97 protein-coding genes (2 of these 97 cut by a window edge) are annotated in these 115343 nt (G+C 50.5%); 28 read left to right on the forward strand and 69 right to left on the reverse strand.

The genetic code is table 11. The features are described 5' to 3' along the window. From MKY59_RS23095 to MKY59_RS23105, 3 genes are all read right to left on the reverse strand, one after another. Positions 1 to 40 carry the beginning of a hypothetical protein gene (locus MKY59_RS23095; protein WP_339273958.1) on the reverse strand. It extends 989 nt beyond the left edge of the window, so the window shows 40 of its 1029 coding nt (coding positions 1-40); the start codon lies at positions 38 to 40; the stop codon falls past the left edge of the window. Positions 41 to 237: 197 nt separating this feature from the next. After that, a complete protein-coding gene (locus tag MKY59_RS23100; RefSeq protein ID WP_339273959.1) occupies positions 238 to 384 on the reverse strand; it encodes a hypothetical protein in 147 nt (48 codons plus the stop codon). 7 nt (positions 385 to 391) lie between these two features. Beyond that, a complete protein-coding gene (locus tag MKY59_RS23105) occupies positions 392 to 1186 on the reverse strand; it encodes a HipA family kinase (RefSeq protein WP_339273960.1) in 795 nt (264 codons plus the stop codon). A 255-nt stretch (positions 1187 to 1441) separates the two neighbouring features. Here MKY59_RS23105 and MKY59_RS23110 point away from each other — a divergent pair, with 255 nt between their 5' ends. After that, a complete protein-coding gene (locus MKY59_RS23110) occupies positions 1442 to 2449 on the forward strand; it encodes a phosphotransferase (RefSeq protein WP_339273961.1) in 1008 nt (335 codons plus the stop codon). 162 nt (positions 2450 to 2611) lie between these two features. Here MKY59_RS23110 and MKY59_RS23115 read toward each other — a convergent pair whose 3' ends face one another. Further along, on the reverse strand, positions 2612 to 3577 hold the full coding sequence (locus tag MKY59_RS23115) for an alpha/beta hydrolase (protein WP_236415804.1): 966 nt from the start codon (positions 3575 to 3577) through the stop codon (positions 2612 to 2614). 344 nt (positions 3578 to 3921) lie between these two features. On the opposite strand from MKY59_RS23115, the gene MKY59_RS23120 reads away from it, so the two are divergent. Beyond that, positions 3922 to 5097: an aminotransferase class I/II-fold pyridoxal phosphate-dependent enzyme gene (locus tag MKY59_RS23120; protein ID WP_339273962.1), complete on the forward strand. Its 1176-nt coding sequence runs from the start codon at positions 3922 to 3924 to the stop codon at positions 5095 to 5097. A 213-nt stretch (positions 5098 to 5310) separates the two neighbouring features. After that, positions 5311 to 7395, forward strand: a complete 2085-nt coding sequence (locus MKY59_RS23125) for a methyl-accepting chemotaxis protein (RefSeq protein WP_339273963.1) — start codon at positions 5311 to 5313, stop codon at positions 7393 to 7395. Positions 7396 to 7884: 489 nt separating this feature from the next. On the opposite strand, the gene MKY59_RS23130 is transcribed toward MKY59_RS23125, so the two are convergent. The 5 genes from MKY59_RS23130 to MKY59_RS23150 all read right to left on the reverse strand — a co-directional run bounded on the left by MKY59_RS23130 (position 7885) and on the right by MKY59_RS23150 (position 13483). Beyond that, positions 7885 to 9936 carry an iron ABC transporter permease gene (locus MKY59_RS23130; RefSeq protein WP_339273964.1) on the reverse strand — a complete coding sequence of 684 codons (2052 nt, stop codon included), beginning with the start codon at positions 9934 to 9936 and terminating at the stop codon, positions 7885 to 7887. Beyond that, positions 9933 to 10943, reverse strand: coding sequence for an iron-siderophore ABC transporter substrate-binding protein (locus MKY59_RS23135; RefSeq protein WP_339273965.1), 1011 nt, complete (start codon positions 10941 to 10943; stop codon positions 9933 to 9935). Before MKY59_RS23135 ends, MKY59_RS23130 begins: the two co-directional genes overlap by 4 nt. 235 nt (positions 10944 to 11178) lie before the next feature. After that, positions 11179 to 11724 carry a CueP family metal-binding protein gene (locus MKY59_RS23140; RefSeq protein ID WP_339273966.1) on the reverse strand — a complete coding sequence of 182 codons (546 nt, stop codon included), beginning with the start codon at positions 11722 to 11724 and terminating at the stop codon, positions 11179 to 11181. A gap of 175 nt (positions 11725 to 11899) precedes the next feature. Then, a complete protein-coding gene (locus MKY59_RS23145; RefSeq protein WP_339273967.1) occupies positions 11900 to 12550 on the reverse strand; it encodes a hypothetical protein in 651 nt (216 codons plus the stop codon). A gap of 48 nt (positions 12551 to 12598) precedes the next feature. Further along, positions 12599 to 13483, reverse strand: a complete 885-nt coding sequence (locus MKY59_RS23150) for an alpha/beta hydrolase (RefSeq protein WP_339273968.1) — start codon at positions 13481 to 13483, stop codon at positions 12599 to 12601. Positions 13484 to 13639: 156 nt separating this feature from the next. Between MKY59_RS23150 and MKY59_RS23155 the strand changes: the two genes are divergently transcribed. After that, on the forward strand, positions 13640 to 14353 hold the full coding sequence (locus MKY59_RS23155) for a MerR family DNA-binding transcriptional regulator (RefSeq protein ID WP_236415787.1): 714 nt from the start codon (positions 13640 to 13642) through the stop codon (positions 14351 to 14353). A gap of 182 nt (positions 14354 to 14535) precedes the next feature. On the opposite strand, the gene MKY59_RS23160 is transcribed toward MKY59_RS23155, so the two are convergent. The 7 genes from MKY59_RS23160 to hcp form a co-directional block, all read right to left on the reverse strand. Beyond that, positions 14536 to 15909, reverse strand: a complete 1374-nt coding sequence (locus MKY59_RS23160) for a glycoside hydrolase family 30 beta sandwich domain-containing protein (protein ID WP_339273969.1) — start codon at positions 15907 to 15909, stop codon at positions 14536 to 14538. A 21-nt stretch (positions 15910 to 15930) separates the two neighbouring features. Next, positions 15931 to 17568: a sugar ABC transporter substrate-binding protein gene (locus MKY59_RS23165; RefSeq protein ID WP_339273970.1), complete on the reverse strand. Its 1638-nt coding sequence runs from the start codon at positions 17566 to 17568 to the stop codon at positions 15931 to 15933. 31 nt (positions 17569 to 17599) lie between these two features. Further along, positions 17600 to 18487 carry a carbohydrate ABC transporter permease gene (locus MKY59_RS23170; protein WP_236415782.1) on the reverse strand — a complete coding sequence of 296 codons (888 nt, stop codon included), beginning with the start codon at positions 18485 to 18487 and terminating at the stop codon, positions 17600 to 17602. Between the two features lie 29 nt (positions 18488 to 18516). Then, positions 18517 to 19512 (reverse strand): ABC transporter permease subunit, encoded by a 996-nt coding sequence (locus MKY59_RS23175; protein ID WP_339273971.1) that lies wholly within the window; start codon positions 19510 to 19512, stop codon positions 18517 to 18519. 304 nt (positions 19513 to 19816) lie between these two features. Then, entirely contained in the window at positions 19817 to 20827 is a 1011-nt protein-coding gene (locus MKY59_RS23180; RefSeq protein ID WP_236415778.1) for a LacI family DNA-binding transcriptional regulator, read from the reverse strand. Between the two features lie 173 nt (positions 20828 to 21000). After that, positions 21001 to 22407: a PTS transporter subunit EIIC gene (locus MKY59_RS23185; protein WP_339273972.1), complete on the reverse strand. Its 1407-nt coding sequence runs from the start codon at positions 22405 to 22407 to the stop codon at positions 21001 to 21003. Between the two features lie 198 nt (positions 22408 to 22605). Then, positions 22606 to 23898, reverse strand: coding sequence for a hydroxylamine reductase (gene hcp / locus MKY59_RS23190; RefSeq protein WP_339273973.1), 1293 nt, complete (start codon positions 23896 to 23898; stop codon positions 22606 to 22608). A 368-nt stretch (positions 23899 to 24266) separates the two neighbouring features. Here hcp and MKY59_RS23195 point away from each other — a divergent pair, with 368 nt between their 5' ends. Next, positions 24267 to 25607, forward strand: coding sequence for an MFS transporter (locus MKY59_RS23195; RefSeq protein WP_339273974.1), 1341 nt, complete (start codon positions 24267 to 24269; stop codon positions 25605 to 25607). A 117-nt stretch (positions 25608 to 25724) separates the two neighbouring features. Here the strand turns inward: MKY59_RS23195 and MKY59_RS23200 are convergent, their stop codons facing one another. Together MKY59_RS23200 and MKY59_RS23205 are read right to left on the reverse strand one after the other, a co-directional pair. Further along, positions 25725 to 26390 (reverse strand): DUF2625 family protein, encoded by a 666-nt coding sequence (locus MKY59_RS23200; RefSeq protein WP_339273975.1) that lies wholly within the window; start codon positions 26388 to 26390, stop codon positions 25725 to 25727. 58 nt (positions 26391 to 26448) lie between these two features. Further along, positions 26449 to 26988: an SMI1/KNR4 family protein gene (locus tag MKY59_RS23205; protein WP_339273976.1), complete on the reverse strand. Its 540-nt coding sequence runs from the start codon at positions 26986 to 26988 to the stop codon at positions 26449 to 26451. 264 nt (positions 26989 to 27252) lie between these two features. Here MKY59_RS23205 and MKY59_RS23210 point away from each other — a divergent pair, with 264 nt between their 5' ends. After that, positions 27253 to 28464 carry an MFS transporter gene (locus MKY59_RS23210; protein WP_339273977.1) on the forward strand — a complete coding sequence of 404 codons (1212 nt, stop codon included), beginning with the start codon at positions 27253 to 27255 and terminating at the stop codon, positions 28462 to 28464. Then, positions 28461 to 29036: a TetR/AcrR family transcriptional regulator gene (locus MKY59_RS23215; RefSeq protein WP_339273978.1), complete on the forward strand. Its 576-nt coding sequence runs from the start codon at positions 28461 to 28463 to the stop codon at positions 29034 to 29036. Before MKY59_RS23210 ends, MKY59_RS23215 begins: the two co-directional genes overlap by 4 nt. A 64-nt stretch (positions 29037 to 29100) precedes the next feature. Here MKY59_RS23215 and MKY59_RS23220 read toward each other — a convergent pair whose 3' ends face one another. Beyond that, on the reverse strand, positions 29101 to 30732 hold the full coding sequence (locus MKY59_RS23220) for a nucleoside hydrolase-like domain-containing protein (protein WP_339273979.1): 1632 nt from the start codon (positions 30730 to 30732) through the stop codon (positions 29101 to 29103). A 412-nt stretch (positions 30733 to 31144) separates the two neighbouring features. On the opposite strand from MKY59_RS23220, the gene MKY59_RS23225 reads away from it, so the two are divergent. Beyond that, the gene (locus MKY59_RS23225; protein WP_339273980.1) at positions 31145 to 31708 is read left to right on the forward strand and encodes a DUF1697 domain-containing protein; all 564 of its coding nucleotides are present in this window, start codon (positions 31145 to 31147) and stop codon (positions 31706 to 31708) included. A gap of 117 nt (positions 31709 to 31825) precedes the next feature. Then, entirely contained in the window at positions 31826 to 33412 is a 1587-nt protein-coding gene (locus MKY59_RS23230) for a stalk domain-containing protein (RefSeq protein WP_339273981.1), read from the forward strand. Positions 33413 to 33619: 207 nt separating this feature from the next. Here MKY59_RS23230 and MKY59_RS23235 read toward each other — a convergent pair whose 3' ends face one another. From MKY59_RS23235 to MKY59_RS23255, 5 genes are all read right to left on the reverse strand, one after another. Beyond that, positions 33620 to 35869 carry a carboxylesterase family protein gene (locus MKY59_RS23235; RefSeq protein WP_339273982.1) on the reverse strand — a complete coding sequence of 750 codons (2250 nt, stop codon included), beginning with the start codon at positions 35867 to 35869 and terminating at the stop codon, positions 33620 to 33622. Positions 35870 to 36407: 538 nt separating this feature from the next. Next, positions 36408 to 37685, reverse strand: a complete 1278-nt coding sequence (locus tag MKY59_RS23240) for an amidohydrolase (RefSeq protein ID WP_339273983.1) — start codon at positions 37683 to 37685, stop codon at positions 36408 to 36410. Positions 37686 to 37722: 37 nt separating this feature from the next. Next, positions 37723 to 39237: an AbgT family transporter gene (locus tag MKY59_RS23245; protein WP_236415762.1), complete on the reverse strand. Its 1515-nt coding sequence runs from the start codon at positions 39235 to 39237 to the stop codon at positions 37723 to 37725. Between the two features lie 311 nt (positions 39238 to 39548). Beyond that, positions 39549 to 40853, reverse strand: coding sequence for a hypothetical protein (locus tag MKY59_RS23250; protein WP_236415761.1), 1305 nt, complete (start codon positions 40851 to 40853; stop codon positions 39549 to 39551). A 37-nt stretch (positions 40854 to 40890) separates the two neighbouring features. Further along, positions 40891 to 41481: a TetR/AcrR family transcriptional regulator gene (locus MKY59_RS23255; RefSeq protein WP_339273984.1), complete on the reverse strand. Its 591-nt coding sequence runs from the start codon at positions 41479 to 41481 to the stop codon at positions 40891 to 40893. A gap of 169 nt (positions 41482 to 41650) precedes the next feature. Between MKY59_RS23255 and MKY59_RS23260 the strand changes: the two genes are divergently transcribed. The 3 genes from MKY59_RS23260 (at position 41651) to MKY59_RS23270 (ending at position 45127) form a co-directional block, all read left to right on the forward strand. Beyond that, the gene (locus MKY59_RS23260) at positions 41651 to 42583 is read left to right on the forward strand and encodes a 2-dehydropantoate 2-reductase N-terminal domain-containing protein (RefSeq protein WP_339273985.1); all 933 of its coding nucleotides are present in this window, start codon (positions 41651 to 41653) and stop codon (positions 42581 to 42583) included. Between the two features lie 280 nt (positions 42584 to 42863). Then, complete coding sequence (locus MKY59_RS23265; protein WP_339273986.1) at positions 42864 to 44516, forward strand: alkaline phosphatase; 1653 nt, start codon at positions 42864 to 42866, stop codon at positions 44514 to 44516. Positions 44517 to 44761: 245 nt separating this feature from the next. After that, on the forward strand, positions 44762 to 45127 hold the full coding sequence (locus MKY59_RS23270) for a VOC family protein (protein ID WP_339273987.1): 366 nt from the start codon (positions 44762 to 44764) through the stop codon (positions 45125 to 45127). 27 nt (positions 45128 to 45154) lie between these two features. Here the strand turns inward: MKY59_RS23270 and MKY59_RS23275 are convergent, their stop codons facing one another. From MKY59_RS23275 to MKY59_RS23285, 3 genes are all read right to left on the reverse strand, one after another. After that, positions 45155 to 46402, reverse strand: a complete 1248-nt coding sequence (locus MKY59_RS23275; RefSeq protein ID WP_339273988.1) for a GNAT family N-acetyltransferase — start codon at positions 46400 to 46402, stop codon at positions 45155 to 45157. Positions 46403 to 46492: 90 nt separating this feature from the next. Beyond that, complete coding sequence (locus tag MKY59_RS23280; protein ID WP_339273989.1) at positions 46493 to 47188, reverse strand: DUF4274 domain-containing protein; 696 nt, start codon at positions 47186 to 47188, stop codon at positions 46493 to 46495. 655 nt (positions 47189 to 47843) lie between these two features. Then, positions 47844 to 49319: a methyl-accepting chemotaxis protein gene (locus MKY59_RS23285; protein ID WP_339273990.1), complete on the reverse strand. Its 1476-nt coding sequence runs from the start codon at positions 49317 to 49319 to the stop codon at positions 47844 to 47846. Between the two features lie 308 nt (positions 49320 to 49627). Here MKY59_RS23285 and MKY59_RS23290 point away from each other — a divergent pair, with 308 nt between their 5' ends. Next, entirely contained in the window at positions 49628 to 50227 is a 600-nt protein-coding gene (locus tag MKY59_RS23290; RefSeq protein WP_339273991.1) for a hypothetical protein, read from the forward strand. A gap of 38 nt (positions 50228 to 50265) precedes the next feature. Here MKY59_RS23290 and MKY59_RS23295 read toward each other — a convergent pair whose 3' ends face one another. Both MKY59_RS23295 and MKY59_RS23300 read right to left on the reverse strand, forming a co-directional pair. Beyond that, on the reverse strand, positions 50266 to 50673 hold the full coding sequence (locus tag MKY59_RS23295) for a hypothetical protein (protein ID WP_339273992.1): 408 nt from the start codon (positions 50671 to 50673) through the stop codon (positions 50266 to 50268). 93 nt (positions 50674 to 50766) lie between these two features. Continuing rightward, the gene (locus MKY59_RS23300) at positions 50767 to 51408 is read right to left on the reverse strand and encodes an SMI1/KNR4 family protein (protein WP_236415749.1); all 642 of its coding nucleotides are present in this window, start codon (positions 51406 to 51408) and stop codon (positions 50767 to 50769) included. A 281-nt stretch (positions 51409 to 51689) separates the two neighbouring features. On the opposite strand from MKY59_RS23300, the gene MKY59_RS23305 reads away from it, so the two are divergent. After that, a complete protein-coding gene (locus MKY59_RS23305; protein WP_236415748.1) occupies positions 51690 to 52067 on the forward strand; it encodes a PilZ domain-containing protein in 378 nt (125 codons plus the stop codon). Positions 52068 to 52216: 149 nt separating this feature from the next. On the opposite strand, the gene MKY59_RS23310 is transcribed toward MKY59_RS23305, so the two are convergent. The 4 genes from MKY59_RS23310 to MKY59_RS23325 all read right to left on the reverse strand — a co-directional run bounded on the left by MKY59_RS23310 (position 52217) and on the right by MKY59_RS23325 (position 57701). Next, positions 52217 to 52669, reverse strand: coding sequence for a collagen-like protein (locus MKY59_RS23310; protein WP_339273993.1), 453 nt, complete (start codon positions 52667 to 52669; stop codon positions 52217 to 52219). A gap of 220 nt (positions 52670 to 52889) precedes the next feature. Beyond that, on the reverse strand, positions 52890 to 54785 hold the full coding sequence (locus MKY59_RS23315; protein ID WP_339273994.1) for a beta-glucoside-specific PTS transporter subunit IIABC: 1896 nt from the start codon (positions 54783 to 54785) through the stop codon (positions 52890 to 52892). A gap of 131 nt (positions 54786 to 54916) precedes the next feature. Next, entirely contained in the window at positions 54917 to 55768 is an 852-nt protein-coding gene (locus MKY59_RS23320; RefSeq protein WP_236415745.1) for a PRD domain-containing protein, read from the reverse strand. A 475-nt stretch (positions 55769 to 56243) separates the two neighbouring features. Next, the gene (locus MKY59_RS23325; protein ID WP_236415744.1) at positions 56244 to 57701 is read right to left on the reverse strand and encodes a glycoside hydrolase family 1 protein; all 1458 of its coding nucleotides are present in this window, start codon (positions 57699 to 57701) and stop codon (positions 56244 to 56246) included. Between the two features lie 724 nt (positions 57702 to 58425). Between MKY59_RS23325 and MKY59_RS23330 the strand changes: the two genes are divergently transcribed. The 3 genes from MKY59_RS23330 to MKY59_RS23340 all read left to right on the forward strand — a co-directional run bounded on the left by MKY59_RS23330 (position 58426) and on the right by MKY59_RS23340 (position 61193). After that, positions 58426 to 59490: a suppressor of fused domain protein gene (locus MKY59_RS23330; RefSeq protein WP_339273995.1), complete on the forward strand. Its 1065-nt coding sequence runs from the start codon at positions 58426 to 58428 to the stop codon at positions 59488 to 59490. A 17-nt stretch (positions 59491 to 59507) separates the two neighbouring features. After that, entirely contained in the window at positions 59508 to 60263 is a 756-nt protein-coding gene (locus tag MKY59_RS23335; protein WP_339273996.1) for a LuxR C-terminal-related transcriptional regulator, read from the forward strand. Between the two features lie 111 nt (positions 60264 to 60374). Then, on the forward strand, positions 60375 to 61193 hold the full coding sequence (locus tag MKY59_RS23340) for a hypothetical protein (RefSeq protein ID WP_236415740.1): 819 nt from the start codon (positions 60375 to 60377) through the stop codon (positions 61191 to 61193). Between the two features lie 158 nt (positions 61194 to 61351). Here the strand turns inward: MKY59_RS23340 and MKY59_RS23345 are convergent, their stop codons facing one another. Then, a complete protein-coding gene (locus MKY59_RS23345; RefSeq protein ID WP_339273997.1) occupies positions 61352 to 63097 on the reverse strand; it encodes an ABC transporter ATP-binding protein in 1746 nt (581 codons plus the stop codon). A gap of 146 nt (positions 63098 to 63243) precedes the next feature. On the opposite strand from MKY59_RS23345, the gene MKY59_RS23350 reads away from it, so the two are divergent. The 4 genes from MKY59_RS23350 (at position 63244) to MKY59_RS23365 (ending at position 68693) form a co-directional block, all read left to right on the forward strand. Beyond that, positions 63244 to 64686 carry an ABC transporter permease gene (locus MKY59_RS23350; RefSeq protein ID WP_339273998.1) on the forward strand — a complete coding sequence of 481 codons (1443 nt, stop codon included), beginning with the start codon at positions 63244 to 63246 and terminating at the stop codon, positions 64684 to 64686. A 12-nt stretch (positions 64687 to 64698) separates the two neighbouring features. Then, positions 64699 to 66213, forward strand: a complete 1515-nt coding sequence (locus MKY59_RS23355; protein WP_339273999.1) for an ABC transporter permease — start codon at positions 64699 to 64701, stop codon at positions 66211 to 66213. Positions 66214 to 66329: 116 nt separating this feature from the next. Further along, entirely contained in the window at positions 66330 to 68159 is a 1830-nt protein-coding gene (locus MKY59_RS23360) for an ABC transporter substrate-binding protein (RefSeq protein ID WP_236415736.1), read from the forward strand. Positions 68160 to 68492: 333 nt separating this feature from the next. Beyond that, complete coding sequence (locus tag MKY59_RS23365; protein ID WP_236415735.1) at positions 68493 to 68693, forward strand: hypothetical protein; 201 nt, start codon at positions 68493 to 68495, stop codon at positions 68691 to 68693. Between the two features lie 225 nt (positions 68694 to 68918). Here MKY59_RS23365 and MKY59_RS23370 read toward each other — a convergent pair whose 3' ends face one another. The 4 genes from MKY59_RS23370 to MKY59_RS23385 form a co-directional block, all read right to left on the reverse strand. Beyond that, entirely contained in the window at positions 68919 to 69656 is a 738-nt protein-coding gene (locus MKY59_RS23370; RefSeq protein WP_339274000.1) for a cyclase family protein, read from the reverse strand. A 297-nt stretch (positions 69657 to 69953) separates the two neighbouring features. Continuing rightward, positions 69954 to 71180 (reverse strand): cation:proton antiporter, encoded by a 1227-nt coding sequence (locus MKY59_RS23375; protein ID WP_339274001.1) that lies wholly within the window; start codon positions 71178 to 71180, stop codon positions 69954 to 69956. Positions 71181 to 71183: 3 nt separating this feature from the next. After that, positions 71184 to 71690, reverse strand: a complete 507-nt coding sequence (locus MKY59_RS23380; protein WP_339274002.1) for a cation:proton antiporter regulatory subunit — start codon at positions 71688 to 71690, stop codon at positions 71184 to 71186. Continuing rightward, the gene (locus MKY59_RS23385; RefSeq protein WP_236415729.1) at positions 71680 to 72153 is read right to left on the reverse strand and encodes a GreA/GreB family elongation factor; all 474 of its coding nucleotides are present in this window, start codon (positions 72151 to 72153) and stop codon (positions 71680 to 71682) included. Before MKY59_RS23385 ends, MKY59_RS23380 begins: the two co-directional genes overlap by 11 nt. 392 nt (positions 72154 to 72545) lie before the next feature. Between MKY59_RS23385 and gdhA the strand changes: the two genes are divergently transcribed. Continuing rightward, positions 72546 to 73922: an NADP-specific glutamate dehydrogenase gene (gene gdhA / locus MKY59_RS23390; protein ID WP_236415727.1), complete on the forward strand. Its 1377-nt coding sequence runs from the start codon at positions 72546 to 72548 to the stop codon at positions 73920 to 73922. Between the two features lie 831 nt (positions 73923 to 74753). Here the strand turns inward: gdhA and MKY59_RS23395 are convergent. The 4 genes from MKY59_RS23395 to MKY59_RS23410 form a co-directional block, all read right to left on the reverse strand. Next, complete coding sequence (locus MKY59_RS23395; protein WP_339274003.1) at positions 74754 to 76685, reverse strand: beta-glucoside-specific PTS transporter subunit IIABC; 1932 nt, start codon at positions 76683 to 76685, stop codon at positions 74754 to 74756. An 87-nt stretch (positions 76686 to 76772) separates the two neighbouring features. Beyond that, on the reverse strand, positions 76773 to 77870 hold the full coding sequence (gene eutH, locus MKY59_RS23400) for an ethanolamine utilization protein EutH (RefSeq protein WP_339274004.1): 1098 nt from the start codon (positions 77868 to 77870) through the stop codon (positions 76773 to 76775). A 2-nt stretch (positions 77871 to 77872) separates the two neighbouring features. Beyond that, entirely contained in the window at positions 77873 to 78916 is a 1044-nt protein-coding gene (locus MKY59_RS23405) for a Gfo/Idh/MocA family oxidoreductase (RefSeq protein ID WP_339274005.1), read from the reverse strand. A gap of 67 nt (positions 78917 to 78983) precedes the next feature. Next, positions 78984 to 80258, reverse strand: a complete 1275-nt coding sequence (locus tag MKY59_RS23410) for a DUF4038 domain-containing protein (RefSeq protein WP_339274006.1) — start codon at positions 80256 to 80258, stop codon at positions 78984 to 78986. 308 nt (positions 80259 to 80566) lie between these two features. Here MKY59_RS23410 and MKY59_RS23415 point away from each other — a divergent pair, with 308 nt between their 5' ends. Then, positions 80567 to 81610: a LacI family DNA-binding transcriptional regulator gene (locus MKY59_RS23415; RefSeq protein ID WP_236415717.1), complete on the forward strand. Its 1044-nt coding sequence runs from the start codon at positions 80567 to 80569 to the stop codon at positions 81608 to 81610. 47 nt (positions 81611 to 81657) lie between these two features. After that, the gene (locus MKY59_RS23420) at positions 81658 to 82536 is read left to right on the forward strand and encodes a pentapeptide repeat-containing protein (protein WP_339274007.1); all 879 of its coding nucleotides are present in this window, start codon (positions 81658 to 81660) and stop codon (positions 82534 to 82536) included. Between the two features lie 612 nt (positions 82537 to 83148). On the opposite strand, the gene MKY59_RS23425 is transcribed toward MKY59_RS23420, so the two are convergent. The 3 genes from MKY59_RS23425 to MKY59_RS23435 all read right to left on the reverse strand — a co-directional run bounded on the left by MKY59_RS23425 (position 83149) and on the right by MKY59_RS23435 (position 86556). Beyond that, entirely contained in the window at positions 83149 to 84126 is a 978-nt protein-coding gene (locus tag MKY59_RS23425) for a diaminopimelate dehydrogenase (RefSeq protein WP_236415715.1), read from the reverse strand. Between the two features lie 438 nt (positions 84127 to 84564). After that, positions 84565 to 85554: an alpha/beta hydrolase gene (locus tag MKY59_RS23430; protein ID WP_339274008.1), complete on the reverse strand. Its 990-nt coding sequence runs from the start codon at positions 85552 to 85554 to the stop codon at positions 84565 to 84567. A gap of 246 nt (positions 85555 to 85800) precedes the next feature. Beyond that, on the reverse strand, positions 85801 to 86556 hold the full coding sequence (locus MKY59_RS23435; protein WP_339274009.1) for an exodeoxyribonuclease III: 756 nt from the start codon (positions 86554 to 86556) through the stop codon (positions 85801 to 85803). A 778-nt stretch (positions 86557 to 87334) separates the two neighbouring features. Here MKY59_RS23435 and MKY59_RS23440 point away from each other — a divergent pair. Continuing rightward, the gene (locus tag MKY59_RS23440) at positions 87335 to 87703 is read left to right on the forward strand and encodes a VOC family protein (protein WP_236415712.1); all 369 of its coding nucleotides are present in this window, start codon (positions 87335 to 87337) and stop codon (positions 87701 to 87703) included. 382 nt (positions 87704 to 88085) lie between these two features. Here MKY59_RS23440 and MKY59_RS23445 read toward each other — a convergent pair whose 3' ends face one another. After that, entirely contained in the window at positions 88086 to 88598 is a 513-nt protein-coding gene (locus MKY59_RS23445; RefSeq protein WP_339274010.1) for a hypothetical protein, read from the reverse strand. A 322-nt stretch (positions 88599 to 88920) separates the two neighbouring features. Further along, positions 88921 to 89211, reverse strand: coding sequence for a YfzA family protein (locus tag MKY59_RS23450; protein ID WP_339274011.1), 291 nt, complete (start codon positions 89209 to 89211; stop codon positions 88921 to 88923). Between the two features lie 335 nt (positions 89212 to 89546). On the opposite strand from MKY59_RS23450, the gene MKY59_RS23455 reads away from it, so the two are divergent. Next, entirely contained in the window at positions 89547 to 90812 is a 1266-nt protein-coding gene (locus MKY59_RS23455; RefSeq protein WP_339274012.1) for an IS110 family transposase, read from the forward strand. Positions 90813 to 91290: 478 nt separating this feature from the next. On the opposite strand, the gene MKY59_RS23460 is transcribed toward MKY59_RS23455, so the two are convergent. The 3 genes from MKY59_RS23460 to MKY59_RS23470 form a co-directional block, all read right to left on the reverse strand. Next, on the reverse strand, positions 91291 to 92373 hold the full coding sequence (locus MKY59_RS23460; protein WP_339274013.1) for a nucleotidyltransferase domain-containing protein: 1083 nt from the start codon (positions 92371 to 92373) through the stop codon (positions 91291 to 91293). A gap of 156 nt (positions 92374 to 92529) precedes the next feature. Further along, on the reverse strand, positions 92530 to 92796 hold the full coding sequence (locus tag MKY59_RS23465) for a CD3324 family protein (protein WP_236415708.1): 267 nt from the start codon (positions 92794 to 92796) through the stop codon (positions 92530 to 92532). Between the two features lie 307 nt (positions 92797 to 93103). Beyond that, on the reverse strand, positions 93104 to 93982 hold the full coding sequence (locus MKY59_RS23470; protein WP_339274014.1) for a hypothetical protein: 879 nt from the start codon (positions 93980 to 93982) through the stop codon (positions 93104 to 93106). 125 nt (positions 93983 to 94107) lie between these two features. Here MKY59_RS23470 and MKY59_RS23475 point away from each other — a divergent pair, with 125 nt between their 5' ends. Further along, on the forward strand, positions 94108 to 95049 hold the full coding sequence (locus MKY59_RS23475) for a zinc-binding dehydrogenase (protein ID WP_339274015.1): 942 nt from the start codon (positions 94108 to 94110) through the stop codon (positions 95047 to 95049). Between the two features lie 279 nt (positions 95050 to 95328). Here MKY59_RS23475 and MKY59_RS23480 read toward each other — a convergent pair whose 3' ends face one another. From MKY59_RS23480 to MKY59_RS23545, 14 genes are all read right to left on the reverse strand, one after another. Continuing rightward, positions 95329 to 96855 carry a PH domain-containing protein gene (locus MKY59_RS23480; protein WP_339274016.1) on the reverse strand — a complete coding sequence of 509 codons (1527 nt, stop codon included), beginning with the start codon at positions 96853 to 96855 and terminating at the stop codon, positions 95329 to 95331. Continuing rightward, positions 96842 to 97306, reverse strand: coding sequence for a PH domain-containing protein (locus MKY59_RS23485; RefSeq protein WP_339274017.1), 465 nt, complete (start codon positions 97304 to 97306; stop codon positions 96842 to 96844). The genes MKY59_RS23480 and MKY59_RS23485 overlap by 14 nt, the downstream gene beginning before the upstream one ends. Next, on the reverse strand, positions 97303 to 97935 hold the full coding sequence (locus tag MKY59_RS23490) for a TetR/AcrR family transcriptional regulator (protein ID WP_339274018.1): 633 nt from the start codon (positions 97933 to 97935) through the stop codon (positions 97303 to 97305). Before MKY59_RS23490 ends, MKY59_RS23485 begins: the two co-directional genes overlap by 4 nt. 479 nt (positions 97936 to 98414) lie before the next feature. Beyond that, positions 98415 to 98783, reverse strand: coding sequence for a hypothetical protein (locus MKY59_RS23495; protein ID WP_236415704.1), 369 nt, complete (start codon positions 98781 to 98783; stop codon positions 98415 to 98417). 65 nt (positions 98784 to 98848) lie between these two features. Beyond that, the gene (locus tag MKY59_RS23500) at positions 98849 to 99364 is read right to left on the reverse strand and encodes a hypothetical protein (RefSeq protein ID WP_339274019.1); all 516 of its coding nucleotides are present in this window, start codon (positions 99362 to 99364) and stop codon (positions 98849 to 98851) included. Between the two features lie 117 nt (positions 99365 to 99481). Continuing rightward, a complete protein-coding gene (locus tag MKY59_RS23505; protein WP_236415702.1) occupies positions 99482 to 100057 on the reverse strand; it encodes a GNAT family protein in 576 nt (191 codons plus the stop codon). Between the two features lie 414 nt (positions 100058 to 100471). Then, entirely contained in the window at positions 100472 to 101101 is a 630-nt protein-coding gene (locus tag MKY59_RS23510; RefSeq protein ID WP_339274020.1) for an SDR family oxidoreductase, read from the reverse strand. 249 nt (positions 101102 to 101350) lie between these two features. After that, positions 101351 to 101683 carry a chaperone CsaA gene (gene csaA, locus MKY59_RS23515; RefSeq protein ID WP_236415698.1) on the reverse strand — a complete coding sequence of 111 codons (333 nt, stop codon included), beginning with the start codon at positions 101681 to 101683 and terminating at the stop codon, positions 101351 to 101353. Between the two features lie 95 nt (positions 101684 to 101778). Continuing rightward, positions 101779 to 102102 carry a putative quinol monooxygenase gene (locus MKY59_RS23520; RefSeq protein ID WP_076176551.1) on the reverse strand — a complete coding sequence of 108 codons (324 nt, stop codon included), beginning with the start codon at positions 102100 to 102102 and terminating at the stop codon, positions 101779 to 101781. Positions 102103 to 102220: 118 nt separating this feature from the next. Then, complete coding sequence (locus MKY59_RS23525) at positions 102221 to 103312, reverse strand: FAD-dependent monooxygenase (protein ID WP_236415696.1); 1092 nt, start codon at positions 103310 to 103312, stop codon at positions 102221 to 102223. Between the two features lie 49 nt (positions 103313 to 103361). Then, complete coding sequence (locus tag MKY59_RS23530) at positions 103362 to 104213, reverse strand: SDR family NAD(P)-dependent oxidoreductase (protein WP_339274021.1); 852 nt, start codon at positions 104211 to 104213, stop codon at positions 103362 to 103364. Between the two features lie 336 nt (positions 104214 to 104549). After that, positions 104550 to 105125: a TetR/AcrR family transcriptional regulator gene (locus tag MKY59_RS23535; RefSeq protein ID WP_236415692.1), complete on the reverse strand. Its 576-nt coding sequence runs from the start codon at positions 105123 to 105125 to the stop codon at positions 104550 to 104552. A gap of 235 nt (positions 105126 to 105360) precedes the next feature. Beyond that, a complete protein-coding gene (locus MKY59_RS23540) occupies positions 105361 to 105708 on the reverse strand; it encodes a winged helix-turn-helix transcriptional regulator (RefSeq protein ID WP_019685981.1) in 348 nt (115 codons plus the stop codon). 160 nt (positions 105709 to 105868) lie between these two features. After that, positions 105869 to 106615 carry an SDR family oxidoreductase gene (locus MKY59_RS23545; protein WP_236415690.1) on the reverse strand — a complete coding sequence of 249 codons (747 nt, stop codon included), beginning with the start codon at positions 106613 to 106615 and terminating at the stop codon, positions 105869 to 105871. 494 nt (positions 106616 to 107109) lie between these two features. Between MKY59_RS23545 and MKY59_RS23550 the strand changes: the two genes are divergently transcribed. After that, positions 107110 to 108318, forward strand: a complete 1209-nt coding sequence (locus MKY59_RS23550; RefSeq protein WP_339274022.1) for an IS110 family transposase — start codon at positions 107110 to 107112, stop codon at positions 108316 to 108318. A 339-nt stretch (positions 108319 to 108657) separates the two neighbouring features. On the opposite strand, the gene MKY59_RS23555 is transcribed toward MKY59_RS23550, so the two are convergent. The 5 genes from MKY59_RS23555 to MKY59_RS23575 all read right to left on the reverse strand — a co-directional run. Then, a complete protein-coding gene (locus MKY59_RS23555) occupies positions 108658 to 111570 on the reverse strand; it encodes a beta-galactosidase (RefSeq protein WP_339274023.1) in 2913 nt (970 codons plus the stop codon). 104 nt (positions 111571 to 111674) lie between these two features. Next, the gene (locus tag MKY59_RS23560; protein WP_339274024.1) at positions 111675 to 113168 is read right to left on the reverse strand and encodes a glycoside hydrolase; all 1494 of its coding nucleotides are present in this window, start codon (positions 113166 to 113168) and stop codon (positions 111675 to 111677) included. Between the two features lie 103 nt (positions 113169 to 113271). After that, complete coding sequence (locus tag MKY59_RS23565) at positions 113272 to 114117, reverse strand: carbohydrate ABC transporter permease (RefSeq protein WP_339274025.1); 846 nt, start codon at positions 114115 to 114117, stop codon at positions 113272 to 113274. Further along, positions 114110 to 114997 (reverse strand): sugar ABC transporter permease, encoded by an 888-nt coding sequence (locus tag MKY59_RS23570; RefSeq protein ID WP_236415681.1) that lies wholly within the window; start codon positions 114995 to 114997, stop codon positions 114110 to 114112. The genes MKY59_RS23565 and MKY59_RS23570 overlap by 8 nt, the downstream gene beginning before the upstream one ends. A gap of 81 nt (positions 114998 to 115078) precedes the next feature. After that, positions 115079 to 115343, reverse strand: the end of a protein-coding gene (locus tag MKY59_RS23575; protein WP_339274027.1) for a sugar ABC transporter substrate-binding protein. Its footprint extends 1004 nt past the window's final position; only the last 265 of its 1269 coding nucleotides appear in the window; its start codon lies beyond the right edge, outside the window; the stop codon is at positions 115079 to 115081.

The following is a 115343-nucleotide window of genomic DNA, read 5'->3' on the forward strand; positions in this document are numbered from 1 at the left end:
AGGGAACGCCTTGCATGGAAGCATGCCAACTTCCGCTCATGATTTTCCCCCTTTGCATACGGCTTGTTTCCATCAATTGTAAATCAAATTCATGCGTTTGGAAACCAGATGCCTGGTGCCAGCATGACCTTCTGCGATGCACAATACCAAAATATATGTCAATGCAAAAAAAGGCGAGGATGGTGGAGTTTCCTCCTTTCCTTGCCTTTGACGATTCCTGCAACCAAATGCCAACGTTTATTCGGCCATCATTTCAGGGAATTGGTCGGCTCCTTGTGCTCCTGCCCCAATAAAAGGATATCCATCCGGGTTACGCCACTGTACGACATAAGGAAGATTAGGACTATGAATGCCAGGATACACTTGGATATTAAAGACTGTCATGATTCTATCACAACCCTCCATGTTGATTTCTCCACATAGGGAAATGGTCTTGCAGATGGCTTATCCAATAGGGAAGGTAATTCTTTCGCACTTCTAATGCATGTGACACCGCAGCTATTTCCTCGTGACTAACCCCCCATTCAGCTGGCATTACAGCCATAACTTCGATCAGTTCGCCTGTGGGTAGAGCTATAATATTAGCTATTGCTTTGCCAAAAGGATCGGGACCATCCAAGAAAGGAACAAACATCGCATACAGTGCCCCCCAAAACATGCGATGTACTGAAACCGATTTAAACATCGACTGAATCGTCCAGTTGGGACCAGCGAATATATTGGCATTATCAATCATCCACAACTTTGGAGTTGGCGTTCGTGAAACCAAAATATTTTGTCCATTATCCCGCCTCAAATAACGGTCATTGTTATCCAACCAATAATCAAAAGCGATAATATCTGCCGCTTGGCCAATATTGCTACAATTAGCAAGCTCTGATTGTGAAGGGTAACTTGTACTATCAAAAATAAATTGACTGCCGTAATGCGGGCCATGTCCGAGATCGTACCCAAGTTCTAAATATTGTTTCCTTAATGAATCATTGATATAGATTACCTGACTGCAAGGAACAGGGATCCCCAATCGTCCTGCCAACCAGCAGCAAATCATCTCATTCGCTAAAGCGCGACTTCCTTGGGGATTCTTATTAAGTTTAACAACGTAGTAGTTACCATCATCACATTGCATAAGATGAGGTAAACTGGTACCCGTAAGTGATTGGACATAGGTAACGGCTTGAAGCATGAATCCACCTCCCCGAAAGCGAACCAATCTGATTTTACTAATATATGTTTCCTATAAACTTTTGGTATAGTCATGCTCCTATTGAAATACTCTGACTTCAACCGCTAGATAAGCCAAATTATTTCACATTCTTCTCTACTGTCTCTTCTCGGGAAAACACGTTTATAATCAATGTTTCCATTTCGTGAACCGCAGACTTGGGATAGCATGATCGTATCGAAAAAAGATGGTCAGATTTAGCGGAGGGGATAATACATGCCACGTACGTTTCAAATCAGCTCAGAGGAAAATGTAATAAAAATACTCGCCCATTCCAAACATGCAGCGCTCAGAGCACTGCAAAGTTACGATTTGGATTGGGATCATATCCGGTTCAATCAATTGTCCGATACGTGTACGTTTGTTGTGCAAACAAGTAAAAGCCAGACCTTATTGCTGCGCATTCATCCGGGAATGAACAAGGAGGAACTGCGTTCTGAACTCGTTTGGCTGGATGCGCTGAATAGGTTGACGAACATTCCCGTTCCCCAAGGCGTTCCGAATCGGCATGGCGACAGCGTGTTGGAACTTAAAGGGGACCATGGCGACGATCTGCCCGTTTATGCGACATTAATGCGCTGGGTCGATGGCATAAACGAGGGCCGGGAACTTTCCGAGGAACAGGTTTTTAATGAAGGAGTCCTGCTTGCAAAGCTTCACCATGCATCCCGGCAATTCGAACCCCCAGCCGATTTCACTCGGCCTGAATGGGGTTTGCCAAGCTTCAATGCATCGATGATACGCCTGGCAGAGCATCACAAAGCCTTTCTTTCCCATGACGGGTTTGCACTGTATCAATCCGCTGCCGAAAAAGTACGCACCCACTTGGCCAGACTTGTCAAAGACACTACAAATTACGGATTAATCCACGGCGATCTGCATCAAGGAAACATCGTGTTTGACGGCAAGCATCCGCGTCCCATCGATTTCGGCAGATGCGGATTCGGATATTTCCTGTACGACGTGGCTCATACGATCTTGGGCCTGTATCCGGCTCAACGAAAACTTGTGCTTGAGGGGTACCAAAGCATTCGGAAACCAGCCGCGGATGGGCTGCAGGAACTGGAGTCGTTTGCCGTGATGGCCATGCTCGAAAATTTCGCCCACCATGCACCCGATCCAAGGGAGACCGACAGTCTGAAAGAAGAACAGCCGTATGCGCAAGCCATCTTGCGTCATTATTTGAGTGACAGCCCCTTTCTATTTCAAGCGATAGAGCTATAGTCTCTTGCCGTGATTCTGCCTAAATGCGTGTATCAATATGGAACACGCGGTTGTTTTGAACGGCTTTCAGCGCGTTTGACGCACGAAGCTCCATCCCATTCCCCACGCCAAAGAGGGCCGCACATGAAGTGCAGCCCTCTATTTGGAAAGCCGGGACGAACGTTATTGGCGGATCCAGGCATTGGCCAGGAGCATTGCGCCTTTGGCGGCATGGGTATCGGCCAGCGCATTCAGCATGACAAAGTCATGAATGATGCCTTGGAAGCGAACCGCCGTTACCGGTACACCCGCTTCACGCAATTTGTTGGCATATGCCTCGCCTTCATCGCGAAGCACGTCAGCTTCACCGGTAATCACCAGCGCCTCAGGCAAGCCTTGCAATTGATTCAGGTTTGCGCGCAGCGGGGAAGCGTAGATTTCCGCTCTTTGTGCCGGATCGGTCGTATATTGGTCCCAGAACCATTGCATCCCATCCCGGCGCAGGAAGTAACCTTCCGCGAATTGGTGATAAGACGGGGTGTCGAACGACGCATCGGTTACTGGATAGAACAGAAGCTGTTTGCTGATTTTCGGGCCTTTGCGGTCTTTGGCCATCAGCGTAATAGCCGCCGTCATGTTGCCGCCGACGCTGTCCCCCGCTGCCGCAATAGCGTCGGATTTCAGGTTATGGCTGGCGCCTTCACTCGAGATCCACTCCAACACGGCGTAAATTTGCTCGATCGCAACAGGATAACGGACCTCTGGAGACAGGTCGTAGTTCGTGAACACGACGGCCGAATTCGAACCTACAGCCAGTTCGCGAATCAAACGGTCATGCGTATGGGCATTGCCGAACACCCATCCGGCCCCGTGAGTGTATAGAATGACCGGCAAAGCCCCGTTAGCGTTTTGCGGACGTACGATTCGGATCGATACTTCGCCCGTTGGTCCGCCCTGGATCGTTAAATCTTCAATATCAACCGCAGGTTTCGCGATATCACCGGACTGCACTTCGTCGACGGTTTCGCGTCCTTTGGCTGGACCCAGGTCAAACAAATACGGAGGATTGGCGGTATCCTCCACGAATTTTTGCGCTGCCGGTTCAAGAACTACCTTGTTTTCATTGTTTGGGTTGTTTGCTGTTGTCATGATAAATTCCTCCTAAAATGTGATGTTTGTTTTTATTCATATACAATTAAATAAAGAATCTTAAATTTAAAATACTTAATTTATAAACGAATTATAACCCGTTTAAAACCCATTGTCAACACTCTCCATTTTTTTACCCAAATCCATCCTGTTTTACGCGCCGGAGTCGCCTTGAATGCACGTAAAAAGTCTCAATATTATCAACCATCTGATTTCAGGATGGCGTTTATCCGCTCCCATTGCGATTTCGAAACGAATATGCTCTGACCTCCCTTCTCATTTGACCCAAGTCCCTTTATGATAGAAGAATACTATTGGACAACAGGTTTGGAGGCTGCATCATCATGAAATTCGCCAATCGCATGAACCATTTTCAGGAAGGCATCTTTTCCCGACTGCTCGAAATCAAGCGCCAACGGATCGAGAACGGGCAGACCGTGATCGATCTGAGTGTCGGAACTCCGAATACCCCTCCCGCGCAGCATATTATCGATGCATTGCTCGAAGCTGCCGGGGATACCCAAAATTATATTTACGCCATCAACGATCAGAGCGAGCTGCTGCAAGCGGTCAGCGAATGGTATGCACGGCGCTATCAGGTAGAATTGAACCCGGCTACGCAAATCTGCTCACTTCTTGGCTCACAGGAAGGCCTTGCCCATATTTCCTTGGCCATCGTGGACGAGGGCGACCTGGTGCTGGTCCCGGACCCTTGTTATCCGGTGTTCGCCGATGGGCCTCTGCTGGCAGGTGCAGAGCTTTATTACATGCCGCAAAAAGAGGAACACGGTTATGTCATCCAGCTGCAGGATATCCCGGAAGAAATCGCGAAGCGAGCTAAGTTCATGCTCGTATCCTATCCGAACAATCCAACCACGGCCATGGCGCCCGAGCAGTTTTACCTGGATCTGATCGCGTTTGCCAAGCAGCATGACATTATCGTTCTGCACGACAACGCTTATAGCGAGCTGGTATTTGACGGGAACAGCTGCGGCAGCTTTCTTTCCTATCCCGGAGCCATGGAGGTCGGGGTCGAGTTCAATTCCCTCTCCAAAACATATGGACTTGCCGGTGCCCGGATCGGATTCTGCGTCGGCAATCCGTCCGTCGTATCTATCCTGAAAAAGCTGAAATCCAACATGGACTATGGCATGTTCCTGCCGATCCAGAAGGCGGCCATCGCAGCCATTACCGGGGATCAGTCCGACGTGGACCGGGTACGGGCGATCTATGAGGAACGCCGTGACATTCTCTGCGAAGGCTTCGGCAGACTGGGCTGGCCTATTGCCAAACCGGATGCCACTATGTTTATTTGGAGCCGGATTCCCGACCATTACGCCACTTCCGAACAATTTGCCATGGACCTGGTAAGCCGGGCCGGCGTAATCGTGACACCCGGCAGTGCATTCGGTCCTTCCGGCGAAGGATATGTCCGCCTCGCGCTTGTTCAGGATCGTGAACAGCTCGAACAGGCGCTGCAATCCGTGGAAAACAGCGGCATTCTGACATCAAACGAATAGAGTCAGCAAAGGAACCGTTCCTTATTAGCAGGAACGGTTCTTTTTGTGCAATTAGGGATGAACGTGAGTCCTTCCCTACCGTTGATCGTACACCCTCCAGGTAATGAATAAAAACAAACATTTTCCATCCCTTGCCTCTATCGAAACGGATTCGAAATTCCGAAATATATGCTAAGAGCATAGCTCAATATCCGATTTTGGGGAGATGGCCGCATGGTACAGCCAGTCAAAAAAAGGGGTAACAAAGCAACGAGCATCGCCAATACACTGTCCATGGTGTTGTTGGCCATTATCGTTGTCGTCTTTTCGATTTTGGGGACATTCATGTTTACCGGCACGCGAAGCATTCTGGTCAACCAGCAGGAGGCCCAGCTTCAGACGAAAACGCAGGCGATCGTCAGCCAATTCGATGCGTTGTTCAAGGAAAAAGGCTCGCTTGTCAAACAGATGTCCACAAATCATTTGTTCGAGCAATATATTGAAACGACCGAATCGGCAGCGACGGCCACAACGTCGCCTTATGCCGCAGAGGTTCAAGCCACGCTGGCCGCGATCGTCAAGGAAGAGCCTTCCTTTGCCGATGCATGGGTCGCGGGCATCGACGGAAACGGCTTCTGGCTGCAAAATGACGGCGTAGCCTCCGCCGCCGACTTCGATATCAAGACCCGTCCGTATTATGAACCGGTGATGGCCGCAGACGGGCTTTATTTTTCCGAACCCTATAAGGACCTGGCATCCGGCAATATTCTGATAGGCATTTTCTACCCGGTCAAAAACGATGGGGGCGAACTGATCGGCTTTGTGGCAGCGGATATCGCATTCAAAGACATTCCGGCCATCATGAAGAGCTACTCGCTTGGCAGCACGGGATATTCCATCCTTGCATCCAAAACGGGAGATATTCTATATCACCCGGACGAGAGCAAAGTGCTGAACGAAAAAATCAATGAAATTCCAGGCGACCTCGGGAACGTCGGCAAAGAAATGCTTGCAGGCAAATCCGGCATACAGCTCATGGATGATCAAGGAGAACGCCGCTATATTGGATACGCCACCAGCAAAGATACCGGATGGTCTGTCGGACTGACCATTACCGAGAAGGAAGTGCTTTCGGAGCTGGCCAGCTTCAACCGGATTCTGATCGGCGGTTTCGTGGTCGCCGCGATCCTGCTTGTCCTGATTTGTTATGTTACGCTCCGCGCTCTGCTCCGGTCGATACCGAAGCTGCTGGCCAAAATCAAACAAGTGGAAGACGGAGATCTCACCGTTCAATTCGATATAAGTTCCAGCAATGAGATCGGACAGATCTCGCAGGGCATGCACAACATGACGCAAAAACTTCAAGCCATGATGCAAACGGTCGGCAGCACCGGTTCGGTGCTCAGCCAATCGTCCAAGGATTTGCAGGCCATATCCTCCAGAACGGCCGTCACGATGAATGATACCGCAACGGCCATTAACGAAATCGCCAATGCAACCAATTATCAGTCCGTTGAATCGGAGAACATTCTGCAAAAAACCGGCTCGTTGTCCGTACAAATCGACGAAATCGCCAGCGATGCCCGAGCCATTGAAACGATGGTCCAAGCGACTGCTGAACAAAGCGGACGAGGAATCGGCGTACTGGACCAGCTGTCCAGATGGGCAGAGGAAAACCACCAATCCACGCAGGCCATGTCGTCCATCATCCATGAGATTGACTTGAGTCGGGATGCCATCTCAGGCATCGTGGACACCGTCCATCAAATTGCAACCCAGACGAACCTGCTGGCTCTCAACGCTTCCATCGAAGCGGCGCGTGCGGGAGAACACGGGCGCGGATTTGCCGTCGTTGCCGGAGAAGTCCGCAAACTTGCCGAGCAGACCACTCTGGCCACAGAGGAGATTGGCCGGAAAGTGGGCGAAATTGCGGAGAAAACGAACGTATCGGTGGAGCATACTGCCCGCGGCCTGAGCATCGCCGAAGGAAACGCGCGATCCGTCGAGGAGACGAAGCAAGTCTTTTTCAGCATCAACAACGAACTCGAAGAACTGAGACAGCGCATGATCCAGATCAGCAGCAATACGGCCAAAGTGCACCGGCACAAAGATGAAATCGTGCAGGCGCTGGAGATCATCTCATCCACCACCGAAGAAAATTCTGCCTCCACCGAAGAAGTCAGCGCGAGCACGCAGGAGCAGCTGGAAAGCATCGAGCAGGTGGCGGAGCTGTCGCAGCGGTTAAACACGTTGTCCATCAAACTGCAAGAGGAGCTCAGCCAGTTCCGCATCGATTCCGTACAAGGGGCGGACCACTGATCCGCAGGGAGACACTGTGCGCGTTCGCCGAGAGCTGCGTGTAGAGCGTTTCCCCTAGCCTCAACTAGCCCGTAACAAATCACGTATAACGCGTTGAACGAAGCACATCGGATGCATTATTGGCTTGGGAGTAGCCCTGCTATATGGGGATCAGTAACACCGCGCATGCCACGCAGCTCGACGATATCTGTAATTATCTGTAATGAACCTGCCCCACCTTATTTGGGGTATTTTCACTCATTTAGAATTTTGACGAACCTGACACACGCTATTCGGCCAACATTGCTACTCATAGGCTATAAAACTGCTGAATAAGGTGACTGAGCTTCGTTAGAAATTTTAGACAGCAAAAAAGCCTCAATATAAGGCGTCTGAAATTCGTTAGCGCACGATGAAAAAGAGCCTGCATGACCAACCATGCAGGCTCTTTCAGTATGTTTATTTTGTAAAAGGGAAGAACGTTCAAGCAGCCGGCAGAAACGCGCGATATTATTTTACGGGTCTGCGCCAGTTGGAACGGTACATGAGATACAGGAAGTACGGCGCGCCGATGATCGCGATCAGCAATCCCGAAGGAATTTCCGTCGGTGCCATGACCGTTCGTCCGATGGTGTCGGTCAGCACCAGCAGCAAGGCGCCGACCAGCGCGGACAGAAACATCGAACGGCGCAGATGATGACCGGTCAGCAACCGGACCATATGCGGCGCAATCAGCCCGATGAATCCGACGGTTCCTACGCAAGCAACCGCGCCGGCTGCAAGCAGTACGCCCGTCGCCATCGCAAGCAGGCGTGTCCGGCGCACATGCAGGCCCAGTCCCGAAGCGCTCTGATCATCAAACACAAGCAGTTCGAACCGGCGGGCCAGCCACCAGGCCACGGGAATCAGAATCACCAGGAAGGCAGCGATGATTTTCACCTGATCCCATGTGCGGGCATACGTGCTTCCGGTCAGCCAAATGTAGCTGCTTCCTCCGTATAATGAGCCTACGATGATCAGAATCTGAATGCCGGCTCCCGTAATGGCCGAGATTGCGATGCCGACCAGCAGCACGGCCGACGGATTCAGCCCTTTGTTCCAGGATAACGAGAAAATGATTCCCGCCGCAATGACTGCGCCGACGATAGCTGCCAAAGGCACCATGTAGATCGGAACGCCGGTCCACAATATCATGACCATCATCGCCCCAAGTCCCGCCCCGGACGTGACGCCTACGACCGAGGCGTCGGCGAGCGGATTGCGAACCGCCATCTGAATAAGCACGCCGGCAATGGCCAGAGCCGCTCCCGCCCCGGCGGCTGCAAGCGTACGCGGAATGCGAAGCTGCACCATGGCCGAAAACGGACCGTCCGAGCTGAACAGGCTTGGCAGCAGATCTGCCAGCGGAATGCGCATTCCGCCAAACATCGTGCTTAGAAGCGTCACTCCAACGGTAACTACCGTGAACAGCACAGCCAGCCGCCGGAAAGGCCAGCGGCGCCCGCGCGAACCGGTGCTCATCGACGTGTTGGCGGCCGGTCCGTTCGCCGCTTTCATGCGGGTCAGCACCAGCCAGATCAACCAAGGCGCGCCGATGATCGCCATCATTGCCCCTGTAGGCAGTTCCAGACTCGACTTGTGAATCATTTTGGAAAGAACGTCCGCCGCAATTAACAGCGCTGCTCCCCATACAAAAGCGCCTGGCAAAAGCCAGCGATGGGAGCGGGCGCCGCTCAGTCGAACGAGATGCGGCGCGACCAGCCCGACGAATCCGATCGGGCCGATGACGCTTACGATGACTGCCGCAAGAAGTACCGATACGAGCAAACCTACGGCACGAATCATCCCTACCCGCTGTCCGAGCGACGCCGCCGTCGATTCGTCCAGATCAAGCACGTCCCACTGCCTGGACAAGAAAAAAGCAACCAGCGTAATGCCGATGACCCAAGGCCAGGCATAGGTTACGCCGCTCCAATCGTTTTGCACGAGCGTACCGGAACCCCACAGAAACAGACCTTGCGTTTCCATCGAAAAAAAGATATGTAAAGCACTCGTAAACGAACCGAGCACCATGGATATGATCATGCCCGAGAGCGCGAGCCTGACCGGGCTTGAAGACCGCCCTCCGCCCATAACGTAGGCCGCAACAGCAGCCAGGAGCCCACCGAGCGCTGCGAACAAAAACGGAGACTTTTGCAGTACGCCCGGGAACATCACCGTTCCGAACACAACGGCGAAATAAGCGCCGGCATTGATGCCAAGCGTGTCCGATGCAGCCAGCGGATTACGCGTGATCGTTTGCAGCATCGCACCTGCCACGGCAAGCGCGCCGCCGGCCAAAATGCCGATGACCGTGCGCGGCATGCGCAGATCCCAGACCATGTTATGTTCCAGCGTATCCTGTCTGCCGGTCAGCGCATCAAAAACGGTATGCAGCGGGATCGAAGCTTCTCCGAAACACAAACTTACAAAAAAAAGCACGATGAGAGCGGTCAAGCCGCCCCCATAAATGCTTATCATTCGCCAGTTGAAAGATTGGCGCGCTGTCTGAACGGAACTCATTTCGTGATCGCCCCAACGACTTCGTCAACGAGCACTTTGGAAGACAGCGGACCGCCAAACGTCCAAGTTGTGCTCGCAATCGGGTAAGTGCGGTTTTCTTTCACAAAGTTCAAACCATTCCATACGGAATTATCTTTTACGCCTTCGCCAAAAACATCGTCGTCAGGCTGCGTAATATAAATGAAGTTGCTATCCTGTACGTCCGACAATGCTTCGATGCCTACCGTCGTAAAACCGTAATCTTCAAGCTTTTCCGGCTGCCAGTCATTGATCAGGCCAATCTTCGCCAGCGTGCTGGAAACGACGGAATTGTCCGTGAACATGCGCAGCGATGCTGCATTTTGGTACGTGAACGCTTGGGTCAGCACGTAGTGGAAATCGGATTTGCCGGCAGCAGCCAGTTTTTCCTTGGCATCCGCATAGTGCTGGTCAAGGTCAGCCAACACTTCCTTCGCTTTGTCTTCTTTGCCCAGCGCAGTTGCGATGGTATTAAAAATGGAGACCATGTGGTCGTGATCGTAACCGCCTTTGTACGTATCGAATTCCAGCGTAGGTGCAATAGCTTTCAGTTGATCGTGAATCGCCTCATGGGATCTTTTATCGGAAATGATGAGATCCGGCTTCAGAGAAGCAATCGTCTCCAGGTTCGGCTCGTTGCGTGCGCCGACATCGGTTACGTTGCTATCCAGCGCAGCTTCGGAAGTGACGTATACTTTATAATTTTCATTATCCGCGTTACCGACAGGCTGTACGCCCAGAGCAATGACATCTTCCGTAAATGTCCATTCCAGAACAACAACGCGTTCTGCCGGCTTGTCGAGTTTTACCTCGCCGCGATCGTCTGTTACTGTGATCGGACCTGCAGCATTTTCAGTCTGCGCACTGCCCGTATTTTGTTGGCCCGCTTCGGATGCGCTCCCGCCAGCACTATTATTCGAAGATCCACACCCCGCCAGCGCAAGAGCAAAAACAACCAATAGCGCAATTCCGTTCCAACCTTTTCTCATGTTCGTAAGTCTCCCCCTGTTTATATGTATAGACATGATAATAATTCTCATTATCACTCATAAAATTATGCGACATGATTGGGGGTTTGTCAACAACATTGATGATATCACTCAACAATTCTAGGAATGACAACTTAAAGGCCCGCCGGAAGCGAGCCCTTTTCTGCGGGATATTCTTCTTTGACGTGATTGTTCACGCAAAGCCCTTCTTTTTACCATTGTACAACTTTTGGAATCAGCTTAACTGCATCGTTGTAATGCATGTATTGTCTTGGTCGTATGTAGAGATCTGTGCTTCGGCGACCTTTCCGTCATGAACCATCTTGACAAGATAACTTCTGTCTCTGGGCAGCCAAATGTCAACGAAACCATTGGATGCCGTCTTGAGCGAAGAATCTTTCATGAGCGTATTTCCTTCGGAATCGAGAATGGTGACGAGAAAATCCTCGTTTTTCATTTCCCCTTGGCAACCGGTCAGACTGTGGATCTCGCAGGGATGGGTTTGCTGTACATACGGGGCAATGGATAAAAAGAAGGCATCTTCCGGCAAATCATAATCCGCCGTTTGACCGTCGTTCCCTACGACCGTCAGCGTTTTTGCATCAATGGAGGCCGATTGGGCGGACACCTTGCCTGCCCCGATATCCTCGACCAGCTGTTTGATATTGATATGATCCCCGGATGGCAGCGCCGTTTCTTCTTTTTGCATGTTTCCGGCAATCAGATACGTTCCCAATGCAACGACAACTAACACCCCTGCGGCCCACGTCGCTTTTTTCATCTGGCGTTCATCTCCTTGTCCGTTTTGTTTTATTATAAAGGAGAAGCTGTCCAAGTGAGCGATTCGACCGCCCATTTCACCATATTTTCACACTTTTAACCGATTGTTCCTGCCCCGTCGTTTCAGCGCTTTCCGTTCAAATCTCAGAGAATACACGATCCGTTTTTATGCGCCATTAGCTGAACTGCCAAAAGCCTGCCACCAGCTCTTTCCCTCCACCCTTATCGAACCCGGAATAAAGAAACAACGCCCCATAACCAAAAACATACTCTTCGGCGAGACCATCCGCATAACCGTCTTCATCGATCTGAATGAAAAAATCATATCCCTCCTCCAGAAGAGCGGAAGTATAGTGTCTTTCATCCTGAATTAATCGGGGATTGCCCCCGATTTTCACGAGAAAAGCTTGCTCCCTCGCTTCTTCATCAGCCATGCGTATTGGTGCGCTCAGTGCATGCCTTTCCAAACCGGGATGGGCATATCGTGCTGACAGGCTTGGCGGTGAATGCGGGTGGCGAATGACCCTGACGGCGCAAGCCGGATAGATGTTATTTTCGAAATGCGTGTCCTCGTCGCAGGGCACAAAGACCGACAGCATGTCTCCAGCCTGCCCACCCCGTTCCAGCCCTGCAGTAACTTCAGCCGGCATAACCAGGGCCATGTAAAAGCGATAATCCCCGTCTGCAAGATTGTCTTGCTCCCGCTCATTGTCGAAATAAGCTGGTGCGCTGCCGCCAATCCACCCCGACGTAAAATCGTCCGATCGTTCGGCGTAATATAACAAGCTGTAAGTCCGTTCTTCGAAAAGCTCTTTCCAGAGTGACATATCTAAACTCCCTTCCATATACAGCATCTTTCCACAAATAACGTAATATCAGGTTCGTTTGGCAAGCCAACGTTTAAGCAAAGGCAAAACCACGGCAGGCTGCATCGCCCCGGTATGGTCCATTCGCTCTCCTTTGACGATCTCAACGTCCCACCCATAAGCTTCGAGTTCATGCCTGTGCCGCTTCAAGCGATCCGCGATGTCTACCCTGACGTTTCCAAACGACTCACCATATTCTATCAAATCAAGTTCCCCTGCAAAGGCCAATTTGGGCATGCCCAAGACGGGATGGATGATTCGGTCATCGAAATCGGCAAGATGCTGGTACATGGTCATGAACTGTTTGCATTGATCGGGATGGATGCTCACCTCCACCTCGTTCCAATCGATGTCTTCGGGTTCTACGAGCTTTTTGTCCTGCGCTCCCGTTTCCTGCCCTGCTCCTTCCTTGTTCTGATTCGATAGCGCCTGTTCATACGTTTTCGTCGTTACGGTCAACATTTCTTTATAGGGTCCGCCGTAGGGCGGGAAACCTCCCATGATCAGTCCGTTCAACCGATCCGTGCGAATGGAAAGTTGGAGTCCGGCAAGCGCCAGCCAGGAGTAACCGTAGTACCAGAATCGGTCCACTTGCATCTGGTCCGCGATTCGCAGCATATCATTGGTGATATGCTCAGGCGTAAAACGGTCAGGTTCAGGCTGTGCCATGTAATGTCCTTCATAATCAAAATACAGCACGCAAAAGTCGTCCGACAACCCTTGTACCAGTTTCTCGCCCAGTTCGGGGTCCACCCCCCACAATCGCAGCATTTCCGCCTCTTCGCCATATACGGCAGGTTTGGTCCCCGGCAGCATGACGACGCCATCTTTCGGGTTACCCACCAAGCCAACCTCGATCATTGAACCATTGGGCAGCGTTACCTTCTTTTTCAACAAACTCACTCCTTTTTCTTTACTTGTCTTCAGTCTATAACATGGATGCAATCTTTCGGTTCGGGTGCAAGTTTTCCTTAAAGAATGGTACCTGCAGCGGGAATATGTTATCGTAGCACTTTAAGGTTTAAGTTCAAGGTTAAGGAGCAGATGGACATGGACAGGATATTCACTCCCAGCGAGATGGCTTCCGCGTTAAACGTCAGCACGACCACGCTGCGCCGTTACGAGGAACAAGGACTGATTCCCGATGTACCGCGTACTCCCGGCAATCGCAGAACATACATGGGCGTTCATTTACACGCATTTGTCGCGATCCGGAGCCTGCTGAGTGCTTATGATATTCCCGTGGTGTACGCAGCTATGCGGGAAATCAGGCAAGGTGAGAAGCTGAAGGCGTTATGGCTCGTAAACGGGCAGCTGACCCACGCACAGTCGGAGAAAGAACGGGTTGAAAAGATCTGGTCCATGCTGCGCGATTCAAACCGGGGAAATCCGATGGCGGCAGACGTGCCGGACGGACTGACGATTGGCAAGGCTGCAGGGCTGGCCGGGGTCAATGCTTCTGCCATTCGCCATTGGGAGAAGGAAGGGTTGATTCATTCGGAACGTGACCCCATGAACGGTTATCGGATCTACCCGGCAAACCAAACGAGAAGAATTTTGCTGATCAGCAGTTTGCGCAAAACGGTGTATTATATCGGCCATATGAAGCAGCTCCTCGAACTGTTGGAAGAACGTGACCCTGTTCAGGTCGAAAGCTCGCTCAGTCTTGCCATGACAAAGCTGAACGAGCGGCTCGTGCGGCAGTATGCAGGCATCCAGGCCCTTATGCGATACATCGAAGCACTTGATGAATATAAATCGTAACCGAACAACGTTCCATATTCGCCAAAACGCCATTACGGTCTGCCTTATCCATGATGAACGGAAAACAGGCGAGGAACATTCCCCGCCTGTTTTCTTTGTACAGCGACTGTTTTGGCACGAGCTGGCCTCACATCACCTTTGCTGTTTTGAGTTCCATTTCCCCATCCGACCCTGGCAGCCCCTCAGTCCCTCACGCCAAAGGCAAGCGTTAACGCGCTCTTGGCCTCCATGCCGAAACTCATCGTTTCGTATCCCGGCACCCTTACTTCCACGCTCTCCGAATGAGACCGGTCATTGAACAGCACCACGGCAATCGATCCGTCCACGTTCCGGAACGCTACCGTTGGCACGGCATCGTCACTGTTTGAACCTATGCGTACGGCCCCGGGACGAATATGTTTGCTGAAATGAGCCAGCGCGTAATAATCAAGCGTATAGGTGAGCTCCCGCGTTTGCTGGTTGATCTTCACGATGCCCCGGCATGTACTGTTGCCGAATCCCGGCACCGTCGGTCCGTTCTCTTCGTCCAGCGCCATATTCCACAGCACGAACGAACGGCTGTGATTGCGCAAAATGCCGATGCCCGTCCGCATCACGTTGCTGAACGCCTGCTCGAACGGCGGTATCCATTCTCCGCCAGATCCTTCCGTAAAGTGCACTTCTTTCTCCGGAAAAGCAGCCCACACATCGCTCTGCGCCGAGGAGCTTCCGCCGTACCAATGCCATGCCACTCCGTCTACCGCGTCGCTCGCCTGCTCCAACACTTCCAGCGGGTACTCCGGCTTATCCCAGTTGTGGTCATAACAGAAAATTTTGGCGCCGATGCCGTTCGCTGCGAACCTCGGTTTCAGATGCTCGCGGACAAATCTGGCCTGATCGGCGGCCGGGAAAATCATGCCCGGATAATGCGGCGGCGAAAACAGCGCCTCGTTCTGAGGCGTTACGGCGTATACGGGGATGCCGTGCTCCGCGTAAGCCTGTACATAGCGGACGAAATAATCGGCGTACGTCGCGTACCACTCTTCTTTCAGCGTGCCGCCGATCATGGAGCCGCTGGTTTTCATCCAGCCTGGCGGGCTCCAGGGCGAGCCCATCATTTTAAGCTGCGGATTCAGCTGCAACGCCTCTTTCATCAGCGGAACGACGTCCTGCTCATCATGGGCGATCGTAAACCGCTCCAATATGGGGTCGGTCTCGCCTTCGGGCAGATCATTATAACTATAAAACTCGCGGGCATAATCGGAAGCGCCCATCGGATTGCGAATAACGGACAGGCCGATCCCCCGTTTATCGTCAAACAGCTTGGGCATCAGCTCCGCGCGCTGTTCCGCGCTCAACACCTGATGGATCAGATAAGCGGCCGAATCCGTGAATGACGCGCCGAATCCGTCCATTTCCTGATACCGCTCGCGGTCGTCAACGACGATGACGCGTGCATCGACGGAAGAAGGAGCCGGGGCCAGCTCCGCTTTCGTTTTTTTCGCAAACAATTGCCCTTCCCCGTTCGATTCGTAGATCAAAACTTCGCTTTTACCCCTATCCATGTTCGTGTTCATGTTCACGCCTCCTGTCCCCGGTTACAGACCGAGCTTTTCCTTGTTGGCTTTCATTTTTTCACTGCGAATGTCCACGATTTTGCTCCAACCGTTGCTGTCCAAAAACTGCTTGTAATCGTTCAGAATGGCCTCGAACTGCGCATCATCCTTGGCCCGAATCATGCTGACCATCGTGCTGTTCCATTTGGTGTTGATCGCGGTCAGTCCGCGGGCTTCCGGCGTGCCCTGATCCGGGTCGATGTTTTCCAGAATAAAGTGGGGTACCAATTTGCCCTCGCCCCATTGCTGCATTTGCTTGATCGATTCCGGGAAGGCGTCTTCGCTATAGGCTTTGTGTTTGTCGTGCCCGAAGAACATGAATTCGCCCATGCGGTACTCCTTTTTGAATTTGTCCGCATTGGTCTGCTGCAGCTCCTTGATTTCCGGCGTGAACTGAACCGAACCATCCGCATTCTTCACATAGGTCTCGCCTTCGATGCCGTAGTTCATGAGCATCTGTCCTTCCTCGCTCAGCAGGTACGTGAACAACTGCATCGATTTGGCCGGATCGGCATTTTGTTTGGTGATAAAACTCACCATCCAGCCGGAGATCCCGGATTGGTTCAGCTTGGGCTTGTTGCCCGCCGTGCTTTGCGGCCCGTCCACGGCCATATATGCCTTGTCCGGATTAGCCGACATGAAAATTTGCAGGTTGCCCCCCTGCTGCGGCGTGCCGTCCAGCAGAATCGTCGCGTATTTGCCGGACTTGACCTTCTCTTCGAATGCAGTGCCGTCATCCGCAAAGCTGTCGTCGCTGATGTTCCCGTCCCGGTGAACCTGGTTCAGCGTCCGGAGCCATGCCAAATAATCGTCGTCCAGGTTGCGGTTGTAGAAACCGCCATTGCCGTCCTCCAGCGGAACGCCGATAAAATCCTGCAGCACGTCGCCGAGGGACCCGGTGCCTTCGCCGATCGAGTTGAACCCGAACGGGATCAGCTCTGGAAACCGTTCCTTGATCTGCTGCATGGCAGAACGGAATTCCTCCGGCGTGCCGAAGTCGGGACGACCAAGCGCCTCATAGACGTCCTTGCGAATGATGAACGCCGTTTTGGCCGGGATCGTGCCATCGTTGTAATCCGCCTGCGTATTGGAGTAATTCGGATATCCATACGTTTTGCCGTCGGACAGCTGGAACCATTTGAGCGTATCCTGGGCGGCGACGGTGTTAAAATAAGGATCGTACTTTTCCGCCAGATCGTTCAACGGAAGCGCCCATGAGGAAGCTTTTTGCACAACCGGGGAGTTGATGCCGAACGTCGTGATAAGATCCGGCATCTCTCCGCCTGCAAAAAACGTGTTCAACTTCGTGTCGTCTCCGGTAATGAACTTGATGTCCAGGTTCAGGTCTTCCTTGATTTTTTTCGTCACGACGTCTTTGCCGTAATCCGTGTTCCACCAGTCCGCGTTGACATACCAGGTAAGCTGCGTCGGTTCCTCCTTGGTATCCAGCTTCCAGGCAGGTGTACTTGCATCCGGCGTGTAGCGCCCTTCAATGGATACCCAGTTATCTCCCTTGGAGCCGCTCCCCCCTCCGCAGGCGCTGGCAACGAGCATAACAGCCATTAGAACAGCGGTCAGGGTAATCCTTTTCGATCTTTTGCGTTGCATTTTCGTGGTCATGTTACATTCCCTCCTTTTGGATATAAAGCGCTTACTCTTTGACAGCACCAAGCATCATGCCGGAGATGAAGTACTTTTGCAGCAGCGGATAAATAATGACGATCGGCAATGTCGTGATCACGATGGTAGCCAGCTGCACACCCTTGGTCGCCGTTTCGATCACAACAGACCCCGCCACATTTTGCATCGATTGCGTTTGCGACTGAACGATGATCTCGTACAGCTTCATCTGCAGCGGATACAATGCTTCGCTCGTGACATACAGCTTCGTCGTCATAAAGTCGTTCCATTGGCCAACCCCGTTAAATAACGCAATCGTCGCCATGGCCGGCATCGATAACGGAATGAACAGGCTGAGGAAAATGCGCCAATCCCCCGCACCGTCAATCTTTGCCGACTCCTCCAGCGAATCGGGCACCCCTCTGAAAAAATTCATCAGAATGATCACGTCGTAATAACTTAGCAGGGCAGGAATGATGTACACCCAGAAGCTGTCCAGCATGCCCAGGTCCTTGATCAGCAAATAGGTCGGAATCATGCCGCCTGAGAAAAACATCGTAATGACGCCCATGGAAACGTACACTTTGCGCCCCCGCACGTATCGTTTGCTGAGGCCGTACGCCACCATCGCACAGAAGAAAACATGGGTCACAACGCCGATGACCGTTTTGGAGATCGAGATGAAGAAGGCCTGCCATATGGAGGAATCCCGGAACACGGCCCGATAGTTTTCCAGGGACAGCTCGGAGGGCCAGAAGATGTACCCTCCCTCTGCCAGCGCTCTGCTGGAAGCGAATGATGAAACGATGACGTTCCATAGCGGAACCACAATCGCGATCATCGTGATGACGAGCAGCACGACATTCACCGCGTTAAAAATTCGGCTGTCGGTATCGCCCTTGATTGCTTTTGAACTCACGGATTTCCCTCCTTTTGTCGCTCTCCGCTTTACAGAACGGATTGATTGTCGTTAAGCTTGCTTGTTATTTTGTTGGCGGTGACGAGCAGAATGACCGAAACGATCGATACGCCAAGACCGACCGCAGTCGCGTAGGAAAAGTCTCCCTGCGTCATCCCCATGCGGTACACGTAAGAATTGATGACCTCCGCCTTTTCCCTGTTCTGGGAGTTCATCAGCACGAGCGTCTGATCGAGGTTAGACCCCAACAAGCCGCTGACGGTCAGGATCAGATTCAGGCTGATGATCATCTTCATGTTCGGAATCGTGATGTTCCAGATTTGACGCATCCGGTTCGCTCCGTCGATTTTGGCCGCTTCGTAATACGTCGGGTCGATTTTGGCCATCACCGCGAGGTACAGAATCGTGCCCCAGCCCGCCTCCTTCCAAATGTCGGAGAGAACCGCGATCCACCAATATTTGCTCGGGTCAAGCAAAATGTTTTGCGGCTGGCTGATGAGGCCTAAGGACAACAGGATCTGGTTGAAGAGGCCGGTCGTCGACACCCAGGTGATCAGCATGCCGCCAAGCACGATCCAGGACAGAAAATGCGGAAGATACGATATCGTCTGCACGATTTTTTTGAAACGGCTCCCGCTGACCTCGTAAATCATGATCGCCAGAATGATCGGCACCACGAAGCCGATGGCCAGCTTCAGAAAGCTGATGCCCAGCGTATTGACGACCGAATCCCAGAAATACGGATCGGTCAGGATGATCCTGAAGTTATCCAGCCCTACCCAAGGCGCGCTGTCGATCGTATCGATGACCGTATAATTTTTGAAAGCAATGGTCAGACCGTAGATCGGGATAAAATTGAATACGATCATGAAAATGACGCCAGGCAAAATCATGGATTGAAGCTCCCACTGCCTGATGAAATCCGTGCAAAATGCCTTGGCACGCTGCACGACAGGCTTTTTGCCCGGCGGCCGCACCATTGCGCCCACTGCCTCAGCCGACGTAGCCGCCGCTGGTTTGCTCATGTGTCTCGCCCCTTTTTATTCGTTTTTATAAAATTCACCCAAATAATAAAAACGTTTTTATTTTTGAGCAAAAAAATTTATCCCCAGATTTTTTTCAAATCCCCTTTTTCAAAGGGAAAATCCGGTGATAAGCCTATGCTTCCGAAGCAGCTTTCTTTCAGAAAGCTTTTAGAACGCTTCGCTTCTCCAGATTGTTCTGCCTCTCCGTTAACGTGTGCATCTTTTTTGCGGTTTATATCCTTTCCTTATCCCCGACATGAAAGCGTTTACCATTTTGCCAAAGGAGGCCCTCTTATCGCGAGGGTTACTCCCGTGCCATCTTGATCTGCGTGGAATTGCGCACGACCAGCTCGCCCGGCAGCTTTTCATGACGGCCTTTCTCGTCTTTCTCGATCATGCGAATCAGATCGTTCACGACGAGCATCCCTTGTCTTGCAATTTGGTTGCGTACCGTTGTGAGCGGAGGCGTGAAATACTGTGCAATGTCGATATCGTCGAATCCAACGACGCTGACGTCTCCCGGAATGTCGTAGCCAAGCGACTTCAGCGCACGCATCGCTCCGATGGCGCTCAAGTCATTGCCTGCTAGGAACGCGTCAGGCAGCTTGCCGGCATGCACGTTAACGAATGATTTGACTGCGCCGTACGAGCTTTCTTCCTCGAAGTATCCCTGCAAAATGTAATCCTCATCCTGCGGCAGATTGTAATCGCGCAAAGCATCCAAGTAACCGGCCTTCCGCTGCTCGCTGTCGAACATCGTTTCAACGCCGGAAATGTAGGCGATTTTTTTGTGCCCGAGGCTGATCAAATATTTCGTGGCCTCATACGCATCGACATAGGAATCGAAGATGATGCTGCCCATCGATTCGCTCTGGATTTCGCGGTCCAGGAACATGGCCTTGACCCGGTTTTGCTCCATGACGGCAATGTCGTTTTCATTCACCCGCATCTCCTCGTACACGATGACTCCATCCACGCGTCCGCCCAATATGTTGCTCATGATGACCTGCTTATCCTTCGTTACGAAGATGTTCAGCCCGTATCCATGGCGGTCGCATTCGCGGGACATCGTCTCGACGAGCGTATAGAAATATGGCCCCGACACACTGGTCGTGAAAAAGCCGAGCATTTTCGATTTGCCGGATTTCAGCAGCTTGCCGTTGATGTTCGGTACATAATTCAACCGTTTCGCCACGTCGAGAATATGCGATTTGGTCTCGGGATTCAGCACGTCCACGCCATTAAGCGCATTGGAGACCGTAGAGATGGACACGCCAGCTTCCTTTGCTACATCTTTGATCGTTACCTTTCTCATCTGCGACTTCCTTTTTATAAAAACGTTTTTATGGAATGAATATACTATACAAGCGTTTTCATGGCAATCCTTTTTTTTCGTGCACATCGATTTTTTTTCAGGAAAACTCTCTCGCAAAAATGAAAAAGGCTGCACCAAATGATCTTATCTCATCTGGAGCAACCCTTCTTTTATTACTTATTTCGAGGTTGAACGTTCCTGCCCAGCAGCCAGAAAGCCAGTGCACCGGCCGAAACAAAGGCAAGCGCCATGCCGACGAGCCCTTGCAGCAAATTCAGGCTGCCTTCTTCGATCCACAAAGGGAGTTCAAGCAGCCCGAGCGTACTGCCCAGCGCAAACGTCTTTACCTTCAGCAGTCCCATGTACAAGCCGCCAACCGCGCCTCCCGCAAGGGCCGAAACAAAAGCGGCTCGCCGCCTCATGTTTACGGCATACATCGCGGGTTCGATAAAACCAATCAGCGCTGTGCCAGCAGCCCAGTAGGCAAGCCTCCTGTGATCAGACTTGCGCTCGCGCAATGCAACGGCCATGGCCGCTCCAGCCTGTCCCATCACAGCCACCGTGAAAGCCGGCAATAACATCATGGAACCATTCGTGACCAACTCACTGATCAAAATCGGAACAACAACAAATTGCATCCCCAGCAGCATCAACAACGCGTAGAACGCACCGACAAGAACGATCGTGAGCACTGGAGTCTTATCCATCATCGAAGTGATGGTTTCCGTCAAATGGTTCTGCGCATACATGCCAACGGGACCTAACACAAGCAGCATGACCGGGATCATCACCAGTAACGCCAGCGCGGCGGGCAAAACGCCTTGAAGCCCCTTCGGCAATACGCGCCCCAACGCTCGTTCGATCCATGCAGCGCCCACTACCGCCAGAATGACCCACAGAGGGGCCGTATAGAATGATGACACCGGGACAAGATCAACGCCAAACAGACTGAATGCCTGCTCCCCGCTCATCACTCCTGCCACGGCTGGATACAAAGTAAAAGCACCAATGCCAGCCGCTGCGTATGGATTGCTGTTCATCCTCCGAGCCGTACTGAACGCGACCAACACAGGCAAAAAATAAATCAAAGCGTCCGCTATGCTGCTAAATACGACGTATACCGTGCTATTCATATCCACAATATCCGTCACATCAAGCGTATCCAGTAACACAAACGTCAAAAGCACGAACTTGATCAAGAGCACTCCCAAAAGAGCAGGCATTAAAGGCCTGAATACGTCGGAAGCAAAATGCATGATCGAAAAAGGTTTCCTTCTTTTTCCCGTTCGCCCCGCTTCTTGCGACCCAATGGCGTTTGCATGATCCTCCCCTTCAATACCCAGGAATGCCGACAAAGCTTGATATCCATCTGATGCCTCGTCCCGAAGTACGATCTGTGCGCCGCTTTTGCTTGCGTGAATCTCTGCCTCCATCTCGGCGACATCCATCGCCGACAGATTCATGTCGCTACTACGCTTTAACTCTACAACGGTTTTGCCGTTCTCGTGCTCGACTTGCTTGATGTTCTCCATTCCTCCTGCGAGTCGTAAAACGGAGTCCATCAGTACTCTGTCATTCATATGTACAATCTCCTTATGCTGCGGTAAAACCGAGTTTTGTGAAGCTACTATTCTATATACACATTTCCACAAAAAAACTTCAATAGGCAATATAAACTAATTTCCCTTTTATGTGTATTCGCATAAATTCAGAAAAAAAGAGCTGTACATTTGCCCAAGATGGCAAACATACAGCCCTGTTCAACGGGTAAAAACCGACTACGACAATGCCAACATGGCGTTCATATCTTCCTCTGCTGTCGTTATCAGTTTAAGTCCAAACATGTCGACGAGCACGTCGAGCACGCCTTGCGAGATGAATTCCGGCGGCTTCGGTCCGATCCGGATATCCTGAATGCCCAGGCTGAACAGTCCCAGCAAAATGGCCACGGCTTTTTGCTCGAACCAGGACAATACGATGCTGACCGGCAGCTCGTTCACGGTGCAGCCGAAGGCATCGGCGAGGGCAAGCGCGATTTTGACCGTCGAACCGGAATTGTTGCATTGTCCCAGATCGATATAACGCGGAATGCCCGTGTCGCCAACCGTCCCGTAATCCACGTCGTTGAAGCGGAACTTGCCGCAAGAGGTCGTCAAAATCACCGTATCGTTCGGCAGGCTCGTTGCCAGTTCCCGATAATAGTTTCCGCCTTTGCCCGGCGCATCGCAGCCTGCAATGACGAAGAAGCGGCGAATATGCCCGTCTTTAACCGCTTGAATGATTTCGGGAGCCAGACCGATGACCGTTTCGTGGTGATATCCTGTCGTCAATACCTGCTCCGATGGTACATCAGCCGCAGGCAAGGACAAAGCACGCTCGATCAGCGGCGCGAAGTCGTCATTCACGATTTTGGTCACGCCCTCCAGTCCGGCAACCTCGTAGGAGAAGAAGCGGTCCGCGTAACTGCCCTTGATTGGCATAACGCAGTTCGTGGTGGCCAGAATGGCGCCCGGGAACTGCTCGAACAGCCTGCGCTGGTCATACCATGCTTTGCCGATGTTGCCTTTCAAATGGGCATATTTCTTGAGCGCGGGATAACCGTGCGCCGGCAGCATCTCCGAATGGGTATAAATGTTGATGCCTGTTCCTTCCGTCTGGCGCAGCAATTCTTCCAGCGCATATAGATTGTGCCCTGTCACGACGATGCACTGTCCTTCGATCCGGTTCTGGCTGACGGTAATCGGCTGCGGGATGCCGAAACGGTCCGTATGGGCGCGATCCAGCACATCCATAATACGTATGGCCGCATTCCCTACCCTCATTGCCATGTCCAGATGTTCCTGCACGTTGAAATTCGAGTTCGTTAACGTCATATATAACGCTTCATGCGTAACACGGTTTACCTCGGGGTCTTCATAACCCAGCTGTCTGGCATGCGTGGCATATGCTGCGATTCCCTTCAACGCAAAGATCATCGTATCCTGCAGGCTGGCAATCGTCTCGTCTTTGCCGCACACCCCGATCACCTTGCAGCCGCCCGTTGGCGTCTGCTCGCACTGGTAACAAAACATAACATTCCCTCCATGCATGATCAGTCTGTTTTTCTCCCATTCAGCGTAACAGACCACGATTCGGGCAAGTGTGACGGCGCACACATTTACCAATCATTTTCCATGCCGTTCTCAAGATCAGCCGGGACGCTTTTTTCGTTCCAACGATCATTTATTGAGCAGCTTTATGCCAAAGGTAACCATCTGGCGTCCATGCCAAACATGATTATGAGCCATCTTTACCAGCCTGCATTTTAATTATGACATTATTGCCATATATAAATTTCAAGGTTACAATGAATTATTAGAATCGCGGCAGCCTGCAGATTCGTTTGATTCATAGGCTGCCTTTGCGAACATACTATAGAAAAACAGACAGGAAGGATCCAATGAAAGACAAAATCGTCATGCCGCTATGGACATGCTGCCTCTTCATCGTGGTCATGAACACTACCATGTTTAACGTTTCCCTGCCCGTGATCATTCAGGATCTGCACATCACCTCGGATCTTGGGTCGTGGGTTATTTCGAGTTATTCTATCGGCTATGCGCTCTCTACCGTTATTTTCAGCCGACTCTCCGACCATGTGCCTGTACGCAAACTGGTTACGGTTGGACTGATCATCCTCGGTTGTTCATCCGTCCTGGGACTGTTCGCCCACAATTTCACCCTGTTATTGATCACGCGCATCCTGCAATCGGCTGGAGCCGGAGTCATGGCCGGACTGGGTTTGGTCATCGCGAGCCGTTATGTTCCGGTGGAGCGCAGGGGCGCCGCCATCGCGATGATCTCGTCCGGGAGTGCCATGGCCTTCGGACTTGGCCCGATCGTCGGCGGACTTGTCAGTGAATACTTGGGCTGGAACGGACTGTTTGCGATTACCGTGCTGGTGCTTGCGGCCTTGCCGTTTTTGCTGCGTTTTTTGCCGCGAGAAACGATTCAGGCCGAAAAATCGTTCGATATCACCGGTGCAGCACTTACCGTAGTGAACGCCACGACGGTGCTTGTGGCCGTGACGCAGCAGTCGTTGATCTGGCTGCTCATCGGCCTGGTTTCGCTCGCCGTGCATATTGCTTATATCCGCAAAGCAAACGGCTCGTTCATCAATCGTGAGGTGTTTGCAACCAAAGGTTATTCGCGTCTGCTGATCATCGGCTTTTGCGTGCTGATCGTCAATCTGGGTAATCTGTTCCTGATGCCGCTCGTGCTTGCTGACCTGTTCGGACGGTCCTCGCTGGCGATTGGACTGCTGATTGCTCCAGGAGCGATCGTTGCAACATTCCTGGCGCGGTTTGTCGGCCGCTGGATTGATCGTTTCGGAAACATGCGCTTCCTGATCATCGGCCATATATTGCTTGCCAGTGTATTGCTTTTATACGTATTCGGGTTGAAATATTCGGCCTTGATCATCACCGTGGGTTACTTGTTTTTCTCCCCTGCATTGTCGGCCTCCATCGCCTCAATGAACAACGAGGCTTCACGGGTGCTGCCCAAAGCGCGGATCGGTGCCGGCATGGGTCTTCTGCAATTGATCCAGTTTTTCGGCGGCTCTCTCTCCGTGGCTGTCTGCGGGCTGCTGCTGCACAGCTTTCCGGGGGTCCCGGTGAAAGAAGCCTATCCTTACGTGTACGGCTGCCTGCTGCTCGTTTGCCTGATTTCGCTCGCGCTGGTGCTTCTCTACGCTCGCTCTACGCGCAGTAATTCAGCGGCATCCGCAGCTGCAAACTGACTTTTCCCCATAAAGCGCGATCCAGAAAATCGAATGTATCAACATCGGTCATGCCGCATATCGCAAAAAAGGTCCGCTTCAACAGCGGGCCTTTTCCCATTTTCATATCATTAATAATCACGGAGATGGTTTCGCGGACAAAGCGGTTTTCCATGCCTCCGCGACAGAAACAGGAGCTTTGGTGCTATTCTCGCCTCCACCCTCTTGCGACCAAAGCGGCGGATAATAGGCAAATACTTCGCCTGGCCGGAGCTGCTCCATCGTATCCTGCCAGTCATTCCAACGAAACGTCTCGTAAAACTGCTGCAAATTTCCGTTGGCCAGCCAATTCATGAACCCTGAATAGGCCAGCTCCGTCGATTCCCATTCCATCGTGTCCGGTGCAAAATAATAGATATGACCGGTGCGTCCGAACCTGCCCGTATCGAGCGCAAAAAATCCGCCTGCCGCATCATAAGCCACCAGCAACACGCCCGGTAACGCCGGAACGGTAGACTGCTCGTCCAATCCGTTCCAGAATGTCAGGCTGCCGTAGCTGCCTTCGCCTCCGGAACCAAGCAACGTGATCCAGCCATGGTCGAATCGCATTCCCCCCGTCTCATACGCTACGGTACCCAAATAAGAACGGGTGCTGACTTGCAGCCGCACAAGCGTTTCTTCTGCCACTTCGCGCCGTGCAGGGACGTAGTTCCATGTATTCTCGCCGCTGTCCAGCAGCTCCCGCAATTCCTCCCAGGCGTGATGCTCCCGATCATATAGCTGATCCGCATTCAATGCATCCATCATAAAACTCCTTTCATGCGTCAAAACTTGCGTTGATGACGTTCATGTACAATATTCCTTACAGCTCAATCGCCTGTTTGCTGCGGCACAGCTCAGGCAGCGAGGTCGCAACCTGCACGCCATCTTCGTAACTCAAATTGCCCGAATGGGCCATCAAAATGGGGTATTCCCCCTTAACCGCCGCTGACCGCATATCGAACATGTAGTGATTGCCGTTTCCGTCCAAGGCAAAGGATACGGCACCCGGCATATACTCCGGCAGTTCGTATGCCAGGTTCATTTCCCTGAAATCCGCCGTGCCAAAAAGCTGAAAGTAACGCTCCCCGTTCTGAAACTCGCCGCCATTGGAGAACAGCAGCAGTTCGATATAACTTTCCGGCAGCATCCTCTCGGGGAACGACCAATCCGCCGGATCAGGCCGTCCTCCATGGACATGCAGCGCGGGCATGCTCGCCAAAAGCTTCTCCCGCCCTGCCCGAATCTCTCCGACCTCCTCTTCGTTCAGCCGGGCATTCCACTGTCCCAAAAATTGCTCGAGCTCTGCCTTCGACGCCCCCGGCTGCCTGGACCACTCATGTTCAAATACATCACTCCACATGCTCGTCCCTCCTTCTCCTGCACATTTGGCATGCACCAAGAAAACGCAGCATACATCTTGGGCCGCCATTCGTTCTTTCCCTTTTTTACCATTCCGACTATGAGCATATCACGGCCTTTTTCCCCGTTCAAACCCTGTCCATCTTTCCGTTCGTCCCGTAAGAAAAAACAAAAAGTCTGTTCGCACCCTTTACAATCTGACCATCGTCAGGTAATATCAATAAATCATGCCGCGCGGCAACAATAAAAAAGACGGAGGTTAAACATGGTTACCCTGACTCATAACAAAACGAATGCACGATTATGGGGAAAATCGTTCATTTTCATCATGCTGGCCAACGCCCTGCTGTTCATGGCCTTCGAAATGCTGCTCCCTACCTTGCCGCTGTTCGTATCAAGCTTGGGTGGTGACGCATCGCAGATCGGACTCGTCACAGGCATCTTCATGTTTTCGGCAATCCTGGTCCGCCCTTTCACCGCAATCCTGGCAACCAAATGGAATAAAAAAATGCTGCTCATCGCAGGCATCGCCATCTGCGCACTGGTTACCGGTTCATACTACCTCGCGTCAGGCATCGGCATGATTTTGCTGCTCCGGGTCATTCATGGCTTTGGCTTCGGACTCGCGACAACATACTTCGCAACCATTGCCACCGAGAACATTCCCAAGCAGCGCCGGGGTGAAGGCATGGGTTACTTCGGCGTCGGCGAGACGGTGGCCATTTCCGTCGGCCCCTTGATCGGAACGAGCCTGCTGCTGCAATTCAACTACCAAAGCCTGTTTATGGGCGGCATGTGCATTTTGCTGCTGGCGCTGCTCATGACCGTGTTTGTATCCCGAAAACCGGTGCAGCAAAATGATTCTCAAACGTCGGAGACGCCTCATACAGCCGTCAAACTCATCGAAAAAAAGGTGCTGTTCCCCTCCATTCTCATCATGCTGGTCGGTATTGCGGCAGGTTCGATCATGTCGTTTGTCGCGTTGTTCGCTGAAGAAAAAGGCTTTACGCAGGTCGCCTGGTTTTTCTTCGTCATCGCCATCGCCAGCTTTGTCGTCCGGCTGTTTTCCGGCAAAATGTTTGACCGGCTGGGGCCCGGCTCTGTGCTCGTGCCATCGGCCATCCTCGCCATCGCAGGCTTGTCGGTGCTGACCATCGCGCAAAATGACGTGCACTTCCTCGTCGCCGGCGCGTTGTACGGCTTCGGGTTTGGAGCCATTTTCCCCGCGATCCAGACGTGGTGCGTAAATTTGGTGGAAGAGCATGAGCATGAAAATGCCATGGCATCGTTTTTCAACTTTTTCGATCTCGGCATCGGCGGCGGCTCGCTCGTACTGGGTATGTTGGCATCTGCATTTTCCTATACGTTGGTGTATGATATAGCCATAGGCATCTTCGTGGTGTACATCTTGCTGTACGTCATGTACGCCCGAAGACGGCGCCAAACGACCCATCATTCACTGGAGGCAGACATTTGAGCAAACAACGAATCAAGGATATTGCCATACAACATTTTATCCGCTTCGGGTACGAGGGCACCAAAATGGCCCAGATTGCCGAGGAAACCGGGATTCGCAAACAATCCCTTTCCTACCATTTTGCATCCAAAAAAGCGCTGCTTGTGGAAATTTACGAGGAAGTGGTACAGGAAGAGCAGCAGTTCGTGCGCGAGTTTTTCGCTCAATCGGCAGGGCAGACCCTGGAACAGCAGCTGCACTCGTTTTTGCAGGAGCATAAAAATCGTTTCCTCACGCATCCCAACGTGGCTTTTATGTACATTCTGTCTTTCATTACGCCCTTGGAAGTCCATGACTTCGTGCTGGCTCAGTACCGGACCTATCTGCGCACGCTCAAGGAAGAACTTGCTGGCGTGTTCGTGCAGCACCCTGACATTCGCCTGAGTCCCGAGGAAGCGACCGTCGCTTTTGTCACGCTGATGGACGGCCTTGACGTTCAGCTCGTGTACGAAACGCGGCAATCCTTCGAACAGGCACTCGCCATCGCCTGGAACGTGTTCTGGACCGGCATCCAGCGGAGCATTTCTTCCTGAACGACAAAGAGCCTTCTCCCTAGGGAAAGGCTTCTTTGTCGTTTGCGCTGCCAACTAACGATTATTATTTAACCGTCAGAATGACGCGTTGGTAGCGTTTCAACTGATGTTTGCCGTTATCCTGAACCTCGGCTACAATATGGATCGTATCGCCTGCCTTGGCATCTTGGGGCACGGTAAAGGTAACCGTGTCGGTGTCGCTGCCTTGCAACTCGATCGTGTCGATTTTCTCGTCTTTGCCGACCTCGCGATGCAAGCCCAGCAGCAGGTCTCCGACTTTCTCTTCCACGACCTTGTTCTCCACCGGGGAATCCTGATACGTATCGGCTTCGGCGTATCTCCACCATGTATACGTAAGTTGGTCCCCATCCGGGTCCGTACCTTCCGCATGCAGCGTCACCTGTTCGCCAGGGCTTGCTTTCAAGTCGATGCCTTCCTTGACGGTCAGCGCCGGATTATGGTTTGCGCCTTCGAACGTGTCTGCAGCGGCCCAATCGGCACGTGCGGCAAAGTCATCCTGAATGTCGTCAAACCATCTCATCAGGGAATATTCCGCTTCGTAACGTTTGGTGTACGGATCGTAATCCAGCACGTTGTTGCGGAACAGCTTGTCATTCACGACGCCGAAGCGTCCGCCCCAGCCGCCGTAGGAAGGATCCTCCATGCTGCGCAGGCCGTTATCGATCAAATAGAAGAAGGACGGGGAGTCCCCTTCGGAAATAAAGTCGTATTTTGCATACTGCGGGTTCTTCTTGATATACTCCGGATCTCCGCGCTGCTCTTCAGGCAGCTCGCCTTCGATCATTTTGCCGTCGGCCATCGTTGCATACATGTCCAGCAGCTTGCCGTGCCCGGTCAACAGGTTTTCTTTCATCCAGTCGCCGTGCAGCTTGCCATTGACTTCCTCGGCATGCATTTTCCATGCATAAGCGAAGTGCCAGAAGTTCGATTGATCGTTCAGGATGCGGATGTCCGGCCAGCTTTTGGCGATGTAATCGTTATAACTGTCATCCTGGTCAAGAATGATGTAGAGCACCAGTTTGTCGCTGACTTTTTTGCGGATGTCATCCCACTCGTCCGTGCCTTTATATTGATCCTCAATCGATTTGAGCGCACGGGCCGTCGTATTGGTCCCGCCCCACGTTTGCACGTACAGATCACGCTGATCATCGTCGAGGAACAATGTTTTCAGAAATTCGGAGCCTTCGGTCTCTTTTTCCATTTCGCCTTTATTGGAGATGTTCCCGATTTTCGTCATGACGCGCAGATCTTCCGGTTTAGGATAACCGTCCGCATGTTTGATCAGGTTGGGGTAGATTTCGCCATAGGCATCAATCATGTCGTACACCCACTGCGTGCCCGTCCAGCGGAATGGCTTGATTCCCGCATCCGGATCTCCGGCGTAGTGGTACACCGAGCTGGTCAGCACGATGCCTGCCAGGTCCATTTCATTGGAGTACAGCAGGAAGCGAATGACCGAGTTCATATCATCGACTTCGCCGTCGGTCGTAATGACCGTTCTCGCTTTAGCTGCCGTCGTTTGATCCGTTGTTCCCTTGTCTTCATTTTGCTCTTGCTGCGCTGACGGGCTCGGTGTCTCATTGCCCGCCTGCGGCGTTTTGGAGGCGCATCCGCTAATGACCAACGTGCAGATGCAGCATGTGATCAACGTCCTGAGCCACATTGGTTTCTTCATCCTCTTCTCCCTTTCTGCGTTCGACCTGATGTGTGGTGCCGAAGGATTTTTCTTACAGCCTTTCTTTTAATATCGGCCAAAAAAAAACAAAAAAACCCGAGTATCTATGCATGCGGACAGAGTCCGTGCACGTGATAATCAGGTTTTGCCTGCGCTAGCAGTCACAATCCTTCGTATGAATATGACTGTAACACATTTCTGTACAAATGTAAACGTTACCAATGGAAATTTAGTTCGTCATTGCGAATAACGATGGATGGCATTCATTCAAAAAGCGGCTGCAGCATGCCGGCCGGAATCGTGCTGCTTGTTCTGTTTTCTCGGGAAATCCTCCCATTTGGTATACTGTGCATGTAGAATCTAAGATAAAAGGCATACCGGTCCATTCATTGTCGCAGAGGAGGAACCATTTATGATCTATGTTGCATTGCTTCGGGGCATCAATGTCGGGGGCAACAACAAAATCAACATGAAACAACTGAAAGAGACGTTTGAAAAATCAGGCTTCACCGACGTGGTGACCTACATCAACTCCGGTAACATCATCTTTGTCGATCATCGCGAACGAGCCAACGCCCATGCCGAAATCTCCCTCCAGCTTGAACAAGCGATTGCGGATGATTTTGGCTTGCAAATCCCGGTCATCGTGCGGAACATTCATGAAGTCGAAGTGGTCATCAAGGCACTTCCGGAGGACTGGAGCAACGGTGACCAGAGCAAAAGCGACGTTCTGTTCCTCTGGGACGAAATCAATGATGCTTCGGTGTTGGACAGGCTGCCCATCAAACCCGGAATCGGGACGCTGATCTACGTTTCGGGAGCCGTATTATATTCCGTCAGCAGGGAAGATGCCGCCAAAAGCGGCATGAACAAACTCGTCGGCTCCAAGCTCTACAAATTCATTACGGTGCGAAACGTCAATACGACGCGACAAATTTACAAGCTGATGCAAGCGATCGACGAGAAAAAGAATTAACTTTCACTGATTTAACACAACGCGCCCTTTCATTTTACCTGCCTTTAACGCTTCCTCGTTAACATGATAAACATCACTATCATATTTCCACACAAACGTTAAAGGGGATCGGTCCATTTGAAAAAGAAGACGCCTTGGCTGGCCATGATGTCCATGTCAGCCATTCTGGCTGCGGGCACGGCAGCTTATGCACCACACACTCATGCATCCGGCACGTCTGAAGCCACTAGCGATCATGTCATTTTGCGTACGGCCATTCAGAACATGCAGGGTGCCGTTACCTGGGACAGCAGCAGCCGCAGCGTCGAGATCCGGATGGACGGCGTCCGCGCACAGCTCCCGGTCGGCTCGGACGCCATCACCATCAATGGTTCAACATTGGCTCTGGACAGCAAGGCGTATCTTCAAAACGGAACCACTTACGTTTCTCCAAATACATTGAAGCAGATCCAGAAGCAGGTGATCGCGGCCCAAAACAACACCGGCTTCGAACTCGCAGCATCGTTTCAAATGCCGAGCGGCAAAGCCGAAATCGCAGCTTCCACCCCTGATGGACAGCGTTTGCTGGTAACCGAAGCGGATGAAGGAAGCATCTCCGTATTGGACATCTCGGATCTGGGCCAAGTGAGCGTACTGCAAACCGTGAGTTTCCATGACCTCTCGCCAAAGGCCGAAGTGACGAGCGTTACGGTATCCAAAGACGGCAAATACGGACTGGCGGTCGTTCGAACCGGCGATACGGACACCGAAGCGAACAAAGGCATTTTGGCCGTTGTTGACCTTGACAGCTACCGTACCGTCAAAACGTACGAGCTCGGCATCGGTCCGGATTCCATCGCGCTTTCGCCGGACGGACAACATGCCGTCATCGCCATCGAAGACGAGGAGATCAACAAAGCCACAGACGAAATCGATTACGCCAACGCCAAACGGCCTGGCAGCATCATGATCGTTTCGTTTGCTGGGGGCAATCCGCTGGAAGGCAAAGTCACGAATGTGCCCGTATCCCTGGAAGATGTGAAAGGCGCAGCCTATCCGCATGATCCGCAGCCCGAATACGTTGCGATTAGCCCTGACAGCAAAACCGCGGCCATCACCCTGCAAGAAAACAATGCCGTGGCCATCGTTGATCTGCAAACCAAAACGCTGAGCACCATTTTTGCTCTCGGCACGACGTCTCACGCGGCAGACCTGAAGGATGACGGCATCGTACAATTTACGGACAGCCTCACTGCACGTTATGAACCGGACGGCGTCGCGTTTACGCCAGACGGAAAGTATATCCTTACCGCCAATGAAGGAGATCTGGGCAAAAACGAATTCGATGACGGCGTGAAGGCGGGCGGACGCGGCATCAGCGTCTGGGATCTGCAAGGGAAACGCGTCTATGACAGCCAAAACCTGATCGATGAAGCGACGGCCAAAGCAGGCCTGTACCCGGATGATCGCAGTCCGAACAAAGGCAGCGAGGTGGAAAACCTGACCGTATCCACGGTGGACGGCCGTACCTATGCCGCCGTTGCGTCCGAACGTGCCGATGCAATCCTTTTCTTCGATCTGGCAGACCCTGCGAACCCGGATTATCTCGGACTGATCCGGGCGGCTGGCGAATCCCCTGAAGGCATTCATCGCGTGAATGGCCGCAGTCTGTTCGTCAGCGCGGACGAAAGCACGGGAACGATCAGCTTTTACGAGAAAAAGTAAACGGCCTTACAGGCCATAGAGCAGTGACCTCATCGGCATAACAACACATGAGTAACCAAGAAGGAGCGAATTCCCGTGACATCATTGTCAAAGGGAGATTCGCTCCTTCTTCTTTGTGAGGAAGCTGCTCATGGGCAGCTCCCTAGCTATTTCGAAATGTCCTTGTTGATCAGACTCTTTCGTTCGTAAATGTAATGCCCCCTGCGTTCATTCCCAGAAGAAACGACCGTTGAACACTTTTTCGTCGAGCAGCTTGAACGTTTCCTCTGACAATTCCTTTTTCATTTTGGCACGGACGGCTGCTTTGTCCAGATTGTATTGGGAGGACATGCCGATTTCGGTCTCTTCGTTGTTTGCATCAAAACGCATGATTGGTGCCGTCGCATCCTTCGTCCACGGCGTCCATGCCGCGAGCTCATTGCTGCCGCCATTGCCTGGATGACCCGTGTACAGGAATTGTTTCAGGTACGCCGCCATCGCATCGGACAACGCTTCGCGGCCCGGCTTGTTGGCGTCCGTGAAGTAACCTTCCGGGAAGTAGGACGCAATGCCGTCTGCGCGGCCGGTGTAGAAGTCCATGTCCGCTCCGTGCGGCGCGCCAAGCAGCGTTCGGAGCTTGTCGGAAATGACGCCAGGCTGCGTGCCCCATGCAAAACGGTATGCGTATACGGACGGTTGCCCGGAAACCTTGGTCAACCGTTCGGCTACGCGCTCCGCGTTGAAGCCCGCATAGGCTTCGCTGCCGTATTTGAGCGCTGCGGCATACTGCTCGGCTTTCGTTTTGTCCGTAAACAACGTGCCGTCATTGATCGCCGGGGAGAAGTTCGGATCGCCGAAGGCAAAGCCGGAAAACTCGGTTTCCAGGCTGCCCAGCAGGACGGGCACTTTGGCATAATCCCCGCTGCCGATCGCGTCGAAGCCCTGCTTCGGAATCACCGTGCCGTCACGGAACAGATGCGGGAACGGCTCCATGCGGATGGCCGTGCCGCCGAATGCGCTCACCAGCTTATCCGCAGGCAAGCCGCGCAGATAAGCTGCCACTTCTTCCTTGGACTGCTTGGCGATCCACGCTTTCGCTTTCTCGGCAGTCGCCGCCTTGCCTTCATCCACGAGCAGCTTCTCCAGCACGTCGCCGGACTTCTTCTCCCCTTCTTCCGGCGCTGCCGTCGTCAAACCGCCGCTGAATGCCGCGACCTTCTGGAACAGCCCCTCGCCCAGCGGCGAAATCATGGCCGCGAGCACGTCGCGCGCGCCTGCCGACTGTCCGGCGAGCGTAACGTTATCCGTGTCGCCGCCGAAGCTTTTAATGTTTTCCTGGACCCATTTCAAGGCTTGAAGGGTATCCAGCAGACCGAAGTTGCCCGAATCGTCGAGGGCGTCACCGGTCTCCAGCGCAGCGTTTTTGAAAAATCCGAGCGCACCGAGGCGGTACTCCACCGAAATGATGATGCAGTTCGTTTTGCGGGCCAATTGCTCGCCCTGGAACTCCTTGGTGGACCCGGTCATATTGCCGCCCCCATGCACAAATACCATGACCGGAAGCTTGGAGCTCGTCGTATTCGGACGCCAGATGTTCAGATACAGCGAATCCTCGCTGCCCACCGTCTTGGTACCGGACAGCTGCAGGCTTTTCTCCGCAAACTCCTTCGCCGATCTCGTTTCCGTCCATGCCTCCGGATCAACCGGTGCTTTCCAGCGCAATTCGCCTACCGGCGGTGCTGCGTAAGGAACGCCCAACCAGCCGAGGGTGCCGTATTGCTCGTATGCCACGCCGTCGATCGGGCCGTACTTGGTCTGCTGCTGCGTTTGCGGCGTAAACGCCTTGGGTTCGGCGCTGTTTTTCCAGCTTTGTTCCAAGGTGCCCCTGCCATTTTTGAGCTGGGCCTGCAGCGCCTGCGCGGTGGCCTCCGCCAACTGGCGGTTGGTCAACTCGCCGGCTTGCCCCAGCGCCGCCATGCCTTTGCCGACAGCAAACGCGGCCGCCCCGCCTGTTTCGTAATCCGTGCCTTCTTCGTATCCAAGCGCTTTCAGCAGCATGAACGCATACCCTCCTGCCGTAATCGGCGCGGACGGCTCAAATCGGTTGTCCGACGCTCCTTGCTGCAAATAGGGATGAAGTTTGAGATATCCGACGACCGGCTGCAACACTTTGCCCGCAAGCTGCGCATCTTCGTATGTATCCGTGCCTTGATACGAGAGCGCCTCCTTCTCCAATCCGGATAAACGCAAGTACATGACCGCGGCCTGAATGCGGGTTGCTTTTTTATTCAAATACGCTGCGGTAACCCCCTGTCCGCTGCCACGGATCAGCTGGGATTGGATCAGTTTGTCGATGGCCGCGGACGAAGCGGAAGCCGCTCCGGAAGTTTCGGCCGCATAGGCAGGCAAACCGGATACGCATAATCCCAAAATGCTGGCGATGGCCATCGTGCGTTTCATTTTTTTCATTTTTCTCATTGTGCAAAATCTCCTCGCTGTCGGATAATGTGTGATGTGCTGTCACCATTGCTTAAGTCAAAAACGGCTGTCCCTATGAAGAGCATTCCAAGGTTTGCCTGCGATCTCTCTATCTGCCCTTGTAAGCCCGATGCCCCTTCTCCTTTCCTGCGAATTTCGCTGCGATGGGTGCTTTGATTTCACCTCCAGGCAAACGATACTAAAAAAACCCGAATCAAAGGCAAATCGTCGCATCTTGCGCCGTGATCTGCCCTCAATCCAGGTTTTGCCTGCAATCAGTTACAACCCTTGGGTATGAGGTGAATGAAGTATCGAATACGTTGTCCCGATCCCCATTGGAAGCTGTTATGCTTCATCATTGGAAGCCGGTAACCTACAGGTATTGCCCGAATATAAGCGGTTACAATCCTGTTGTTATCGTGATGTTAGCACACAATGTAAGCGATATCAATACCATATTTCATATTTCGCCCAAAAAAATGGCCAGCAGGAAGCCGCCTTGTCCGGAGAATATTCTCCGGCATAGACGGCCTGTACATTACTGATTTCCGTTTCCGCTTTCGGCAGACCTCGCCAATCGCTCCAGCAGCTCGACCGCCGGCATGAGAACACGCTCGTCGATATCGAAAGAAGGATGATGATGCGGTGCCGGCAGGTCGCTGCCAACGATCATGTACGTTCCCTTGCCGCCTTGCTCCTGCACACGTCGGATCATGTAACTTGCATCTTCGCTGCCCAGGGCAGCGCTGTCTTCAAGGACGACGGCACGGCGGAATCCTTCGATGCTCTCCGCTTCCTTCGCCGCCAGCTCGGCCAGCTCCAGATCGCAATGAATCGGAATGGCGCCGCCGATCACCTCCACCGTTGCTTCCAGCTCATGCATGGCCGCGCTGCTCTCGATGATGTTGCGCACGCGCCGTTCCAGCTCGCGATTCGTCTCATCGCTCGTCGAGCGGGTCTCGATGACCATGCGCGCCTGTTCGGGAATGATGTTCGCTCCCGTTCCGCCCTCCAAAATGCCGACATTGATGCGGGTATCCGCCGAGCTGAAACGCGGCAGCGCATGAATGTTCAGCAAGGCCGTCGCCGCGCCAAGCAGTGCATTTCGGCCCTCTTCCGGGGAAGCTCCCGCATGGGAAGACACGCCGGTGAAACGCGCCTCCAGCTTGGTCGTGGCCAGGAAGCCGCCGGACGCGCCGCGGAATTCGCCGGACGGCACATCGGTGCCGAGGTGCATGCAGAACAGGCGGTCCACCTGCTCCAGCATGCCTTTTTCGACCATGGCGTAAGCGCCGCGCACCCCTTCCTCGGCAGGTTGGAACAACAGGCGGATTTTGCCTGCGAACTGCCTGTCGCGCAGCCGTTCGGCCAAGGCAAGGCCGATCGCCGTATGACCGTCATGCGCGCAGGCATGCATCAGCCCTTCATGCCGCGAGCGGAACCCCCCCGCTTGCGGAACATGCTGTTCCGAGGCGCTTTCGCGGATCGGCAGGGCGTCCATGTCAAAGCGGAACGCGGTGGTCGGTCCTGCGTGTACACCCTCCAGTTCCGCCACGACCGCGGTGAAGCCGCCGCGCATATGCTGAACGATCGACGGCTCCGCTCCTTCACTTAGAGCACGCTGATACGCGTCTTCAAGCACCTCCGGTTTGGGAAGGCCCCGTCTCGATGCATCGTCAATCGCATCTTTGCCATAGATGACCTGATACCCCCATTCCGTCAATAGCTGCACCACTTTGGTGGCCGTGCGAAATTCGGTGAAGCCCAGTTCGGGATATTGGTGCAAATCCCGGCGAAGCGTAATAATGTCCATCATTTGGTTTTACCCCTTTCTTGTTTGATCTCCTGATCGGTTACAGTCTCGGATATACTCCCGGACCCAGCGGCAGGTTGAATACGTACCACAGAACGACCATGATGACCCAAGCTGCGAAGAATACGATCGAATACGGCAAAATCAAGGAATAATACGTCCCCATCTTCGCGTCCTTGCGATACTCCTGCAGGAAACCGACGAAGAGCGGCACGAAAGGCGATACGGGCGCGAGCGGAATGATGACCGAATCGGATACGCGGAAAATGACTTGCGTGAATGCTGGATGGAAGCCGAGCAGCATCATCATCGGAATGAACACCGGTGCCAGAATCGACCAGATCGCCGATCCGCTCGCAATGAACATGGTCAGCAGCGCGGACAGGAAGATGAGTCCGATAACGACCGGAATCCCGTTGACGCCGAGCTTCTCCAGCAGATCGGTAATCGTCAATGCCAGAAACTTGCCCATGTTGCTCCAGTTGAACATGGCGACGAATTGGGCGAGCGGGAATACCATGACGATGAACCCGGCCATCGTTTTGATCGGTTCGACCAGCAGTTTCGGCAGATCATTCTGGTTTTGGATCACTTTTAATTTAATGCCGTAAGTCAGCGCTACGGTAAAGAAGAAAAGCAAAATGACAGGAACAATCCCTGAAAGGAACGGCGACCCCATCACGCCGCCCGTCTCCGGGTTGCGCAGAATGCCATTGGACGGAACGACCAACAATGCCACGACGGCGATAAAGATCAGTGCCGCAATGCCTGCGGCGCGCAAAGCGCGATTTTCTTCCGGCGTAGGCGCTTCGAGCTTATAGATGCGCTCTCCTTCATATTTTCCCAGTCTTGGCTCCAGGAACTTATCCGTCATGAATCCGGCGACCAGCGTAAGCACAATGACCGAAACGGACATGAAATACCAGTTGTCCAATACCGTTACGCCAACGTTCGGGTCGACGGAAGCGGCTATTTCGGTGCTGATACCTGACAAAAGCACGTCCGTGGTCACGATCAGCATATTCGCGGTGAATCCGGCCCCGACTCCCGCAATCGCGGCGATCAATCCCGCTACGGGGTGCCTGCCTACGGCCAAAAAGATGAGCGCTCCCAGCGGGGGCATGATTACCAGCGCCGCATCCGACGACACGTGGCTGAAGAACGCGATGAAAATGACGAGGTAGCTTGCATAACGTGCAGGCACGCGAACAGCCATTTTGCGCATGACCGCTTCCAGAAGCCCTACTTTCTCGGCAAGACCGATCCCCAGTACAAGGGACAGAATCGAAGCCAGAGGTTTGAAATCGGCAAAGTTTTTAACCACATTCGGCAGCAGCCACTGAATCCCTTCCGCGCTGAGCAGATTTTTGACCTGCACCTTCTCTCCGTCGATCGGATTGTGGGCCGTTGCATTAAAAAACGATAAAATCAGTGTGGCAACCATAAGTGCGGCGATCAGATAAATAAACAAGATAAACGGATTGGGAAGTTTGTTCCCGACTCTCTCGACCCAACCAAAAAGCCCTGTGTTCTCATGTCTTTCCGCTTTGACCATGCATTTTACCCCCTGACTGAGATGGAACTGCACCCGGATGACTGAACCTGTCCGCAGGAACGATCCTTGTCCCCTTTGCAGAACAATAACGCACATTTAACGAAAATGTCGCAATTAATTTAGGACATTATATAATTAATGCCGAGAAAAACTCAATACCTGTGTTACGTATTTTGACACAAAATAAAAAAACGATGTGCCGTCCTCCTTTGCCCCTGTCCTCCACTGGCGGACATGACAACTTAGATGGCATCATCGCTTAGGTTCTTGATCATTGGTATGGATTCATCTTGAAATGGATGTCCTTATATCTAACACGTTAGTCGGTACCGATTGCTTGGCCTTCCACGGCGGGTGTTCAGTTCGTTTCCGGTAATTTCCGCCAAAGAAAAAGCGGTCAGGCTGCCCATGATGCGCTGCACGTGTCTAATGGTCATGGACAGTCCAGAAGCCAAGTCGCTGGCCGTAAATTCTTCCTTGCCCATCCTTCGGACATATACTTTGATCTTCTGGAAGGTGCGAATGCTGACGCCGGCCTTGTTCAGCTTCTCCAACAGTTCAGCGTCGTTGGAAAACGTTTCGTACGCCAGCTCCTGTTCCTCGCCGGCCGCTTCCACGATCGTTCCGTCCGTTTCATAAACGATGATCCGTCCGGCTTCATCATCCTTTGCGTACTGAATCGCCTTGCGGGCATGACGCTCCGCATCGAAGGCCGTTTCGCCGAAGCCGATGCCTGCATAACAAGGCAAATCCGTATCCAGTTCAAGCTGATGCAAGGTGGAGTGCAGCGAATCCATGCTGCGGGCCATGCCGCCCCGGGAGCCGTACATCAGGTATCTGCCCGTTCCGTCCTGATGCAGGGAACCATCGATTTGCTCGCAATGGTGCAGGAGCAGGCTGCGGATTTTCAATTCCATGTATTGCAGTTGGTATCGCTCCGCTCCATGTTCACCCGCCTCATGCAGGCGATCCACCTCAACCATCAGCACGCCGATCTGGCTTTCCTTGAAAGCAGAGCTGCGGATCCGTTCCACCAGCATACGTACCGCCTGCACCGTTTCCAGTTTGGTAGAGTTGATTTTAAACACGGGGATCCCCCGTTTAAGCAAACCCTCATAGACGGCATACAAGCAGGTAATCGCCGCTTTGACGGTTCCGCGCTCGAAATGCCCGACATGGAATGCGATCATTTCCTCCACATCGTAATCGGTCGAAAAGACGTATTTGCGTAATCGTTCCTCGGGAAAGTCAAGCTCGTGCAGGCTGTCCATCAGCCCCCAGCCCTCATTTTCCGTCATATCGATGGAAATATCCTGGATGGCTTCTTCCGAAGCGTATATAGCCTGCAGTATGGCTTTGTACAGACTTGCGCCCGTAGGCGGGCAATAAATGGCGTGTTCCTGTTCCCGCAGAACGGCCTGGGCCGCCAGATAAGGAATGGGCCCCGTGAATACCCACCCATGAACATGTCCACGGTATTTTTCGATAATGTCTGCAGTTTCCCGCGCATGCTCGTAGGGATACAGCTCATAGCTTGTTCCCAGCTCCTGCCCCTGCAAGGCATTCATTGTCCGCTCAATCGACGGCTGCGGCCCGACGATGCCGATTCGGTACATTCGCGCCCCTCCTCATCCCCAATTGGATTGTTCGTAACTACTTATTGTAAAAAGGTGAATCCTTCCCTTGAAATTGGCCCAATGATAGCAAATTATGTTCCAGAATGATCATCAACTGATCCGTCATTTCCGCTGGCGTGTAGGGCATGGATTGCACAACCCACCATTCCACCAAGCCGGCGACCGATAGGCTTAAAAACTGGATGAGAACGTCCTTTTTCACGTTCGTATGAACTTGTACGCGCTGAACATGCTCCAGAATGCCCTGCTCCATTAATGAGATCATTTTCTTGCGAAAAGCCGGAACGCCCTTGCTCGTCATCAGCGTGGAATAGATGGTGGCATGCCGCTCCAGAAATTCGAACGTTCGCAGCAGCAGAGCACGCGACTGATCGCGGTCAGGCTCCCCGTCCGGCATGCAGCTGTCGTACAGTAACTGCAAGTACGTTTCGACGCATTCGTCCAACAGGGCGTATTTATCCGCAAAATGCAAATAGATGGTTCCCCGGTTTACGTTCGCTCGGTCCGCAATCGCTTGAATCGTGATTTTCTCGAAGCCGAGTTCCTCCACCAAACCGATAAAAGCTTCCATGATGGCTTGTCTCGTCCTTTGAATACGTCTGTCCATATGCGTACCTCTCTATTTTTATTAGACAACCAAGACCCGTTTTGTTGAATTCTCAACAGAATGCAAGAGATCGGCGATTGATCCGCTGTTTTATCAGATGATATGTTTATTTTAGTCAACAAACGTCATTTATTCAACAATTGTTTATTCGATATAAGGAGGTTCATTTATGAACGTATTGGTTTATGGAGCAGGTGTTCTAGGCAGCTATTTGGCACATGTTCTTGCACGAGGAGGCAACGAGGTTAGCCTGCTGGCTCGAGGAAAACGGGCAGAAGAGCTGGAGAAAGACGGCCTGGTGATCCGCCACTATTTCCAGCGCAAAACAACGGTAGATCGGATCCGCGTCATCCGGAGCTTGGAGCCGGACCATCATTTCGATCTTATCTTTGTGGTCATGAAATATACGGACTTCGCCTCGATTCTGCCGATTCTGGCCGCCAACAAAAGTGAAAATATCGTCCTCGTCGGAAACAATGTGGATGCAGATGAGATGCAAACCTACGTACACGAACACAGTCCTATACCCAAAAACATCGCTTTCGGATTCCAAACGACGGCAGGACGTCGCGAAAACGGTCGTGTAGACTGTATTCGCATAGGCCCCGGGCAGATGGTTATCGGCGGGCTCGACGGGGGAATCCCTTTCCGGTCGGCTCTTGATCAAGCATTTTCGAAAACAAAGTACAAGCTTATCTATGAGGAAAATATCGACGCTTGGTTAAAGAATCATATCATACTGATCGTGGCGATGAACTTCGTTATCGTGATCCATAGCTATCAGATGAAAAACATCGCCCGCGATAGCCAGATGCTGCGCCAGATGATCGCAGCGATGGACGAAGGATTTCAGGTCCTCGAATCCCTCGGTTATCCGCTGATCCCCGCCGCACAAGCTTCGCTGGTCCGCAAGTACCCTGGCCTCATGCGGCTGGTCATGAAAATATTTCATATGCTGCCCGCCAGCCAGCTGGTTGACGGATCAGTAGATGAAATTGCGGCTTTAAGCCGCGTATTTCGTCGCTGGAAGGAGCAGACAGGGGTCCGGACTCCGCATTGGGACGCATTGGAGGAACAGTTCAACAACGCAATGACGCCGTAAGATAACGAAAAAGCATTTTTCTCTGCAGGCTGCGTCAAAAAACCAAAAGGGGCTGATCATGACCGGCAAGGATTGTCAGGCATGATCAGCCCCCTTTATGTTTTATTTCAGCATTGCATTTTTGACGAATTGCACGTATCCGATCATCAAGCCGATATATTCGCCCCACTAATCGTAAAATTTACACTTGGTTAACTTAGGGAAAACGTCCATTTATTATTTCGCCTGTACACTAGGTTCAGTACATACAAACACACACCATATTTAGGAGGCTGTATTCATGTTAAACCGGTTGAATGCCCGTGCGGCTAAAATGCTGCTCGCGATGACCACGATCGTTGCGGCAAGCATGGGAAGCACCAGCGCTGCCTGGGCTGAAGAAAACACTGCAGCGACATCGTCTTCTTCCCCGATCAAAAACGTAATCATCCTGATCCCGGACGGCATGGCGCATGAAGCGACCACGCTGGCCCGTTGGTACAAAGGCTCTGCCCTGACGCTCGACTCCATGGCAAGCGGTCTCGTGCGCACCTATTCTGCAGACGCGGCAATTGCGGATTCCGCGCCGGCAGGTACGGCATTTGCGACAGGCCACAAATCCCATACCGGATATGTTGGCGTCCTGCCGGATAAAGCGACCATGCCAGGGCAAAAGGCAATCGCTGCCGGCGATGCCAAAAAACCGATCGCTTCCGTGCTGGAAGCATCCAAACTGGCAGGCAAAGCAACCGGCATCATCGCTACTTCGGAAATCATGCATGCCACGCCAGCCGATTTCTCGGCACATTACCCGGATCGCAAAAATTACGATGCACTCAGCAAACAACAAGTGTTTAACGGCATCGACGTTGTGCTTGGCGGCGGAAGCAGCTACCTGGTACCCGACGGACGGAAAGACGGCGAGAACCTGATCTCTTCCATCAAAGCGCTGGGATACGACTACGTTACAACGCCTGAGGCGATGAAAGCTTCCAAATCGAACAAGCTCTGGGGTATGTTCGCTCCAGCGGGCATGTCGTACGACATGGATCGTGATCCTGCGAAACAGCCCAGCCTGGCCGAAATGACGTCCAAAGCCATCGACGTTCTTTCCAAGGACGAGGACGGTTTCTTCCTGATGGTCGAAGGCAGCAAAGTCGACTGGGCTTCCCATGCCAATGATCCGATCGGCGTCATCAGCGACGTGCTGGCATTCGACGATGCCGTGAAAGTAGCGCTCGACTTTGCGAAAGCCGACGGCGAAACGGCAGTCGTGGCAGTTACCGACCATGCGAACGGCGGTCTGACCATCGGTAATGCGGCTACAACGGGCACATACGATGAAGAGCCGCTGTCCACATTTATCAGCCCGCTGAAAAAAGCCAAACTGACCGGCGAGGGCCTGGAATCCAAGCTCAATGCCAAACGCACCAATATCAAAGCCGTCATGAAACAATATTTCGGCATCACGGATCTGACGACCGAAGAAGTGGCCGCCATCAAAGCGGCGAAGCCGGGCAGCCTGAACTATGTCGTCGGTCCAATGATCAGCAAACGTTCCGGCATCGGCTGGACGACCGGCGGACATACGGGCGGAGACGTCGTTCTCTATACGTACGCACCGAACAATGACCGTCCATTCGGCGTCATCGACAATACCGATGTGGCCAAATACATGGCACGCGTGCTCGGACTGGATCTGGAAAGCACCAGCAAACAATTGTTTGTGCCTGCGAAACAAGCCTTTACGGCCAAAGGCGCGACCTACAAGCTGGACCTGAAGGATGCCAAAAATCCGAAGATCCTCGTGACTAAAGGCAGCACCAAGCTGGAACTGCAAATTTACAAAAACGTCGCCTTGGTCAATGGCAAAAAGACGGCACTGGAAGGCGTGATCGTGTATAACGGCGTTGACGCTTTCGTACCGCAAGGTGCCGTGGATTTGATCCAGTAAACGCTGATCGCATTTAATGATCACGCAATAAAGAGCACTACCAGCAATATGCAGCACTCTGCCTGCAAACTTTATGGGCTGCCGAATTCCTTCGGCAGTCTTTTGTTGTCTGTCGAAGTGAATTCGCTGCAGCAGCTTCGCCTCGTGATGGCCCCTCTTTCGTTTCCATGGTAGGACCACGTTCGAGCTTGTCGTATAATGGGCATAACCATCCTGAATTTTCACCACAAAAGGAGAGAGTTTCCATGTTGATTGGACTAAACTGGATTACCCTGCGGGTGCGCGATTTGGAGGCATCGCTTGCTTTTTATCACGGCGTGCTTGGCCTGCCTGTTCACCGCAGGTTCGAAAGCCGGGGACGGCAAATCGCCATGCTTGGCACGGAGAACGAAACGAAGCTGGAGCTGATCGAAAACAGCGGGACCATTCTGAAGCCGGAAGCAGGCATTTCTATTGGCTACGAGGTATCGTCGCTGGAGCAAACCATAGCCAGGCTGAAAGAGCTGGGCGTCCCGGTCGCACGCGGACCCATCGAACCCAACCCCCGTTTGCGGTTTATTTACATTGTCGATCCGGACGGCTTCGAAGTTCAGCTTGCCGAGCATTCCTAAGAAGATCCCAACAACCGCCTGCGCGGCTTACAGCTTCATTTTGCGCATGATCGGCACGCCTACCCGGTTCAGCAGCCTGTCCAGCAGCGACCAGCACCCACGCCTTGCCAGCGGCAGATGTCGGTCGTACACGGCTGAATATTCGAAATCGGCCACTGCGCCGCGATTGCGTTTGAACTGTGCTGCACCTGCGCTCTCATGAAGCAGGCAGCCGTTCTCCTTGGCTTGCCCGATCAGGCAGGCCGACAGCATCCGGTACAGGCCGACGGACTGCGGCAGCGCCGTGTCATAGCCGAACAACGGGGTTGTCATCATTCCGTTGCGGCAGAAATAACCCATGACCGCGTCGAGCCGCCCCTCTTTTCGCAAACCGTAAAGCGTCAGCGTGCCAGAGGCTTTCGCCAGCGCGATGAACGGCTCGCCGAACTGGGGATTGTCGTACGAATACTTTTCAAGGTAAAGCAGTCGGTACAGCTCGGCAATTCGCGGAATGTCCGCATCCGTCATCTCCGCTTCGGAGACAAGGGTATATCCGTTTTTGGCCAGCAGGTCGTAATCGCGCTTCAGCAGCCACCGCGACTTCGAATTGCCGAATGTCGGGTCATTCGCCCGGTACAGATAAATCTGCCTGCTCGGAATCATTTTGCAGCCGGCCTCGCCGAGAGCGGCCGTAATTTCGGGATGCAAGCCGGGGCATAAGGAGCGAAAAACGACGGCATGGTCCGGGAAGCGTTCCCGTACCGCATGCATCACGGCGACCGCCTGCTCGCCCGTCATGGCAGGAAACAGATTCGTGGACAACAGCCAGTTGTTGACGTGCACGACCTTGTTGAATTTCGAACGGCGCATCCCCCAGCCGACCAGATTCAGCAGCCGGGACAACCCTTTTTCGAGCAGCGGACGTTGAAGCAGCGACAATTCCTGTTTCGCATAACGCACATAATGCGTGTACGGGGAGCAAACATAAGCATTTTCGTATTGCGCATCGTTTACGGTCAAAGGCAGAATAAGGTCATCGATTCGGACGAGCATTAGCGTCGTCTCAACGTTTGCCATGTAATGCTTCGTGCCCTCCAGCATAAGCGGCTCCAGATATGCTCTCGCATATCGGCCATCATCCGTATCAGGCCAATCCATGTGACCGACGTCGGTCCGATCATAAATGTGCACGCGTACGCCGAGGCTGCTTCCTCCCCTGCCGCCCGGTCGCTCTGCTGCTTCATGGAGGACACTTCCCCCTTTGACTCCACTCCCGTTAGTTATGTCTCGTTCCATCTTGGTTGCTCCTCGCATTTCCGCAATCATTGTATCCCTGACCGTTAAGGCCAAGGTTTCACATTCCATCAGTCTCGCGAATCTTCCGGCTCATAGCGAGCATTTCTCTTTAATCAACAGGGCCAGCCTGCGATAAGTCGCACCATCCATGTGGCTTTCGGCCTCTTCTTCGTCCATATCCAGCCAATATTCGGCTTCCATGAGCTCATACATGTCAAGCATCGTTATTTCCGCGCATGCGGGGTGCTCAAACACGGCAACCATAGGTTCCGGTCCGTCGTCCCAGTTGTACCCGTCCACAACCGCATGCAGCAGTACGTCCGAATCGAGCTGACGAATTCGCGTGACGACCTCATTTATGGATTCCTCGTACAGAATCGCATCGACCCGCTCCTGCTCTTCATCCGTCAAGGTTAGCCTAACCGCTCCCGGCGTCTCGAGCAGCAGGTCCGCGATTTTCGGATGGTTTCGGGAGGCATACCATGCCGTTCCCGCGATCCCCATCGGCGAATCCAATCTCGCCCCATGCTCGATCAGCAGCCGGATCGCCTCCTCCTGTTTGAACTTGACCGCCTTTTTAAGCGCCGTGTCCCCTAGTTTATCCGCGACTTCCAGGTCCGGATTTTGCTGTAACACGTAGCGAATGCCTTCGATCGGCATGCGGTGCGTCAGCAGCAGCATGAGCGGCGTCCGTCCTCGTTCATCCGTTTCATTCACGTCCAACATTGTCACGGCTTCTCGAACCTGTTCAGCGTTTTTCGATTTGCTGATTTCCTGCCAGTTCATCTATTCGTTTACCTCCTGGTGTAGGAAAGAAGGGCGATCTCTCCAGCATTTTTGACAAATTCTTCATTCTCCCATTATAGTGGGGTTTCATATACGTGCACAAATGCTTCTAATGTTCATTGCGCTCACAAGGAGGTAGATTTAGGGCATTTCATTCGATTTCTTTTCTGAATTTTATCCTTCGCCGGGGGACATCATCGCTCTGCACGAACTGCCCGGCGATCCATTCGACAGTTTAGGAGCTGGGCACGATGGGCATTCTCTCAACGTTATCATGATATTTCTCTTAGTACGAGTTCGAGAGAGACAGCGATACCAATATGGAGGAAAAAAAGCACGGGTCCAGCTTGGTCCGAGCGGCTGCTGATTGAACGCGTTGGGAATGGCCGCGAAAAAAAAGGTTTAGGCCTTTAGGGAGGATGAAAGAAGTTGAATACAAAAAAGAAGTGGTTTGTACTGCCTTGTAGTCTTGTTCTGTTGCTAGCACTTGGTAACAGCAAAATAGAAAACAAGCCTTTATCAAGGCTTCAGGCTGTCGAGACTTTCTCGACAGCCTGAGAACCAGCCCCGGCCGGTTTTGTCCTTGTATAGATTTAAAAGGTTCTGAAGTTTGTACGCTTCGTGCCCGTTATTCTTTACTCCGTCCAGCCAGTTCTTATTGAGCGCTATCCTGCGATTCTTCCTGATCGGTTACCAAAGTGTTCAGTCCGTGTATCAACTGTTCCAGCTCGCCGAAGCTGGCGACCATCCGCTGAGTCAACATACGCTGCTCTTCCATGCTGGCCAAAATTTGTGCTGCCGCCGCGCTGGACTGCTCGGTGACGCTGGAAATTTCCGACACCTCATTGACCACTCTGGTGGAGGATGCCTTCATCGTTTCGGAGCTGCCCTCGATATCCGCGGCTTGGCTCAGCACCAATCGGGAATTTTGGCTGATGGTACGGAATGCCTCTTCCGTCAGCCTTGCATTCTCTTTCCCCTCTTTCAAGGTAAGGCGGAGATTTTCGAATCGATCCGTAAGTGCCTGCGTCTGTTCCCTGAGCCTGGACAGAATGCCTGCAATATCAGACGCAGATTGCCCGGAATGCTCTGCCAGCTTGCGCACCTCTTCGGATACAACGGCGAACCCCCTGCCATGCTCGCCCGCGCGTGCCGCTTCGATGGCCGCATTGAGCGCAAGCAGATTGGTCTGGCTTGCAATGTCCAAAATGCTGTCCAGCATCAAGCCGATGGATTCGCTCTCATCATTGAACTTCTTCATGTCATCGGCCGTCGTGTTGATCGCATCGTATAATTCAAGCATTTTCAGGTTGAGCTGGTCCATGTTGGCCGTTCCGTTCTCGGTGCTTTCAGCCATGCTGGAAGACAGTTCTTTCATTTTGTTCGAGTTGGACGCAACCTCGCGAATGTGCTGATCGGAGACGGCAAGCGATTCGGAAATTTCCGCCACGCTGCTGGCCTGGAATTCGACGCCTCTCGCCACTTCGGTGAAACCGATGGTCACCTCATTGGTGATGGAGCCTGTTTCTTCGACCTTGCGTTTCAACTGCTCCGTAAAGGTCGACAGACCCGATACGGCGCTTTTGACATGCTCCAGCATTTCCTCCACCCGCTCCCGGGATTGCTGCATTTCAGCCCAGCGTTGCTCGCTTTTCAGAAATAATCTTTGATTCAAGTGAGACACCATGAACAGAATAGCTCCCGTTATGGCAAGCAGGCCCGCGTTAATGGCATTACCGGTCCATTGATCTGCCGTAGCCGTCGGAACGATCAACAATTGAAGAATGTTGCCTGCAAGGGCAACCACAAAACCGACCGCAAATTTTTTGTTATCCGGATAGATCAACAGAATGGACGAGATCAGAATGCTGACCAAGGGATCATTGCTTCCCCATCCGGCAAATACGCCGCTTAACGATATAAGAACGGTAACCAGCCAGGGAATCAGATGGATATGTTTTTTCTTGGCGTTCGCATAGGTGATCCATGCCGTGAACAGAATCACGACAACGCTGGAAACGATAAGTTTCGGTTCCATAAAGGCGAGCGAGGCTCCCAGAACCAGGACGATCCATAGGATGATGGCGATTATTTTGTTTCTTTTCAAGATGATTTCATCAAAACGATTCATTCAAACCCCGTCCTTCTGGTAAAATTGAAACTGCGATTGTAGGACGCTTTCCCTTACATCGGTTGACCTAGGCCGATTCGCACGTTCCCTGCTTCTCCCGAATCAGTCCGTATTTCTTAATCGTCTATCGTTACTTCACAAAGATGAAAGCAGCGCTACATACCTAATATCGGAATGTGATTCGCAAAAATCAATATTCTGCCAAAAATCACTTCTACCCATAGCGAAAAGGAACAAGCTATCTGAGAATTGGCCTGTTCCTTTCTAAAGTTCAATGTTTATTCAACTTATTTCTGGAGCTGATTTTCATGAGATTTCAAAGAAGCATTATTTGTTCGATTGCTGTTTTTTCTATCGCTGTTTCAACAGGATGTGGTCAACAGAGTGAAAGCCTTCAGGGTAACAAAGTGACTACTTCTAATAACATGCAAACAGAGAACCCTACTGCTGCTTCAACAGCCGACAAAGTTGGTAGCAAAACTCTTCTCTATTCGAAAGAGTTTAATCAACAAAAGCCTGAGCTCTCTAATTTCAAAGAAGGGATCTCGTTTAACTTATCCGAGCATGTCGAGGATTTCTTCACAGCTGACCTATCTAATATGATTAACAACAACATGGAAGCAATCGTGAATCACGACGAAAAAAAGTTTAAAGAAAACATGCTCGATGCGGATTCCATTACATTTAATATGGATTGGTTCAATTATAAATATGAAGAAGGTGTCAAATACGAATTTAAAGAACTAAATGAAATCTCTTTCGATGAAGATGCCAAGCGTATCCAAGTTGTGGTGACTTTCGATAGAAACATAAAAAATGAAGAAATGGAACAGGGAATCATGACTTACTCTTTATTAGAAGACGCAGGTAGCGGAGAGTGGAAAATTGCAACTATGGATGGAAGTTGAATGTTAGTGCGGAGCATGGCTTGGGACGATGCGCGATTCTACAAATTGCCTTCCACATCGATCCCGTCCGCCGTCTCAAGCGTTTTCGAGGCCCATGCCACGAATCGGTCCATAAACGATCGCAAATCCGGTTCCTCGAACGTTTGCAGGTTCAGTTCGTCCAGCACGCTGAGCCATACTGCTTTGCTTATCGGATTATCGAAACAATGGTCGAAGCTTTCCATCATCTCTCCGCGATGCATGTCCTCCAGCGGAAAATATCGTTCCAACACCTCCAGAATCGGCACAAAATCTTCCGCGTAGATAAACAACATTTCTTCTTCTACCACCTGGGACTGAGCTTGTTCATCCATATACAATGGGGAGAGGGTATAACCGATATTCCTGCCGGGTCCCTCGTAACGGTATAGAAGTACAGGTATTTGCTTCTTTGGTTGCCGTGTCATGGGCAAGTCCCCCCCTATCTCCGAGTTTTAACCGTATGCCTAGTGTCGCATCCACAATCAATGGATCGCTTTAACTGACCCTATCACAGCTCATTACGGCTCTTCAACAGCCACATTTTCGTCTTCTGTCATTTCTTTTAGCGAGCGGTCCAGCCATAGCTCATACCAGTCCAAAAATCCAAGCCGCTCCGCATTGCCGAAATAATGGTCAGGATAAATGCCATTGCTGTTGCCGCGGTCATCCGTCCAGATCTCGCCGTAAGACTCGCCTTTGACGATCAAATTGATCGACACCCCGCAGCCGAAATTGCTGATTCGCAGCATGCCCGCAGACCACTTCGGATCATAATATTCGTGCTCCAACGCGGCCCATTCGTCTTCGTCCTTGCTATCATCATACCAGTCATAATCCCAGTTCCATGCTTCCGTGAACAGAAAAGGATCTGAGATCGCATTCAGCTCGTCCGGGTAATCCAATACCGCATACACGCCATCCTCCGGCTTCTCCAGGCCATAGAACGGCCCTGCTCCGCCAGCGCCAATCGTCGAAAGAAATTCCCTGTACCCGTCAGGCAGCCGGATGTCCCACTTCCGTTCAAATGCTGTGATCTGCTCCTGAGTCATGACAGGCAGCATTTCATATTCGTGATGATCCGCCCCGAACAATTCAAGCTCAGCATCAAGCACTCTTAAAAGGCTCCATTTCTCGCGGATGCGCGTCAATTGTTCATTCATCCAATCCTGCCTCCCCAGATTCAACATCTCCCAAAAAGAGCCCTATGTATGCCTGACTCTTCCAACATCCTGTTAAATCCGGATGCATACCTTCCATTAATTATCATATCGTTTATTATATCAAGCCACCCGCTTCGGTTAAAGGAACTATGGAGCTATTCCCCGCTTGCCCCGGATTACCCGTATTCTATTTTCACGGATCATGCCGCATCTCTTCATTTCCTTGATAAAATTGACGATATATCCTATACTTACTTTTTTTGAATCTGGTGGAGGAAGCCATGTCGATCAACCTTAGAAGAGAACCGTTTCGTTATACTTTAAAAGAACCACTCGACTTTGACATCTATATTCTCAGCATAAACGGTGTATCTGCGCCGCATAAACCGATTCAAGCCGAATTATGCGATATTAGCCGTTCCGGATGCCAATTGTCGTTCCCGCTCGCTCTGCACGTCGAGAGCAACAACATCCGAATCGGAATGGATATGACTTTGTCCGAGGATCCCATCCATTTGGAAGGCCTGATCCGTTGGGGCCAGCAAATTGACGGCAAGTGGCATTACGGCGTGCAGCTCGATATGACCGAAGGCAACAGCGAACGTTTCTATAAAGAGATGCGCATGCTTGCCGGCCAAGGCCGAATCATCGTCAAGTGAGTAACACGCGGCATGTCGCCACCCTTGATCTTAACGAAAATCAAGTCAGCTGATTGCATTTGTTGGATTCGGAGCAAATGCGAAAACCAGCGAGCATGAACACCCTGCATACGGTTGAAGTCGTATGCAGGGTGTTTTGGCATTCCGGGTTAGAAACAGGTAAACGAGCCGATCTGCTGCAGATCTATGCCAGTGTACATCCAGAAGAAACCGGTCCAGCGGAAGCCGGCTACCGAGTTTCTGCCGACGAATATGGGGTACATCCAGAAACCGGGACCGCGAGTCGGCCAAATGTACGTATAACGGAACAAGCACCCGGATATAGCTCCCGGATCTACCGCGAACGCCGAAACAGGCTGCTGGGGAGTAAACGAAGGCGGCGGCGAGGTAGGAGCCTGCACTCCTTGCGGTCCGCCACCACCACCGCCAGGGAAAAACGGTGGCGCTGAAGGACCGCCGGGACCGCCTGGTCCAAATCCTCCAGGACCACCAGGTCCAAATCCGCCGGGGCCTCCACCAGGACCTCCGGGTCCAAAAATTCCTCCAGGTCCTACACCAGGTCCGCCCGGTCCTCCGGGTCCAAAAGGGGGAAACATTGCCATGCAAAATCACTCCAGTTCATTAGGCTAATGCATAGTATGTAGGCACCCGTGTAGAAGAACCGGGCAAATGCCCATTTATATGCCGAAAAAAAAGTGAAACCCAAATGTTTGACCTGCTGGAATCCGCCCCTTCCGTTGGATGCTTCCGTCATTCTCGTCGAAAACAGCAACAGCGGCACTTCCCGATAAATCCGGAAGTACCGCTGTTGCCTTAGGTCGTTTATGCTTTGGCCGTGTAGATCAACTCTTTTTCTTTGATCATTGTGCGTCCAGCCGATTCAATGGTGGAGTATTGGTGCATGTTGGTGATGATCACCGGTGTAATCGTGTTATATCCCGCTTTTTCGATCTCTTCGCGGTCAAACTCCATCAACACGTCGCCAACGGTCACCTTCGCGCCAGCTTGTACTTTTGGCGTGAAAAATTGCCCTTTCAATTTCACTGTATCGATTCCGATATGGATCAGCATCTCTGCCCCTTCGTCACTGACAAGACCGATGGCATGTCCGCTCTTTGAAAGGGAGAATACGGTACCATTGACCGGCGATACAGCACGACTGCCAGCAGGCTGGATCGCAAAACCTTTACCCATGATTTCTTCGGAGAATGCAGGGTCAGGCACCTCGCTAAGCGATTTGACTTCCCCATCCATCGGGCTGAAGATTTGTGCAGCTTGAACCGTGCTTGGAGCTTCGACGACAGCTGCAGGTGCGGAAGAAGTGCTGTTGTCCGCAACCGGTGCAGCAGGTGCAGCCGCCGGAGCGTCTTCTTCTTTGATTCCCAAAATGTACGTAATCAGCGCTGCGGCCGCCATCGCAATCAGACCGCCGACAATGGCCAAGATCAATGTGCTGATCGCCGGACTAATGAAGGCAGCAACGCCCGGCAAACCGACCAGACCTGTAATGACGTAAGCTTTGACATGGAAAATCCCCATAAATGCACCGCCGATCGCTCCTCCAAGCAGAGCAGCAATAAACGGCTTTTTATATTTCATGTTTACGCCATACATGGCAGGTTCGGTGATCCCCATAATCGCCGTCAACCCTGTAGAGAAGGCCAACGATTTGGATTGCAGGTTTTTGGCGCGGAATCCGACACCGAGCGCACCGCCGGCTTGAGCCCAGTTGGCTACAAACATCAGCGGTATGATAAAGTCATAACCCAGGCTTGTAATGGAGCCGATAACGATCGGCGTAAGGGCATAGTGCATCCCTGTAATAATGAGCAGCGACATCGTTCCGCCAATCAGAATGCTGGCAACGATAGACATGTTATCGAACAGCCATGAAATACCGCCAGACAATCCGTTACCAATAATGGAACCCAGCGGCCCAATGGCAATCAACGTGAGTGGAACCATGATCAACAGCGTTACCGTAGGTACAACGATCAATTTCAGCGAAGCATGCGTGATGCGGTCAACCGCTTTTTCCACGTAGGATGCAATCCAGATCGCAATAACGATCGGAATCACCGTGGACGAGTACGTTGCGGCGACGACTTTAATACCTGCGAAAGACGAATCTCCGTTAGCAAGCAATGCCGTAATCGTCGGGTGCATGATGCCCGCGCCCAGAGCCGCGCCGATAAACATGTTGCTGCCCAATTTTTTGGCTGCGCTGACTGCCAGAATGATGGGCAGGAAGTAGAATGCGCCATCACCGATCGCAGACAAGATGATATACGTGGAGCTGGAATCGCTCATCCAGCCAAGGGCTACCAGGATCGCCACGATCCCTTTGATCATACCCGCGCCCGTGATGGCCGGCAGGATCGGCGTGAACATCCCCGCGATGAAATCAAACAAAGCACTTACGGGATTTCTTTTCTTTTTTGTTCCGGTCGAAGCTCCTTCTCCTGTCGGAGCCTTGCTCATATTACTCACAAGCGCGTTGTATACGACGGGTACGTCGTTCCCGATGATGACCTGGAACTGTCCGCCGTTTTCCATGACGCCCATAACGCCCGGTGTATTTTTCAGCGTCGCTTTGTCCGCTTTTTTGTTGTCGTTCAAGTTGAATCTCAATCTGGTCATACAGTGCGTGACTTGGTCAATATTTTCTTCGCCGCCAACCAGCTTCAGGATCTCTTTGGACAATTGTTGTTTATCCATTGCGTATTGCTCCTTTGATGTGTAATGAAAGGTGTAAAAAAAACCTAAACACTGGATAATGAGAGAGCCGCCCGGCTTATCATTATACAACGTTTAGGTTTTGCCTTTTTTGGTTAGTAACAATCCCAATGTTATTCGATTGTTTGTTCATTGCGGACGACCCGTTCAATATGAATCGTCAAGTACAGCACTTCTTCCTTGGAAAGGACCCGGCCATAGATTTTGCGCGTATAATCGCTGATCTTCACCGCACAGGCATGCGCCTCGGGGTATTGCTTGCTGACCAGATCATGAAGCGGATTGTCTTCCACCTTGTCTTCGATCGACGTGCCTTGCAGCACGCGCTGGGCGAAGAACTTCAGATGGGTCAAGAAGCGATAATAGCTCAGAGAGTCCTCATCCAGTTCCACGACAAAGCTCCGTCTGACAATGTTAAGAATATCTTTCACGATATTCGTAATGCTGATCGTTTCGCGCATCTCGCCGTTCATTTGGGCATTTACCAGATGCATGGCGATAAATGCACACTCGTCTTCAGGCAGCAACACGCCTAACGTTTCCTCAATAATCTGAAGTGCCTTAAGCCCGATCGCATATTCCTTGCGGTACATGCGCTTGATCTCCCAAAACAATGCGTTGCGAAGCTGCATACCCTGACGATGGCGATCAATGGCGAAATGAATATGGTCGGTCAGCGAAATGTAAATGCTCTCATGCAATTTCTCGCCAAGCACCGTTTCCGCATAGCGGATAATCTCGTCCGAGCACTCGACATATTCGACAGGAATATCGGACAGAAGCGTTTTCAGTTTCTGGGATACTTCCTTGCTTTCCAACGAGAATATTTTTTCGACCAGACTTTCGTCAATCGATTCACCTGTATGCTTTTTGAACGCAATTCCACGTCCCATGACAACAAGCTCGTTGCCTGCGGGATCGACCACGGTAACTACGTTGTTGTTCAGCACCTTCTCGATTTTCATTTCTTCACATCACCTTGCACCGTCAAAGTAGTAAAAGGCAAAACCCCGGCAGGGCAATAAGATGTCCCTGCTTCTGGTTTTGCCTGATTGAACAGTAACAATCCAGTATTCATTAGCCTTAGGCCCATACTACCATACATTAATGAATCTGACAAGGTTTTTGTGAAAGCGGTTAATGATGCCGAAACGTATGCGTGGAGATGCTCTTCAACCCACCCCAGAAAACCGAATGAGTCAGATTATTGCTTTTTCAGGCTTGCGCCATTGGTACTATGGACCTCTTTTCATCTCGGCTGTCGATACGCTCCCCCCAGGTCGAAGCAGCTCCCTGTCGAAACGCAAAAAACGGGCAAAACGCCAGCCAAAAGCAGGCTTTCGGAGCACGGCTCCATAAGCGACCTGTTTTCGCATTGGGTTTTGCCCGCCACTATGCGGTTACAATCCATCTATAGTATAGAGAAAGTTATTTTTGCAATTACAGCTGCTCGCCATTGCTTGCAATGACATTTTTGTACCAGTCAAAAGAATCCTTTTTCGAACGGGCCAGCGTACCATTTCCTTCATCGTCCAGATCAACGTAAATGAAACCGTAACGTTTAGACATTTCGGACGTGGACATGCTCACGAGGTCGATGGGTCCCCATGCCGTAAAACCCATGAGTTCAACGCCGTCTTTAACGGCTTCCTTCATTTGTTCGATGTGTTTTTTGAGGTAGTCGATGCGGTAAGAGTCATGGATGGAACCGTCCTCTTCCACTTTATCGTATGCCCCAAGTCCGTTTTCAACGATAAATAGCGGCTTCTGATAACGATCCCAGAAGTTGTTGAGCGTTATGCGCAGACCGATCGGGTCGATTTCCCATCCCCAGTCGGACGCTTCCAAATAAGGATTTTTCACGCCTCCGGTCAAGTTGCCGGATGTTTCCGCTTCGGTCGCCGACGCCGATTTGGTCACGGACATATAATAGCTGAAGGAGATGAAATCCACGGTGTTGTTCTCCATGATTTCTTCGTCGCCTGGCTGGATGTCGATCACAATGTTGTTTTCTTCGAAATAACGCGCCATGTAGTTCGGATATTTGCCGCGAGCATGCATATCCGTGAAGAACAGGTTGATTTGGTTCTCGAATTGCGCCAAACGCACGTCAACCGGATTACATGTGTTTGCATAAGTTTCCATGCGAGCCAGCATGCAGCCCACTTTTACGTCAGGAATGATCTCATGCGCCAATTTCGTTACGGTTGCACTTGCTACAAATTGGTGGTGCAGTGCTTGATACGTCGTTTGCAGCTTATTATCCACTTTATCGATCAAGATGCCCCCGCCAGTATACGGGCTGAAGAGCATCACGTTGATTTCGTTGAACGTCAGCCAATATTTGACTTTGTCTTTGTAGCGTTTGAACACCGTTTCAGCGTATCTTACGTAATGTCCGATGACTTCACGGCCAGCCCAACCGTTGTATTTTAGGGTCAAACCGAGCGGAGTTTCATAGTGAGACAGCGTAACGAGCGGCTCGATGCCATGCTTCAACAACTCATCGAACACTTCATCGTAAAATTTCAGACCCGCTTCGTTCGGTTCCGCATCATAACCGTTCGGGAAAATGCGCGCCCAATGGATCGACATACGGAACACTTTGAAGCCCATTTCCGCAAACAAAGCGATATCTTCTTTGAAACGATGGTAGAAATCGATGCCGAAGCGTTTCGGGAAACGTTCTTCGATTTTGCCCGCCAGGATTTCTTCGATCCGGGAAGAGGAAATTTCCATGGCGTGTCCGCCTGTGCGTTTCTCTTTCGGCACGTGGGCGATCATGTCTGCCGTGGACAATCCTTTGCCGTCTTTATCAAAAGCGCCTTCCAATTGGTTCGCCGCCGTTGCGCCTCCCCAGAGGAAATTTTCAGGAAATCCTTTTCTTGCTGTAATCATGAGCAACAACCTCTTTTCGGATAGATATACATGATGGTTTTGCCGGAAAACAAGAAAAACCTAAACTCAAGGTAAAATAGCGCCTAATAAAAGGAGCGTTCATTTCACCATCAGTTTAGGTTTTGCCTGTCTTCGCAGTAACAACCCATCACACGATGTTATGGATCATATGTTGTTTTTAGCTGTGATGTAAGCGTAACATAATTGCTTTTCGAAATCAACTTGTCCTTCAGCATGAACTTGTTCAAAACTGTTTTTGGGACCTGAGTCACCGGAGCATCGCAGCATGGCAGCTCTCGACGTATCGATATCCCGCCAATTAGTTTAGTTCGTTTTCAGGACTTTCGTCGCCCTAAAAGCCGGGATGCTTTGCGTGGCCCAATCCAGCGTGCGCTCTCCCATGCCCCATAACAGCACTGGTTTATGTCGTCCAGAATTCCCAGCCGTGCCGCCTGTTCCAGCCGTTCTCTCCCAAGGCCCTGGCTCTTTTCTTCAAACAACGCTGCGAATGCATCCTGATGTTTTGAATGGTTTTGAATTACACTCTGCAAGGTAAATATCTTTCATACTCATGTAAGTGTCCTTCCTGTTTTCTGGGGCCATCCACCCCATCTGTTCGATTTGCGGATTTCATTCTTAAGCTCCTTGAAACAAAACTCTCAAATAGTAGACTATTCTTTAACGTGTTTTCATAGAGATATAGAGAGTCAAGGAGGAAGCAGCAGTGACTGAAGAAATAAATACATCCGGTTGGGACGCCATCGAAGCAGCCTGCACCGAAGTATACGGAGCTCAGGAGCCCAAACATTATGGCACGGCCATCCCTTACATGCTTGGCGGACCTGATCCGCTGGATGGCATTAGCGTCTATCAGGCCGAGGCGCCTGTCCCTCATTGGCATTTCGTGACCTATGGTTTTTCCGAGCTTTATGAGAAGGAATCGGAAAACAAGGAATGGAGCGGCTATGGATTCGAACTCACCTTTCGTCTGCTGAGAAATGAAAATGACACCGAACCTCCTGCCTGGGCGCTCAATCTTCTGCAAAATATGGGACGCTACGTCTTCAATAGCGGGAATGTCTTTCATGCCGGGGATTACCTGGATGCCAACGGCCCGATCTGTCTCGGATCCGATACGCTGCTGACAGCGCTGGCTTTCGTGGAGGACGAGGATCTCAAGGAATGCTCCAGTCCCAATGGGCGAGTGCAGTTTCTGCAAATGATCGGCATCACCGGACCGGAACTCGAAACGATGCAAACGTGGAATACGCGTGGATTTCTTGCCGCCTGTAAAGCGTATATGCCGAAGTACATCACGGATTTGGCAAGAAACTCGTACGAACAGCTCCCTTCGGTGGCGAAAGCCGTGCAGCACGGCATTGCGGAGGAAGGATCAAGCACGGCATTTTTGTACATTCAACAGCTTGGTTGGACTGCCGGACGGAAGCGTATGCTGCAAAAGAATATTCCTGCAGAACTGCAGCTCGGAGCCAAACAGGCCGGTTTGATCGGCAAAATATTGCACAGCCGCATTTCAAAAAAAGCGCCTCTGTCCCTTATCGGTCCCGACCTCAACGTAACCTTCGAAGCCGGGGAGGATGCCTCGATCCATGAGGATGAGGGCCGGATAACGATAACGGTTCATGAGCAGGCCGTTGCGGAACTATGCGAACAATTGCGACCCAAAGCACGGACATTCGAGCTCGCCTCGCTGCCGGGCATTCTTTTCCGCATCGAACCGACGGAAATCAAAGATCAGGAAGGTCGCGTCGTCGAAACGATCGGTTAATCAGCAAGGAGGAAAACATGTCATCCAACACAGCAACTTTGAGGAAACGATGGGCATGCCCCGGTAGTTCTTCGAAGCCAGCCATACAATATGTAACTCACGACCATCTCAACGTTGTAATTCAAATCAATCATGTTCTGATTCAAGCCTTCCGGGACAGCCTCTCGGCAATCAAAGCAAACTTGACCGCATCCCATCTCTTTCTCTTAACCGATTCGGAGGGTGTATTGCTGGATCTGGAATACAGCAGCGACCTTGAACAGGAGGTTTTACGATCACCGATTCGCAAGGGCATGGTATTTACCGCCGAAAGCTGCGGCACTAACGCCATTTCGGAAACGATGGACTTCAATCAAGCGACCTTTTTGCCTCCAGAGAGGCATGAGAGTCCTCTGTTTCAACAATGGCATTGTTACGCCACACCATTGTCCATAGGCTCGGGGCATGCCGGATATTTGGACGTATCGACCATCGATGCGCACATGCAAGGTGAACTGATTGCCATCGCCAAGCTGATTCCGGCTCAAATGCAGAACTGTTACGAAAACCTGGCAGCGCAAGAGGGAGTCGGCGAAACGGGCATAGAATTCACGGAAAGGCAGCGCACCATTTTGAAGTTGATCGCCCGGGGACTGACGGTCAAGGCGATTGCCCTCAAGCTCAAAATCAAGGAATGCACCGTCAACCACCATAAAAAAGTCATTTTCAACAAATTGGGCGTTCAATCGAGCACGGAGGCCGTTTCGCTGGCGAGCCGCCTTTCATGCCTGTAAGCCACCTATAGATTTCTATAGGTGTGATACGGGAACGTTTGTTGCTATACTTTTTGCATGGAATCGCCTAACAGGGAAAAAACAGGCATATTTATTTTACAGGAGGGTATTATGTTTACAACCAAAAAGATGTCTTTAATTGCCATGCTGATCATGGTTATGCTCGTAGCTGCCGCTTGCGGCGACAAGGCGAAGGAAAGTAACAGCGCAGAAGAAAAGGTCCAAACGGAAAACGCCGCAAAGACGGACAATGCTGCCACCGATGATGCAAAGAAAGAAGCAGCGGATAACGAAACAGCCGATAACGAAGCAGGAGAAAGCAAAGAAACATCCGCGGAAGCTTCCACGGACGAAGACAAAACCAAAAACGTCGAGCTGGGCACGACCGAAAAAGGATCTTATACGAATGATTACTTTGGCGTATCCCTGAAATTTCCCGAAACGTGGGAGTTCCAGGACGCTGCCGGAATGAACGAGCTGACGAATGCTTCTTCCGAAGCGATTGCTGGCGACGATGCAACGAAGAAGAAACAGATGGAGCTGTCGATGCAAAAAACGCTGAACCTGTTGATGGCATCGGAATTGCCGCTCGGTGGTCAAGAAGTTGGACCGTCCGCGATGGCCATTGCCGAGAAAGTAAGCCTGCTGCAAGGTATTCGCAACGGCAAGGATTATCTCGAAGCCACCAAAAAATTCATGCAGGACAGCCAGTTCCCGTATGAATACAACGATATCACTACCGAAACCATCGGCGGCAAAGAGATGGATCTGATGAAAATCACGATGGATGCCGGCAATGGCACCACCCTTACGCAGGAATACTACAGCACCATTCTTGAGGGCTATGCTTTCAACTTCATCTTTACGTATTTGGATGACAAGAGCAAAGCCACCATTGATGAAATTAAACAATCCGTGCAATTCAAATAATCGTTTGAAGCGAACGCCCATGCAAGCTTGAAGCAGCCCCGTGTCCATGATCGGCAACGATCGGGACCGGGGCTGTTTGTTTAGGATCACTCCGAATGCGAATGCATAATGCTGTGCTGCAATAACGTTCAAGCTTCACCCCACTACCCTCGGCCCTCTTACCCCGACATCGCTACCCAGTGTCCTTCCGTGACTTCGACCCAGCGGGATTGCTCCAGGTTGTAACGATCTCCGCCGTTTTCCCCGGCGTTGTCCTCTGCGGCAATGCGTTTTTTCTTCGACTCCACGGCCGGATCGGGTACCGGAATTGCCGAAAGCAGCGCTTTGGTATAGGCATGCTGCGGGTTGGAGTATAATTCCTCGCTTTCCGCCAGCTCCACGATTTTGCCTTGATACATGACGGCCACGCGGTCGCTGATATGTTTGACCATCGACAGGTCATGCGCAATGAACAGATATGTCAGGCCAAGGCGCTGCTGCAGTTCCTGGAGCAGTTGCACGATTTGAGACTGAATGGATACGTCGAGGGCGGACAGGGGTTCATCACACACGATAAACTCCGGCTCCACGGCCAATGCCCGGGCGATGCCGATGCGCTGGCGCTGCCCGCCCGAAAATTCATGCGGATAACGATGCGCATGGGACGGATCTAATCCCACCAGTTCCAGCAATTCTTCCACCCGTTTCTCCCGTTCGGACGTACTGCTGACGAGTTGATGAATATCCAGCGCCTCGCCGATAATGTCCATAATTTTGAATTTGGGATTGAGCGATGCATACGGATCCTGGAATATGATCTGCATATGGCGTCTCATCTTTTTCATTTCCTGCTTGGAAAGACGGCTCATCGGCACGCCTTTGAACAATACCTCGCCGCCTGTAGGTTCGTGCAGCCTTAGAATGGCACGGCCCGTCGTTGATTTGCCGCTGCCTGATTCCCCGACCACGCCTAACGTTTCCCCTTGCCGGATGTGGAAGCTGATATCGTTGACGGCCTTCAGCGTATTGCCTTTGCCGAGATTGAAATGCTGGCGAAGCGATTGGACTTCAAGAAGCGGCGCTGCGTCCTCTCCATGGCCCGCTACAAGCGAAGCGGGCTTCGGTTTTTTCTTTTCGTCCAGCCGCGGCAGCGCATTCAGGAGCTTGATCGTGTAAGGATGCTTCGGATGGGCAAAAATTTCAGCCGTCGTGCCCGTTTCCACGATTTCACCGTTTTTCATAACGACGACGCGGTCGCACATCCCCGCCACAACCCCCAAGTCGTGCGTAATGAGAATGATCGACGTGCCGAGCTGCTCCTGCATATTTTTCATCAAATTCAGAATTTGTGCCTGAATGGTCACGTCGAGCGCCGTTGTCGGTTCATCCGCAATCAACAGCTCAGGGCGGCAAGCCAAAGCGATGGCGATCATCACCCGCTGGCGCATGCCTCCGGAAAATTCATGCGGATATTGGTTATATCGTACCTCGCTATGCGGAATGCCCACCAATTTCAGCATCTCGATCGCTTGTTTCTTCGCTTCCCGTTTGGATAAACGCTGGTGTTTGATCAGACTTTCCGCGATTTGTTTTCCGATCTTCACGGTCGGATTAAGCGAGCTCATCGGGTCCTGAAAGATCATGCCGATGTCGCGCCCGCGGATGCTTTCCATTTCCTTCTGCGTTTTGTGGGCCAGGTCCGTGCCTTTGAACAAAATCTCCCCGCTCTTCATCTGCGAAGGCGGAGACGGAAGCAGCCTCATGATCGAACGCGCCGTGACGCTCTTGCCGCTGCCTGATTCTCCGACGATGCCCAGCGTCTCGCCCTTGCGCACCTCGAACGACACCCCTCGGACCGCATGGAACTCGTCTTCACCTGAATGAAAAGAGACGGAAAGATCATTGATTTTCAATAAAGGCTGCATGCCGTCACCTGCTCTCTTTCAATTTATGGATTGCACTCATATGTACCGATTTCCACGTCTTGACAATGTTTGAACCCTGAAATAATATATACTATATTCATCGGAATAATGCAATTTAAACTTCAGCGAAAGGGGGATTACTACATTTGAACGTTGCAGAAGGCAGCAAAACGTCACGGCTAGCGGACACCTTGGGTTTCATTTACGGCAAAATGCTGCAGCACCCCTCGTACCGATATGTTCTGTTCATACTAGGTCTGCCGATCCATTTGATCGTGCTTTTTGTATGGCTTAAGGAACGAAAGCAGGATGGCTGGCTCGCTGCCGAGCAGGCCGCAAGGCAGGATCTGCTCGATCCATCCTATCGCGATTCGTTGCGCTCCCGGGTGGAAGATCAGCTCAGGCGCAAGCACCTGTTCTTCAAACAGCAGGTCAGCGAGCAGGAATTCAAACGCCAGGCTGATGAGTGGATGGAAGAAACGTTTCGAAAGGAACTCCGGGAACGTACCGCCATTCGTCTTCAAGAGCAAGGACGGCAGCGGTTAACTTTGGCGGATGCGTACCGCTCGTTGATCAGCCACCGTTGGTTTCTGGCGCTCTCGATCATTCCGGGATGTCTGATGTATCTCATGTTGTTCTTGTACGGGAATTCGTACCTCAAGTACATATTCGAAAGGATTTTGATGACGGTATTCGTCATCTTCGGCGTAGCTACGCTTGTCTTCACCATTTTGTACCTGTCCCCGTTTAACCCAGCGGCGAACATCTTGGGCGAAACAGCGACGCCGGAACAGATCGCGAACTTTAATCGCGTGTATGGGCTGGATCAGTCCTACCTGTCTCAACTGTGGAACAACATCAAGGGAATCGCGCTGTTCGATTTGGGCAAATCCTTCACCGGGAACGAAGACGTCACGGCAACGATTGCCAGAAAATTCCCGATCACGCTGACCTTGGCGGCTATTTCGCTGCTGCTGGCACTGGTGATCGCTCTGCCGATCGGCATTATTTCGGCGATCAAGCCGAATTCATGGTTCGATTATACGTTTATGTTTATCGCACTCATCGGGTTGTCCATTCCGAACTTTTGGCAAGGCCTTATCTTTATTCTGAATTTTTCGATCAAAATGCAGTGGCTGCCCCCTACCTTCAATCCGCAAAATTGGCTATCCATCATCATGCCAACGATTGTGCTGGGAACGGGACTGACGGCGGCGGTGGCCCGTATGACGCGTTCTTCCACCCTGGAGGTCATTCATGAGGATTACGTCATGACAGCCCGAGCCAAAGGTTTGAACGAACGCACCGTCATATTGAAACACGCCGTTCGCAATGCGCTCATCCCGATTATCACGGTAGTTGGCTTGCAATTTGGGGGCATGCTCGGCGGAGCGGCCGTCACGGAAAAAGTGTTCAATATTAGCGGACTCGGCAGCTACATCGTCGACAAACAATTTATACCTGATATTCCGAGTATAATGGGCGGAGTAGTATACACTGCCATTACGATTTCCATCATCAACGTCATCGTTGATCTGTTGTATGCCTTCATTGATCCGCGTGTACGTTCCAAGATGAAACAATATTAAAGCAGGTGCATCATGACAAAATCGGATTCTACCCTATCGTCCATGCGCTTCCGGCTGAAGTCTTCGCAGGAATACCGTCAGGCAGGCTTCGCCTGGATCGCCACCGTATTGTTGACTTTGCTGCTGCTGTTGAACAGTTACGACTGGAGCCTCGGGGAGATGAAGCCCTTTGTGCTCACGGCAGCGTTGGTTTATCTGTTTTTCGTGCTCGTCCAGACGTTGCTGACGCTGAAGCTTCGAGGCGATTTGCTCCAACATGGACAGGTCGGCACGCTCGTTCGCGGACTGGCCTGGGTTCAGCTTCTGGCCGCGTTGTCCGGCAACATTTTCATCGCTGCGTCCGCATTCCATCTGATCCGGAAGCAGAAGAGCATCGAATATACGTTTGCGGTGTATATGCTGCTCACCCAACTATTCGTGATCGGCGTATCCGCATTGAACGTGTTCAAACCGTACGTGTCCGATACATTCCTACCTTCGATGGGAGCACTGCTGGGGCTGCTTGCAGCCGAGTTGGGCGTGCTCATTTGCATATCCCGTTATCCCGTTCAACGCCATCTTCCGCGTTGGATGACATGGCTGGGTATTCTGCTGATCCTGATCACCGTCACGGGCAATCTGTTCGCGCTGCTGCTCGGCATTTCGATCATCGGCCGCATCCGTCGGCAGGGAAAACAGAAATCGAACTTCTGGAACGACCTGTGGACCAGGCTCGCTTCCAATATCACGGCAATGTCCGGCCTGTTCTTCATCGTCTTCCTGTTCGCGATGTCGATCTGCAGCCTGTATACCTTTGACTATGGCATGGCCGTGGAAAACGACTACTCGGCGCTCTTGCAGCCGCCTTCCCTGGCTTATCCGCTCGGGACCGACGATTTCGGGCGCGACCTGTTCTCCCGCATCGTATTCGGAGCCAGAATCTCGCTCATCGTGGGCTGCTTGTCAACGCTTATTCCCGTCGTGATCGGCGGCGTATTGGGCGCTGTCTCGGGATTCTACGGCAGGCATACGGATAACATCATCATGCGGCTGCTCGACATTCTTTATGCCATTCCGGGCATTCTGCTGGCGATCGCCATCATTGCCGCCTTCGGCGCCAATACAGTGAACCTGATTCTCGCGCTCAGTCTGGGAGCCATACCAACGTATGCCCGTACGATGAGAGCCAGCGTACTGTACGTCTCCACGTTTGAATTCGTGGAAGCCGCTCGTGCGCTCGGTTATAACAACCGTACCCTAATTTTCAAACACATCATTCCGAACTCGCTCGCCCCGATGATCGTCAAATCGACCCTGACCATCGGCGGCGCCGTCATTGCAACCAGCAGCTTGAGTTATCTCGGACTCGGCGTGGAGCCGCACATTCCGGAATGGGGCAACATTCTCAAATTGGGCAGCACGTATCTGGAAACCCATTCGTACCTGGCGATCTATCCGGGGCTCGCCATCATTCTGCTGGTGCTCTCATTCAATTTCCTGGGTGACGGATTGCGCGATGCCCTGGATCCAAAGCTGGAAAAGGCGTAAAACCAAACGACCCGCTTAGCCAAAAATGAGCAATATCCTTTGTTTCGATATTTGCGGAATCAAGCATAGGCATGAATCATCTTTCTTTTATCTGACATTATCGTGGAGGTTATGACATGAAATTAAACAAACGTACGCTATTCTCGCTGCTGCTCGTGCTGGTCATCGTGATTTCCGGCTGCAGCGTCAAAACCAAATCGGATGCCCAAACAACGGAGACGCCTTCCAATACGGCGGAAACGACGGATCAAACGCCGGTTGACATCGAATTGCTGGCCCAAAGCTCAAGCGAAAACGACGTAAACATCATTCGCGATCAGCTGACCAAAAATGGTTTCAACGTCAAGTTGAACCTGCAGCCCGACTATGGCAGCTACAAGTCCCAGCAGGACGCCGGAAACTATGACATCGCCTTGTCCAGCTGGACGACGGTAACCGGCAACCCGGATTACGCGGTTCGTTCCCTTTTCAAAACCGGCGGGGATTACAGCATTCTGGCCGACGAGGAAGTCGACAAACTGATCGACCAAGCCGCCACCCAAACGCCGGATCAATACAAAGAAACGTATAAACAATTGGAGCAGCGTCTGGTGACGGACCAAGCCTATATCGTACCGCTGTACAATTCGTTGAAAAGCCAAGCCTTGAATCAAGAGGTCCTGAACGCGGATACGGTACGTCTGTCCAAATCACGGGCCATGGCCTGGGAACCGATTGAGTTCAAAGACAGCTCTCTGAACGCCAAACAGCCTTTGATTCTGACGCAAAGCGCGTCCGTCCTGACTTCCCTTGACCCGATCAAAGGCAACGACGGTTCCATCAACCAGTTGAACACCAACATGTATGTGCGTCTGGTGAACTTGACGGACGATGACCAAATCACGCCGGAAGCCTCCCTTTCCCATAATTACAGCATTGCGGACGGCAATTCCGAATACTATTTCATCCTGCGCGACGACATCAACTTCGCGAAGATCGAAAACAAAAAAGCGGTGGACACCGGCGAACGCGTAGGCGCGGACGATGTCATCTTCTCCCTGGATCGCGCCAAAAATAAAGATTCCGTGCCGGATCACCGGACATACAGCCTGCATGAGCATATCAAAACGGTAGAACTGGTCACCGATCTGGCCGCGCTCGAATCGACGCAGCAATCCGGCGGCGGCGGCTCCGTCAAAGACGCACTGGAGAAAGGATTGGACAGCAAAATCTCCGAACTGGTATCCGACAAAACAAAGGCCGACAACAAAGCCGGAAAATATCAAGTGGTCAAATTAACAACCACCGAACCTTTCCCGCAAGTATTGAACTACCTGGCTCACCAATCGGCAGGCATCGTGTCCAAGAAACAGGTCGAAAGCATCAATACGTATGATGTGGCATCGTTTGACGTGAACAAGGACATTCCTTACGGAGACCAAAATACGGTAACCGAAGGCGCGGCTTACAACAATACGCTGTACACGAGCGGTCCTTACATCCTGTCTTACAAAAACGACTACGAAGGCGTGTTCCTGAAAAATCCCGGCTATCGCCCAGGCTCTGAATATGCGCCTAAAATTTCTCAAGTCAACGTTCGCTTCATCGCCGATGCGGACAGCGCCCTTTCCGCCCTGCGCAGCGGCGAGATCCACGTTTACTACGGCGTCCCTGAAACGAAGTACGACATTATCGAAGGCGACAGCAAATTGAAGCTGCAAAGCATGCAAAGCAATGCCGTGAGCTACCTGTTGTTCAACACGGCCAACCGCGACGTAGCCAAAAGCAGCGATCTGAGAAAAGCGGTCCTGTATTCCATCAACCAGGATGACATTCTGCAATTTTACAAAAACAACAAACTCAAAGCTTACTCCACCGTTAGCCCGCTCGTTCAAACCGGAAACGAATTGAAGGCCGACCCGGCAAAAGTGAAAGAGTTCCTGGCCGCATACAAAGCTTCAAAGTAAGCCTTATGCAGGGCGGTTTGATCAAAGCCGCATCTCTGGCCCTGCCGAACCCGGACTAATCCCCGTCTGATCCTTTGGACATCAAACAGCCTCTCCCGCACGCCATGTCGGCTCGCAGGAGAGGCTGTTTTTCACATTTACATCGTTTGATCCAATCGGTCTTCATTACATATCGGCACTTCCCGAAAATATTGTGTCATAACCCCCCCACTCTTCCTGTGCTCTATTTCACGAAAACTTCCCCGGGCAGAAAGAATAACATGGAAAAACTTGATAACGGAACATATGTTCGCTATAATATAAATACTATCCTGTACATACGCGAGGCATAACATGGACGAAAATTTTATCAAGGAACTGCGGGAAACGAGCCGCGAGGACAGAAGAAGGTCCGAACTGATTATTTTGGGCATGAAAGAAACGTTAAAGGTCAGGAAGGAACAAGGGCGTTTAAAGCGATGGCTTGGATTCAAGAGAGCGGAGAAGAGAATACTGCGACGATTCAACGACTCCCATTTTACCGATTCCAAATAATCGAAAGGCAAGCACATTAGCGCGAACGATATGTAAGGCATTCCATGCCAAAGAACGTTTCGACATTTGTTCAATAAGAAAAACAACGATTCGCAATTTTTCTTTTGCGGTCATAGCCTTGTTCAACTTTAACTTTGCCAAAAACGGGTACCATTCCATAGGTTAAATTCAAAACAGGAGGCCGGGGCGGCCTCCTGTTCTTCATTCCGTGTTAATGTAATGGAGTTATGGCAAGATTGCGAAGGAGCGAACCGGGAAGCCGGATGCCTTTTCGGCCTTGGGCACGATATTAAAGATGACGGCTCCCTTGGCAGGCACTTGGTCCAAATTCTTCAGCAGCTCCACCTGGTATGTATCTTGAGCAAGCACGTAATACTCTGCCAGCAGCGATCCGTTTTTCTGGTAATCGACCGCCGCATCCGTATCAAACGTTTCGTGGCCGATCGCCTGAATGCGGCGCTCCTGGAACAAAAACTCCAATGCCCCGACAGACCAGCCCGGTGCATGGCTGTTGCCTTCGGCATCCTTGTTGTCGAACTGCTCATGGCTTGGCCAGCGTTTGCTCCAATCGGTGCGCAGCGCCACGAAACTGCCCGGCTCGATCGTCCCGTGCTCCTCCTCGAATGCGAGAATGTGCTCCACATTCAGCGTAAAATCGGAGTTCGCCGCAACCGCTTCGGATTGGTCAATAACAACGAGCGGCAGCACAAGCTCCTTCAAATCCAGCTCTTCCAGATATCGAGTATCCCGAACGAAATGGATTGGCGCGTCCAGATGTGTGCCGTATTGCCCAGGAAATGTGAAGCTCTGCGCGAAAAAGCCCTGGTCATGATTGAACAACGTATCAAATCGCGCAGCATCAAAGGCGGAGAAATGCGGTGATTCCGGACCGAAGGTATGGGTCAGGTCAACCCATTTTTTCTGTTTCAATAGCTGCAAGGCTTGTAAAAGTTCGTTCGACATTTGAAATCACCTCATGCGTATATTGGAATAAATTTCTCCTATTATATCCCATCCCCTCGGATTTGTGGAGTATCCCCATGTGGAATATATGAAATAAAAAATTCCAATAATGTTCGGTCATATGTCCCCACAAGCGAAAAAGCCGTGCCTAGGGCACGACTTTCCCAACAATATGATGTCTTTCCGTTGTCTTTGGGGTCTGTACACATCTCCCCCGTATCCAAGCAAGACTCAGGGTATTTCATCTGCCACCTTATTTCTAATACGCTTCCTTCTACGCTTCTTTATTTTGCTTCTTTACTGAGATTTCTCACGAGCTTCCTCACTTTGCTTCTTGCTGCCCCTTTTCCGAAAACGCTCGTATTGCTTGTAAACCCATGGCGACTCCTTCGTCAGAATTGGGCCAAGCACGGCCAGAATCAACACGTACAGCACGGCAAACGACTGAATGGAGGCCATTAGGCCTCCCGCTTTGCCGATGTTGGCCATGATGATCGAGAACTCTCCCCGCGACACCAGCGTAAATCCTACGTTCAGCGAAGCTTTGGGCGACATGCCGGACAGCCTGCCCGCAATCATGCCGGCACCGTAGTTGCATACAATCGTCAGCACAACGGCGAGCACCGTCATGCCCACCGCTCCCCCAAGCGAGGCAGGTTCGATCGTCAAGCCAAACCCGAAGAAAAAAATCGCGCCGAAAAAATCTTTGAACGGCATCACCTGATGCTCGATCCGGGAAGCATGCCTGGACTCACCCAGCACAAGCCCCATCATCAGCGCACCGATGGCTTCGGCAACATGCAGCGTTTCGGAGAATCCAGCCACGAGAAACAGCAAGGTCATGACCGTTAACAGAAACAGCTCCGATGATTTGATGTTCAGCGCTTTGTCGATGTACTTGATGCATTTCCGTCCAACGACGAGGAACACCACGATAAACAGCAGTGCCGACAAACACACCAGCAGCACGCTTAAGAACGAAGTCGCTCCGCTAAGCACAAGACCTGTCAAAATGGAAATATGAATGGCAATGAACAGATCATCGAACATGATCATGCCCATGATGATTTCCGTTTCCGGATTTGCGGTGCGCTTCAGATCGACCAGTACCTTGGCCACGATGGCGGTAGAGGAACTGGTCATGATGCCGCATACCACCAGCGTTTCTTTCAGCGGCAGATCCGCCAGCCAGCCCAGGAGCAGACCTGAAGCAAAATTCAAGCCCACATAGAACATGCCCCCGGTCAGAATGGCTTTGCCCGACTTCATGAGCCGGGACACCGAAAATTCCAGCCCAAGATAAAACAGCAAAAACAGTATGCCCAACCTGCCCATGAATTCGATAAAGGTTGAGCTTTCAATAAAACGCAAATCCACGATGCCCCACTGGGGGGCATGCGGACCGACAGCCATGCCGATCAGAATATAGAACGGAATGACCGAAAAACGCAATCGTGCGGATATAAGCCCCGTAAGTGTAATCAGCGCAACGGCAATTCCCACTTCGAATATGAGCTTATCCATGGGCTACAGCCCTCCGGTAGCGAGCAATTGCTTCAGTTGCCTGATCTGATCCCGCTCTCCTGCAACAACGACGGTTGCTCCGGCCGCAAACGTATACTCTGGCCCCGGATTAAATTGTTTGGTGCGGCTCCGCTCTACTACGGCGAGCACGACGGCACCCGTCGCCTGCCGGATATTCAGTTCTCCGATCGTTCTGCCTATGCTTGCCGAGTGCGGCTCGATTCGCAGCCATTCGATGAGCAGGCCCTCCAGCATGACTTCACGTTCGTTCTGGAACTGGGGTTTGTAGGTCATACCGCCAATAATGGCCGCGACGGCGCGTGCTTCATCATCATCCAACGTTACGAGCGAAAGCATGTCGCCCAGCTCCTCCGGATGGTCCCCTGCTTCCATATGAAAGAGATCCCGCCGCTCGTCGTTATGCACGACGATGACCAAATGTTCGCCGCTGCGGGTATGAAGCCAATATTTCCTGCCGATGCCCGGCAGGTCCGTTTCCTTAAAGTGCATGGTCGACACCTCCAGCCGCCGGTGTATCCGGCACCGGGTCAGACATGCTGATCTGCGTGATCCGTATGCGCATGGAGCCCGATGGCGTGCTGACGGCCCTCACTTCTCCTTTCCGCCCCAGCAGCAATTGGTGGCCTACCGGGGACAAGAAGGAGATGCGCCCTTGGTCCGGATCGGCTTCATCCGGCATCGTAATCATGAAAGAGTCCGAAGTGTGAAAATCGATGTACTCAAAGCCCACGCTGCTGCCGATGAGAACCATCGAATCCAGCTCGCCATCCGGCTCCTGCAACAATTTCTCAACGCACTGCGTATACGCCTTCAACAGCCGCTCCATGTGGGTACGTTCCGGTTCGCGCACGTCAAAATAGGCGTCAAGAAACGCTCGTTTCTCTTCCCCCAGCGTAATCAGCTGCGCAACCAGCTTCTCTCTGCAATTTTGCACTTGAGACCTACGGTTCATAATAGATCTCACCTCCAATCCACGCCTTTCTCTCCACGTTGCTGCCCGAATGTTGATTTTTCATGCTGCTTTTCCTCCCTTTTTAGCATTAATGACCCCGGAATCCGTGGTCGTAATACCATCTTACCAAATTGAATTTTTTAATCCAGCCTATTTCATTTAACTTCACGTTATCAACATAAAGTCACTTGCAATCATGAGGTACATCACATGTATCCTTGACATCGCATGACAGTTTCATAGAAGTTTTTAATTGCGTCATAAAAAACATTTTATGGGTTTTCATCTCGTATTTTTATGATCTTTACTGTATATTTAACTACAAACTTTTATGCGATTTATGCAAAGAGGGATTCGTATACTTTAACACCACAAAGGAGTGCTTCGAAAAAGTGTCTACGATTACTACTGCTTCAAACCAGTCCACTGCCGCCCAGTATGTTCAATCCGTATATGAATCGGTCATTGCCCGTAACCCGAATGAACCGGAATTCCACCAGGCCGTCAAGGAGATTCTGGACTCCCTTATTCCTGTCATTGAAGCTCATCCAAAATATATGAACCAGGCGCTGCTCGAGCAGCTCGTTGAGCCGGAACGCGTCATCACTTTCCGCGTACCTTGGGTCGATGACCAAGGCAAGGTACAGGTTAACCGCGGTTTCCGCGTGCAATTCAACAGCGCTATCGGACCTTACAAAGGCGGCCTTCGCTTCCATCCGTCGGTATATGCCGGCATCGTGAAGTTCCTCGGCTTTGAGCAAATTTTCAAAAATGCACTGACCGGCCTGCCGATCGGCGGCGGTAAAGGCGGCTCCGACTTCGATCCAAAAGGAAAATCGGATCAGGAAGTCATGCGCTTCACCCAAAGCTTCATGACCGAGCTGTACAAATACATCGGCTCCGATGCCGACGTTCCTGCAGGCGATATCGGCGTAGGCGCGAGAGAAATCGGATACATGTTCGGACAATACAAACGTATCCGCAGCGCTCATGAAGCCGGCGTTCTGACAGGCAAAGGCCTGTTGTACGGCGGAAGCCTTGCTCGCAAAGAAGCAACGGGATACGGATGCGTATACTTCGTCAACGAAATGCTGCAATCCAAAGGCCTTAGCTTCAAAGACAGCACCGTGGTCGTTTCCGGTTCCGGTAACGTATCGATCTATGCGATCGAAAAAGCGCAAGAGCTGGGCGCCAAAGTTGTGGCATGCAGCGACTCGGGCGGTTACATCTATGATCCGGAAGGCATTAACCTCGATACGGTTAAACAGCTCAAAGAAGTGGATCGCCTGCGGATCAGCGAATACGTCAAAGCTCATCCACATGCAACGTATACGCCAGGATGCGAAGGCATCTGGTCCATTGCTTGCGACATCGCACTGCCTTGCGCAACGCAAAACGAGATTGATGAGCAAGCGGCAGAACAGCTCGTCAAAGGTGGCGTAAAAGCGATCGGCGAGGGCGCAAACATGCCTTCCACGCTGGCAGCCATCGACGTATTCCTGAAAGAAGGCGTTCTGTTCGGACCTGCAAAAGCAGCCAACGCAGGCGGCGTTGCCGTATCCGCGCTGGAAATGTCGCAGAACAGCATGCGTCTCTCCTGGTCCTTTGAAGAAGTGGATGCAAAGCTGCATGACATCATGCGCAACATCTATGCAAGCTGCGTAGACGCTGCGGATCGTTACGGCTGTCCAGGCAATCTTGTAGCCGGTGCCAACATCGCTGGCTTCCTCAAAGTCGCTGACGCCATGATCGCTCAAGGTATCGTGTAATCCGGACCTGACAACGGGGTGTACCGGGTTCATTTACAGCATAAGCCGTCTTTGCGGCCTGGGTCCATTAAGTGGCGGCCCTTAACCGACCGGCTCTGGTAACTCCCTCTGATCATACAAGAGGAGTATCCCTTATTGTCATGAAAATGGCATGGGATACTCCTTTTTGTGTGCTTAACCGCACGTGCGATGACTCGAGTGACACGGAGGAAGAACAATCTGCCGAAGACATCCACTGCACCGAATACTTCTCGTTCTTTCGCAACCCTCTGGCACATGTATGTAATGCCCCGTGCATACTTATAAAGTCTGTAACGAACCTGAGAGAGCCTTATTGCCCCCTATCTACGCTTGACCAAATTCTAACGAATCTCACGCACGTTATTTCAATGATTTCGGGGCATCATTCCTCTTTTCACGTTCCTAAGGGTTTCTAATGTTCGTTAGCATTCCTAAGCCTCCAAAATCACCCTAATAAGGTGTTTAAGATTCGTTAGCGCTCGAGCGGGTGAAGCTCAGGATTATCGTTGGCACTGCGGCATGAACATCGAGCACCTGCAACATTGAGCTCTGGTATGAGCATCCGGCGTCATCATTATTCGTATAGAACACCGAAGTGAGATTTGAGCACCAATATGAGCATCAAGCAACCGGCATTGGCAGCAGCAGCATTTCTCACCATCGCATAACAAAAGAGCGAATCATCCGGCAATTCTCGTCCGGTATCATTCGCTCTGATTTCATTCGCTCAATTGATCGCTGGATACTCTATTATAATGTAGAAACTCAATGACTTGGCTAGTAGCACCTCAGTGCCTTCTCAACCCAAAGTTACTTCACGGTCATCAATGCATCGCCAGGTTTAATGTCGCCCTGAGACTGAGCCTGAATATCGGTGAACATTGCCGTATTGGAGACGATGACGGAAGTGGTGGTATCCAATCCGGCTGCGGCGATGGCATCCAGGTCGAATTCGACCAGTTTGTCGCCCTGGCGCACCGTGTCGCCGTCTTTCACGAACGAGGTGAAATGTTGGCCTTTCAGGCTGACGGTGTTAATGCCCACGTGAATCAGAATCTCCACGCCGTCTTCGGACAGAATGCCGATGGCATGTTTTGTTTTGAACATGGTCACGATGACGCCGTCGAACGGAGCGTATGCGACGCCTTTGGCAGGCACAACTGCAGCACCTTGTCCCATGGCTCCGCTGGAGAAGGCCTCGTCCCCGACTTCGGTCAAAGGAATAAGCTTACCCTCGAGCGGGCTGTATACGATTTTAACTTCGTTGGTACCTGTCGTCGTTTGTACTGCAGAAGCCGTATGGCTTGACGCAGCGGAAGCGGATTCCGATTTGCTGCTGGAACCCTCAGCCGATGCATTCGATGCAGACGCCGCTGCTGGAGCATTTTTGTAACCAAAGATATAAGTCAGAATGAAAGCGGCCACAAATGCTACGACCAGTGACAGCAGGAAGCCGACAAAGCCGCTATCCATGCCTTTTGGATTGATAAACAACGGAATACCGAACACTCCGCCGCCCGCAAATCCATAAGCCGTCGACCCCAGGACACCCGCAACGGCTCCCGCGATTGCACTGGCGATGGAAGCCATGATGAAAGGTTTTTTGGTCGGGAGGGTAACCCCATAGATCGCCGGTTCCGTAACCCCCATCAGTCCGGCAATCGTGGAAGACATCGCGATCGGTTTCAGGCGTTTGTCACGGGTTTTGATCGCAACCGCAAATGCCGCGCCTGTTTGTGCAAATGTCGTACAGAACAGCATGCCGTTAATCGGATCAAATCCATTGGTCACGATGTTGTTGAGTAGAATCGGAATGAATGCCCAGTGCAAGCCAAAAATGATGACCGTTTGCCAGATCCCCGCAAGAACCAGACCTGCAACAACCGGGCTCACTTCGTAAACCCACATGGCCCCTTTGGCCAAGAAATCACTAATCAAGGTAGCTACAGGTCCTACGGCCAGGAATACCACCGGCGTAACAATCGCCAGCGTGGCCAGCGGGACAAAGAACATTTTAATGGAAGAGGGCGAAATTTTCGTTACCCATTTCTCGAAAACAGCTGCAATGTATGCGGCGATAATAATCGGAATGACGGATGACGTATAGTTGATCAGAACAACCGGGATCGTCAGGAACGTCATGGCCGTTCCGTCCGTAAACGCAGCGGTCATCGTTGGATAAACGAGAGTCGCACCGATCGTTGCCGAAATGAACGGATTACCTCCGAATTTTTTACCTGCAGAGAAGCCGAGCAAAATCGGGAAGAAGTAGAACAACGCGTCCGCCGTCGCAAACAGGATTTTGTACGTGCTCATCTCTTCGGTCAACCAACCGAGCGTAACGAACAGAGCAAGCAATCCTTTTAAAATACCTGCTGCGGACAACACCCCTACGACAGGCATAAATACGCCGGAGATGACGTCCACGAAGCGGCTGAATAACCCCTTTTTCTCACCCGCTGCTTCCGAATCGGCATTTGCCGCCATCGAATTGGTGCCGCCCATTTGCTGTACGAGTGCTTCATACACTTTCGGCACTTCATTGCCGATGACTACCTGGAACTGACCGCCGCTCTCCACCACCGTAAGTACGCCGTCGATGTTTTTGATCTCTTCCTTGTTCGGGCTTTTCATATCTTTCAGGTTAAACCGGAGCCGGGTCACGCAGTGAACGACGTTATTGATGTTATCATTGCCTCCGACGGCGTCCAGAATTTCCTTGGCCGTTTTGCCATGATTCATGGTAAATCCTCCTTTTGCGCAGGTGCCTTCATATAATGTGTTAATTCATATCAATTCAACCAAATAACGGGTGTGTATTTTACGTTGTTACCTGATTTTTACTCCCATTTTTTGATTCGCTTTCATGGAAAACGATGCAGCCATCGCGGCGCTGATGCCTCCGGCCAGCTTGCCAACGATCATGGCGGTGACCATCTCTTTGTTCATCCCCGCCACAAATCCAAGGTGTCCCCCCAGAACGAATGAGCCGCTGACCGCAAAAGCGATGCTGACGACTTTGCCGCGCGAGTTCATGTCCTTGACCAGGCGGAACGTCGGGATGTTATGCGCAAGCGCGGCGACAAGCCCGGCCGTCGTTGAAGCATCCAGATTAAACCATTTGCCTGCCCGCTCCAATGGAGCTTTACAGGTCCGGTTGATGACCTCCACCATCGGGAATGCGCCTGCGAGCACGATTGCGATCGTGCCTACGGTCATAATGCCTTCGGAAAAAGGCGCCATGTCGGGAACCAGCTCCCAACCGGTCAGCGTTTTGACGGCGATCGCCACCAGCCCGATCAGGGACAACAAGGTGATACCGCTTCCAAATATCTTAAACAACCTTACCGTCTGATTGGTGAAAAAGCGCAGACCCAGCATAATGAATATGGACAACATCACCGGAATCATCAGGTTTTTCAAAATGATCATGATGTCGATGCCGGCCGTCAATCCGCCGGCCAAACAGCCGATGGGAATGGTGCTGATGCCAATCAGAATGCCTTTGGCAAAGTACGGATGGTCCTTTTTCTCCACAATGCCCAGCGCAACCGGAATCGTAAATACCAGTGTCGGGCCAAACATCGTACCCAGCAGCACCCACGAAAACAGGGCCGCCTGCTCACTCTGGGCCATCTGTCCTGCCAGCGCATAACCGCCCATATCGACGGCCAAAATCGTATTGGCAAAGGAGGCAGGGTCGGCACCGATGGCTTCATACAGGGGAGAAATCAACGGAACCAGCAGGCTGGCCAGGAAGGGAGCCAATGAAACGATCCCTACCATAACCAGTGCCAACGTGCCCATCGCCATGATGCCTTCCGTGAACGCGTTTCCGAGTCCCCATCGGTTCCCGAACGCTTTGTCCGCAGCTCCCAGTACCAGAAAAAAGGCAATGACAATCATGACTAAATCATTGATGGACATGCTTAAGCCTCTTCATACAGCTTCACCTGATGGGTGGCTGCACTGTCATACGTATCGAACACCAGCTGCAGGGTCCGGAGATTATCCACCCCGCTGGTCTGGAATTCCTCGCCCGTGTTCAGGCAATCAATGAAATGGGACTGCAGCTTGCGATGGCTGTCCTCATAGTTCAATTCCGTATGCTCGGCGACCACCGTTTCCACGCCGGCATTGTCGATCAAGGTCAAGCGACCGGTATGGTACAATTTGATCGTTGCTTTGTCGCCTTCGATGATCAGCTGTTCTTTATGATCCGGCAGGACCCGATCCGGCAGAGGTTCGCTCAGTTCGCGGCGCGTCGCCCAGCTCATATCCATCAAGCCGACATAATCGGAATAGCCAAGCATCACCATGCCGCTGTCCTCGCCGACCGTGTGGCTGCTGACCTTTCTCGTTTCGGCATACAAGCGCTCCGGCTCGCCGAACAGGAACCGCCAAGTATCGAACCAATGCACGCCCATCTCGTAGAACAGCAGACGAGGCATATCCCTGAAGAATGGCTGAGGCAGTTCGTTCTCGGGTGCAAATCGCGGCGAGTAATAATCGGTATGAATATACCGGATCGTATTCAACTGCCCTGCCGCTCCATCCACCAGCAATTGTTTGATCAGCTGGAATGGTTGCAGCCAGCGCCAGTTCTCGGTAACCATCAGGCGTACGCCAGCTTCCTCGGCAATGCGTACCATCTCCTGCGCTTCCTCGATTGAACGGGCAAACGGCTTCTGGCACATGATATGTTTGCCTGCCGCCGCTGCCAGCTTCACCAGCTCCAGATGTGTTTCCGGCGGCGTAATAATATCAAGCACGTCGATGTCGGCCTGCTCCAGCATCGCTTCCACATCCGTATAACGGATGTTTGCGGAGAGATCGAAACGATCCGCCTTGTCATTCAAGGTCGCTTCATTTCTGTCGCAAATCCCCGCAATTTCGGCATCGGCAATGAACTGCCAAGCCTTAATGTGTTTTTCCGACCAGTATCCCGTACCTACGATACCGATTTTCCACATACGTTCCACCTCTTTTACAAAATCAATCCCTGTCAGGGCTTAAGTCCTTCGATTCGGACTTCTCATCTTACTTCCGTGTACCCACAATGACGACGTCATGCTCGAAAGCATGCATCGGCAATACGCCGTATCCGTTCTCGCGCACGGCATCCGTTTGGGCGAAACGACGGTTCACCAAATCGATTGTCGTGAAGTCGTACTCTTCCACCGGGAAGTCGAGCTTTACTTTCGTGTTCACCGGCACGTACAGCACCACGGTATTTTCGTTGCCAGCAGCGCGAATTTCGCGCGTCTTGTTCTGCACGATGTCCAGCGGTTGCAAGCCTACCAGGCCATAGTTTTCGAACAGGTACTTAATGAAGGAATAATCCCATGCTCCCTCAAAACGCAGAGCCGATCTCCAATCGTAAGGGCTGTCGAAACCTTCTCCCTCCACGATGCCGAACGATTTTCCTTTTTTGTGCCAGCTCCAGATGCCATGCGCTCCGTACGTCACTCCGGCTCCTCCGCCAGCCAGCAAGCTTTGCCATGCAGCTTTGCGTGCATCCGCGGCAGAATAACGTCCGTACACGTTGCGGCTGTAACTGATTTGCTCGTAGCACGGCTCGCCGTTAATGACAGGACGAACAGGCGTTTTATTATAGAAATGCTCTGCAATTTCGTGAGCCATGTATTGGAACTCCGAGTTATGACCCGATTGGTACATATAAAAGTCAAGTCCCTCATGCTCCGTGAACACTTCGGGAATCTCCCGCAGCCTTCCCTGAATGTGGAGCGTCGTCACGCTTGCCGGGCTAATGCGTTTCACGATTTCCAATGCGGCCAGATAATACGCGTTCGCCTCATCGGAAGGAAAATCCGTGTCGCCGCTCACCAGATAGATCGGGTCATACTTCGAGAAACGCTGCACGACATGGGTGACATACGGTTCAACCGCTGCGATCGGCATCTTGGCATTTTTCTGCAACGGCGTAGCCCATGTATCCGGCACATAGTTGCACCACAACAGGACAAGCGCAGGCGTGAATCCTCTCTCCGCGGCCATGCGCACCATTTGTTCGGCACGGTCGAAATACGCCTCGTTCAGTGCCGCATAGTCGTAAGATCCATCTTCTTGTAAATGAAAGGGTTCCCAATTGAGATCCGATCCGCTGGCGTCCCATTGACGAAGCACGTTCATCTGCAGCACGTTGAATCCCTGCATTTTGCGATAATCCAGGTATTCCTCCCACTCTTCCAGCGTAGCGTTCGTAAACGCGCTCCAGACCGTATCCGCCAGGTAAAACATCGGTTTGCCATGCTTCTCCAGCGTTCTTCCGTTTGCAGCAACCGTTATCGTCATTTCTTCTGCTCCTTTCGATTGAAGATCAGCTAAATGAATATGGATCAGAACTAAACAAACAAAAAAACATTAGATTAATAAACTAAACTATTAATTGTAATTTAACTTAAATTAATATAATTTCAGTTCCGAATGCAAAATGAATACGTTTTACAATTGCATATTAGCACTCAATTTATAAACAGTCAATGTTTTTTTCAGTTTTGTTTTTATATATTTTAGTTAAGTTTAGTTTAGTTGAAGGACTGAAAGTTTAGATGAAATCGTGGTATACTGAACATATGCATTTCATGGTAGGAGGTTGTACGTTGAAAATCGATGATATCGCGAGGCTTGCTGGCGTTTCCAAAGCAGCTGTGTCTCTTGCCTTTAACAATAAACCGGGTGTAAGCGAACAGACCCGCGAACATATACTGGACATTGCCCAGGCCCATGGCTACAAACCAAGAACGATCAAGACTGGCAGGGAGTCCCATAAATCGCATGCCAATGCTATTATTCGTTTCGTTGCCTGCAAAAATACAGATATCGTCACCGAGCATTACGATACGCTTCCGTTTTTTAACGAATTGATCCACCACATTACGGATCAGGTCAAACAGCATGGCAGCACGCTCGTCATCTCTTCGATTGACGTAAACGACCTGGAACAGGAGCTGCCTAATCTGGAAAAGGATCAGCCTACCGCCGGCCTGTTGGTGCTGGGAACCAACTTGACACCGCCCATGATTGAACGGATTCAAGACATCCACCGAAATGTCGTCATTCTGGATACGTGTTTCGATCATTTGGATGCCAACTTTGTCTCCATCAACAACTCGCTTGGGGGATACCAGGCGGGCAAACATCTGATTGGATTGGGCCATCGCCGCATCGGTTATGTGAAATCCCGAGCTCGCATTTCCAATTTCACGAAACGGGAGGAAGGCTTCATGGCCGCGCTTGCCGAGCAGCAATTGAAGGTCGACGACGCGTTGACTTTCGAATTCGAACCGATGATGGTCATGCCGCAGGACCGGTTCCAGCAGTCCATCCGGGAGCTGAAGGAGCTGCCGAGCGCGATTTTCTGCGAAAACGACTACATGGCGATCAGCGTCGTCAAATCGCTGCAAAACGTGGGGCTTCGCGTCCCTGAGGACATTTCGGTCATGGGCTTCGACAACATCTTCGAGGCCAAAGTGATCAGCCCCGAACTGACGACCGTGCATGTCAAGAAAGACGCTTTGGCGCAAACCGCCGTAAGGCTGATGATGGACCCTCTGAATCAGACGGCCAATGTCGCGAGCAGAGCCCATATTTGCGTGAATACCGAAGTGGTCGAGCGCCGCTCGTGTGCCCGAGTAAGCCGTTAACTTAGCCACACCATTGATATTGATACGAACTAAAGGAAGTGTTCCCATTGTTGAATATCCGTTCCGCTACGAGCGGCAATCCGCATTTGGCGTCCGATTGCGAGCAATGTTTCGGCTTGTGCTGCGTGGCGCTGCCCTATGGCAAATCCTCCGATTTCGCCTTTGACAAACCGGGCGGCACGCCCTGCACCAATCTGGGACAGGATTATCGCTGCGGCATCCATGACCGGCTTCGGCAGAAAGGCTTCAAAGGATGTACGGTCTATGATTGCTTTGGCGCCGGGCAGAAGTTATCCCAAGAGACATACGCAGGCAAGGACTGGAGACAACATCCGGAACTGGCTGCGGAGATGTTCGACTGCCTGCCGGTCCTGAAACAGATTCACGAGATGCTCAGTTACGTGCGGGAAATGCTTCAGCTTCAGGACACCCGATCTATTCATGCCGAGCTGCAGCACGCTTATGAAGAAACAGAGAAGCTGGCCAACCTGGAGCCTGCCGCAATGCTGCGGCTGGACCTGCCTGCCCATCGCTCTGTCGTGAACGACCTGCTGCTGCAAGCCAGCGAAATGGTCCGTGCCAAAGCCTATTCCGATGCAGGCGCAGGTGGTCATCGCTCGGGCTCCGGGAAAACCAAACGCAAAAAGCTCTCCGGTTGGGATTTCCTCGGTGCCAAGCTGAAGGGCGCCGACCTTCGCGGGACCAGCTTCCGCGGTGCAATTATGATCGCGGCGGATCTGCGAAATGCCGACATGCGAAGAACAGACCTGATCGGCGCGGATTTGCGCGATGCCGACCTGAGTCATGCCGATTTGCGGGAGAGCATTTTCCTTACCCAATCCCAGATCAATTCGGCCAAAGGCAGCCGGGAAACCAAGCTGCCGACACATCTGAAACACCCTGAACACTGGCTGAAGAGCAGCTAGGAGTCGGCTGTAGGCCGATCCTGATGTATCTTGCCGCTGGCGAAAAGATGGGACATCGGACCACGGAGATAGCCTCTTGGTGCGGCTCGTCAGATGTGCCTCACACGAGTCCGGAGGACGCGTACTGACGCTGCACAACATACGATAGACACTCGCAAGTGGCAACATCTCCGTGGATGTTGGCACCCGTACGGGTCATGTTCACGTCATGGAAATTTTAACGAACCTGAGGCACCTTATTTAACCCTTTTTCGACCTCAAAAAAATCTAACGAACCCTAGACACGCTAATTCGCCGATATCTTGCCCATAATAACCCAAACATCCTAATTAAGATGTCTCAGGTTCGTAAGACGATCGACCATCGCCCAAACAACCTAATAAGGTGCGTGAAGTTCGTCAGAGCGGGAACGTACCTCGCGTGCGAGTTATATTCGAGTGCGCCGAGGAACCTTTGAGCACGATCCGAGGAAATTGAGCGACTACGCTAAATCCCTATAACACAAAAGGAGCAAACCTCACCCGGATATGCTTGTCCGGCAAGGTTCGCTCCTTTTTGATAGAGAGAAGTGCTTTTAGCAACTCATCCCTATACTTGTATGAATATTGACGATTACAGCAAGTCGCGACGAAGCTCGTCCGCAGATTTCGGGGACAGGTGGCCCAGCGGAATGTCAAATACCGTTTTGGCTCCCTTGTGTCCTTCGCCGCTCAAACGATGTGCCGCTCTCGCATATGCAACCAGTACGCTGGCCGTGAATTCGGGATTGCTGTCCAGCTTCAGGCCAAACTCGATGATTTGCTTCGAGCCTGCTCCTGTAACTCCGCTGCGAATAACGAAACCGCCGTGCGGCATGCCTGCATGCTCGGATTTCAATTCTTCTTCGGAAATGAACGTTACCGTTGTATCGTAATCGGCAAAATAGTTCGGCATCGAAACGATCGTTTCACGAATCTCGTCGTGGTTCGCGCCTTCTTCGGCTACGACGAAACATTGTCTCAAATGTTTCTCGCGCGTAGCAAGCTCAGGCGTTTCGCCTGCGCGAATGCGATCGATGACTTCTTCTACCGGAACGGTGTATTGCACGCCGGCTTTGACGCCAGGTACGCGTCGGATCGCATCGGAGTGTCCTTGGCTTACGCCTTTGCCCCAGAACGTATACTCTTTGCCTTCAGGCAAAATGGATTGTGCCAACAGGCGGTTCATGGAGAACAAGCCCGGGTCCCAACCCGTAGAAATCACGCTGACATGTCCGCCTTGCTCTGCTGCCGCGTTTACAGCGTCATAGAACTCAGGGATTTTGGCATGCGTATCAAAGCTGTCCACCGTATTGAACAGACGCGCAATGACAGGTGTTTGCTCCGGAAGATCGGTAGCGGAACCGCCGCACAGAATCATGACATCGATTTTTCCGATGTATTGCTCGGCTGCGGAGATATGTTCGAAGTGAACAGCCGGACCCTCGGCAACCATTTGTTCCGGGTTACGGCGTGTAAATACTGCGATAAGCTCCATGTCCGGGTTTTGCGCGATGGCTTTCTCGACGCCTTTACCCAGGTTTCCATAACCTACAATCCCTACTCTTACCATTTGCGATCCTCTCCCTGTCTTCATCTATAGTTGCTTTGCTATGTAAATGGAACAAGTCCGATTACCGTTCAGTCCAAGGTTCGATTTACATACTATAAATATATAACATACCATGTGACTTGTCAGGTTTCCAGTTTAAATCGCCATTTTACAGAAAAAAATTTTCCGCGTTACCGGAGGAAAGGGTTAAGGCGGCATCGAGCATTCTTTTTCGCTGACAGGTGATATTTTGTTGGCCCAAGGTCGATCTGGCAAATAAAGGACCCTCATTCGTTATCAATGAAAAAGCCCTGAAACCCAAAACAGCCTCGATGCTGCCATGGACGCAGGACATGTTTCAACGTCAATCTTGTTCACCGCTTGTTCTTGCTGGTCATTAATGAGATACACTCCTTGCTCGATTCATCACGGCAGCTTGCGCGCAGCTCCAGCTTCCCTTTAAATGCCGCTGTCGCCGCGTATATTCAGCATTCGCAAAATTTCGTTTACAACCACATCCGGATGGCTGTTGTGCAAGCCATGATCTGCATTCGGGACAAAGACTTGCTTGCCCTTTCCGGACCAACCGGCAAAATCGGCTTGATCCTTTCTCCAGGCCATACTCTGATCGTCCGCATCTTCGGGATCTGCCGTCAGAATCGTCAGCGGAAACGAAAACTCCGTTCGCTCGGCCAGCACGCGCCTTGCATTGTTCTGGGCATTCCACATTTCTTCCATCATGTTTTCGTTATAAGCAAGCTTCAAGGTGGAGATGGTCGCCGCCTTTCGCATCGGTTCCGTTACCGAACCGGGATCGATGACCCACTGGCTCGTCATCTCGTCGGAATGAAGCAATGCACGGACCACGCCCGTTTTGATCAACGCGCGGGCCGAATCGAAATACCACTCGGGCATCTCCATCTCCTCGGTGCAATAATAATTCGGACTGCCTCCGTCGATCATGACGATGCCGGCGACTTCATCCGGATACATCTCCGCATACCGAATCACCTCCAGCGACCCTAGGGAGTGCCCCACCATGATAAACGGCGGACGATGTCCTGCCGACTTCAGCAATTGGTGAATCTCCCGGGTCATCGTATCGATGTCGCGCGGCGCATCCGTATAATCGCTGTAGCCATACCCGAACCGGTCATATACCGCAAGCTTTGCATACGGTCTTAACCCTTCGTATAGCGGACTGAAATCAGCATAAGGATTCGGCGTTCCCCAGCCCGAAGCAAAAACAATCGTTGTTTTACCCGTTCCTGTCGTGTACAAATGCATATTGCGTCCGTCGACTTCGTACAGCTTTCCCGGCGGAATGTAATCCCTCAGATCTTGTCTCGACTGATGAGCTTCATAGATCATGCCGATCACGAGCAGAACGCCCATGGTCAAAATGAATCCGCCAAATAACTGCAAACCCCTTCCCAGCCATTTGCCCATGCTTTCCCTTCCCTTTACCCCATATTCGATGGTTTCTCTGTTGTCTCATCTTACCTAAAACAGGTCCGCTTCCGAAACATTCCAGGGTCCAGTTCGTTCCCCAACCAAAGTCCAGTTTCGATCTCATACCTTCACCCAGCATACAAGCTCGACAAGTCATATGGTTCCAAGTCAAAACAAAAACCCGCAAATCTCCGGCGAACGGAAATCTGCGGGTTAAACGCATGAAATGCAGTTATGATGACATTATAGTCGAAGATTCAAACCTACCGGGCAATGATCGCTGCCCATAACGTGGCAGTCGATCCGGGCATCTTCAACCAACGGCAGCAGTTTGCCCGATACCAGGAAATAATCGATACGCCATCCCACGTTGCGCTCTCGCACCTTCGGCATGTACGACCACCAGCTGTACACATCCGTACGATCCGGATACAAATGGCGGAAACTGTCCACGTATCCCGCTGCCAGCAAATCGGTCATCTTGCCGCGCTCCTCCAGCGTAAAACCGGAGTTGCCCTGGTTAGACTTCGGATTTTTCAGATCGATCTCCTGATGGGCCACGTTCAAATCGCCGCACACGACGACCGGTTTGCGCTGTTCCAATTCCAGAATGTACGCCCGAAAACGATCCTCCCACTCCAATCGATAAGGCAGGCGGCTCAGATCGCGCTTGGCATTGGGCGTATACACGTTGATCAGGTAAAATGCCTCGAATTCCAGCGTAAGCATCCGTCCTTCCGGCTCGCTGTCTTCTTCCATGCCGTAACGGACGGAGAGCGGTTCAATCCGGGTGAACACGGCCGTGCCGGAATATCCTTTTTTGATGGCATAGTTCCAATATTGATGGACATCCTCACCCAGGTCCAGCTCAATTTGACCTTCTTGCAGCTTCGTCTCCTGGACGCAAAAAATGTCTGCTTGAACCTCGTTGTAATAATCTACGAATCCTTTATTGACGCAAGCCCGCAGGCCATTGACGTTCCATGATACCAATTTCATCGTTTTTTCCACTCCTCACGTCCCCCAATATAGCATGGGAGATTCGTAAGGACAAGGCCGAACATGACGATGATTCCGGACTCGTTATTCCAATGGATGATAAGCTTTTCGTGCTTCAAATCTCCTTTTAATGAATATATAACACTTTCTTCTTCCGCCACATTAGACTCTCCATCATTTTGAGGATATAGCGCTACTTTTTTGGTAATTCCCCTTTTCGAGGAGTTGAAGAAGCAAAGGACCCATTATATAGAAACTGCTGAATCTAAAGAGGACGGTTACCATGTCACTTTTCGTGTCCGTCAACCGGAAGAATGGCTGAGTTGGATTCTTGGGTGGGGGCAGATGTGGTAGCCACTGAACCTGAATCATTCAAAAAACGAGTAAGAGAACAAATCGAGAAAATGAAAGTACGCTACTGACATACTGTTGGCAATAGGAGGCTTGTATAATCAAGATATACAAAATGAAAGCGAGGTTATTTACATGACTTTGAAGATTGCAAATGCTTATTTTGAGGCGATGGCGAATCGAGATGTTTAAATGGTTATTTCTCTCTCAGCTAATGACGTCAATTGTACTTCCCCTGCTGATGAGCTAAAGGGTACCGCATCTTTTCATGAATTCCATGAGAGATTTGCACAAATGCTTAACAAACTCACGTTAGTTGATGCTTTCGGCAATGACGAAAAAGCAGTTATCATCTACGATGTTTGTCAGCATTACGAGTTATACGAATAACATAAACAAGCACATATACAAAGGAGGACATTACATTATGTCAGCAATTGGACCCGACTTCATTTCACTTCAAGTGAGTAATCTTGAAGGCTCTGCGGAATTCTATCAAAACTATCTCGGACTGGTCCGCTCACAGGCGGGACCACCTCATGCTGTGGTTTTTGAAACAAAGCCTATTGCATTTGCTCTTCGTGATCTAATACCAGGAATTGAACTCGGCTCAAGTACTCGGCCTGGACTTGGTGTCGCTCTTTGGCTTCATGCCCCTGATACGCAAGAAATCCATGATAAACTTGTTGCAGCAGGTGTAAAGATTACATCTGCACCAATAGATGGACCATTCGGGCGAACCTTTACATTTGCCGACCCAGACGGTTATCTAGTTACTCTTCACAGTAAAGCCTGATACGCAAATCTATTGATATGCTCCCCATACGGTAGACAGGTGAAATAATAAACCCTGTTACTGTGATGGGAGTTTTTTCATCCAAAAAAACCTTGACCGACTGGATCGTATTCCGGGAATCGCGGGCAAACGCAAGTCCCCCAAACACGTAAAGGCAACAAATATCTTCGATCCTCACTCATCGAAGCTTCTCACTCCATACGATGATATGATCATGATCTCGGTGCCCAGTACAGGCGAATGCAGCTCTCAAAGAAAGGCAGCGTGCCGCTTTAACCTTCTCAAAAACCAAGAGGCGCAGCTTTTTTTAAAAATCTTGTAAGCTGCGTCTAGCTTCGTATTCTTTTTTAGAGTTACGCTATGAATTAATTTTCAGGGTAGTTTAATAAGATAGATGGACAATATCGTCCGGGTCTGAACCAGCTGATCCCCATACTTCCCCATCAACACGATAACCACCGCCACTCCATTGAAGTAAGTAGTCTCCGGTACGCATTCCTTGTTCGAAACCTTCAAAAAGATTTATCCAATCCAAAGATTCCTCGGGAGCCATCGTTTTAACGAAATACAGTTTATTCGTATCTACGTGCGTTAAACTAACATTGACTTCATGGCTGCTATTGTTCTTCAGTAGAAGTTTTATATGTCCAACTCCCGGCTTTACTGAAAAAGGTTGCTGTACAACTGCGCCCCGAGAAGCAATATAGTGTGAGGGTTTATTCTCTTCTTCACTTAAAGAATTAGTAAGGGTTGTAATAGCGGACTTGCTTGATAATAAACCAGACTTTGGATTAGACGTATTCTCTTCACTTGGGTTTGTTGAATCACAGGCAGTTACGGTCGACGTTATTATAGATAAAAATAAAATGGCAAAGAAAAGTCCCTTTTTATTCACCTTGATCCCTCATATTCTCTTTTAGTAATTATTGTAAAACCTTTAAGACGTTTCTCGTTATTAATAACGCTATCCGTCAACGAAAGTTACATCTTAAATTTATAAATGGGACTGAAATAACTTGCCCGCTTGTTGAACAAAAGCAGCCGATCACTTTGATCGGCTGCTTTCTTGGCTTTATTAAGCTCCAGTTTCCCCGTATTTTAATGATGTACATTCATCAAAGTGCTTTGCATCATGCTGTTAAACCATTGGGCACATCACAATTCGAACTTAAATCAGCAATCGGTATTCGCTTTCCTAAAGTGTATGTAAGGTTCACTTAGCGAGAAAAAACCTTTTTTATCACACTCACTAATCCAGGAACAAGAAAAAAGATGCCAAAAAAGACAGTGAGTAAATTATATTGGGGCGTTTCGTAGAAATTAAACCATTCAGTGAAAATAGGAGTGTCAAGAATCCTTCCAAATATCGTTCCATTCGTATCTCTGTAGTTAAGTTTCCAACCTGTTGCTTCAGATGTGAGAAAGAATATTTGTGACAACAAAAACACACCAATAGAAGATACCCAATATCGTTTCAGAAATGGTACAGCATTTTGTTTCCTAGCCAAAGTAACCCCATCCTTATTTAGTACTATTTTCTTCACATTATAAAGTTTAATACGGATATTCAGGGATTAAGTTCCAAAATTGATGTATTAAATTGTTGAAAATTAACTTTAAATTGTAATTCAACAGATCCTTCTATTCCTTCTAACCTGTCCGTTAGTGAATAAAAGCAGCCGATCACTTTGATCTGCTGCTTTGTTGTTTTACTCTAACGTTTCCCGTTAGAATTCCTGTAAAACGAATAATTTGGAATTTGAACAAAAACGAGCGCCTCTGTACGATGGGGTTACGCACGAGGTCAAAAGCCTCAAAAAGCCCATCAGGAGGTCGCTCTACTATGAAGTTTAAAGCACAAAACAAGCAAAATCAACTCATTGAAAACATTACCGTTCATCACTTGGTCATTGGTGTAGATATCGCTCAAGAAGCCCATGTGGCCCGCGCCGTCAGCTTTCGCGGGATCGCTCTGGGAAATCCGCTCGAATTCGGTAACCATCGTGAAGGGTTCGATCTGTTCGAACGCTGGATCCAAGATCTACTCAAATCCTACAAACTTAGCAGCGTCATCGTTGGTATGGAGCCGACTGGCCACTACTGGTTTAGCCTGGCACGTTGGCTTCTCAATTACGGCATAGAGCCCGTCCTGGTTAATCCCCATCTCGTCAAAAAGAACAAGGAAAACCGAGATAATACACCATCTAAAAGTGACCATAAAGATGCGCTTGTCATTGCAGACATGGTCAAAAATGGATACTACTCCCCTGTTCGTTTCCATTCCGAAGACTACGAGGAATTACGTATTCTTATGGCGAATCGAGAGACGGTTACCAAACGCCTCAATGCTGCGGTTAATCAGATTCATCGCTGGGTAGATATTGTTTTCCCTGAACTTCGCCAGGTCTTTAAAATCCTTACTTGCACCAGTGCCATCGCAACACTCAGGCTCTTTCCTCTACCGAAAGAAATTAGTCGACTAAATACGGAACAAGTCCTTGCCGGTTGGAAGCAATATGTGAAGCGTCATGCTGGTGTTAAACGTGCTGAACTACTCATCTCACTTGCGAAATCCAGTGTGGGTACTACTCAAGCACTTCAAGCTTACAAACTCCATCTTAGACAATTAATTGAAGAATATGATCTGGCACAGCGCCAGCTTGAACAAATTGAGCATGAGCTCCGAATCATTCTTGAACGTATTCCCTATGCACAAAAACTCCTTGAAATACGAGGCATCTATGTCACAAATCTAGCTGGTATACTCGGAGAAGCTGGTGATCTAAGTAGCTATTCGCATGGAAATGCTTTGCTTCGTCATGCTGGATTAAATCTAGCCGAGGCTAGCTCAGGGAAATGGAGAGGAAAGATGGTACTCAGTAAACGAGGCCGGCCACGCTTACGTCATTTTCTTTATCTCATGACGATGAGTATGGTCATGACAAATCCAGAAATACGAGCGGCACATCGATACAATGTAGAGGTAAAGAAACTGAAGAAGATGAAATCCATTATGAAATTAATCGGTAAAGTAGCACGAATGCTAGTCGCATTGGTTAAAGGCAGTTCCGTTTACGAACCGATCAAAGTATTCCCCCAAGCAGCATAAACCAATCCTCATCGACTCATGTATTCGCAGGATGACAAGAAGCACGGAGTATCGGGAGACGTTACGCAAAAGGGCTCAGACCCGTTCCGTTAGAAAGACCGACCTCCACCCCTTGGTTAGATGTGACGAAGGAATGAAAGGGCTATGACCCGTTGAGACATGGGAGTGAGAATCGCTAGGGCGAAGTGGAGACGTGCACATAATGGAACAATATAGGTAATCCTTATTCACCCTCTATTTGCGCATGCCCAATTCTCCATCTGCCAGCTACCGGCTCCTTCATCATCCTCTTCTTCACTTTAACTACAGGATGAAATCCTGCGAATTCATGAGTCTGAGTGAGGAAACTGAATTATTACGAGGGAGCTTAATACTTCCGCCTTTTTGCTTGTTCATACTCTAATCCGTAGTCCTATTTTATCAGATAGAGTGTCTACAATCCCGTTTCCGCGGACTTCTTACCAACTGGGGTGTAAGGTCAATGATTCATATAATGGGCATATAGTTGCTCGAAGGTTGTAAAACGTTCGACTTCTCTGCCGACCTTATCATACTCGACTAGATATTCATCCATCACTTCAAGGAACTTCTCTTTCATAACTGGTAAATCACTTGCATCAAAGTACTGCATAAGATCAAATTTCTTGGTTCCTTTCTCCACAGCCATTTCATCAAGATACCCTTGTGCTCCAAAGGCCGAAAGAAAGACATAGGAAGCATCGTTCGTTATAACGCTGTTCAACATTTTATTGCGGTAGTTGCACCATAATTCTTCGTATGTTCCCCTCAGATTATCAAAGGTCGGAACAGGTTTAACAATGAAGTTATCACACATCGTGCGATGTAACTTCGTAACGCTTTTCAACATGTTAAAAGACGCTATACGGATATCTTCAATGGTATGAGCTTCGATGATTGACATGTATAAGGATTCGAGATCATCCGGAACATGGCGCAACGAGCGGATCTCTTCCAAATATCGCTTGATTCCTCTTTTGATGCATGTGTTATTCATATTGACCAAGGCATTGACCAGATTGTACAGAACGCCAGCAGATGCCTGTCGCACTGAACCGATATCTTCACCGAGCATCGTATCGCTGTACGCTTGCTTAGCCAGGTCGATCCATTTATTTGCTCGATGAAGACACGCTTCTCCGATCGGGTTCGAAAGTGCATCTAGCGCTTTTTGTCTGAAGTCGTTCAATTTTTCCAGATCCTCAGGCTTTGCATAGTAGAGTATTTGGAGCTCGGTTAGGCTCGATACGTCGGGACGCTCCAAGGTGGATTGCTGTTGTATTCTTGAATCCCATGGCGTGCAATAGATGTCATATCCGACGTCATCCAAGATGAAGCAATCGGATATTTCCCATCCCCTTTCTGTATGATTAATGATAATCAAATCAAGATCGCTCTTCTCATGAAAGTCCCCGGTGCTAAATGAACCCGTAAGCCCAATAATTGCGATATCGTCTAGAAAATCTCTTTTTGCGCGTTCGATCACCATGTTAATGAGCAGTTCATTTTTGGCCAGCAGCTTCTTCTTTATGATTTCGTTCATTCGGTACACCCCTTCGTATAATCCGGCCGTCCTTCATCACAACAACCTTAACTTGAGTCTATTGATTTAGAGGTGCGGTTACTATGTATAAGTTGATTTAATTCATCTTTGCACAAAATCCGCTAAACCGTCGATACGACGATTCAGCGGATTTCATCAGTTCTTTTTATAGACAATTTTCTTTATGCTTTCGCAGGACAAGAAATACCGGCCCGCCAACTCCTCTATCCTAACTCCATTGCGGAATAAGGATTTAATCTCGGCGTTTCGAGCAGATACCCTATTTTTGCTGTGAGTTTTCTCGCCCCATTTTAGGTGTGCCTCTTTGGGTTTTGGGATATAAACCAATTCGCCTTGAACGTATTCTTGAATGGTACGTAGCAATTCTTCCGGAAAAACAGACTCGGCTTTTGAATATTTCATGGGCCTCACTCCTTATTTAATCAATCAATAAGGTGCAAAGCCAGTTCGTAGAATATTACGATTCGTCGTTGGCAATGTGATTGTTTCTAAGCTCTATGCAAAGCATTGCCATATCCTTCACTGGCTTTGCATAGAGCGATGCATGTAAGAACCCTACCCCGATGGTTTTCAATATAGCTTCACCTCCATAGAAAATAGATAGCTGCTATATGCTTATTATATCAGAGCTTGTTGTTCAAGATGTGTTTATGAGGCTGACACGATTGTCGCTATAACTTTTCGGTTTCTTCCTCTTGGTCGTGTTGGGTTAGACAAAACTACAATCAGCCGGACATCCCAGGTTCTCGAAAACGGTACGTGCAGCAGCATCTACCGGGAGGAAAACTACAATTTGCGGATATAATCGGCTGCCAGCGGAAATCGAAACCTGTCTGTAACGTATGGGAACAAGCTCTCCGGAGCTTTCCATCCTGGCCAGTATGGTTTGTGTATGATCCATCTTTGGCTCTGCATCCGGCCCATTCAGAACTTCGTCCACGTTATATTTCTGAACTTTATCCAACAGCTTTTGATACCACGCATCATAACGCGAAAGCATGTGCTCCCTCTTAAAGGCGTGGATCCCGTTTATGGCATGCTCCTCCCACTGCTCAGTCGACGCTTTGTCAAAAGTGGAGCGGGGCCGGATCGGTAAACTGGAATTAAAATGAAAATCGATTCTATTCAATAAACCGTCATATGAACGGTCAAGAGGAATATCGAACAAATGACGAAACGGCTCATTTAACCCCTGGATGTCCTGTGTATGAGCTACGATCATGGCGGGAAAAGGAATGCTCCTCATCGTTTGCTGAGCCCACTCCAATGCACGCTCCAACGATCTCCCCTCCAATTCGGTCCGGATCGGAAGATAACCGGCCGCCAATAGCAAATCGTTCCGCTCGTCGGATGTACATTCAAGATATTCTGCAATATTGATAATCGTCTGACGAGCCGGGATACGGCGGGTACGTCCAACCAGCAAATTTTTATACGAAGGAAAAGCCTCGTCGTTCAACTCTTGTTGAGTAAATCGTTTCAAGGACGGGTGAGGCCGATCGGCAAGCTTTTGCTGGCGTTTGACCCGCAGCGCTTCAATTTCTCCCATTACGATTCGATGTCTGGAATTCTCCGCATCTATATCCATCCTCTCTTCCCTCCTCTTATGAAGTGTAGTTCTGCACTTGGGATGAAAATATATTTAAAGTATACTCCTCATTGAAATTGAAAGTCATTAAATGACACATAACGATACATGGAGGAGAAACGGATATGATTCGTACCATTGTAGTGGATCCGCTTGCCCCGTCACATTTGGCGCTCAAGGAAGTTGACGCCCCGGAGGCCAAGCCTTGGGAAGCACTTGTGCAAGTGAAGGCCTTCTCTCTCAATCGCGGTGAAGTGAGCGACGCTAAGCATCAGGAGACATCCAGCCGTCCCGGCTGGGATTTCGCCGGAATTGTCATCGAGCCGGCCAGGAGCGGCGCAGGTCCGCAAAAAGGGGCCAGGGTTGTCGGTTTGCTTCCCATGGGAGCCTGGAGCGAGCAAGTGGCTGCCCCCGTATCGATGCTGGCCGAAATTCCAGAAAAGCTCACTTTTACGGAGGCGGCTACCCTCCCCGTAGCAGGGCTTACGGCTCTTTATGCGCTCCGTAAAGGCGGCATGCTGCTTGGCAAACGCATTTTCATTACAGGCTCTACCGGCGGGGTCGGGCTATTCGCCCATCAGCTTGCAGCCCAATCCGGCGCATTCGTCGTAGGCATAGCAAGCACGGAGGAGAAGGCCAAGATTGTTCGGGAGGCCGGATCCGATGAAGTGATCATTGGATATTCCGCAATTTCTTCAGCCCATAAGTTCGGGCCGTACGATCTGATCATCGATTCAGTAGGCGGCAATACACTGGCGGCATTGCTGCCGCAGTTGGCGCCCCAAGGGGTTTGCGTTGCGGTAGGATTTTCCTCTTCGAATACCGCAACGCTCGACATGATGAATCTGGTGACCAGCGGAGGAAAAACCTTGTACAGCTTTTTTCTAGGTGAGGAACTCACTCGTCAATCCGTCGCGGACGATCTGAGTTTGTTGGCCCGGCTCGTCACAGATAAGCGGTTAGCCCCCCGGATCGAAGTCAAGGCGCCTTGGACCGAAATAGATACCGTTGCCCGTAATCTGCTGGAACGGAATTTCTCCGGCAAAGCGGTGCTTCATATAGGTTGATTAATACGTTTGCAACGATAATGCCAGAAATCTAAACATGCATCCAAAAAAACCAGCAGCAGTATTCCCTGGCTCGCTTCGAGCAGAGAGTACCGCTGCTTTTGAATTTCATTGCTATACATGTCATTTTCTCTCCTGATCCTGCCCTACCGGGCCCCATTTTTGACTTGATGCTTTTATGATTGTAGTAATCCATGTATCGTGCTAATTCTTGCTTGAAGTGAACTGCGCCACCTTCGAATAACCCCTGGAGAAGAGATATTGAAAATGGCAGCTGCTTCATTTGGAGACGTCCCATTGCTCCGATCGTTTTCTAGTAAAGGATAACCAGTCGAATAGTTTATGGACATCAGTAACCGGGGCATGACGGAGTAAGAACACAGCTCCAGATTTACTCGATGCCACATTTACCCTGAGCGTCGCGATCTGTTTTCCTTCTTGAAATAGCGTCTGAGTGCTTCTATGCCACTGAACCCTGGATCGGGGGATGAGCACTTGCTGTCTCGAAAAACTACCGAATCGAATGGCAAGTTGTTCTCCTCCCTCCTGTGACCATGCTGCATTCTTGAATTCCAACACGCCTCTCCACCAGACCACGATAGGGAAAAACAGCACAAGCCAACGCCAATCGGTAGGCAGTAAGACGATAGCAGCTGCTGTTGCTATCAAGCAGACAAGGGAGGGAAACACAACATAGTTACCATAACCCTTTTTGCTCACGAGGTTCCACGCCTTGGGTAAAGTGAAGTCCGGTAATACCCTATTCAACAACGAGGGAAGTTCGGAAACACGAACGAGAGGGAACAAATCTACCGTTTTTTTGTCTTCTTCCGAACTCCCAGACATAACAATACGCACGGAAACCATACCGAAAATCTGGTGCAACACATTTTCCGTCACACGCACAGCCTGAATGCGACTGGTCTTGATGACCTTTCGTTTCTTCTCCAAGAACCCGCGCTCTATCGTTATTTTATCGCCGTCTACCTCTAACCTGAACCCATAATCCAAAAAGAAAGTTGTCATAAAAGCGAGAATCCAGGTGAGGATTACATATATTGTAATCATCCCCGCCATATTGGCTAACATGAGTCGGTCGTAAATAAACGCCCAAGCTGAAGTGTCCCTTAGCCATTGATCCCATAGCTTTAAACCGCCTCCTGCGATAACGAACCAAATCACCAAGAGTTTGCCTCGTGCCAAAGTCATAATAAGCGTACGACTGAGCGACATTCGCAATTCTTCATGAGATAAGACATCTGCCTCCGAATGAGGGGCAAGTTTATGTCTGCTTTCGTCTATGCAGGGTATATTTATGTCACTGGGCAATCCCAGCATGGCTTGAATGCGGGCGGCCTCTGCAACCGTAATGGAACTAAGTACAGCCTCGGGCTCGTCATTTCCTCCAGCTGTTTCTACTTTCAATCGGATCAGACCGAATAATCTATCGTATATACTGATTGACGTGTCCAATGAAGAAATGCGTTCCTTGGAAATCCAAAGTTTTTGGCGAATCCATAAACCATGCTCGATATAAAGAACTCCCTGTTCAACTCTATATAAGAAGCGACGCCAACGCAGCCATGCCAATACGATTAACAATATAATAGCATTGGTGATGATGACACCGGTCAAAAACAAGCGATTGACCTCTTCGCCGAATAGATTGTTTGCTAGAACAATACAAACAGGGATAAGCGGCAGCAAGCCAGCTAGTTCTTTCCCTGAATGGGTTAGAAAATATAACATCGAAACCGGGTGCAGACGTCGATCCGTTGCGGTTAGGGTATGTTTAGATCTCCTCATGATTGATATCGGCCCCCTCGGCGATTCGTCTTCGCACACGATCGGCTTCCTCATCGGATAATCCCGGGATACAATGGCTGCCTGCGGCTGTGGCGAACGTTACAGTGGATAATCCGTATCTTTTCTCAAGCGGACCCTGCTTCGTGTTTACGTGCTGAATGCGCGACATTGGAATCAATGTTCGTTTCCGCACCCAAAGGCCATGGTGAAGCTCTACTTCTTTCTCCAAAATCGCATACTGCCAAGAACGATACAGCACGCTCGGAAGTATTACCAGTTCTAAAACAATGATCATGAAAGAGATAACGGCCGTTAATGCTACGATCCATATTGGCCAATCGTATCGTACCGTCAACAAGCCAAACACGACGACAATGATTAGGCATACCGCGCTGCTCACCCATCCTTCAGTCTTTCGGCAATTAATCGCTCGTGGATCGATACGCTTCATCGTCCTTCCACCTTCTCCCCGGTAGCACCCGTGCTAACCTTTGGCTTGCAGACAGCGGCAAGAAATAGCGAGACAAGCTCCTCGGAGAAGCCTGGTATATCAAGGTTCGGTTGAGCTACAAGTTGAGTAGCCACGCTGTCAATCGCACTGCGTATAGCGGAAGCAGTGACACGAGCAGCCCGTTCAGTGAACGTCCTGAATTCCCCTGTCTCTTCCCCCCATTTAAAGATTTCGATAAGAGGTTCTAGAATGGAGTCATCTGTCGAGCCCGCGAAGCGCAGTTTCCCTTCCGGCGTACGAGCATTCATAACGACTTCGGCTAAGGCAACAATGTAGTCGCAGTTCTCTTTTATAAAAGCTAGATTAGACTCGATATAGGCTGTTAACATGCCAATGGGACTCGTTTGTCCCTCGACTTTTGGCTGCATAAAACGGAAACCAGCTTCATACACCTCGCGGACGATTTGATCCATCAAATCGTCTTTACTCGCAAAATGGTAGGTAAATACCCCCTTGCTGATACCCGCGCGTTTAGAGATTTCCCCCACTGAGGCCTTAGAATAACCCAGCGCGGCGATGGTCTCAATCGCCACTTTCATAATCTGTTCTTTTCTTTTCGTTTGTTCCATACACTCAAGCACCTCGATGCAATATTCTTTAAATCAGAAACCCAACTTGATTTAGTACGATCGTACAATTATATTAGCACGATCGTACTAAAGTGTAAATATGTCGTTTCATTTATTCTGGCTAATGACTATCGCAATCAAACGCCCGAATGGCGAAAGGGGGACCATTGCCTTTAATCAGCAATGATCCCCCTTCTAGATACCCCTTCGTTTCTGCATCCCCAAAAACTTGCCGTTACTTATGCTACGTTTCACCACGTTTGATCTTAAACTACCCTGTCCGTTCCGTATTATGAGATCAGCCAGTTTTTCTGTTGACCTTTTTTTGTTCGCAGGAAGTTTATATGGGTAGCTGGGGTAGAACGTCTCTGCCGTGGGGCTATGACACCGTGAGCTAAAATGTTCACCCCCGTTCTTCTCTCCCGACATTAACTCCTTAAGTCAATGAGAAATAGAGTGTTACCTTTGCAGATCCAAGATTACTTTTTTTCTTCTTGCAAAGTGACTTCCCCGCCTACGAAACAGGGAATCTCAATATCATCGATGTCCACCATCTTATCCTGTTCTGCATCGTAATACTCCCCGAATAAAAATAGCGACTCATTTTTCCTACTCAATAAATAAGGGATAATTTTTTCACAAAATTCGGTAACACTTTGAAACATACTCCCTGGTGCAATCCCCGATTCATCGATAACTAACAATTCTTTGTGAACAATACGAGCAGGGTTGCGATTTAAATGGTACAGTTGAAAAGAGGTATCCTTGCGATACTCTTTATAAATCGGTATTTCTATCTTTTCTATGAAATCTCCATCCGTATAATTCAAGATCAACTTTGCGGTCATCTCCATTCTCCTTTTCGATCCGAATAACTCTCCAGTTTGTGAAACAGCGTATCTTGTTCCAAAGACTAATTTAACTCTGCTATTATACGATACAATATATTTTTGCTATCTTCATCCTTGGGCCGAGGTACTCTACCGATTTGTTCGTAAACCTCCTTTTCCTCTAAAAGTTGTCTCGGATGTAAGACATGAGCTGATATTCCGTTTAACATAAAGCTTTTTGATAACAACGAATCCTGTCGCCATACCCACTCTGGTAAGCCATTCATAATAATACTTCCATCATTAGTACTCGATATATAGCCAAATGTAATATCTACGCCATCTTTGCTAAAATCAGACTGTCTCCCGCGAAACTGCTCTCTCACAGAAATCTGTTCATAACCAGCTTCGACAAGAGCAAGCTCTAGCTGCTCTCTGTGCTGTATCCATGTTACCAAGTCTATATCGTCATGTGGACGGGTAACCTTTCCGAGTAAAAAATCGATTGCCCATCCACCGCGCAACCAGAATCTGCATTCAATAGTTGCACAAATTGCACTGGGTTGCTCTGTTACAACATTATCGTTCCCGAAGTTCATTCTCAGTCGGGGCTATGGAAGTGCCTACCGCAAAATCATAAGCTTAGAGTAAGAAAAAGATGTCCCCTTAGCTGCCAAACCACTGTAATATCAAAAAACTTAGCTTTACTACAAATGTTAAACCGAGTCATCATTCAGCGAACTTGCCCCGTTAGCAGAATGAATCGTTACCCATTCTTCTCTTAAAATTCCCATTCGAATGGAATCATAATAACTTCCATTGTAGAAACGAACCTTTCGAATTCGCGCTTCATTTTGCATCCCTAGTTTTTCACCAACTCGAATCATTCTTTCATTACCTGACCATGTAGTAAAACCTACACGAACTAGCGGCATTGTATTAAATAAATGATCCATCCATAATTTTAATGCACGTGTTCCATTTCCTTTCCCCCATGAACTGCTCTCATGAAATACAATTCCCATTTCAAGCCATTTCGAAGGCTCATGTTCCCAATAATAAGAAACCATACCTCGTACAATTCGATCTACTTCGATTACCCAAAGGTTTGGTTGGTTGATCCAGCTTTCACCGATAGGTAAAAATTCTTCATACGTTTTAGATTGATGCGGATAATAAGGAGCATCCCATCTTTTCCATTCAGGCGTTTCATCCTTATACACTAATTCCCAAATACGATAAAGATCAGTATGCTCAATTGGCCGAATTAACAAATTCTCATCATGGTACATATAAGTATGTTCCTCTTTTCAAATAATTTGGTTTATTGATTCCGATTGAAAAGAGTCAAAGGCAAACAAACTACTTTTCAATCACCTTTGTTACATATTTCATACGAATCATCTCCTTCGTTCTAAATTAGTAACATAATACTATAATACCAATGATATCATGTAATTCTTACCATTTATATTTATTGTGAAATTGGAATAAGAAAATTTCAGAACTTAATCATGAGTATTATTTATTGCCCTAACCTGCCCGTTCGTTGAACAAAAGCAGCCGATCATTTTGATCAGCTGCTTTGTTGTTTTATTGAGCTGATGAATTATCGAACTCTATAGTAAGGAGAGAACATATTAAGATATCAGTAAATAAAGAGCCCCGTTTAGAAGTTCAAATTTAATTTATCGAACCATTGCGGTTTAAATCGTTTTAACCATATTCCCATCAATAACATAATCCGCTCCGGTAATCATTGAAGCTCGCTCCGAAGCAAGGAAAACTGTAAGGTTCGCAATATCTCCGGCTTCTGCAAATTTCCCCAATGTTATACCAGCCATTTTAGGTAGCTCTTCAAAAACTTTTTCTGAATCCATCGCTGCAACTGAACCGATTGTTTTGGCCATTCCGTTGTCAGGGTCTTGCCACAAAGGTGTTACTACCGGTCCAGGTGAGATCGAATTAACTCTAACATTACGAGGTCCAAACTCACCAGCCAGTATTTTCGTCAAATTATTAAGTGCCGCTTTGGTGGTGCCATATATAGGCAATAGCAATTCGGGCATCCGTGCATTTACTGAAGAGATATTTACAATTGCACCCTCATTGTTATTTAGGATAGAAAGTTCAACTGTATTACGTTCCATATTGACATCAATAGGTAGATGTTTGACTGATTTATGTTCAACAAGATCAGCCAATTCCTCCGTTAAAGTCCGACTTACCGCGACGACACTTGCCCCTTCCTCGATAAATTTTCGAACGATAGCGAGTCCAATTCCTTTACTTGCTCCGGTAACGACAGCTACTTTGTTGGCTAATTTAAGATCCATGTTTATCTCCTAAAGCTAACGCTTTTAAAATTTAAATTCCTTTATTTCCAAGCAGTATTTCTTTGATGAAAACAATGTTTCGAAGCGATACGCTGTGCGATCTGAATTTGCATCAATGAAGTGTTTGAGAGCTTAAAGATATGGATCATACCAGCATCCCTATTCCCAAACTTTACAATGGACCCGTACTCAGCTAAATAATCGGCTTTACAACTAATTACATCGCCCAATTTAGGTAGATCCTTATTTTTACGCAATAGGCGTACCATTAGGCATTTCAGTATCCGGCTTTAAGAGAATAACATCTCCTTTTTCCGGGACTCCTCCCAAAACTAATACCTCCGATTTGAATCCCGCAATGCGCCGAGGAGGAAAATTGACGATTCCTATAATTTGCTTCCCTACAATTTCCTCAACCTTATAACGCTTAGTTATTTGTGCACTTGAAGATTTCGTCCCGATCTCCGGTCCAAAATCAATCTTAAGCTTTATCGCAGGGACCTTTGCTTCTTCAAAAAACTCCGCTTCCTTAATCGTTCCGACACGAATATCTAGTGCTGCAAAATCATCGATCGTTGCCAACGTTTTGCCTCCTCCACTAAAGTCTTTAAGCGCTCACGAAAATATCTCTCACGCTTTACGGACAGAACTTAATGAGTTCCGCTCGGTGTTGCATTTTACTGCGCTGGGCGGAACGGCTGCAGGAGTCGAATCCCTTCCTCAATAGATCCCTCCATCAGTTCTAAGAGCTGGGGCACCAGTTCCTGCATCCGCGGGGCGTTCAGGTGCCGATCGAGAGCATCCCGGTTTTCCCAGCGCTCGTAGATGATGAATGTACCGGGCTGGCCTTCTACCTCGTGAGCCTCGTAGTCAATGTTGCCCAGGTCGTTGCGCGACGGAGTGACAGCAGCAGTCATAAATGCCTTCATCTCGGCTTCTCTCCCTGCCTTAGCTCTCGCCTCCCAGAGTACAGTAACGTAACGGTTCTTTGTATCGTTCATGCTAATTCCTCCTCAATTTATAAATACTTCGTATTTTGGCTTTAGCGTCTTCTCATATAGGCAAATTCCCGGTTTATGCTTAAAATTCCAATGTATCTAATGGCTTAGCTTAACGCTGTTATAGGCGTCCAAAAGTACGATTAAAGCCTTGGCCCGCAAGAACATCTCGACGAACTATATCTAAACGGCGTGTTTGGTATTCACTCAAAGCATTTATTATCGAATTCGGATACTTTTTAATGGCATCCATTATGGCAACCGTATCATCAAGTGAGTCATTAAAGCCTGCGCCCGTCATTGGCGACATGGTATGAGCTGCGTCGCCGATCATCGCTATTCTTCCTTTTGACAATATATTAGGGAGGTATTCATTTACAGGTGCCCCGATTAAACTGCGATCCTTAATCGCGATTTGCAAAATGGCATCCTCTTCTTCACTCCAGTTGGCTTGGCTGGTTTGTGATAGTTCTTTCAGCAGCGAATCCGGAACAGCTTCACCGTACAAAGAATGCTGGGCAATTCCGTCCTTTAACACTCCTAATTCAGACAGCAATGGATTATGCGAATGATCAAACCAGCAAAAACCTATCCATCGCTGGCCGGGATGGGTTCCCCCCTCTTTCCCTGGCATCACCGCAGTTGTCAATTTACCGGCGGCACTATCGCTGAAATAAGCGCTCGAAAGCTGCCGTTTTTTCCAGTCTGTTTTTGGCAGCAAATTTTCATCCACTTTCCCTACCCAAGCCAGATAGCCGGCATAATCTGCAAATGGTTTGTCAGGGCTTAAATAACGGCGGACAATACTGCGATATCCATCTGCACCAATCAAGAAGTCTCCTTTAAACGTATGCTCCTCTTCACTGATCGCCCAAGCGGATGATTCATTTTGCCCAACACTAACAATTCGTGTATGGTGCTGAAGGGTAATACCAGGTTCTTTAGCGACCGCGTTGCGCAAACGTTCTTGAATGGCTGACCAGGCTTCAACATTGTTGTTACCATTGGATGCCAAGTGTCTTAATTCTCGTTCAATTTCACTATTATGATAAGGCTTTGTGTGCAAGCGAATAAAAGCACCATTTCTTAATGATGAATCTGCACGTTCAAGAATAGTCACTGTATAACCAGAACGGGATAACGCAAGCCCCATCATTAGACCACCTAAAGATCCACCTACAATAATGGCATGTTCAACCTGTTGTTGTGACATGATTCATTCTCCTGTTTTGTAATAGGGCATTCGTAAAAATATCCATCCGTTACTGCAGCTTCATCTGGCTGCGGAGCATCCGATCGAGGAGTTTGTCCGGGAGAATACGGACCAGTCGGGTCAGCAGTGCCGAATCGCGGCCGACCGTATAGCGGGTGCGTGGCTTACTTACGTGGATGGCTCGTGAAACCACTGCTGCCACTTTCTCGGGGCGGATACCGTCCGTGGCCCACGTTTCAGCCTGAGCCTTCACGGCATCAAAAAGACGATCATGGCGCCGGTGCTGATCCGGCGTCATCAATTTCGCCAGTCGCTCCGCTGTCGTAATCCCTTGCTCCGACAGACCCGTGCTGACGCCACCCGGAGTGATCATGATTACCTTGAGGCCAAACGAGGACATCTCCCTGCGGAGACTGTCATTGATCGCTTCCATAGCATACTTTGCAGCCGAATAAATTCCGAACCCGGGCATGGAAACCTTGCCCCCAAGCGAACCGATATTGACTACTCGCCCGCCGCTGTTCAGCAAGGCCGGGGTAAGTGCCTGAATAACCGCGACCTGTCCGATCACGCTGACTTCGATCTGGCGGCGAAATTCATCCAGCGGAACCATCTCGAGAGGGGCATTAACGGCGATGCCGGCATTGTTGACCACGGCCCGCAAAGGGCGACCAAGCGGATCTTGCTCCACCCGTTCGGCCAGCGCCTGTAGTGTGTTGATATTGGTAACATCGACGATCACCGGTTCGATATTTTTGCGTTTGATTTTGTCGGCGTCTTCCTGACGACGAACCCCCGCCAAAACATGAAATCCTTCAGCGGCGAGCTGCTCCGCAGTAGCCCTGCCGATACCGCTGGACGTACCTGTGACGACGACCAGCTCTTGAGTTTTAGATGGCATAGTAACCCTCCTGAGTTTGATAAGATGTGGACCACGGTATAGCACTGTTATACAGGTATTATAGCACCGCTATACAAAACTGTCTATAGCGGTGCTATATTTTTTTCGAAGTATCGTTCTGTGGTCTGAACATTGCTTTGACGGGCGTTGGTAATGCATTCCGCGTACCACATTTCACCGTCACGCAACAGGAATCCAAGAGAACGAATGCTCGCATCCTCCAAACATAAAAAAGATCGCCATCCTCCTGGAGGTCCAGGTTGGATACGCGATCTTTTTTATGCGTCTCTAAATTAGGGCTTTGCCTGGGGTCGCCAGGCTCTGTCATCGAATTCCTCATTTTGAATCGGCTTCCGGCCTCTGGATCAAAATGATCTGCATTACGCTTTCCCGAATGAGATCAACGACGTCTGGCTGGGGTGGGGGTGTCTTACGAACCTGGGCCGTCACATACAGCCAAGAGGCCGTATTCGCAGAAGCCCAGACCAGATCTGCCGCAGCCTGAGCGGACACAGCCAGTTTGCCTTCGTCGGCGACTCTCTGAACATTTTGCACCAATGCTTGGTACGACTGATCTGCCGCCTCGATATGGGCTCCCTCGAGCAACCGCCCCATCATCGCCGCATAAATCCGAGGACGGGCTGCCGCGAAGCGGACATAGTCATCCCATCCTTGACGAAGAGCCATCTCTGGAATGGTCGACTCCACCGCGGCAATCTTGCTTTCAAATAACTGTTTGAACGCTTCCACTATAGCTGCACTCAGAAGTCCATCGGCATTGCCGAAATGGTGGTAGAGGGTAGGTGCTGTAACCTGCGCGATCGCAGTTACGGCTCGCGTCGAAAATTGGGCTCCGCCCTCCTCTTCGAGTACCTTAAGAGCAGCTGCCAATATTTTGTCATATGTGTTCATACTTCTATTATAGCAGTGCTATATACGAATGTCCATTAGGAAGGTTGTACACTTGTGATCATAATTCCTGTATTGGTGACCAGATATTCAAATCGAATCGGATTATGTTCTTGTCCTTTACGGCAATCGGTACAAGTTCTTGTCTTGGGTTCGGGACAAGAACTTGTACCGATAAAACAAAAAAAGCCGCTAAAATAGCGACTTCAAATGGGACTACGCTCTTGTCCCCCGACAGTTAATCCAGATACAAAATCTCAATCTCGCCCGGAGCGAAGGATTGCTCTGCGTAATTCCCCCCCCAATCACAAAGCGATCTCAAAATGGGTTCAAGTGATTGACCCAGTTCCGTCGTTGAATATTCGACCTTAGGCGGTACCTGATTGTACATCTTTCTGCGAATTAATCCGTCTGTTTCCAGTTCCCGAAGAGTTTGAATCAGCATCTTTTGCGATATATTATGAACGAGTCGCTTAAGCTCTCCCGTCCGTTTAGGTCCTTTTATTAAATAGTACAGAACAAGCCCCTTCCACTTTCCTCCGATAACCTCTAGTGTAACTTCCAGTTCACAGAAAAATGTTTTCATATCAATGCACCATCTCCCTACCTAAGAATATCCCCTTCATGTATCGCTTGATCCTTCAAGGATCACTGAAGGAAAAATTGAACGTTACATGGAGGGGATAATACAATCGCATTTAAGTTGATTTAAAAATCTTTGTCGTTTGAAAATGATTATGTCCTGGTTAAACTTGAGCTACTCCGCCATCTACGAATAATTCAACGCCGTTCATATAGCTGCTTTCATTAGAGGCCAGGAACATGACAGCATTGGAGATCTCTTCAACCTGCCCCACTCTGCCGAGCGGAATATCATTTTTTGCCTGTTCCAGGATATGATCCAGTTCAGAGCCAAATAACTCATCGTACGCCGGCGTTACGATGGTTCCCGGACTAAGGATGTTTATACGAATTTCGGTCCCTCTCATATCAAGAATCCAGCTGCGGACGAGCTGTCTGATCGCTGCCTTGGATGCACCATAGATACTAAACGCTGGCATCCCCGTCGAGCCAGCAGTGGATCCCGTTAGAATAATCGAACCTCTTTTATTTGGAAACAAAGCTAATGCTTTTTGTACTGTAAAGATGGTTCCTTTCACGTTGACATCGAAAGTCTTGTAGTATTGTGCTTCTGTAATTTCTCCTAATGGAAGGAATGACCCTAATCCGGCATTTGCAAAGAGAATGTCCAAGTGTCCCTTTTCTCGCTTAACTGTTTCGAATAATATATCTAGATCTTCCGATTTAGATATGTCACCTCGGACACCTGTAACATTCTTTCCGATCTGCTTTACTGCTTCATCCAGTTCACGTTGTCTGCGTCCTGTGATAAAAACGTAAGCCCCTTCTTTTACGAACTGTTGTGCCGACGCGAGACCGATGCCGCTTGTACCTCCGGTTACAACTGCTACCTTCCCGTCAAATTTCCCCATTCTATTACACTCCTTTTATAATGATTTATATGGTGTAGGATGCTCTGTCTGCCTCATGAACCTCCTATGAACGATAGTATGGGGGAAAAGTTACAAGAAAAACAGTACCCACTTTTTAGTGATATAGTCACCAAAAAGTGATAATTGAGGCGGCACAAGCGTTTGTTTTTACAGCCTAACAGATGGAAGTGAGCTCCATTAATTACTCACCACATGATACCACGTATTTGAACTATCCTGCCCGTTCGTATTATGAGGTCAACCAGTTCTTTCTGGTTGATCCTTTTTTCATTAGCTTTGAGAATGAAGGTAGCCGGGTCGAACGTACCTGCCCGTGGGACTTGATCCCGAGCGCTATATTGTTCACCCCTACTTGTCATGACCATGTTTGAGGCTGGTTGGGACATAGATCCCGTATAACAAGCGATGCTATGGAGCGACAAGAGGAAATCACAGGGGCTGCCGGTAAATCTAAATTAGGAAGGTGCATTTTAATGAATCCAGTGATTGGCCTGGATATTTCTAAAGGTGAAAGCTATGGGCAAGCCTTTTTAAAGCGAGGCAAACCGTACAGAGGGACGTTTCAATTTGAACATACCCAAGAAGGTCTGACGAAGTTACTTCAAGCTATTCAGGATCTTGAACATGCTGCTGGACTACGTCCTACACTACTTCTTGAGGCGACTGGGCATTACCAGAGTCCTGTTGTTCAGTTCTTAGAGGAGCATCATTATTTGTACATTGTCATTAATCCGCTTATCTCAAATCGGCTTAGAAAGTCCAGCCTTCGTAAGGTAAAAACGGATGCCGCTGATGCCTATTTGCTAGGAGAGTTGTACTATAAAGAAGAATTTGAGCCCTTTAAAAAAAGAGGTGTTCAACTGCTTAATTTGCGTTATCTAACAAGACAATATGAGTCTCTTTCAAAGATGTGTGTACAAATTAAACTGCAGTTTCAAGCTGTTCTTGATCAAGTTTTCCCTACGTACAAAAGTGTTTTTGGAGATATCTATTCTCATATTTCACTTCGATTTCTAAGTGAATTTCCAACTTCATATTTGGTACTACAATCGGACGAAGGAATGCTTAAATCCAAATTCAAAGAGCTGCTTTCCTCAAGACGAGGACGATCAGAGAATTGGATCTGTGTGCGAGTTAAGCGTCTACTTCTTGCGGCAAAACAAAATCCTTTTCAGCAGAATATGTACTCTAGTCACTTGGTTAACCTGAGAGTTTTGATTTCGCTCATCCTTCAGTACCAAGAACATCTATCTCAATTGGAAAAGAACATAGATGCTCTCGCTGAAGAAATTCAAGAATATGATTTAATCCAGTCGATTCCCGGTATAGGTCCTAAAATTGCGGCAACAATTTTATCGGAAATTGGAGAAGTCGACCGATTTGATCATCCAAAGAAACTAGTAGCCTTTGCGGGCATTGACCCGAGTGTATTCGCATCTGGAAAGTTTACGGCAACACGCAATCGAATTACCAAACGTGGTTCACGACAACTTCGTTATGCTCTAGTTATGGCCGTCCAGTGTGGACTCATCCGCTCTCGAAATCTGCGACTTAAAGATTTTTATGATCGCAAAAGAGCCGAAGGAAAGCCACATAAAGTAGCTTTAATCGCATGCGCAAATAAGCTGGTTCATTGGCTTTATGTCATCCTGAAAAGTAAAAAAACTTTCCGCGCTGTCTAAGCACTCATATTGGTATAACCTTCCAAAACAAAGAAATTGGAGGGTTATTTGTCATGCTTAATTTTACTATACCACATGACTTAAGTTCATTTTGCTGGTAATCTTGACAAGCTATTAGCTGGTATAGCTTGTTAGCTTAATGAATTAACTGGCGATTACCCGTTAGACATATGCCTAATCGGTACAAGGTCTTGTCCTTGGCTCGGGACACAAACTTGGAATGAGAATATATAAAAAAGCCGCTAAAATAGCGACTTTCAATGTTCTCATCTTCGATATTACAAGAAAATGCTTACCCGCAATTAGTCATTCTGCCCCGGCTCTATCCAAATGTACCGATTACTCCACCTGCACCCATGGATAACGCGATGGCGCATCGAACAACAAGCGTACCCGTTCCGGCGAAGCGCCTTCCTCATCGAACAGCAGCAGCTCGTTCTCCTCCTTCAACCAGGCCATCGGAATTTTGTAGTCCTCCTGCGGCCCGATCTGCCAGTAGCGGCCCAGATCATGGCCATTCAGAACCACTGTGCCTTTGCTCATGCCGGTCAGTCGGACCATCAGGTTGGCATGGTACGGCTCCGGTACATCTGGTTTTTGGAAGCTGAAACGGTACCAAACAGGCCGACCATAGGCAGCTTTGGCCAAAGGATGGCCAGTCAAAGCAGACGAACGTTCTTTCTGCATGGAACGGTCCCGCCCGTCCGCAGATGTACCCTCTGCTGCATACGGCTGCCATGAGCGCGGCAGCAGCTGATCGCTGCCGGCCATCCTCCACCCGGACAACTCGTCGGTGCTGCGGTAAAGGATGAGCTCCAGCCGGGCAAGCGGCGATGCCCGATACGGCATTTCCAGCGTATTCATTCCTTGCTTCACGTATGGCGACAGATCCAACGTGGTGAAAGCAAACCAGTCATGGTATCCATCCATCGGTACTTCCACGCTATTCATGCAAATCCCTTTGCTCACTGCACCGACCAGGATGGCCCGATCCATGCCCTCTTCCAGCACAAAACTGCGACGGATGACTGAAGATTCCGCATCGGGATGGACTTCATCCAAATGGATCGTGCCCTGCTCCGTCTGCCAATCGCGGCGGATATCCTGCACAGCACCTCCCGCAGCCACCGGCCCGAACAACCCTTTGGATTCGCCCAGATACGGAGAAAAATTAAGCCGGCCCATCTGCTGCACGAGTACTTGCAGCTTGTTATGACCACTGACCGTGCGAATCGGCACGGCAGCCGCGCCGACCTGACGAACCAGCGCCTGCTCCACGCCGTTCACGTAAATTCTGGCGCTATCCTGCACGCCCGTCATGATCAGATGAACGGCATCATCAGCCGTTTCACGTTGAAATTCGCACTCGTAGAGCAGATATCCAAAATCCTGCCCATAATCCGAAAACGCCTCCGGTTGACCGGTGCGGGAAGCATGTTCCGCCGACAGTTCGACCAACGATACCTCTGGAGCCGACAGCTTAGGCGGCACAGGTAAAGCCCCGGCCTGCTGCGCCGACAATGCATTCCAAAGCTCATGTCCGTTCAGAGAACGCTCGCCATTCTCCCAGCCTCCGAGCAGCAGAATGGTGCGATCCGCATCGGCCAGCATGCCTTGAACCTGCCCGGAAGGCAGAACCTGTACATCGTCGAATCCAATCGCGTAGCGCACGGCATCCCCTGAAGCCTCACTCTCCAATCGCCAAGTACGGTTCATCGTCTCCATATCCAGCACGATCAAGCGGAGGCACGTATTTCCGCACTGCAGCCGGATCACGCCCGGTTCGCGGAAATGGGCCAGATCGAAGCGGTAGGCTCCCTTTGCCGCATCATGCGTGTACAACGCAGCCATAGTGCTGTCCAGCACGCGAAGCGAAGGTGCCTCAAGCTCCACGATGGACCGCTGGCCTGTGTCAGCAGCAATGAACAGCGTCAGCTCACCGCCCACTTGCTCGTTGCCCGCAATGAATGTGCCACCGGTCAGACGCACATCATCGGTAATGTGCACGCGGTCGAGCAGCGGCATGATCTGCCCCGGATGCAGCGACATCGGCAACGTGCGGCCATCTTCCAGCGTGACCTGCACCGTCTCCCGTTCCTCCTTGTGACTCTCGACAAACAAAATACGTTGGTCGCCCGCTGCCCTACCGCGTACGGAAATGCCGGAACCGTGACGGACCTGCAGCTGTTCCTCCGGAATTTCTTCGGCTTGCAGCAGCACGCTGTCGAAGGCATTCACGAAATACGACCATCTTTTGGTGACATCATACTTGGCCGTCCCGCGTCCGTATTCGTTCAGCGGCGCATCGTAATCGTAGGACGTAATCATGAAAATGTCGCTGCTGCCCACCGTCCGGCCGCCATAACCGCCAAAGTTGGTTCCGCCGTAAAACATGTAATAACTGATTCCCGTATATCCTGCGCGCAAAATCTCCATGATGCGTTTTTCAAGCAAAGGCGCCGTCTTCTGAATGGCAGAAGCTCCGCCCCAATGTTCGAACCACCCCGTCCAAAATTCCGTCACCATTTTCGGCGTATCCGGCTGTTTGGCCCGCAGTTTGGCATAATGCCCATCGGCTCCCGACCAGAAATTGGCCCCTTCGATGGTGCCTTCCGCCCCACCCACGCAGGTAATCAACGGAACGTCGATGCCGCGCTGCAGCAGCGCGTCGCGAAGACGGTCCATATGGGCGCTTGCCGCATCGTCGTCCTTCAGGTAACCATACTCGTTCTCCACTTGAACCAGAATGACGGGGCCGCCGGCGGACAGCTGGCGGTCGCGGATGATCGGTATGATCCGGTCAAAATATGCATCCACATAGTGCAGGTAGACATCGTTGTTCTCCCGGAAGGCGATATCCGGTTTCGTTCCCAGCCAGTACGGAAATCCGCCGAAATCCCATTCCGCACAAATGAACGGCCCCGGCCGCGCAATCACCCACATGCCGAGCTCTGCGCAAAGGTCCAGAAAGGCGCCGCAATCGCGGTCGCCTTCGAAGTCCCATTGCCCTTCCTCCGGTTCGTGCACATTCCAGGCAAAATATGTGTCAATGCAGTTCATGCCCGCCAGTTTGGCTTTCAGCAGCACATCGCGCCATTCTTCTTTCGGCATGCGAAAATAATGAATCGTCGCGCTGTTCAGAAAGATCCTCTCTCCATTCAGCCAAAAACTTTGCCGGTCATAAGTCAGTTCCAAAGCATGTTGGTTCAGTTTGGTCTGTTGCCCTTGTATAAACGTTGGATGTTGCGCCATTAGTCGCACCCTCTCTCTATTCAACATGTCATTTCATATGTCATAACGTCAAAGTACTGAATCTAGTTATAGCCCTCTGCAAATTCAGTCCAGCCATTCTCATTCTACTGCGATTTCAAGTCGACGCCTTCCAGCACAACGGTTGTGATCGAATTGTCGCCGATGTCCACCTTCAGCCCATTGGCATACACCGGTACGTCCTGCATCTGCTCCATGTTGTGCTCCGGCGAGGTTTGGTATACTTGAGCGCGATCAGCCTCTGTAAGCTCGAACGGTTCGAGCGAAAATTCCTTCGTTCCGGCCGACATCTCGTTGCGGATGACCAGCACCAGCCGATGGGCGTCTTGATCATACGCGGCAAGCGTCCGCCCTTCATCCGTCGGAATGATGATGGCTCCTGGACGGATGAATTTGGTGAATTGCACCATGCCGTAATACTGTTTCGTCATTTCGTAATGTTCTTCCCCATTGAAATTGGCATGAATGAAACCCCAATTGTTGTTTGCGCCTTCGTCCTCCACGGCCTGCCAATATACCCATGCGGACGGCTGCATGATTTTCAGGTCAAACATGATCCGCTCGGCCAGTTCCTGCACCGAAACCATATCTTCATGGCTGTGGGGCTCGCTGCCGCCTGTGCCGTACTCGGACATCCACAGTTTTTTCCCGTGTTTCTCCGCCAGCGCGCGCAGCTCTTCCATTTTGCTTCCATTATAGGAATGGGTGTTGATCTGCGCCACCGCATCCAGCGTGTCTTGGTCGTAGACGCTGAAGTTGGCCACCGTTTCGTCGATGCTGTTGTCGTCCGCCGCGCTCACGACCGTGCCGTCCAAGCCTTTGCTTTTTAACGAAGCTGCGACCTTTTTGATGATTACCATCTGTTTGTCGACGCTGAAATGGCTGCCTTCCTGCATATTGCCCTTCTTCCACCAATCGGAGGAAGGCTCGTTGAGCGGATCAAGTGTGCGGAACGTGATGCCCCATTCGTCGCGGAAATGCTTCACGACCTCTGTCAAATAATCGGCAAAGGCATCGTATTGGTCTTCCTTCAGGTTGTTGCTCCCGTCCTCGGCTCCCGTAACCGATCCGCTGATGGTCATCCAGTACGGCGGAGAATTGGAAAAGGCCTCGGTGATGTTGACGCCGCGTTCGATCGAGCCCTGCAGAACTTTCCGCTGTCCGGCATCCGCTTCCCAGTCCCATACGCCCGGTTCGGGCTGGTACCCCGGAACGTCGCCGCCGGGACGAAGCGCTTTCATTTCAGGGTTTTCCTCGCCGCCGATGTTGTACCGTACAATGTTCAGCCCCAGCCCTTTGGCCGGATCAAACACAAGGTCCATTACTTCATTCAGCTTCGCCTGATCCTTCCATTCGCCCAGATCGTTGGCCCACCAGGCCAGGGACGTGCCCCAGCCTTCAAAATGGTCATAGGACTGCTCCATGTTCAGGCGAACCGGCTGACCCTCGAAAGTCAGCGTTCGGGATGCATTCATTTGGCTCATCAGTATTCCTCCTCCTGCAAGTAACGCGAGCAGGGCAATGCCTGCCGCAATATAACCGGATTTTCGTTTGCCGCTGCGTTGCTTGTCGTTCGCCATCGTTCGCACAGCCCTTCCCATTTACGTTTATTCCATACCCCTGTCCGGGCATGCATGTGATTCACGTTGGGTTCTTTGCTGTCGTATTTGCTGCACCCCTGCGTTACTTGATGCCGCTGCTGCCTCCGCTGATGTTCGCTTCATAGACATATCGCTGGCCGAGCAAATACACCAGCACCATCGGAATCGTCAGGAACAGGGAAGCAACCATGACCAGGTTCCACGGCGGCATTTGCCCTCCGCCTACGGTCGTCAGGAGCTGAACACCGAGGGCCAGAGGCATTTTTTCGGGATCGTTGATATAAATGAGCGGCCCCATGAAGTTCCCCCAGTTCCACGAAAACGAGAAAATCGCAATCGCCGCCAGGATCGGATACGTCAGCGGCATGATGATTTTCCAATAGATGCCCGGATGCCCCATGCCGTCGATCATCGCCGCTTCGTCCAGCGACTTCGGAATGCTCATGACGAATTGGCGGATCAGGAATACGTTGAACGCTCCGGCAAAAAAGCTCGGCACGATCAGCGGATAGAACGTATTGATCCATTCCAGATGACGGAAGATGATGAACTGCGGCACCATCGTAACCTCGCCCGGAATCATCATCGTGCTCAGCAGCACAACGAACAGGAAGCGGCTTCCTTTCGCCTTGATCCTTGCAAAGCCGTAAGACACAACCGATGCGGACAATACCGATCCGATAATGGTGAAGACGGTGATGATGATCGAATTTTTCAGATACGTGCCCAAATTGTTATTCGTGAAGATCGTATAAAAGTTGGACCACTCAAACTCCGTCGGAACGAAGGTAAACGCCGATTTGACCGTCGTCGACTCGCTGGCCAGCGAGATGGAGATCATGTACACGAAGGGCGAAGCGAGCAGCACGCCGACCAGAATCAGAAAAACGTAGGAGATGACTTTCTCCGCCTTGGATGGATTACTCATTGGCTTTTCCCTCCTCGTAGTGCACCCAGAGCGCCGATGAACGGAACACGATCAGGGTCAAGGCCAGAATGACGATGAACAGCACCCAGGCAATGGCCGAAGCATATCCCATCTTGTAGAACTGGAAGGCGTTCTGGAACAAATACGGCACAACCATCTGGCTGGCGTTATCCGGTCCTCCCGAGGTTACGATGAACACCTGCGCAAAGGTTTGAAGCGCACCGATGATACCTGTCACGAGATTGAAGAAGATGACGGGCGTGAGCATCGGAAACGTAATGTGGAAAAAGGACTGCGTATTCTTGGCACCGTCGATGGCCGCCGCCTCGTACAGCTCCTGCGGTATGCCTTTCATCCCGGCCAGCAGCAGGACGACCCCGCCGCCGACGCCCCAGAGCGACATCAGGATCAGCGCCGGTTTGACCCAGTTCGGGTCGAGCAGCCAGGAAGGGCCCTGAATGCCGAACACGGCCAACGCTTTGTTGATGAGCCCTTCCGTCGGCGCCAGGAGATGAATGAACAGCAGGGAACTCGCGACGACCGGCACGACCGACGGCAGGTAGAACAAAATGCGGAAAAACGTGATGCCCTTGATCTTTTTGTTCAGGTAATATGCGATCCACAGCGAGATGGACATGCCCAGCGGAATGGAGATCAGAGCGTAGAAAAACGTGTTGCCCAGCGACTTCCAGAACAGCGGGTCATCGGTCAGCAGCGTTTGGTAGTTATCGAAACCGATGAACTCCGGGGACTGGAACAGGTCCCAGTTGGTGAAGCTCATATAGATGGAAAACAGGATCGGTCCCAGCGTCAGCCCAAGGAATCCGATCAGCCAAGGCGAGATAAAGAGATAAAACCATTTCCCGTCCTTTTTTCTCACGTTAAGCCCTCCCATGACGTCGGGAGCGGATGGAGAGCGCCGATCGTCTGCGCCCCGTTTCCATCCGTTCCCCTGCCCATACTATTTATAGAGTCTTTCCAGTCCGCTCTGGATTTCGGTAACCGTCTCATCCAGGGAAGCTTTATCGTTAAAGTACACGCCGAGTTTGTCGTTGATCAGTTTCATCATTTCGTTCCACTGCGGGTTGAACGGTTCGGCATAGATCGTGGATTCCTTGAACGCCGCCATATTGATCTTTTTGCCGCCGTACTCGGCATTCAGGAATTCGTCGCTTTCCAGTCCTGCCTTCGTTGCCGGTGCATCCTGTCCCGCTTTGATCATCGGC

Origin of the sequence: Paenibacillus sp. FSL W8-0426 (assembly GCF_037969725.1) — a bacterium.
GTDB lineage: Bacteria > Bacillota > Bacilli > Paenibacillales > Paenibacillaceae > Paenibacillus > Paenibacillus hubeiensis.

Bases quoted from the DNA above. Each gene is read 5' to 3' on its own strand.
- MKY59_RS23145 (WP_339273967.1), bottom strand. From the start codon at position 12,550: ATGTCACTCTGGAAAGAGCTTTTCGAAGAACGGACTTACAGCTTGTTA.
- MKY59_RS23535 (WP_236415692.1), bottom strand. From the start codon at position 105,125: ATGAACACATATGACAAAATATTGGCAGCTGCTCTTAAGGTACTCGAA.
- MKY59_RS23125 (WP_339273963.1), top strand. From the start codon at position 5,311: ATGGTACAGCCAGTCAAAAAAAGGGGTAACAAAGCAACGAGCATCGCC.
- MKY59_RS23565 (WP_339274025.1), bottom strand. From the start codon at position 114,117: ATGAGTAATCCATCCAAGGCGGAGAAAGTCATCTCCTACGTTTTTCTG.
- MKY59_RS23465 (WP_236415708.1), bottom strand. From the start codon at position 92,796: ATGAAATATTCAAAAGCCGAGTCTGTTTTTCCGGAAGAATTGCTACGT.
- MKY59_RS23235 (WP_339273982.1), bottom strand. From the start codon at position 35,869: ATGAGAAAAATGAAAAAAATGAAACGCACGATGGCCATCGCCAGCATT.
- MKY59_RS23105 (WP_339273960.1), bottom strand. From the start codon at position 1,186: ATGCTTCAAGCCGTTACCTATGTCCAATCACTTACGGGTACCAGTTTA.
- MKY59_RS23470 (WP_339274014.1), bottom strand. From the start codon at position 93,982: ATGGATATAGATGCGGAGAATTCCAGACATCGAATCGTAATGGGAGAA.
- MKY59_RS23460 (WP_339274013.1), bottom strand. From the start codon at position 92,373: ATGAACGAAATCATAAAGAAGAAGCTGCTGGCCAAAAATGAACTGCTC.
- MKY59_RS23325 (WP_236415744.1), bottom strand. From the start codon at position 57,701: ATGATTACAGCAAGAAAAGGATTTCCTGAAAATTTCCTCTGGGGAGGC.
- MKY59_RS23240 (WP_339273983.1), bottom strand. From the start codon at position 37,685: ATGATGGACATTATTACGCTTCGCCGGGATTTGCACCAATATCCCGAA.
- MKY59_RS23180 (WP_236415778.1), bottom strand. From the start codon at position 20,827: ATGAGAAAGGTAACGATCAAAGATGTAGCAAAGGAAGCTGGCGTGTCC.
- MKY59_RS23510 (WP_339274020.1), bottom strand. From the start codon at position 101,101: ATGGATCTTAAATTAGCCAACAAAGTAGCTGTCGTTACCGGAGCAAGT.
- MKY59_RS23355 (WP_339273999.1), top strand. From the start codon at position 64,699: ATGACAAAATCGGATTCTACCCTATCGTCCATGCGCTTCCGGCTGAAG.
- MKY59_RS23555 (WP_339274023.1), bottom strand. From the start codon at position 111,570: ATGGCGCAACATCCAACGTTTATACAAGGGCAACAGACCAAACTGAAC.
- MKY59_RS23365 (WP_236415735.1), top strand. From the start codon at position 68,493: ATGGACGAAAATTTTATCAAGGAACTGCGGGAAACGAGCCGCGAGGAC.
- MKY59_RS23100 (WP_339273959.1), bottom strand. From the start codon at position 384: ATGACAGTCTTTAATATCCAAGTGTATCCTGGCATTCATAGTCCTAAT.
- MKY59_RS23370 (WP_339274000.1), bottom strand. From the start codon at position 69,656: ATGTCGAACGAACTTTTACAAGCCTTGCAGCTATTGAAACAGAAAAAA.
- MKY59_RS23440 (WP_236415712.1), top strand. From the start codon at position 87,335: ATGTCAGCAATTGGACCCGACTTCATTTCACTTCAAGTGAGTAATCTT.
- MKY59_RS23380 (WP_339274002.1), bottom strand. From the start codon at position 71,690: ATGCACTTTAAGGAAACGGACCTGCCGGGCATCGGCAGGAAATATTGG.
- MKY59_RS23185 (WP_339273972.1), bottom strand. From the start codon at position 22,407: ATGAATGACAGAGTACTGATGGACTCCGTTTTACGACTCGCAGGAGGA.
- MKY59_RS23140 (WP_339273966.1), bottom strand. From the start codon at position 11,724: ATGAAAAAAGCGACGTGGGCCGCAGGGGTGTTAGTTGTCGTTGCATTG.
- MKY59_RS23165 (WP_339273970.1), bottom strand. From the start codon at position 17,568: ATGACCACGAAAATGCAACGCAAAAGATCGAAAAGGATTACCCTGACC.
- MKY59_RS23115 (WP_236415804.1), bottom strand. From the start codon at position 3,577: ATGACAACAGCAAACAACCCAAACAATGAAAACAAGGTAGTTCTTGAA.
- MKY59_RS23500 (WP_339274019.1), bottom strand. From the start codon at position 99,364: ATGAACTTCGGGAACGATAATGTTGTAACAGAGCAACCCAGTGCAATT.
- MKY59_RS23385 (WP_236415729.1), bottom strand. From the start codon at position 72,153: ATGAACCGTAGGTCTCAAGTGCAAAATTGCAGAGAGAAGCTGGTTGCG.
- MKY59_RS23345 (WP_339273997.1), bottom strand. From the start codon at position 63,097: ATGCAGCCTTTATTGAAAATCAATGATCTTTCCGTCTCTTTTCATTCA.
- MKY59_RS23550 (WP_339274022.1), top strand. From the start codon at position 107,110: ATGAATCCAGTGATTGGCCTGGATATTTCTAAAGGTGAAAGCTATGGG.
- MKY59_RS23530 (WP_339274021.1), bottom strand. From the start codon at position 104,213: ATGCCATCTAAAACTCAAGAGCTGGTCGTCGTCACAGGTACGTCCAGC.
- MKY59_RS23285 (WP_339273990.1), bottom strand. From the start codon at position 49,319: ATGAATCGTTTTGATGAAATCATCTTGAAAAGAAACAAAATAATCGCC.
- MKY59_RS23485 (WP_339274017.1), bottom strand. From the start codon at position 97,306: ATGAAGCGTATCGATCCACGAGCGATTAATTGCCGAAAGACTGAAGGA.
- MKY59_RS23300 (WP_236415749.1), bottom strand. From the start codon at position 51,408: ATGAATGAACAATTGACGCGCATCCGCGAGAAATGGAGCCTTTTAAGA.
- MKY59_RS23505 (WP_236415702.1), bottom strand. From the start codon at position 100,057: ATGTACCATGATGAGAATTTGTTAATTCGGCCAATTGAGCATACTGAT.
- MKY59_RS23205 (WP_339273976.1), bottom strand. From the start codon at position 26,988: ATGTGGAGTGATGTATTTGAACATGAGTGGTCCAGGCAGCCGGGGGCG.
- MKY59_RS23520 (WP_076176551.1), bottom strand. From the start codon at position 102,102: ATGAACGATACAAAGAACCGTTACGTTACTGTACTCTGGGAGGCGAGA.
- MKY59_RS23560 (WP_339274024.1), bottom strand. From the start codon at position 113,168: ATGGCGAACGACAAGCAACGCAGCGGCAAACGAAAATCCGGTTATATT.
- MKY59_RS23405 (WP_339274005.1), bottom strand. From the start codon at position 78,916: ATGTGGAAAATCGGTATCGTAGGTACGGGATACTGGTCGGAAAAACAC.
- MKY59_RS23430 (WP_339274008.1), bottom strand. From the start codon at position 85,554: ATGGGCAAATGGCTGGGAAGGGGTTTGCAGTTATTTGGCGGATTCATT.
- MKY59_RS23475 (WP_339274015.1), top strand. From the start codon at position 94,108: ATGATTCGTACCATTGTAGTGGATCCGCTTGCCCCGTCACATTTGGCG.
- MKY59_RS23245 (WP_236415762.1), bottom strand. From the start codon at position 39,237: ATGGTCAAAGCGGAAAGACATGAGAACACAGGGCTTTTTGGTTGGGTC.
- MKY59_RS23295 (WP_339273992.1), bottom strand. From the start codon at position 50,673: ATGACACGGCAACCAAAGAAGCAAATACCTGTACTTCTATACCGTTAC.
- MKY59_RS23210 (WP_339273977.1), top strand. From the start codon at position 27,253: ATGGTTACCCTGACTCATAACAAAACGAATGCACGATTATGGGGAAAA.
- MKY59_RS23425 (WP_236415715.1), bottom strand. From the start codon at position 84,126: ATGGTAAGAGTAGGGATTGTAGGTTATGGAAACCTGGGTAAAGGCGTC.
- MKY59_RS23395 (WP_339274003.1), bottom strand. From the start codon at position 76,685: ATGAATCATGGCAAAACGGCCAAGGAAATTCTGGACGCCGTCGGAGGC.
- MKY59_RS23135 (WP_339273965.1), bottom strand. From the start codon at position 10,943: ATGAGAAAAGGTTGGAACGGAATTGCGCTATTGGTTGTTTTTGCTCTT.
- MKY59_RS23310 (WP_339273993.1), bottom strand. From the start codon at position 52,669: ATGGCAATGTTTCCCCCTTTTGGACCCGGAGGACCGGGCGGACCTGGT.
- MKY59_RS23195 (WP_339273974.1), top strand. From the start codon at position 24,267: ATGAAAGACAAAATCGTCATGCCGCTATGGACATGCTGCCTCTTCATC.
- MKY59_RS23175 (WP_339273971.1), bottom strand. From the start codon at position 19,512: ATGAGCAAACCAGCGGCGGCTACGTCGGCTGAGGCAGTGGGCGCAATG.
- MKY59_RS23340 (WP_236415740.1), top strand. From the start codon at position 60,375: ATGTTTACAACCAAAAAGATGTCTTTAATTGCCATGCTGATCATGGTT.
- MKY59_RS23545 (WP_236415690.1), bottom strand. From the start codon at position 106,615: ATGGGGAAATTTGACGGGAAGGTAGCAGTTGTAACCGGAGGTACAAGC.
- MKY59_RS23160 (WP_339273969.1), bottom strand. From the start codon at position 15,909: ATGAACACGAACATGGATAGGGGTAAAAGCGAAGTTTTGATCTACGAA.
- MKY59_RS23525 (WP_236415696.1), bottom strand. From the start codon at position 103,312: ATGTCACAACAACAGGTTGAACATGCCATTATTGTAGGTGGATCTTTA.
- MKY59_RS23320 (WP_236415745.1), bottom strand. From the start codon at position 55,768: ATGAAAATCGAGAAGGTGCTGAACAACAACGTAGTTACCGTGGTCGAT.
- hcp (WP_339273973.1), bottom strand. From the start codon at position 23,898: ATGTTTTGTTACCAGTGCGAGCAGACGCCAACGGGCGGCTGCAAGGTG.
- MKY59_RS23315 (WP_339273994.1), bottom strand. From the start codon at position 54,785: ATGGATAAACAACAATTGTCCAAAGAGATCCTGAAGCTGGTTGGCGGC.
- MKY59_RS23220 (WP_339273979.1), bottom strand. From the start codon at position 30,732: ATGAAGAAACCAATGTGGCTCAGGACGTTGATCACATGCTGCATCTGC.
- MKY59_RS23155 (WP_236415787.1), top strand. From the start codon at position 13,640: ATGGACAGGATATTCACTCCCAGCGAGATGGCTTCCGCGTTAAACGTC.
- MKY59_RS23225 (WP_339273980.1), top strand. From the start codon at position 31,145: ATGATCTATGTTGCATTGCTTCGGGGCATCAATGTCGGGGGCAACAAC.
- MKY59_RS23495 (WP_236415704.1), bottom strand. From the start codon at position 98,783: ATGACCGCAAAGTTGATCTTGAATTATACGGATGGAGATTTCATAGAA.
- MKY59_RS23455 (WP_339274012.1), top strand. From the start codon at position 89,547: ATGAAGTTTAAAGCACAAAACAAGCAAAATCAACTCATTGAAAACATT.
- MKY59_RS23540 (WP_019685981.1), bottom strand. From the start codon at position 105,708: ATGAAAACATTTTTCTGTGAACTGGAAGTTACACTAGAGGTTATCGGA.
- MKY59_RS23375 (WP_339274001.1), bottom strand. From the start codon at position 71,180: ATGGATAAGCTCATATTCGAAGTGGGAATTGCCGTTGCGCTGATTACA.
- MKY59_RS23480 (WP_339274016.1), bottom strand. From the start codon at position 96,855: ATGAGGAGATCTAAACATACCCTAACCGCAACGGATCGACGTCTGCAC.
- MKY59_RS23335 (WP_339273996.1), top strand. From the start codon at position 59,508: ATGTCATCCAACACAGCAACTTTGAGGAAACGATGGGCATGCCCCGGT.
- MKY59_RS23275 (WP_339273988.1), bottom strand. From the start codon at position 46,402: ATGGAACGAGACATAACTAACGGGAGTGGAGTCAAAGGGGGAAGTGTC.
- eutH (WP_339274004.1), bottom strand. From the start codon at position 77,870: ATGTCCATCAATGATTTAGTCATGATTGTCATTGCCTTTTTTCTGGTA.
- MKY59_RS23130 (WP_339273964.1), bottom strand. From the start codon at position 9,936: ATGAGTTCCGTTCAGACAGCGCGCCAATCTTTCAACTGGCGAATGATA.
- MKY59_RS23255 (WP_339273984.1), bottom strand. From the start codon at position 41,481: ATGGACAGACGTATTCAAAGGACGAGACAAGCCATCATGGAAGCTTTT.
- MKY59_RS23200 (WP_339273975.1), bottom strand. From the start codon at position 26,390: ATGGATGCATTGAATGCGGATCAGCTATATGATCGGGAGCATCACGCC.
- MKY59_RS23265 (WP_339273986.1), top strand. From the start codon at position 42,864: ATGTTAAACCGGTTGAATGCCCGTGCGGCTAAAATGCTGCTCGCGATG.
- MKY59_RS23410 (WP_339274006.1), bottom strand. From the start codon at position 80,258: ATGACGATAACGGTTGCTGCAAACGGAAGAACGCTGGAGAAGCATGGC.
- MKY59_RS23110 (WP_339273961.1), top strand. From the start codon at position 1,442: ATGCCACGTACGTTTCAAATCAGCTCAGAGGAAAATGTAATAAAAATA.
- MKY59_RS23280 (WP_339273989.1), bottom strand. From the start codon at position 47,188: ATGAACTGGCAGGAAATCAGCAAATCGAAAAACGCTGAACAGGTTCGA.
- MKY59_RS23360 (WP_236415736.1), top strand. From the start codon at position 66,330: ATGAAATTAAACAAACGTACGCTATTCTCGCTGCTGCTCGTGCTGGTC.
- MKY59_RS23435 (WP_339274009.1), bottom strand. From the start codon at position 86,556: ATGAAATTGGTATCATGGAACGTCAATGGCCTGCGGGCTTGCGTCAAT.
- MKY59_RS23120 (WP_339273962.1), top strand. From the start codon at position 3,922: ATGAAATTCGCCAATCGCATGAACCATTTTCAGGAAGGCATCTTTTCC.
- MKY59_RS23290 (WP_339273991.1), top strand. From the start codon at position 49,628: ATGAGATTTCAAAGAAGCATTATTTGTTCGATTGCTGTTTTTTCTATC.
- MKY59_RS23250 (WP_236415761.1), bottom strand. From the start codon at position 40,853: ATGTACCGAATCGGCATCGTCGGGCCGCAGCCGTCGATTGAGCGGACA.
- MKY59_RS23490 (WP_339274018.1), bottom strand. From the start codon at position 97,935: ATGGAACAAACGAAAAGAAAAGAACAGATTATGAAAGTGGCGATTGAG.
- MKY59_RS23270 (WP_339273987.1), top strand. From the start codon at position 44,762: ATGTTGATTGGACTAAACTGGATTACCCTGCGGGTGCGCGATTTGGAG.
- MKY59_RS23260 (WP_339273985.1), top strand. From the start codon at position 41,651: ATGAACGTATTGGTTTATGGAGCAGGTGTTCTAGGCAGCTATTTGGCA.
- MKY59_RS23305 (WP_236415748.1), top strand. From the start codon at position 51,690: ATGTCGATCAACCTTAGAAGAGAACCGTTTCGTTATACTTTAAAAGAA.